Raw genomic sequence first — 115,343 nt, 5'->3', positions numbered from 1 at the left:
ACATCTATTCTAAAAAATTTTATAATGTTCAGGACTATTTGACAATAAGCAGCCATGGTTACCTCGGCTACGCTGTCATGACTGATGAGCATTTCTGGAAGGCGCAAACCCCAGAAACAAGGCGCATTTTGACTGAAGCGATGAAGGAGACGACGGAGTGGAATGAAACGTATGCCGAACAAATGAACAAGGAGCAGCTGGAGGAAATCAAAAAGAATTCTGCTATACATATTTATGAGCTGTCAGATAAAGAGAAAAAAGAATGGATGAAGCGTCTTGATCCTGTTTACCGGCAGTACGAGCCAATCTTTGGCCGGAAGCTGATCAAGGAACTATTGGAGCTCCGAAAAGATTCATAGTTCCCATCTCGATACGCTGGTTTTCGTTTATCTTTCTATTGATCGGAAATATAAAAAGAGATAATCGAAAAAGGAGATGGGTACATGTTTAAGCATACAAAAATGCTGCAGCATCCTGCTAAACCAGATCGTCCAGATCCATTATTCGCTAAAAAAATGCAAGAAATTTTAGGCGGGCAATTCGGAGAAATTTCAGTTGCCATGCAGTACTTATTTCAAGGCTGGAACACAAGAGGAAATGAAAAATACAAGGACTTGCTGATGGATACGGCAACCGAGGAGCTCGGGCATGTTGAAATGATCGCAACGATGATCGCCAGACTTCTAGAGGACGCCCCTCTTGATCAGCAGGAAAAAGCCGCTGAAGATCCGGTCATCGGCTCCATCCTAGGCGGCATGAACCCTCACCATGCGATTGTATCAGGACTTGGCGCTATGCCGGAAAGCAGTACAGGCGTACCTTGGAGCGGCGGTTATATCGTAGCAAGCGGAAACCTGCTGGCAGACTTCCGCGCCAACCTGAATGCGGAATCACAGGGCCGTCTGCAGGTCGCGCGCCTGTTTGAAATGACGGATGACAAAGGCGTCAAAGATATGCTCAGCTTCCTGCTGGCGCGTGACACGATGCACCAAAATCAATGGCTCGCCGCCATTAAAGAATTAGAAGCACAAGAAGGTCCGGTTGTGCCGGGCACATTCCCGAAAGCGCTCGAAAAACAAGAGTTCTCACATCAGCTTATCAATTTCTCTGAAGGCGAAGAAAGCGCCAAGCAAAACTGGCTGAATGAAAAAGCGCCTGATGGAGAAGCCTTTGAATATGTGAAAGAAGCAAAAACGTTTGGAGAAAAACCGGAGTTAAAACCAGCACCGCCTTTTGTTCATAATACACTTCCGGGACGCGAGTAAAGACACAAGCCCAAAACATGATGTTTTGGGCTTTGATTATGCCTTCAGAACCGTCCAGTCTGGTTCATACCGGATATCAGGGTGATGTAACAGATCGTGAACGAACGATTTATCCTCTTCGTACAGCGTCACCTCTAGGGAAAGAATCACAGCCTTCTGTTCGTTATCATCGTAAATGCTGTCGTGTTCGTTCTCCATAAAATGATCATAGGCTTCTCTGTTTTCCCATACGCTGATGATTTCTGCGGTGAGCGGCCCGTCTATCATTTTTCGCCAGCCGCCGGCCTGTTTGATGAAGCCATTTACATGTGATAGTGCTTCCCACTCTGACTGCGCTTTTGAAAATGCTTCAGCATTTGCAGTGTCTACTTCACATACAATCCTTTTGATCAGCATGGCTACTCCTCTATGATGACGGTTTCGGCTTGTTTATGCTCGACACAGAGATTCACCGTTCTGACGTAAGAGCGTGTGCGGTGAACCGTGCCTTTCGGGATGAGCAGGCTGTCATTTGCTTTGAGCACCGCGGTTTCTTTGTCCTTAAAGTCGATCAGCAGCTCACCTTCAAGAACAATAAACAATTCGTCTGAGTCAGGGTGATGGTGCCAGTCATATTCTCCTGTAAACACCGCAAGGCGCACGCAGTGGTCGTTGACCTCTGAAATTGAAAAATTGGCGTGTTTTTCTTTGACTTCGTTTGCAATAGCGAGCAAGTTTTGCATTTCGGACATTAGCGAAAACCCCTTTTTCACTTATTGTATCGCATTGTCGCATAAATTGAGAAAATTCCCGAAATAAAAAGCGATCCAGCTGATGTGCCGGATCGCTTTTTATTTACAGGTTGTCTGCCTTTATGCTTTTGATTAGTCGTTGTTGCGGGCGTTTCCGCCTTTTGAGCCGATTTCTTGGTAGAATTCTTTATCATAATTTTTGCTTGTAGCCTCTCCGCCTTTACGGCCGATTTCTTGATAGAATTCTTTATCATGATTTTCGCTAGTGGCTTCTCCGCCTTTTTCACCGATTTCTTGATAGAACTCTTTGTCATGATTTTCGCTAGTGGCTTCTCCGCCTTTTTCACCGATTTCTTGATAGAATTCTTTGTCATGGTTATTGCTAGTGGCTTCTCCGCCTTTTTTCCCAATCTCTTGATAGAATTCTTTGTCATGGTTCTTGCTTGTTGTTTCTCCGCCTTTTCTACCTGCTTCTTCTCTGCTCATTTTGTTATTGTCTGCCATTTTGAATTCCTCCTTTAATTGGTGTTGGTTGTTGTATTCCCGCTATCAATTCTTTTAAACAAACAAAACACATTGGGTGTGTTTTCAATAAAAAAAGCAGGCGGATCGCGGTGTCCGTCTGCTTTCTGCTATTCCATCTCTCGTTCTGTTTCTTTCAGCCGTTCAAGAATGCGCCTCTTTTTGTACAGCATCATGCCTGTCTCGGTAATGTCGTTTAATGTTGAGCGATTGGCAGCGGCGCCAAAAACCATTCCGGCGACCGGCACCAGCTGGAATAGCTTTTTCCAGCCAAACGTGTCCCGATAGCCTAAAACGACTTCTCGCCAGCCTTGGATTTGAGATGCGACATTCTTATATGTACGGTCTTGATCGTAGTGTTTTAATTCTTGCAAAATCGATCTTTTGCCGACAACATCAGCCGACGTCAGCTGCAAACATTTCACAATGAAGACGCGTTCTTTTTTCTCCTTTGGGTCATAGCCGTATGCAACTGCGATATCCTGTAATGTTTTTAGTGATAAGCCAAGCACTGCCGGAATGTCTGCCGCCAGTGTAAACACGCCGCCCACACCGGTTGTCGCGCCTTGAACGGTTGCTGCGTTGATTCTGTTTTTGCCCATTCCTTCCGCAATTTCATCCATGACAGGAAGAGGCGCTTTCCGGACGTCCTCCAGCGATTCAAAGATCTCCTCCGGCAGTTTCTTTTGAAACATCCTGATAATCTGTTTTTCAGATGTCAGGTACTGTCCTCCTGTTTGAACAAAGCTGCCGATCTCATCCAAGAGCTTGCCGATCTTTTTCTGAATGAATTCAGGTGTCAGCTTGTCCAGCAGCTGAAACGGGAGACGGCCGAGCTTTTCCCAAAACCAGACTTTTTGCTGAGCTTTTTCCCATTTTTCTATCTCTTTTAATTGCTGGTGTAAGTCTTCTTTTCGTTCTGTTGTCACTCAACCCGCACTTCCCTTCCGTTTTTTCTACTATATAGTATACCTTCATTTGTTCAGATGCGTTTTTATTTTTCACCTGCGGGTACCATTTTTATAAAAGAAAAAGGAGTGATGGGACATGCCATGGTCAATGAAGGATTATCCCGCTTCATTAAAAAACCTTGAGAAGCCGGTCAAGAAAAAAGCAATTGATATTGCGAATGCGATGATTGATGAGGGCTATGAGGACGGACGTGCGATCCCGATCGCGACAAGCAAAGCGAAGGAATGGGCGGAAAACGCATCTACAGATGAAATTGATGATTTTCTTAAACATGATGACGAGACAGAACGCGATGATGGTTCCAACAGCGGCGGAGACCCTGAACTCATGCATAAAGCAGAGCATGTCATCAAGCATAAAAACGGCTGGGCAGTCAAAGCCGAGGGAGCCAAACGCGCGTCTGACATCAAGGATACAAAGAGAGAAGCGATTGAACGGGCAAAGGAAATCGCTGCGCATAAAGGCACTGAGGTCGTTGTCCATTTGGCTGACGGCAGTGTGCAGAGAACGATCAAAACGGGATCATAAAGCGATGTGCTTTTAGGTGTTTCGAAATAATCAGGAGCGGTTATTGATTGGTAAATCATTTATGAGAGGTGATCATGATGCTTAGCTTTTTGGTTTCATTAGTTGTTGCTATCGTTATCGGATTAATTGGAAGCGCCATTGTAGGAAACCGGCTGCCGGGAGGAATTTTCGGCTCTATGATTGCCGGGCTGATCGGCGCTTGGATCGGACACGGACTTCTTGGCACTTGGGGACCAAGCCTCGCCGGCTTTGCTATTTTCCCGGCCATCATCGGGGCAGCCATCTTCGTGTTCTTGCTGGGCCTGATATTCCGCGGGCTGCGGAAGGAAGCCTAAACTCATTAGATACAGGAGGCATCGTTTCGAACTGAAACGATGTCTTTTTATATGGGACCTTATCCCGAATCCCTACATATCATGTTACATAACAGGGAAAAATTCAGGAATGTATTTTGAACATTTTCGGTTGACAAGAAACCAGGATGGTCATATGATGTAGATAAAATAATTTGCCTCAAGGAAACTCTTTGTTGTACGGCAAAAACAATCAGAATTCAGGTGAGACATGATGAACAAGGACATCACAGCACAATCTCCCCGTTCCAAAGCCGTCCAAGATGCGCTTGACGGGAAAATCAGAGGATTCAGAGGGCTGCTCCCTTTTCTGGGCCCTGCATTTATAGCAGCCATCGCCTATATTGATCCCGGCAACTTCGCAACGAATATCTCGGCGGGTTCTAAATACGGATATATGCTCTTATGGGTAATATTATTTTCCAATATCATGGCGCTTTTAATTCAATCCCTATCCGCCAAACTCGGTATTGCGACAGGCAAAAATCTGCCTGAGGTTGCCCGTGAAGAATTCCCGAAGCCTGTCTCGATTGGATTATGGATTCAGGGCGAGCTTGTCATTATCGCAACTGATTTGGCGGAATTTATCGGAGCGGCTCTGGGACTGTATTTGCTGTTCGGCATTCCGATGCTTGAAGCGTCTATTATAGCGGCGATCGGTTCTTTCGCGATCTTGGAGCTTCAGCGCCGCGGTTATCGCTCACTTGAAGCCGGCATCGCCGGTATGCTGTTTGTGGTCGTGATCGCCTTTGCACTGCAGACATTTTTCGCAAAGCCTGATGCCGCGTCAGTGATGAAGGGCCTCTTTGTCCCGGCGTTTCATGGCACTGACAGTGTGCTCCTTGCAGCGGGTATTCTCGGCGCAACTGTTATGCCGCACGCCATTTATTTGCACTCTGCCCTTACACAGCGGCGGGTGGTCGGCAAAACGGATGCAGAACGGAAAAAAATCTTCAGATTTGAATTTATTGATATTTTAATAGCGATGCTAATTGCAGGAGCTATTAATGCAAGTATGCTGATTGTGGCTGCCGCATTATTTTTCAAAAACGGCCTGTTTGTTGAGGACCTTGATGTCGCGTTTCAGCAATTCGGACATCTTGTCAGCCCTATGTCTGCGGCTTTATTCGGAATTGGGCTGCTCGTTGCCGGGCTATCCAGTTCGTCTGTCGGCACACTTTCAGGCGACGTGATTATGCAAGGATTTATCAACTATCGCATCCCGCTGTATGTACGGCGGTTTATCACGATCATTCCGCCGATCTTGATCATCGCGTCTGGCGTAAATCCGACGACCGCTCTCGTCTTGAGCCAGGTCGTGCTGTCTTTCGGGATCGCCTTTGCCCTCATTCCGCTGATTCTGTTTACAAGCAATAAACGGATCATGGGATCTCTGATCAACGCCAAATGGGTCACAGTGGTGTCTTGGCTGATTGCAGTATTGATCGTCGCTTTGAATGTGTTTTTAATTGTAGATACGTTTCGATAACAAAACCGGCTGCAAAAGCCGGTTTTTTATTTTTGGCAAAAGCTCATTGATACCCTTTTTGACAGAAATTTGTTATGATAGAAGAAAAATCGGAGTTTTGATGATGTCAGTATTTATTCTGTTTTATTTGTGGATTGTTCCTATTGTTATCGGCATTTTATGTTCTGTCGCTGCCTATAAATCCAAGGGAAAAATGAGAGTCGCGCCCGGCATTGCCATGATCGTGCTCAGTATCATTTCCTTAATCACGGCGTTTACAGCCGGACACACGAATTTTCACGTGTTTATCGGCGGCATGTTTTTATTCGGCACCTTCTTGGTCGGTTCTGCTTTTCCTTTCTTTTTCGGGCTGAAGAAAAAAGAGAAATAACCCTATACTGAGAAGAGCTCTGTAAGATTTGATAAGAATAAACAAATGAAACATACAAGGACAAATGCGCTGGTCTTTTTGCTTTGAAAGAAGGTGCATTTGTCCTTTTGCCCGTTCTGAGCATGGCGAAAATCGTGATATGACGCATAGATCATTCCTGCAGATCCTAATGCATACAACAATAATTTTATGAACTCAAACATGTAATCCTCCTCATACCAATATAATACAAGGATAACCTGAAATACATTTGTTTCCAACACAAAAAAAGAGGCCTCTAAAAGGGCCTCTTTTTTAGAATAACCGTTTCAAACTTTTCTTCAGTGACGGCATTTCGATTTTTTGGTTTTCGAAGAAGTTTTTCAGCATGTACTTGCTGAAGCCTTTTGCCTGCCCGTAGGTGATTTTGCCAGGCAGCGGCGGTTCGTTCCCAATCATGACATCCACAACGACCGGTTGGTCAGAGTGCAGCGCCTCATGGAAAGCCGGCGCAAGCTCTTCCGCTTTGGTCACTTTGATGCCTTTTGCTCCGCAGCTTTCTGCAAATGCGGCATAGTCGACATTTTGAAGCTGTGTGACATAATCGATATTGCCTTTAACCTGCTGCTCATACTCGATCATGCCGAGATTTTCGTTGTTTAAAATGACGACAGTGATCGGGAGCTTATATTTGACGGCTGTCGGAAGATCCTGCATGACCATGGAAAATCCTCCGTCACCGCAAACAGCGATCGCCTGGCGTTCCGGTTCTGACAAGCTTGCTGCGATCGCTCCCGGCAGGCCGCATCCCATTGTCGCAAGCCAGCTTGAAACGATGAAATCCTGGTTCGCGTTCATTTTGAAATGACGCGCCATCCAAACTGTCACAGTGCCGACATCTACAGAGAGCACCGCTTCCTCAGCAGCCGCTTCCTGGAGACGTGCCACGACCTGCTGGGGTTTAAGCGGTGTTGTTGCCTCTGTCTCATCTTTTTCAATTTCGTTCCACCAATGCTGCATATGTTCTGTGCAGGCATTCAGGAATCTTCTGTCTTCCTTGCGTTCAATATACTCTGTCAATTCGCGCAGGCCGAGAGCCGAATCGCAGACAAGGCCCGCTGTCACCGGATAGCGTTTTCCGATTTTTGCCGGGTCTGAATCGAGCTGGATGGCCGGTGTATCATCTGGCAAATAATCGCGGTACGGGAATGACGTTCCGAGCATGATTAATAAATCACATTCCTCCATTGCCTCGTAAGCCGGCTTTGTGCCAATTTGCCCGAGGTTGCCGAGAAAATGCGGGTGCTTATCGGGAACGACGCCTTTTGCCGGTAGTGTGACTACGATCGGAGCCGCGGCTTTGTCCGCAAATTCTAAGAGCTCCCGTTTCGCCTTTTTCATTCCCTGCCCCGCCAAGATAATCGGCTTCTTAGCATTATTAATATATTGCGCGCAGGTGACGAGCTGTTCTTTTTTCGGTTCAAGGTTCCCTTCAATATACACTGGTGAAGTATACACGGGCTCGCGTTTGATTTTCTCCGCAAACAGATCATCTGACACACTCAATACCGCAACGCCTTTTTTGCTGTAGGCGGTGCGGATCGCCTGATTCAAGAGATCCGGCAGTGTTTCCGCGCTATGTACCTCTCTGTTGAACACAGCCACGTCCTCAAACATTTGCTCCAGCTTGATCTCCTGGAAATAATCCCGTCCGACTTCACCTGATGAAACCTGTCCTGCAATGGCCAGCACAGGGGCGCCGTCCGCTTTTGCATCATATAAACCATTTAATAAGTGCACCGCTCCCGGCCCTGCGATCGACAGACAGACTCCGATCTTGCCGGTGAGTTTTGCTTCAGCCGCGGCTGCCAGTGCCGCCACCTCTTCATGGCGGGTTTGAACGAACTTCAGTTGATTTCTTTCGTGTCTTAATTCCTCAATAAACTCATTTATACTATCCCCGGGGATGCCGTAAACATGATCAACTCCCCATTGTTCAAGCAGCTCTGTCATTGCTTGTCCTGCAGTTTTGTGTGCCATAACGTATCCTCCTTTTTCCTTTTTTCAATACCACAGGAGAAAGGCTTTAAAACCCGGAGACCTGAATCACTTGCCAAGTCTTCTTTTCAACAGATCGATCGCCGCAAGCATGCCGACGTCCTTGAGGGTGATGGTTGCATCTAAGGCGCCATTCACGTAATCTTTGATTTGCCGTTTTCGGTTCGGCACCATAAAAAGCGGCAAACGCCGCGGAGAAAACCACTTTAATCGTGCTGTCTCTGTGCCGTCCGCTATTGCTTGTCCGCCTGTTATGCTTCCGAAAAACACATGCTGTTCATCTAGAAACTTTGGCCTTTGATAGACACCTATTTTCGCGGAAAGCGCTGTATTGTATCCCGTCTCTTCCAATACCTCACGTACCGCCGCTGCCTCAGCCGATTCCCCGGAATCAATCCTGCCGCCCGGCAGATCCCATAAAGGAACATCTTTTCGTTTGACCAATAGAATCTGCTGATTTTCGTTCAGTACGATTACAAAAGCACCTTGTGTATACACCGCCATTCCTCTCTTTCCCGCAAAAAAGACCAAGGTGATTCCCTTGGTCCTAGACTTTACTTTTTAAAATGATACGGCAGTGTGGCAACCATTATGTCCTTTTTCCAAAACAGCCGAACTCTGAGGAGGAAGGCCGATTGATTGTGAAGGATGGTGTGCCAGCGTTTTTTCGTTATAAATTGCGGAAATAGCACCATGACAGAAAACTGCTCCTTCTTCGCTTTTGCCTCAACTGTTTCTAAAAATTTATCAAACGGATGAACAAGGCTTCTGTACGAGGAGTGAAGGGTAACGAGACGCACTCCATTATTGAGCTCTTCCCAGCGTTTTTCGACTTTCTTTTCCTGTTCTCTGTCAAATGACACGTGAACGGCGATCACCTGATCGGACAGTGATTTCGCATAGTGAATCGATTTTTGCACGACGGTGGTAACACCTGCTACAGGCACAATCACAACGGTGCCTTTGATTTCTTCCGGCTCTTTGTCTACGATGCGAAGCTGTTCACCAACCGCTGTGTAGTGATTTTTAATCGCAAAAAACAGCAAAACGACGATAGGCATAAAGATTAACACAGGCCATACGACATTAAACTTTGTCACAAAAAGGATAGATAGAACCATAAACGAAATCAGAGCGCCGCAGGAGTTGATCAGCATTTTTCCGATCCAGCCTTTTGGTTTTTGCTTGATCCATTTTATGCACATGCCGGTTTGTGAAAGCGTAAATGGAATAAATACGCCCACAGCATATAACGGGATTAAGTGCTCCGTCTGTCCTCCGAATAAGATAATGAGAATAATGGAGGCAAAGCCTAAAAAGATAATCCCATTTGAGAAGCCTAAGCGGTCACCCCGAACTGTAAACATTCGCGGCATATACTGGTCTCTCGCCAGGTTGAAGGCAAGCTGCGGGAAGGCTGAAAATCCCGTATTTGCCGCAAGGACCAAAATAAGCGATGTGACACCTTGGATGACATAGTAGAACACATTCCGCCCGAAGGTTTCGGACGCAATTTGTGAAACCACTGTTTCATCGGGCTTCGGCGCCGTTCCATATCCGTATGCGAGCACCGTGATGCCGGAAAACAGAATCGCCAGCAAAATCCCCATCATCGCAAGCGTTCTTGCCGCGTTTCGTGCAGGCGGGTTTTTGAAAGCGGGAATGGCGTTAGAAATGGCCTCAACTCCGGTCAACGCTGAGCATCCGGAGGAAAAAGCCTTAAGCAGCAAAAACAGCGTAATGCCGGCTACAGGTGTGCCAAGCGGTGTATGATGAACCGGCTGGTCTATTTGTCCTGTCATGAGCTTGAACAACCCGACGGCAATGAGAACCAATAGCGCCACCACAAACAGATAAACCGGGTAGGCAAGAATGGATGCCGATTCCGAAAGCCCGCGCAGGTTCAAAATCATAATCACTAACACGAGAAAAATAGCGATCGGCACATGATAATCATGCAATGCAGGAAAGGCCGACGTGATGGCGTCCGTTCCTGCGGAAATACTTACCGCTACCGTTAAAATATAATCGACAAGCAATGAACCGCCCGCGATCAATCCCGGCTTTTCGCCGAGGTTTTCTTTCGAAACAACATAGGCCCCGCCGCCCTGCGGATAAGCGTAAATAATTTGCCTGTATGAAAGAATCAGTGCGAGCAGTAATATGAGAACGCCGACCGCAATCGGAATGGAGTACCAAAATGCGGCAGCACTGATTGTTGCTAAAATGATTAGAATTTGCTCTGTCCCATAAGCGACAGATGACAGCGCATCTGAGGAAAGCATTGCCAAGGCTTTTAATTTCGTCAGTTTTTGCTCTCCCGCTGCTTGAGATTTTAGTGGTTTCCCAATCAAAAAACGTTTGATTGAATGATACATCGATGTCTTCCCCTTTTAATTTCTCATTTTTCAATTAAAACAATAAAACATCAGTGTCTTGCTCTCACATTTTGCAATAGTCCTTTCTGCTATGATGTCTCTGTATGCGATTTACATTCCTAAAAATGAACGGCAAAAAACACAGAGGCAAACGGATGCCCCTGTGCCATAACATCGAACACAGGTTTCATTCATCTCCTCTCACGAACGCTTACGAGGTTAGCTGACGGATTCGGGCATATGAGAGTTAGCCCTACCTAAAAAGGATTCACCCCAACGGCAAAAAGCCATTCTAATGGGTCCCCCGCTCTGATTTCAGATTAAGCGATTTGTTTTCTAAAAGAGATCATACTCCCGTTCCCACACGTTGTAAAGAGGCTTATTGGCCGGGCGGAAAAAATAAAATGATAGGTTCCACAAATGGAATTTACATACCAAAAATAAAAAAAAACAGAGGCTAGATTGCCTCTGTTTTTATTCTGTATCTGTCTTTCTTTTTCTTCGTCTTACGGCAACCCAAATGAACACTGCCGCAATCACCATAATAAGTGCTAGCACACCAATATACATCCATTTCTGGCTATGATCCTGTGTTGGTTGTTCTGCGTCTGAGCTGATTGTCTCCGATTTGAGCTGCTGGTGGTTTGTAAACACCTGCTGGCTATTTGTTTCATTAAGGACGGTTGCCGAATCATCGTTGCTGTTCAGATAATTGATGATCTCTTTCGTGACAGCCGTGCCTTCTCCTTTTGCCGGTGCAAATACAGCCATTGTATAGTGTGAATCCCAAGGCGATGCTTGGGTAAATACCACTTGTTTTGTCGTCTCATTCAGCATCTCGAAACCAGATACATCAAACGAGCCGTTTTTTGCCTGCGGCACAAGCAGGTCTGATGATTTCTCCTTCAGAAGAGAAAATTGATTGATCCCCCCTATAAAAATGAGGTTTCGACCTTTCGCATCGTTTGCTGTAACGTCAGATGATTTCTTTACCGTGTATGAATGCTGTGCTTCGCTGCCAAAGGATTCTGTTACGAGAGAAAGCTCCTCAAGCTTCGATTGGCTTACGGTGTCAGGAAGCACGATTACCGTTGTTTGATCCTGATTTCCGGCGTAAGGAAGCGGCCACTCCTGAAAATCCGCTGACGGGGACATCCCTTTGATGGCGTATGATAATGTACTGCTTTTATCAATAAAGACCCACTTTTCTTCATCAGTCGTGTTGCAAGGGTTGTTTTCCTTTAACCCGGTTGTGACGAACTGAATATCAATGTAGCGGTTTTTTTGCAGCAGCTTAGGGTCCACTTTTACCGTAACATGATAGAATCCGTTTTTATCTTCTTTTCCTAAGTCATCAAGCCGGACCGAGTGCGGCTGGCCGTTGATCATCACTTTCAGCTCTGAAGCCTGAGAAGCCGATTCACTTTCGTCCGTTGAAGCTTGAATCGTTTCAGACTTTTTCAGTTTAAGCGACAGCTTCGCTGATTGGTTTTCATCTAAAACCGCCGAAGCCGGATAAAAATAATGTGCTGAAGATGTTTTATCGGCTCCAATTGTGATATCGCCCGCTCCAAAATTCTCGAGGGTCAGCTTATCGCTTTCTTTTTTTTCTGTCTGCTTAAGCTCGCTGATTGAAAGTGTATCGCCGCTGAGCTGGCCTGTGTATGTCTGATCTGTCATCACGCTGATTTTTTTAGCGAGTACGTCCTCGGATGCAGCTTGCGCAAACAGAACCGGCTGCTGATTGCCCTCTGCTTTCAGCACCCGCTCAGCAAGCAGAAGTTCTTCTCCTTTTGCCTGCAAGCCGGCTTGTTTCATCAGTTTTTTCACTTTGCCGTTCCAATGCTTGTCCACTCCGATAACAATCGTCGGCTTATCGATTTTTTTCAGCTCAGATTCTGTGACATACGCAATCCTGACACTGCTGTCCACCGTTTTCAGATAGCCTTCTGTTTTAACCGCAGCTTCAATTTCCGCCGAACTTGGGTCATCCGGAATGACGAGGGCGGTTTCTTCGGTTGTGTTTCCAGATTGGGCGAATGGGTACGGATAATGGTCCAGCGACGTTCCTTTCGCTTTACCGCTGTCAGCAAGTGTCAGCCGGCTGTCCGGATAAATTTTGATCCAGTTGCCAGACGTATCCTGTCTGACACACACGCCCTCTTTCATTACGCCGTAAAATTTCAGCGATACGTTGTGATAGCCTTGCGCTGACTGGCTTTTATTCAGATTCAGCTTCACTGTTTTCCGTTTGGAATCACCATTAAGCTTTAACGTTTTGACTGGTTCATCATCAATGACAGCCGTTAACGATGAAGGAGAGATTAAAAGATTTGATGCTTCGTATTCAATGACCAATTGCTGATTGCCTGAAGAGGCGCCTGCCGGGATCTGATACGTCAGCTCCGCGCTGTCTTTTGATCCATACAGTGTAATCAGCTCGCTTGTCAGCACCTGCTGTTTGGCTTGTTCTTGGCTGCTTTTCCCAAGAAGCGAACCGCTGACCTGTACATCCTTGGCAAGAGCCGGTTGTCCAGCCATCGCCAGCAGCATGAAGCTTGTGAGAAAAATCATTATTTGTTTCAAAAAGGTCACCCGCTTTTATGTTGGTTGTATCGTTCTGTCTTGTACCATTTGACCTCCTGCTTGAATAAACGGTGCTTGATTTCTACGAATAAAGAGTAGATAACAAGCACAATCCATGCCTGCGAGTATGTGAAGTACATGAGAAACACGATAAAAAAGTTTTGCCTGTTCATTTCTGTTTTTTCAATGCTCAACGTAATCATGACCTCTGTCATAAATAAGAAAAATGCCAAAATCCAGAGAATCATTGCCAAAAATCCAACCGATAAATGCAAATCATAAAACAAATTCACTACAAAAATCGTATTCGACATGATCACGCCAAAGAAAAACAAGAAGTACGTAAAGAAAAAATAAAACAAATCAAAGATAATCCGTTTTCGTTTCAGCTTAAAAAACTGCGCCAAAAATTTGAGCACGACATATTGATTACCGCGCGCCCATCGGGTGCGCTGGCGCCACCATACCTTCCAGGTTTCCGGCTCCTGCTCCCACGTGATGGCCGCAGGGAAAAAGCGAATGTGATAGCCGAGATTGTACACCCGAATGGTCAGCTCAGTATCCTCAGCGAGCGCTTTGTCATCCCAGCCTCCGAGCTTTTCGATAATGCTTCTGCGAATCGCGAAGTTGGTTCCTGGGATCGTGGCGATTTTAAACCACTTCCATCTGCCTCCCTGAGCCATCCACTGAAAACAGATCGTTTCAATATTGATAAACCTCGTCAGCAGCGTCTTTGCCGCATTGATGACGCGGAATTTCCCTACCACGGCGCCTGCCTTTTCGTCATTCATCAGGCCGAGCACGAGATAATACACGGCCATTTTCTCAGGCGTATTGTCGGCGTCATATACACAGATCACATCGCCATTCGATTCGGCAAAACCCGAGTTAAGTGCAGAGGATTTTCCTTTACCTGCGTTCGGCGGCTTCGTAATCACCATTTTGATGAAATCGTATTTCTCGGAAAATTCATTGACGATATCACCCGTCCGGTCTGATGAATTGTCATTCACGACGATAATCTCCAGCCGGTCCTTCGGATAATAAAGGTTGACCATCGCCTTCAGCGTCTGCCGAATCACAACCTCTTCGTTATGCGCCGGGATGAGGACGCTGACCTTTGGCAGCTCCTTCATGTTTTCTCTCCACTTCGGGATATTCCGTTCGAAGGTCATATAGTGGCGGAATCCGCCCTGCATGAGGAACATGTGGTAGAGAAGCATCACCCATATTAAACTTAGCGAGATAAAGAACAGCGTATTACCCAAGGCTTCTTCTCTCCTTAAAAATTCGTTTTTTCAATGTGGCTCTCAAGTAAAACGTATAACTGACAAACATGATGACAAATAAGAGCACGACAGCGGAGAGAATCCATAATGCCTTTTCCAGAGGGGTTTGCCGATGATGATCGAAAAACTCGTCTATGGCGCTTACGCCGTTTTTCACCTGAATCGTTCCATCACCGCTTGTATGAATTTCCACTTTGTCTGTTTTGACGGTTTGTTGCGTTTTCTTTAAATCAAGCCATTCACTGTCTGGAATGCGTTCCATCTGATCAACCAGCTCCGGCAGATATTTCATCCCAAGGTACGGGTGATAAAATCCACCGGCTACTCCGCCTTCAAAATCAATCATCTGGGAGATGTGCTCCTCCATATCGCCGAGCGGGTTTTGCTTTGATGTATCAACAAAACCGATCGTCTCCGGATAAAGCGTCATTCCATGCAGCATCGAGGGAGCGGTCACGAACGGAGGTGCACCGGAGGTTTTCCACGTTGTGTCGCTGAGCTGAATCTGGCCAAAAATGCTTGAAAAATACTGTGAAGCGATTTGATAGCCGTATTCGGACATCGTGTAATGCGGCGCTTCAAACGCCAGCGGGTAAAGACCCGATGATGTCAAATCCTCAATGGCCCGCGTCAGTTTTTGCTTTGTATACGTTTCTTCCTTTTCCCGAAATGGTTCGAGATAGCTGCGGTAGGCTTGTTCGTTCGGGAAGTCCTGTGCCTTCTCCAAAATGGACGGGGGGTCTTCGGCATTTCCGGATGTAATCGGCTGATCCGCCTTTGCATCCCAAAATTCAAAGCCCTCTCCTGTTTCACTGTAGCGATAAGCGTGAGTATAGCCGTGAACAATGATACTGCCACCCATGCTTTGCAGCTTTTTCAGCACCTTGACCATCTTCGGTTGATCAGACAAATACACTTTGTCGCCTGTTTCCGGATTCAAGTAAACCGGAATGACCGCCAGGATAAAAGGAATATGCCGCTTATGCAGATATGTACCGGCTTGTAGCAGCAATTTTTCATCAGACATCGGGCTGATATCCTCGAGCCGCAAATACAATAACGTCGTCCCCGCCTTCTCTCCGAAGGCTTCTCTGAGCTGTTTCGCCACGATCAAATTATTGTCATTTAACAAATTCGTTAATCCAATGTACACATTCCCTTTTTTTGTTTTCCATATAAAAGAATGTGTTTTGCCGTCATCGGCTTTGAAGGTGTAAAGCGCCGTTCCTTTCAGGCCTGATACGCTCAGCACATTAAGCCCACTTTCCAGAGACACATCGGCCTTTTCCGGCCTGCTGTGAACTTGAAACACATTTTCTTTGCGGGCTAATGAAAGCCCGGAAAATTGGCTGATTTGTCCTGCGTTATAGCCAATGGCGACAACCGGTTTTTTTACGCCGCTGATAAGAGACAGCAATTTTTTGCTGAGCTTTCTTTTCGTTTGGCCGTAATACATCACATGATCTTTTCCTTTGAAATCCGACGCTTCAACATCTGAATCTCTTTTGACTGTTACATGGGATGTAAAGTGTCCCGCAAGCAAATCGAGCATTTTGACTTGAGACGACTCTTTGCCGTCCAAGGTTGAATAGATGATGAGAATGCCGGCATCCCGCTCCTTCGCTTGCGCTGAAGCGGGAAAAGAAGCAATCGCTGAAAACAGAAGCAGCATGATGCAGAGCAGTGTGATTCCTTTATAGTTCATTCATCATCATCTCATTTTCCAGTTCTTCTAAAAATTGATCAGCTGTTTTGATATCTTTCCGGTAGGGCAAATAGCAAACGTGGAACGTAAGCGAGACATACTTTCCATTTTCCAGCTGATATGTATCCAATTGTTTCTTCAGCTTGGTCAGAACGGCTGGCATATGTTCAGCAGGCGTGTGCGTCAGCACGATCCCGATACGCTCGTCAGAGGGGCGGAATTTCTTATCCGTTTCCCGAACACTCGTCCTGATTTGCTGACCAACATATTGGAAAAGGCGATCCGTTTCTTTTTCACCGTACAAGGATTTAAACTCTTTGAAATAATGCATATGGAGCAGCAAAAACACAAAAGAATTGCCGTAGCGCTCAGCCCGCTTCATTTCTTCTGAAAGTTCCAGCTGCATCCTTTGCTTGTTATCAAACCCGGTCACTCTGTCAACAGCAACAAAACTTTTGATTTCGGATTGAAGCCGTGTGATTGAGCGCCGAAGCTCTGCTGTGATATCGTGGATTCTTCCGGAAATAAAAGAAAACAGCAAAAGCGCGATTCCCCACACGACAAGCATTCGCAGCCCTTCCTCAGCTGGAAAGAGCGATGCCTGTCCAGTCTGGAAAAACATCATTAAGGTGCCGAGAACAAAAAGTACGATTAAGGTCACCGCCAGCGCGTAAATCGGGCCGAACCAGATGCCTGCGGCGATGACGACAAACGTGATGCAAAGGATCAGGGCGCCTTCCGATTGCTGGGCTGACACATAATAAATAAACAGAGACAGGGCCGCGATGAGCCCTGAAAAATAAGCAAATAATTTTTGTGATTCATTGAATGATATTTTCATTAAAAAGCTTCCTTTCGGCTAACAGCGGCAGCAGATTGTCAAATGAATGCGTCTGAGTGCCGCTCATATAGCCTCCATAATACGATTTCACCGGATCATGAATTTCAAAGTCATTCATTCTGTCATATATGGCTTTGATGACAGAGCTGTTTTCATGCTGTTTTGTCAAAAACAATACGGCTAATGCATATACGGATGGCGATTCATATTGCACGGCAGGCTCCTTCGTATCTGCCGAATATCGCCCGTACAGTTTTCCGTTTGTCTGAAATTCCTGCTTGATCCAGTCCGCTAAAACAGATGCTTTTTCATCCCCTTCCGGCAAATGCCAAGCAGTGTAAAGCTGATCAATCAGGTTGATTTCACTGTCATATGTGTATTCCTTCGTCTCCGAGCTGTATGTCTTCGGCAAAAAGCCATTTTTTAAAGGAGCTGAATAGAGAACATTGGCATTCCGCTGTTCTGTTTCTTCGTCTATGATTCCATTCTTCTTTAAAATTGCTAAGGCATCAGGCATGACGTATGAAAGCGTCACATCCTTTGAAGCGGCCTGTGAGTCGTAAAAGTCTGTGAATAAACCGTTGTTCATATTGTATGTCTTCAAAGCCGTGCCGATATCCTTAGCCGTTTGCGCGTAGTCGCTGCGGCCCCATTTTGCGGCGGCTTGGTCAAGAGACAGCATAATTCTCATATCATCTATCAGCGCATTCGTCCCGCTCGCTTGGCCATTTTGAATCTTCCACGTCACCAAGTGATTGCTCATCAGAAATGAATCAGCCAGATGCTGATATTGGTCTTGGAAATGCGGTGCGTCATTTTTGCTGAGCAGAAACTCCATCCACAGGCCGAGAGATTCCGATAAATACGAAGGCTGGTCTGAAAAATCGGTTTTGATCAGCCCTTGATCATTCATTAGATTATGATAGATGAAATATTCCGCTGGCTGCAGCGGGCTGGTGTTCACTTCTGCCGCCGACTGATTTTGGGCCTTATTTCCAGCTTCAGCACACCCTGCGGAAAGTCCGATAGATAAGAAGAATAAGATGACAGCAATTAGTGCATGCCTCACAGGCAAATCCCCCTTTGTCGCCTGAAGCGAATCAGACGCTCACAAATAGTTATAGAAGAAAATATGACTGCCATGTTACAAAGTACATTTACTATAAAAGAAAAAAATGCAGATTGCTAGCTTTTTTTTCCCTTTTTGAACATTAAAAAAACGGGACCTAAGTCCAATAGAAAAACCTGTGCGATAGGCACAGGTTTTTTATTATTTATCCAAACCGAGTTTTTTCAGCTGTTCTGCCAGCGCATTGTTAATCGGCTCATCTTTATTTTGTTTTTTCAAATAAGAGGACACGTCCCGTTTGGAAGCACGTGCTTTGTCTTTGTTTTTTCGTTTTTCAAATACAGAGAGCTTCTCGCGGTGGCCGCACACACACGCAAAGGTCTGGCCCTCACCTTGGCCGCGAAGCTCCATTCTTTTATGGCAGTTCGGGCAGCGCGCGTTTGTTTTTCGGGCAATCGTTTTTCTGCTTCCGCATTCACGGTCTTGGCACACGAGCATCGTCCCGCGTTTGCCGTTTACTTTCAGCATCATTTTGCCGCATTCCGGACATGCCGTTCCCGTGATGTTGTCGTGTCGGAAGGTTTGGCTGCTGTTTTTGATGTCTTTTACCGTTTGGTGAGCGTAAGCCTTCATGTCTTTAATAAAGACAGCCGATTTCAATTTGCCGGCCGCGATCGCAGACAGCTTTTGCTCCCATTCTGCCGTTAAGGCCGGTGATTTCAGATCCTCCGGAACAAGCTGCAGGAGTTGTTTCCCTTTAGAAGTGATAAAGATATCCTGGCCTTTTTTCTCAATTAAAAAGCTGTTGAACAGTTTTTCAATGATGTCGGCACGCGTTGCCACCGTGCCGAGGCCGCCTGTTTCTCCAAGCGTTTTGACGAGGCCTTTTTCTTCTCCCTGCATAAACGCGCTTGGGTTTTCCATCGCTGACAACAGGGTCCCTTCGTTAAAGCGGGCGGGCGGCTTCGTTTGGCCGCTTGTTTCCGTTAACGTGCGGACGGCAAGTGTGTCGCCTTTTTGAAGCGCAGGAAGTGTCTGATCTCTGTCATCGTCCTGCTCATCATCCTCATCCGCCATATCATAAACAGCTTTCCATCCTTGCGACTGTACGGTTTTGCCTTTTGCCGTAAAGGTTTCTCCGCCGATTTCTGCGATGACCTTTGTTTCCTCATATTCGAATGCAGGCATTAATACTGCAAGGAAACGTTTCGCAATCAGGTCATACAGCTTTCGTTCCTTATCACTCAGACTGCTGAGAATGAGCGGCTCTTCGGTCGGGATAATCGCGTGGTGGTCTGACACCTTCGCGTCATTGACGTAGCCCTTATGGGATTTGATGCCGCGTTTTTTAATTTGGCTGACATATTGGGCGTACGGTTTTACTTCCATGCCTTCCAGACGGTCTTTTAACGTCGGGACGATGTCACTGGATAAAAATCTAGAGTCCGTCCGCGGATATGTGACGAGCTTATGCTGCTCATACAGCTTCTGCAGCACGGAAAGCGTTTCTTTAGCAGAAAAACCGAAGCGCTTGTGGGCGTCACGCTGCAGCTCCGTTAAATCATAAAGCGCAGGCGCAAAGCTTTTTTTCGCTGTTTTTTTCAGCTCAGCTATGACCGCTTGCTTTCCTTCGAGGTCTTTTAGCAAACGGCTTGTTACGTCTTGATTGAACGTTCTCGTCTGCTTTGATTTCTTATCCTGCCACGTCAGCGTCATGCCGTCGACTGCTGCACGTATGCCGTAATACGGGACTGGCGTAAACGCTTGAATGTCTGCCTCGCGCTTTGCAATCATGGCAAGCGTCGGGGTCTGCACACGCCCGCATGAGAGCTGGGCATTGAATTTGGTTGTCAGCGCACGGGTCGCATTAATCCCTACAATCCAATCCGCTTCCGCTCTGGCGACAGCAGAATGGTACAGGTTTTCGTATTCTTTGCCGCTGCGAAGCTTTTGAAATCCTTCCTTGATCGCTTTATCCGTTACAGAAGAAATCCACAGCCGCTTGATTGGCTTGCGGACATTCGCTTTCTCAATGATCCAGCGCGCAACAAGCTCTCCTTCCCGGCCTGCGTCAGTCGCGATGACAATCTGATTGACGTCTTTACGGGTAAGCTGCGATTTGACCGCATTGAACTGCTTTCCTGTTTTTTTAATCACCACAAGCTTTAATGGTTCTGGGATAATTGGCAGATCCTCCAGACGCCATGATTGAAATTCTTTTCCGTAGCCTTCCGGATCAGCAAGTGTCACCAAATGGCCTAAAGCCCAGGTCACAATATATTGATCACCTTCGAGATAACCGTTTCCTTTTTTATGGCACTTCAGCACCCGGGCTAAATCCCGGCCGACTGAAGGTTTTTCAGCTAATACAACTGTTTTTGACATGCTTGATCACTTCTCTTTCTTTCACGCTCATCCTGTTATTATAACAGACTTCGCGCGGCACTCTCTAACCGCACCCGTTTTTCGTGTCAATTTCTGAGAAAATGACGTGAGTGACGGTTTGCGCGTAGGGCGATGTTTTGTTAATGAAATCTTCTACCGCTTCGAGGCTTTCGGCATTGATTTTCAGCATATAGCAGGCTGCACCCGCAATCCGGTAGCAAAATTCAATATTCGGCAATGTTTGAATATAGCTTTTGAACCGCTCGTAATCCGCATTTTTGACGGTTGCTTCCACAATGCAGGAAACGGGAAGGCCCAGTTTTTTCTGGTCGACCTCCAGCGTGTATTGCTTGATGATGCCAAACGATTCAAGCTGCCTTACCCGTTCTGTCACAGATGGAGGTGACAGCTTAATTTTTCTGCCTAATTCCCTCATTGACAAACGGCTGTCCTTCTTCAGCTCCTCAATGATATTCAGATCAATCTGGTCAAGTTTCATTTCAACATCCTTCTTTTATGATTTTGTACACATTATCTCGGGTATTTTTGTAAATGACAAGTACAGTTCCCTGAAAAAGGCATGTAAAAATGAATGTTTTCCGAACATTTTTCGAAAGCTGTCATATGCCCCTCTGGATTGTTTATAGTATAAAATGAAAACGTGTCCACAAGGAGGGCGATTTATGCTGCACACGCCGATCGGAAGACTTCGCACGATGGGTTTTATTGAAGGAATGTCACTCTTAATCCTGCTGTTCATCGCTATGCCGCTTAAATATTGGGCAGGCCTTCCGCTTGCAGTGACAATTGTCGGTTCGGTTCACGGAGGGTTGTTCATTTTGTATTTGCTTGTCTTGGCTTATGCAACCTTCTCTGTCAAATGGCCGTTGAAATGGTCAGCCGCCGGCTTCATCGTCGCTTTCGTCCCATTCGGAAACTTTTTGTACGATCGCGGATTGAGGAATTTTAAATAAGGAAACGCAAAAAAGGCTGGATCTTTTTGATCCAGCCTTTCTTATTAAAACCACTTTGTGAGCCAGGCGATATAGTAGGCCCCCGGAATAAACATGAGCTGGGCGAGGAGTGTGCCCGCCACCCTTGATGTGACCATTGTGACAGATGTCCATTTTAAATAGATATAGCTTCGTTTTCCTTTTGCCACGTCATCAGCAAGAACGGATACCTTAGGATCAACAAAAATGGCCAGCAGCATCGTCGCAATTCCATTGATCAAACCCGATGCCATGACGGCTGTCGTGCTGCGCTCCGGCGCCAGCAGGCCTGCGTACAAAGCCGAAAGCACGCCAATCGTATAAATGGATGTAATCAGCATGTTGATGACAAACAAACGCTTCGGAATCAAGCGCATATGAAATCCTTTTACATATGAAATAGACGGCAGACGCAAATAGGAAAGGGCATTTTTAAATCCTTGTTTCGAGCATCCCTTTCGGAATACTTGAAAAACGGAGCCGCCGCCGCCCGCCAAGTGAATAATCGCCCGTGAAAAAAGAGCGACAAAAGATGGGAGCAGGATGATGCCCAGGATGGTGCCGACTGTCGATCCCAAAATCAAGAAGCGGAACTGCTCGCCTACAATCGCCAGTGCGTTTTTTCCCGCATCATCAATTAAATGCCCGGTAAAGGGCTGCTGCACCATGTTCGACATTCTGGACACAATGACCATGACATTAAACAGGGAAAGCGCGGACGCAATAAATCCAACGCGGGCCCCGGAAAGCCTTGTGGCATAGGCTAAGGTTTCTATCGAATGAATCAGTAATAAAAAACAAAATATAAAAAGTACCTGTGTTGTAATGACATGCACGTTATTCTTCCTCCAATTTCATCCTAGAGATAAGACTGGAAAGAAGGCAATTAGGTTTCAGTACGATGTGTTTTTTGCAATAAAAAAACCGCCGGCGGCGCCGGGCGGTTTGTCTTATTCTTTTCTATACGCAAATAAAGATTATATCATCCGCCAGCTCGGGCGGGTTAGATTCATAAAGCATTGTTCCGAAGAATCTTTCTGGAAAGTAAACACCATGGAAATTTCTTGAACACAAGACAACGAAAGCCCTACCTCTCAATCGTCACTGCGGCTCCGAAGCCGCGCCGGTGTGAATTGTAAAACAAAAAAGTCTTTTTTCCATCTCATCGTTAGGGGCGATTTGTTATGAAGGAAAAGAATAAGGGCAGCTGATTATGCTGCTTGGGAAGCGGTAAGCTTCTCTCTCAAAACAGAAAAAAGAAGTTTACTTTCTTTTTTATTTGCTTATTTTTCTTACTAGCTATTCATAATAACATATCGCCCCTGAAAACACAAATTTTTTATAGTTCGAGTGAGACCGGTGTTTTCTCCCCGGCATTCATTAATCTGATATCCTCCGGTTCAATTTCAAGAATCACCAGATTCGGATCATCCTTGCCGTCAAACCAGCGCTCTAATTTGGAACTCCATATTTTGTCCTTCAGTTCTGCCGAATTGTTGATTTTAGCTTTTCCGGCAACTTCGACATAGGCGTCGCCAAAGCCTTCACAATCATAGCCTAATAAAATGTGGACATTGGGGTTGTTCTCAATTTCTTCCGCTTTATGAGTTTCCTTGCTTGTCGGTGTGTAAATCGTCAGCCCGTCATGGAAAAAAGTCATGTAGCGGGAATGCGGTTTGCCCTTTTGAACCGTTGCGAGCGAACCTACTTTATGGTGATCTAGAACATCAAGCACTTTTTGTTTTATGTCTTTCTGATTCATCTCGAATCACTCCTTTTTAACGTCTCCGCTGTTACTTTTCCACATCCGGGGAAGATTTAAACAAGAAAGTGTGCTCTTTATTTTCATCCTTTCCATTCATGCTTTAGCAAGCTGTAATAGATAAGATCATGGTGCCTGCCGTTTATGAATAAGCCGTCCCGTGCCCTTCCCTCCTCTATAAAGCCAAGCCGCTCCGGAACCGCTCTGCTTTTTTCGTTTCCGACAGCCGCACAGATCGCCACACGATTCAGCTCAAGCTCTTCAAAAGCATACGTAATGAGTTTTCGGCAGGCAGCGGTAATAATGCCTTTCCCTTCAAATTCTTTGGCAATCCAGTATCCGATTTCCGCTTTCCGATTCACTTGATCAAGGTTATGCAGTCCGATCATGCCGCATAGGCTGCCGTCATAAAGGAGCCCCGCCTCAATGCTGGTCAGATCAGCATATTCCCACCGCCAATTTGGAATGATCGTTTCTCTGTACGTTTCAGCGCTGCTTGGATTTTCCGCCCAAAACAGCCACTTGCCAAGCCGCTGCTGATTTTCGATAATGAGTTCGGCCAGCCGCTCCGCATCCTTCGGCTCCAATAATCGGATGGTGATGTGCTCATTTACCTTGCAAGTGAACATTGCCTCTCCCTCTTTCCTTTTTTACCCATTATAGCGATGATTCCGTTTTTTTCAATACAAAAAAGGATGGGCTGCTAAGCCTCATCCTTATATCCTTGGATCGGTAAAGATATCATGCTTATCTGTGCTCGTCGAAGACATTTCCGTCACGACGGCTCCCTCTTCACCGGCTTGAAACCAATGCTTTGTATTCGGGGGAATCGTATATTGCCCGCCCGGTTCTAGCTCAATTTCGTGCCAGACCGTATAGTGTTCTCTATCTTCCTGAGGAGGGAGAACCTTTGGCAGCTGCGTTTTTTCTCCTTCTACGTAAAGATACACTTTTCCGTAGCGGCAGCGGAAGGTCTCCTGCTTGCCTTCCTGGCCGTCGACCGGCGGATGGCGGTGTTCCGGGCAAGTCTGTCCCGGAAACAGCACCAGTTCCTTTGAACAATAACGGTCTGTATTGACGTAGACAAAGAGCTGGAGCCCGACTGTTTTTTCTTTTCCTAAGCCGTAGTCCATCAGCTGGATTTGGTCTACTTCCTCGTCCGTTAATACAATGCCTGCCTTTTGATAGTAGCTGTTCACTTCTTCTTTCGTGATGCCCATATGTCACACTCCCTCTTATGTCGTCACAAAATTACCGCCGTTGACATGTAGTGTCTGGCCTGTCATGTAAGATGATTCATCTGATGCCAGCAGCACATAACAGCCGACGTGCTCAACAGGCTGTCCAGGACGTCCCATCGGCGTATCTTGCCCAAATTGGGCGACTGTTTCTTCAGAGAACGTAGCTGGGATTAATGGCGTCCAGATTGGTCCCGGCGCAACTGCATTCACACGGATGCCGTCTTTGACAAGCGCCTGCGCCATTGTTCTTGTAAAGGCATTGATCGCACCTTTTGTCGCTGTATAATCAATGAGTGTCGGGTTTCCTACGTACGGGTTAATGGATGTCGTATTGATGATGGCGCTGCCCGGTTTCAGGTAATCAATTGCTTTTTTAGTCAAATAAAATTGAGAATAAAAGTTTGTTTTGAATGTGCGGTGAAGCTGTTCACTTGTAATGTCTTTGATGGTTTCCTTCGGATGCTGTTCACCGGCATTGTTGACAAGGATGTCAAGGCCGCCTAGTTCTTTGACCGTTTTTTCAACCGCGTCATTGCAGAATTCCTCTTCACCGACGTCACCGGCAATCAGCAGGCATTTTACACCTTCTTGTTCAACGCGTTTCTTCGTCTCTTCGGCGTCTCCATGCTCATCCTTATATACAATAGCGATATCAGCGCCTTCCTTTGCGTAAGCGACCGAAACCGCGCGTCCGATCCCGCTGTCGCCGCCTGTAATGAGCGCAACTTTTCCTTTTAATTTGTCCGCTCCTTTGTAATTCTCGTACTCATACACCGGACTTGGATTCATTTCGCTTTCAATTCCCGGCTGGCGATTTTGGGTTTGTGCCGGCAGTTCTTTTGGATAATGTGCCATGATGATTCTCCTCCTTTGGTTTCTTGTCTATTTGTTGTGTACCTCACACGCTCTTTGGATAAACATGGATTGGCACCTTCGTATTGCTTTATCAGAAAAATGTTTCACATGGAACGCTGGGAGGAAATAACTCAAAAAGGGGGTTGGTTGCTGAATGATTAACATGCTTTCTAGAAGATTCAGCAGGCCAAAGGGCGTCATCGGCATGATTGCCGGGTACATCATGGCTGCTGAAAATCAGACACTGAATCAGTGGACAATCAATCAGCTTGAGATCATGCGCGGGGACAGCATTTTAGAAGTCGGGTTTGGCCCTGGATACTGCATGCAGCAGATATTGAAACGCGAAAAGGATGTTCATCTTCATGGGATTGATGCGTCAGAAGCCATGCTGAAGCTGGCCGCCCGCAGAGTGAAATCAGAGGGGGTACGCCTGATACAAGGAAGCGTCGAGACATTTCCTCTTTCCGCCTCGTTTTATGATAAAGTGATTTCCGTTAACAACTACACCATTTGGAATGACCAAACAAAAGGCATGAAACAGATTTATCGGGCATTAAAGCCCGGCGGCAAAGCAGCCATTACGATGCAGCCGCGGGAAGCGGATGCCAGCCCTGAGAAAACCAAATCATTTGGAAAACAGATGATTGCCGACTTCAAAGCAGCCGGCTTCGAGGACATTGATATACAATTTAAGAACATTAGGCCTGAGCTTGCCGTTTGTGCAACTGCAAAGAAGCCCGCCACATAAAGTGGCGGGCTTCTTCTTTTATGAATGTACAGCCTGGTTGCGCAGGACGTCTTTTTTCACCTTGCCGAGGTTGTTTTTCGGCAGTTCGTTAACGAATTCAACTTCAGGTATTTTGTAAGCGGACAGGCGCTCTTTACAAAATGCGATGACATCCTCTTCCGTTATGCGCTGGCCGCCATTTTTCACGATAAAAGCTTTCGGTTTTTCACCGTAAAGCGGGTCTGGTATTCCGACCACCGCCGTTTCAAGGATTCCCGGGATCTGCTGGATAACTTCTTCAACCTGATCAGGATAGACGTTATCGCCTCCGTAAATAATGACATCTTTGTAGCGTCCAGTGATGAAAATAAAGCCATCTTCATCCACATAGCCAGAATCTCCGGTTCTGAACCATCCGTTTTGCAGCACTTTCGCTGTTGCTTCAGGGTTGTCTTCATAGCCTTTAAATAAGAATGGAGTATGAACAACGATTTCGCCGATTTCTCCTTGGGGGAGTTCTTCTCCCGTCACAGGATCTTCGACTTTGACTTTAACGCCTTCCACAGGTTTCCCCGCAGATGCCGCTTTATCCATTCCCATATCAGGCATCCATGTACTGATTCCCCAAGCCTCAGTACTTCCATAGCCATGCGCGAGCGGAATGCCGATATCAAGATAGCGGCGGATTAGGCTGCTCGGCACTTTTGTTCCGCCTGTCATTAAAATAACAAGCGACGATAAGTCAGTTTGGTGCGTTTCCCACGCTTCAAGCAAATACGTGTAAAACACAGGAAGAGCCATCACGGTCTGAATTTTCTCTTCTTCAATGACCTTCAGCATGTGAACAGGATCTTGATCCTTTGTGAACACAAAGGTTGTTCCTGCAAACGTTCCAAGCATGATGCAAATGAGCGCACTCGTATGATAAATCGGATGGCACGCGAGAAAACGAAGGCCCTTCATCCGTGTTACTGAGCTGTTGGATTTTTTGACGTATCTGTATATGCCGCCATGTGTGATCATGCATCTTTTCGGGTTTCCCGTTGTGCCAGACGTGAACATGAGAAGTGCTGTATCATCTGGGGAAACCATTTCCGTTTCCGGCAATTGATCAGGACCGGCAAACAGCGCTTCAAATTCAGCAGATGTTTCGTAAGCTGTTCCTGTCTCCATTGTTAAACACAGTGAGGACAATTCAGGAAGAATTTCATCCAGCGTCTCTTTAAACTCCGCTCCGTAAAACATCGCTTTCGGTTCACTTGCTTTTAAAATGCCTGTCATTTCATATGGTTTCAGCTGCCAGCTGACAGGTACAACAACAGCACCTATTTCAAGCGCGGCGAACATAACAGTTGATGCGGGATGGCCGTTTTTGCAAAGCAATGCAACACGGTCGCCCTTTTGAATTCCTTTTTGCAGCATGGCATTCGCCAGCTGATTAATCCGTTTACGGTAACCTTTATATGTCAGTGTATGGTCTCCGCTTTTTACAGCCTCTATTTCTTCGCTATCCGGCATGTCATGCAGAATCAGATGCTGTAATGTTTCCATATCGTCATCTCCTATATTCTCTTGAATCTTCAATAATTTGTTAGATTTTCTTCCTTACCTCACCCATTTTAACCCAAAAAAGATAACTTGTAAAACTATTTCATTTTGGAATTATTCCAATACTGAATGATAAAATAGTCCCACATTTTCTTATTTTGTTCCCCGTCCACAGAAAAACACACGCCAATTTTTTGACGTGTGCCATGAAGGATTACAGTATGTTTTTTTCTTTCATCCAAGTGAAAAATATGCGGTTTAACCGCTGATACAATTCTTGTTCTCCTTCTTCCTGAAACCCCGCCATGCTTTCTCCGCTCTCGATAATTGCCGAGCTGATCGCGCTTAAAATTTCCGAGCCTTCAGCAGATAATGAACCAGGCGCCATCATGACGAGGATGCGTGTCATGCTGAGGGTATTTCCGTCCATGCCATCCACTTCATAGGAGGTGCTGAGATCAAACATTTTGAAAAAAGGCAGGACGATTTCATCATTTTTGAGATGATAAAGCGCCATGTTTGTTCCCGGGATGCCCAATCCCCCTTGTTTCTCCCGCTCAGCCAGGCAAACCGCGGCTTTTTCCGGATCACGGATCAAGCCATCCTTCTTCAGCTGCTGAAAAAGTTCTAACAGCAGCATGCTATGATCCGGGTTTGTTTTGAGTTGAGTTAGTGAAAAATGGCGTAAAACATCTTGAATAACCTCCATATACCGACCTATGCTTTCCGCCGCTTCCAGCATATCAGGTGCATCAGCTTGCTGCGTTTCTTCCTTGGGGCTTCTTTTTTTGTTAAGAATAAGGGGAATTTTCCGCTTGATATACTGCTTGACCTGGTTTGCGTCTTCCTCATTTAATAGCGGGCTGACCATGATGTAATCAATGTTTTCATAAGGAATCGGAACAGTGGATACAATCATATCATACGCTTGAACATCCTTCCCCTTTAGCTCGATCAGGGATGACATATCAAACGATTCAATTTCCGGCAGCTCTTTCTTCAGCCTTGAGGCAAGCATTTTCGAAGAGCCGATCCCGCTTGAGCAGACGACAAGCGCTTTCACTTTTGCTTCTTCTTTTTTGATTTCAAGAGCCGAGCCAAAGTGAAGAACGATAAAAGCGATTTCATCATCAGAAAAGGACATGCCCGGAAAATATTTTTCGACGCCTTCTTCAATTGCCATGTAAAGCAGAAAATAATCGTGCTTAATCTGTTCCTTCATCGGATTGTATATCTCAATATTTTCTTTTATGCGACTGACGGCCGGCTCCAAATGGGCGATCAAGCCTTCATATAAAGAGTAGTTTTTCGTGAGATCCATTCGGATTTTATCTGATATAAAGGCAATGAGCCGCTTTGTTTGCAGGGCTGTTTCCAGCTCAATTTCCTGCGCTTTGTATTCTGTTTTGTATTTTCGATTGGCGCTTCGAAGGTGGATTGTAATATAGCCGACCTCCGCCTCCGGTATCGTCACGCCGAAGGCACGTTCAAGCTCGCCCGCGATTTCAAGAGCCGAGCTGTATTCTCTCACATTCTTCAGCTCCTCAAGCTCATTTTGCTCCATGGTGATGGTTTCCCCAAGCTTAATCCGTTCGATCGCATACGTCAGATGGACGACGAGCGCTATATAGGAGCTGTCGGACAATGAAAAAGCGATTTTTTCCTTCAGCTGAAATAAGATGCGCTCCATTTTTAGCAGCTCACCTTTGCTGACGACACCGAACATTTTCTCTGAAGAATCAGGTTTTCCTTTGATGTTTAATTCAACCGCTTCCAAAAACATTTGGATGTCGAGGCGGTTCACAATCAAGTTGCCGACAATTTTCCGTTTCGCATTCTCCGGCCCTATGAGCTGGATGCCAAAACCTCTTTTGCGGATCAGAGTCAATCCGAAGGGAGAAATCCATTTCTCCAGCTCGTCTAAGTCATAGCTGACCGTGGCATTTGTCACCTGAAGATCATGAGCAAGCGTGTACAGTTTGACGGGCTCCTGAGACTCTAATAGCGAACAGAGAATGAGCAGTTTCCTTTCGTCCGCGCTGTATTCATGCTGTTCATATGATAAATCGGTGAGCAGCTTTTGTTTATCCTCGGGACTTCCCACTGCTTTCAACCCTTTGCCGGGCTGTTTATCAAGCGTAAGCCCGACGGTTTCCATCAGCGGCTTAATTGATTTGAGCTCCCTGTGAATGGTTCTCGTGCTGACCTCCATCAGCTCAGCAAGCTCAGTTACGGTTATATATCTATTTTGTAATAACAAGTGCTTTAACAGCTTTTGTTCTCTGGCAGTCATATACATAAAAAAAGACCTCCTAGACAATCTTGATGTGCGGATGAAGTCGCAAGGAGATGCAGTAGAGGATATAGAGAGGTTTCCTTTTAATATAAAACGCTTTCACAAAAGAATCAATCAGTTATAAATGGTAATTTGGCACTAAGCGGTGTGACAACATTGAAAAAGCATCAGCTGGTAAGCTGATGCTTTTTATGGAATATCGTAACCCTGTACGGCTGTAAAAATACGAAACCATTGATCTTGGTCAAGCTTGTATGACATCGCGTTTATCGCGGCGGTAATCCGCTCGCGCTTTCCGCTTCCGACAATCGGCATGATGTTTGCCGGATGCGTATACAGCCATGCGTACATGACCTCGTCCAAAGAAGCGGCGCCGATCTCTGCTTGAACGGATTCAAGCGCCGTGCGGACACGCCGGTCTTTTTCCGTGTCACCAGTGAAAACTTTGCCGCCTGCCAGAGGCGACCAAGCCATCGGCGGTATCCGTTTTTCCTGACAGAGGTTCAAAGTGCCGTCGCGCACATTTTCTAATTCATATGCGGAAAGCTCAATCTGGTTGGTCACGAGCTTCTCAGGCAAATACGATTCCAGCATCCGATACTGGTGATCTTTAAAATTTGAAACACCAAAGTACCTGACCTTGCCAGAGCATTTCAGCGCTTGAAACGCCTCTGCTACCCCCTCCGGATCCATGAGCGGGTCCGGTCTGTGAATCAACAGCACATCGATATAATCCGTCCTAAGGTTCATAAGTGATTGCTCAACGGATGCCAAAATATGCGATTTGCTTGTGTTATAATGATGCGATCTGTGAGCTGGCCGTTCAGGCGATTCAAGAACAATGCCGCATTTTGTGACCAGCTCTATGTTTTCTCTTAATCCGGGCGAAAGGGCAAGGGCGTTTCCAAACAGCTTTTCGCACGTATAGCCCCCATAAATATCCGCATGATCAAAGGTCGTGATGCCGTGATCGATACACCATTCAATGAGACTCAGCAGTTCAGCATCTGAATAGTTCCATTCATTCAGCCGCCAAAGGCCGTGTATGACTCTTGAAAATTGAAGATCCTCCGCCAATTGAATACGTTGCATGCAAAATCCCTCTTTTCCTTGTATAAACCGGGTTTTGCCCCTTACTAGTTCATTCGGCCTCAGATCCCCTTTTTCCTTTCGCCCCTTTTAAAAAGACATTTTAATTCGATTGAAATTGCTTTTTCGCTTTCTCAACGACGTAGTGGCTGCCGCCGCGGTCCTGCACATTTTGGATCATCATGGCGACAAGCAGGTCTTTGTTTTTGTAATCGTAGCCGACAAACCAGCCATTTTCCGCGCCATCCTTATCATCTTTGGATGTTTTCAGCTCGGCTGTTCCTGTTTTTCCGGCCACTGTGATTCCTTTCACGACAGGCTGATAGGCTGATCCGCGCTCATCCTCGACAACGCCCTTCAGACCTTTTGTAATGTCTGCCGCTCCTTCCTTGGTGACCACTTGCTTGTGCCAAACATCAGCTGTTTGTGAGTCTTTTTTGATCAGCGTCGGTTTGACAAGGTCTCCATTGTCAACAAATGGCGTGTAAGCAGCTGCCAAGTGAAGCGGAGACATTTGCATTTGCCCTTGTCCGTAGCCTGTATCCGCAAGCAAAATGTCTGAATCAAGCTTGTCATTTGCAATAGACGATTTCTGGATCGGGAATTCATACGGAATGTCCTCTGAAAAACCGAATGTCTTCAAGCCTTTTGTGAAGGTGTCCGCTCCCATATCAAGCGCATTCTGGGCAAAATAAATATTGTCTGACGTAATAAGGGCATTTTCCAAATCGACTTGCTGAAGTCTCTCAGACACACGTGTCACTGAATAGCCGCCCCAGCTCGAATCTTTTTGCCACTCCTTACCTTTGATTGTTTTCTTTTCATCGGCTTTAAGGGTGCCGTTTTTGATTCCAATAGCAGCCGCAATCGGTTTAATCGTGGAACCCGGTGCGTACGTCTTATTGAATTTCGCTGAAAACGGATTGTTTTTATCTTTGTTTAGCTTTTTCCATTCCTTATCGCTCCAGCCGAAAATAAACCCGTTCGGATCGTAGGAAGGCGCGCTGACAAGTGCAAGTGTTTCGCCTGTCTTCGGCTGCAGCGCGACTGCCGTCCCGCTGTCATCCTTGAGTTCATCGTACAGCTTCGTTTGCGTTTTAATATCAATTGTAAGATGAAGATCCTCGCCGTCCTTTGCTTTCTTTTCAGCGATGACTTCCCCGGTTTGCGGCACGTAAATTTTCCAGCCAGTTGTGCCTCTTAGCTTATCTTCATACACATTTTCAAGTCCGGCGATGCCGATGTTAGACGTATCGCTGTACGTTCCTTCTTTCTTTTTCTTTAGTTCTTCCGCTGTAATGGCGCGGACATACCCTGTCAAATGGGCTGTCTTTTCGCCATACGGATAGTAGCGGGAGCTGACATTCGTTCTTGTTACGCCTTGTAATGACGTCGCTTCAGAAACTAACTTCTCCTGGTCAGGCTTGACCTTTTTGAGCGGCACAAACGAATCGTCTTTTACCCAGCCTTGATCCAGCTTTTTCTTGATGTCGTCTTCAGTCAAATCAAGTTTTTTGGCGAGCTCTTTTATGACTTTCTCTTTTTTATCGCCAAGCTCTCCGGGAACAATCCCGATTTCCGGAACATCTGTATTGACGGCTAACCCTTTTCCATTTTTATCGTAAATTTGGCCTCGTTTCGGTTCAATGCTCATAATTTGCACGGTTTTGTCGTCAGCCAGCTGTTTGAAAATAAACGATGGGTCCCAATCTATATTCCATGACTCCTCGTCATCTGTTTTTTCTAATTTCAGCACAGCAGTATTCTTGAAGCTGACTTTGCCGGCATTTGTGTTCATGCTGACTTTATACGGGATATGTTTCATCGTCTTGTTGTCTTGATCGTCCTTATCTACTTCTCCCGCAGTGACTTTCAAATTTTTTACGCCGGCCTGCTCATAGATGGCTTTATACCTGTTGACGAAATCTTTTTTGGAGATTTCTTTTTTGACATCTTTAGTCAGGCTTTGATACATGTCATCGAATTGCTGATCGTTCCACTGTTTCACGAATGCTTCCATGCGATCCTCTGGTGAATCTGTTTTGGAGCATCCGATCAATCCAATCAACCCGACGCATAGAAATACTAGTAGAATACACTTTTTTAACATGACTTTCCCCTGCCTTCCACTTGTTATTTTCTCTTAATTGAATTGGTGCGTGCAAGATTTTTTTGAAAATGAAGGAAAAGTTCACCGATTTTGCAGAAATCTCCTATCGTTTGCTGTAGACTATTTGAAAAGACAGAAAGAAGGGATAGCATGGTCAGAGAGGCAGCAATGCTTCACATTAAAGAAGGGCTTGAACAAGAGTTTGAGGCGGCGTTCCGGCAAGCGGCGCCGATCATTTCCGGCATGAAGGGCTATATCACTCACTCGTTATCAAAATGCATGGAGGAAACGCATAAATATCTGCTTCTTGTGGAGTGGGAAACACTTGAGGACCATACGGAAGGCTTTCGCGGTTCTTCAGAGTATCAAGAGTGGAAAGCCTTGCTTCATCGGTTCTATACCCCGTTCCCGACGGTCGAGCATTTTCAGGATGTGTAATAGATTTATATAATATGAAGTGTAAAACCGATAAGGGAGACAGACCATACAAAAACGGCGGTATAAATATTAAAAGCGCCTGAGCCGTCATTTTCTTTTTTGCGTTCTTCAAGCCCCTGCATAAACATGACTGCACCAAGGAAAACAAGCATAACCGATTGGATAACAGAGGTGTGTTCCGTATATTTAAAAGCAATAAGCGCCAATAAAATAATGATAACCGCAAAGGACATTTTAACAATGCGAAACAAAAGGACCATCCTTCCTTATATACGAAATATTGAACGTTATGGCTATATTTGCCTACGCCCTCCATTATTCTAGCGCACTTTTTGGGGATGTAGAACAGAAGAAAGGGAATTTTAAGTTTCTTTTAATATTTCGATCACACATAAAAAACGCGCCTGTCATGAGGCGCGTTTTCTATGAAACTGACAATTCTTTATAGCCTAACTTGTGAACGGCTTCAGCCATCGCTTGATAGCCTTTGCTGTTCGGATGGACACCGTCAAAGGACAGGTATTCCTGCTCCTTGCCTTTGAAGATGCTGTAGGCATCCGCGATTTTGACATGGGGTGCTGATGCAAGTGTTGCTAAATGTGAATTGAAGGATGTGATCCATTTGCCGGCGATTTCAATGCCGGGAAACGGGTTGTATAAGTTGAACACACGGATGGCGTACGGGGAAGGGTTTTCTCCTTTGATCTCGGCGATCTTGGCAATCATCTTTTCAAAATTCTCATGGCAATGGGCGGATACACGGCTGAAAATTGTTTCATCCTTAGAGGTTTGGTAGGCTAAGACCGAATCGATAAGATCGTTTCCGCAGCCTGTGATCGTTATCATATCAGCATCTCGAATGCATTTTTGCACATAGGAATATGACAGGAGTCCCAAAATCTCCTCTGTATTCAGGCCTGATCTGGCAAATAGGGCTATTGCCGTTTTTGTTTTCAAGTCAGCTGACATCATGTCTCCAAAACGATGGACGAAGCCGGGTGAAAACAGCCCGGAGCCTCTCCCTGTCGTCAAGGAATCGCCCAGAGCTGTATATCGAAGCACCATGTTCTTTCCTCCACTCCTGAACGTCGATACGTTAATGTACGCAGCAGAGTAAAGATTGGCTACTTATGTATATCCTATTTTTCTTGAAATCTGTAAAGCGGCGTCCTTCACCTTTTCTGTTAAATAGGGCAGCCTGTCTTCTGTAAATCTCGCTTCAAAGCCTGCGATGCTAATGCCGGCTGTCACCTGGCGCTTATGGTTAAAAATCGGGGCGCCGATCGCCGCCGTATAGTTTTCGAGCTCTGAATAGCTGACAGTAAAGCCATTTTGAACAGAGGCATCAATTTCCTGAAGCAGTTTTTCGGGATCGGTAATCGTTCCGGAGCCAATTGAAATGAGTTCGGTTTGTTTGATGTATGCTTCGATTTCTTCACGGGGAAGAAAGGACAGAATGCTTCTGGCGCACGCTCCCGCATACAGTGGGGAACGCCTGCCGATTGCCGTATACAGCCGTACAGTCTGTGTTCCTTCTATTTTCTCAACGTATATCGCTTCATTGCCGTCCCTCATGATCAACTGCACGGCCTCGTCCACTTCCCGGCACAGCTCTTCCATCACGGGTTTCGCTATTTTTCTGATATCCAGCCTGTCAGCGACAAGCTGTCCGAATTCCAAAAACACCAACCCCAGCGAATAAGCGCCGGACGCATCCCGACTGAGGAACCCCATTTCCTCCAAGGAGCTGACCATCCGGTGAACAGAGGTCTTCGGCATTCCTGACAGCGCCACCAGTTCACTTAAGGTTAGGCTTGGTTTATGCAAAAACAAATTAAGCAGCGCCATAGATTTCACTACGGTTTTATTTTTATTCTGCATCCTTCATCCCCTTTGCTATGTCAGCCATTCCATCTTCATTCTCGTTTTCAGTTCTTTTATATGCTGTTCCCGTTCTACCGCAAGTACTTCTGCCTCCTGAAGGGACACAGGCTCAAACTGGACGTGCTCGCCCGGCATGATTTGAGAAACAATCGGAAGATCAGCGGATATGATGTGCGCGATCCTCGGATAGCCGCCAGTCGTCTGCCGGTCTGCAAGCAGGATAATCGGGTTGCCGTCAGGCGGCACCTGAACTGTTCCAAACGAAACCGCTTCTGACACCATCTCAAGCGGGGCTTTCAGTTCGAGCGGCTCTCCTTTGAGCCTGTAGCCCATACGGTCGGATTGCGGCGTGACACGAAATGTTTCTTGATAAAAACGCGTTTTTGATTCTTCTGTGAAAAAGGCGAATTGCTTTCCTTCCAGCACCCGAATGATGGGATTCTTCTTCAGCGGCAGAAATCTGCTGCGGCTGACCGACCACTTCGGTGCTGCAAATCCCTGTTTTTCAAGCTGCAGACTTAAACGGGAAAGGATGGTTTGCGAAAGAGCTGACATCTCTCCAATAGACAGTTCATCTTCTTTTTGAAGCGCTCTGCCATGAAGTCCGCCGATGCCTGCTCTGACGTATGTGCTTTTACTTTCCATAACGGCAGGCACATTGATGCCGCCGGCTGCGGCTACATAAGCACGGCTGCCGAGCTTGCAGGGGCCAAAGCTGACCGTGCTGTTTTCCTTGACGAGCACAGGCTTCCATAAAGGCGCTTCCTCGTCATTAATACGCAGCGTGAAGTCCGCCCCTGTCACCGCAATCAGCGTCGTTTTTGCAAAATGAAACGACGGACCCGGCCCCATCATCGTTATTTCGAGACCTGCTTCATTTTCGCCGTTTCCGATCAGCAAATTGGCAATGCGCAGCGAAACCGTGTCCATGGCGCCGCTGGCCAAAACGCCGTATTTTTGGTAACCCGTTCTGCCTATATCCTGAACCGTTGTGAGCAGTCCGGGCTTTAATACTTTCATGCTCAATTGGACTCCTCCTTATAGGCGTGATAGTCTTCTTCTGAGATGCGAACGAATTTCACAGTATCTCCCGCCCGCAGCAATGTCGGCGGATTTTCCTGCGGCCGGAAAAGCGCCAGCGGCGTTTTGCCGATCAGCTGCCAGCCGCCCGGCGTTGAAATCGGATAAACACCTGTCTGCAATCCCGCAATACCGACCGAACCTGCGGGAATCGACGGTCTTGGCGATGATTTTCGCGGAGCTGCAATGCGTTTTGACATCCCGCCTAGAAAAGGAAAACCAGGCGCGAATCCGAGCATATACACCACATATTCACCGCTTGTATGAATGTCGATCACTTCCTCCGGTGACAGCTGATTGATCTTCGCCACCTCTTCTAAATCAGGCCCGAATTCACCGCCATAGCAGACGGGAATTTCCACAATACGGCGGTTGACCTCATAGTCTTCAGCTATTTCTACCAGCCGCTCTTCGACATCGCGCTTGACCTTCTCAAAAGGTGAGCTTATACCCCGAGGCAAATGCTTGTACACTTCATACATATCATAAAATACGGTTAGACTTGTAAAAGCCGGGATACATTCAATGAATCCCGGAAATGGCTGTTCTTCTATATAAGCGGCCGCGGCATGGACAATGCCGTTGACCTGTTCGTTGATTTCTTCTCCGAATCGGATCATCATTGCAGAATCACCGAGCTGTTCGATTTGATATCGTACAGTCATCTTTCTCACCTCTTTTAATTCTCGTTCATCAGGATGACGAGAGGTTACAGCACCGCAAGCGACTCGTCTCGAATATCTGTGATGAGCATATGCCCCGGCGCATGTGTGATGACCATTTCAGGTTTTACATTCATAGCCACGGCTTGCGGTGTCACTCCGCATGCCCAAAAAACAGGAACCTCGCCTTCACGAATGGAAACGGCATCTCCGAAATCCGGTTTGTCCAGATTGCGAATGCCGATTGCTCCCGGATTGCCGATATGGATCGGCCCTCCGTGCACAGCCGGAAAACGCGAGGTCACTTGCGCGGCACGTACAGCCAGCCGTTCAGGAACCGGTCTCATGCTGACAACCATCCGTCCGTGAAACGCCCCCGCCGGAACACAATCGATATTCGTTTGATACATCGGGACATTTGTCCCCTCATCAATATGCCGGACCGCTATCCCATTGTTGATCAGTGCCTGTTCAAAGGAGAAGCTGCATCCGATCAGAAAGCCGACAAAATCGTCCTCCCAGTATGGCGTAATATCAGATACTTCTTCCGTTAAGATACCGTGCCTGTAAATACGGTATTTCGGAAAGTCCGTTCTGATATCAGCATCCGGCGCAGCCAGAGACGGCACAGGCGAACCCGTTTCAGTCACATCGAGCACAGGGCAGGGCTTTTGATTTCGCTGGCAAAACAGCAGGAAATCAAAAGCAAGATCTTTCTTCAAAACCACAAGATTCGCTTGGGCATAGCCGCCGGACATGCCTGCGGTCGGCCCGTTTATTTTTCCCTCTCGTATCAGGGCGCGTACATCTTTTGGCGCCATTTTGTTTAATTGCTCCACTTATATCAGCTCCACAATTGAGGAAGTTGTGTACATAACGTGTAAATTCCCATAACTGCCATTACAATCACTACAAGCGCGCCTGTGCTTGTCAGCCATAGCGGATGCTTATAATCACCAACAATGTTTTTCTTGTAGGCGGCAACAAGCAGTGTTCCGAGTGCAATCGGCAAAATCAAGCCGTTCAGCGATCCGACAAGGACGAGGATCTTCGCAGGCTGTCCGATTGTGACAAAAGCTAACGTAGAAATCACAATAAATCCGATAATAATGCCGCGTGAATTCTTTTCAATTTTTGGAGAAAAGGTTTTGAAAAACGAAACAGATGTATAGGCTGCTCCAATCACAGATGTAATGGCCGCAGACCACATGATCAATCCGAAAATTTTATAACCGACATTTCCAGCAGCAAGCTTGAAGACTGAAGCCGCAGGGTTGCTTTCATCGATATGCAGGCCTTTTGAAACAACGCCAAGCACCGCAAGGAAAAGAGCGATCCGCATGACAGAGGTAATTAAAATGCCGACAACCGAGCTTTTTGTTACTTGGGGAATGGATTCCTTCCCTTTAATGCCTGCATCCAGCAAACGGTGTCCCCCGGCAAATGTGATATATCCGCCGACAGTTCCGCCCACCAGTGTAACAATAGCAAAAATACTGATGTGTTCAGGGACAAACGTGTTCGCCACAGCATGTCCGACTGGCGGTGCAGACGTGATTGCGACATACAGCGTTAGGATGATCATGGCAAAGCCCGCGATTTGCGTAAAACGGTCCATCGCTTTTCCCGCTTCTTTAATGACAAAAATCAAAATGGCGATAACAGCGCTGATCAATGCGCCTGTTTCCGGTTTAATGCCGAACAGCACCTGAAGCCCCAGCCCGGCACCTCCGATATTCCCAATATTAAAGGCAAGCCCGCCAAGCACGACGAGAATGGCGATGAAATACCCCAGTCCCGGAAGCACCATATTCGCAATTTCCTGACCGCGTTTTCCAGAAACTGCGATGATGCGCCACACATTGGTTTGGGCAAAAATATCTAAAATAATAGAGATTAAGATGACAAAACCGAAGCTTGCCGCGAGTGTGTTTGTGAAAGTTGCAGTTTGGGTGAGGAAACCCGGTCCGATTGCTGAGGTTGCCATTAAAAAGGCAGCGCCCATCAGCAATGACCAGCTGCCCGCTTTTTTTCCTGCTGTTTTTTTCTCCTGCTCCATCTATTGTTCCTCCTTTATGTCGACTTCTGTTCTGAAATAGCTGTCACTTCAATTCCTGCCGCCTTAAGCTCTTTTCTGATTTTTCGGGCAAATGTCAGCGCATGGGCTCCATCTCCATGAATACAGACTGTATCTGCTTTTAATGACACATCATGTCCTTGCTGAGATTTGACCGCCCCTTCTTTCACCATTTTGATGACCTGGGTGACGGCGGCATCATCACTTTCAATGAGTGCGTCCGGCTGGGAGCGCGGTGTCAGCGTGCCGTCCGATTGGTATGTTCTGTCGGCGAACACTTCATTTGCGGTCTGAAGTCCGATCCGTTCTCCCGCTTTTACAAGCTCGCTCTCAGCAAGACCGAAAAGAATCAGGCCGGGATCAACCTTATAGACAGCTTTCGCGATCGCATCCGACAGTTTTTGATCGACTGCCGCCATATTGTATAAAGCACCATGCGGCTTGACGTGCTGCATGTGAAGTCCCTCTGCTTTTAGAAAGCCAGAGAGCGCGCCAATTTGATAAATGACAAGATCATACGCTTCCTCAGGTGAAATCGCCATATTGCGGCGCCCAAAACCGAGTAAATCCGGCAAGCCCGGATGCGCGCCGATTTTCACGCCTCTTTCTGCTGCAAGCGTGACGGTTTTTCGCATCACACTAGGATCTCCAGCATGAAATCCGCATGCGATATTCGCTGATGTCACATACTCTAAAATATCTTGGTCAAGGCCTATCTTGTAGGCTCCGAAGCTTTCTCCTAAATCACAGTTTAAATCAATTTGAAACACAGAATCCCTCCTGCCAAAGCAAACGATATGCTTTATGTATTTATTGTCCCGAAATCCGGAACGACTATTCCGAATTTTTGAACTTTATTTCATTATAAGTCAAGCATATTAGTTTGTGAAATACTTTTGTCAGAAAACCTACCATGGTCCCAGAAGAAAACCTGCCAAACCAAAAAAGAGAGTCCGTCTTAGGACTCTCTTTTTTTTATAGTACCCAATGGCGAATCGCCTTAGCGACACCATCCTCAATATTTGTATCCGTGATCCAATCAGCCGTTTCTTTCACGATGTCTTGCGCATTGCCCATTGCGACGCCCAGACCCGCTTCTTTAATCATCGCGATGTCATTGAGGCTGTCGCCCATCGCCATCACATTCTCCATCGCAAAGCCGAGTTTTTCCGTAACCTTGGCAAGGGCTGCCGCTTTGTTGATGCCGAGCGCGTTGACTTCAATGTTTGTCGGACTTGAATTTGTGATTTCGAGCTCTTTGTTTTTTTTCAGCTCCTCCAGCACTTCGTTTCGGATGTCGTCATCCTCGATGTCAAAGCCGAATTTGAGCCATTCATGATCCGTAATGTTTTCCGGAAACTCGCCTCTCCATACTTTGTTCACGGTAGAAGCCCAGAAATTGGTGTTGTGTTTATTCCGCAAATCCCACATCATTTGAATATGGTCTGTATGGAGCAGCTTCCGTTCCACCAAATTAAAATCCGAGTCCCAGATTTCACTGCCGTTTGCCGTGATTAGAAAGGATGACAGATTCAGCGACTCGGCCAGCTCCCGGCACGTCATCAGCGTCCGGCCCGTGCTGATTACCACATACACACCTTTATCCTCCGCTTCACGAATGGCTTTGCGGTTTTCCTCCGAGATCAGCTGCTCGTCGTTCAGCAATGTTCCATCCATATCAATTGCGATCAGCTTGATATCTACATCTTCTCTTTGAACAGACATATATGTACCTCTCTTTATCTTTTTGTTGTGCTTCTCTCTATTCTAATACATTATACCCAGCGGGACAAAAAAGCGATTTCCCATGTTTGAGGTGAACTGATAAGAGGAAAACAAACGGTGAGGTGATCAAACATGAAAGAAAGAAAACAGCAAAACAAACCAAATGAAAATCCTGAGCACAACGACTTAACCGATCCAATTCCTAATGAAGAGCTGAAGGAAAATATGAATGATGAAAAACACAAACGCCAGCAAAGAGATGACTCTCAAAGCGAACGGGATTACGACACAAAATAGAACCCCTCACAAAATGTTGTGAAGGGTTTTTTTCATTTTTCAATATAGATGCCGATTTCAGCTTCAGCAACAGGCTGCTCTCCTACTGACGCCTTGGCATGTCCAAACACAAATCCGCGCCGATTGCGCGTGATTTCAAACGTAAGATCAAGCCGGTCACCAGGCACAGCCGCTCCCAGCTTTTCCGCTTTCTTCACCGAAGACAATAACCCCAAGCTGTTCTCATCTGTAATCCCTGTAAAAGCAGCAGTTTGCGCTAGCGCTTCAATCACAAGTGAAAACGGCATTTCTGTTTGGGCATCAGTGATAAACCAGTCATTCTCACTAATTCGTTTATAAGCTGCCGCGTGTTTGCCGGGCTCGCTATCCGTCACGCCATCAATAAATAAAAACGGGTAGCGGTGAGGCAAAGATAATGGGTTCATTGTATATCTCCTTTTTTTGACCATTATATATCAGCCTAAAGCGTAACGATAGGATATAATGGAAAAAACACAAAAGGAGGCCGTTATGTCCCCAAAACCGCTTGTCATTCTTGTCCACGAAATATACGGTGTAAACAGCCATATGAAAAAGATGGCCCGGCTGATCAACATGGCTGGATATGACGTGCTGACGCCCAACTTGCTCGAACCGGAAGAAGTCTACACACTGCTAGAGGAAAAAACGGCATACGAACAATTTACAAAACATGAACGGCTGAAAACGGGAGAAACCATCATCCAGAATGTGATCAGGCAAAATGCCGGACGGCACATCTTTGTGATTGGATTCAGCGTAGGGGCTACCATCGCATGGAAATGCAGCAGTATGCCCGAGGTAAGCGGAACTGTTTGTTATTACGGTTCCCGGATACGTGATTCTCTTCACCACGTGCCAGCCTGCCCGGTCCTATTGTTTTTCCCTTCTTATGAGCCATCGTTTGACGTGGCGCTTCTGATCAAAAAACTTCAGGAGAAACAGCATGCCCATCTGAAGATTTATCAATTTGATGCGCTTCACGGCTTCGCCAATCCTGATTCTGTTTATTTCGACAGGGCCCTTTTCTTCAAAACGCTTTCCATCATAAAAAACGGGGCGGAAAAACGTCTCCGCCCTGCTTCATCATCATTTTTTTAAACGTGCACGGCGCTTTTTTATCAGTGCCGTCATACGTTCCATGTACTTTTTGCATTGCGTTTTATTTTGCCTGTCTCATCTCACCGAATGGATAAAAGACGAGAGATTCAGTACCGATGATATCTTCCTCAGAAGGCATGCCCATTCCATTTCTGCTATCTAGTGAATTGAGACGGTTATCTCCCATTACAAAATATTTACCGGAAGGCACCTCAACTTCGAAGTCGCCTGTTAAGGTTCCACCCGACTTTTCGACCTCTTGTTTCTGTTCCTTTAAGTACGGTTCTTCCACCTTTTTATCATTTATGTATAGCTGATCATTCTTCATTTTGATGCTGTCACCAGGCAAACCGATTAAACGTTTGACAAAAGAGCGGCCGCTCATTTTGTCATGAATGACTATGATGTCGCCTCTATGAAACCCGCCAGTCCATTTGACTGCTTTGTCAACCAGAATTCTTTCTGAATCTTTAAGCGTTGGGGCCATCGATGAGCCTTCAACGAGAAAGGGCTTGTAAAACACCAATCTGATCGTAAAAATGAGAGCTGCAATCATAACGATACTGAGTACAACGATCCATTTGATTTTTATTTTTTTCTTTAACGTGATTGTTTTTGCATTCAACTTCCTTCACCCAGTGCTTTCCTAAGAATTCCAAATTATTATACAGCATTTGGATCAGCTTGGTTAGACTTTTGGGGAAATTTTCGTAAGGAAATGGACAGGCCGGGGCAGCCAACTTCCCCGGCCTGTTTCATCAGAGCTTTCTTAAACGCGCACAGATTTCATCAGTGACCTCAGCCATTGTGCTTTGCCCCCCAATGTCGCGTGTTTTGATGCCGTCGGCAGTTACTTGCTCCATTACATCCAGAATTTTCGCCCCCAGTTCTTCCTCCTCGAAGTGGTCCAGCATCAGCTTCGCTGTCCAAATCTGGCCGATTGGATTGGCAAGGCCCTGTCCGGCAATGTCAGGAGCTGAGCCGTGAACCGGTTCAAACATGGATGGATATTTGCCGGATGGATTGATGTTCGCAGAAGGCGCAATGCCGATGCTTCCCATCAGGCTCGAGCTGATGTCGGTTAAAATATCACCGAACAAGTTACTCGCCACAATAACATCAAACGTTTCCGGACGCGTCACAAAAAAAGCGGCCAGCGCATCAATATGCTGGGATGACGTTTCGATTCCGCTATACTCAGCGGCCGTCTGCTGAAAGACTTCATCCCAAAACGGCATCGCGTGATAAATGCCGTTAGACTTTGTCGCACTTGTCACATGGCCGCGCCGTTTTTTCGCCAATTCGAAGGCAAAGCGCATGACACGTTCTGTCGCTTTTCTTGTAAACACGGCATTCTGGATGGCGATTTCATCATCGCCTTTATGAATGCGCCCGCCGACTTCACTGTATTCACCCTCACTGTTCTCGCGAATCACCACGAGGTCAAAATCATTTGGATGCAAAAGCGGCGACGTAATGCCCGCCATTTGTTTGGCGGGTCTCATATTAATGGAAAGCTCAAGCTCCCTCCGTATTTTCAGCAGCAGCCCCCATAACGAAATATGATCGGGAACCAGCTTCGGATTTCCGACGGCTCCCAAGAAAACGGCTTCAAATTGAGTAAGCGTATGTATTCCATCTTCGGGCATCATTTTGCCGTGCTCCAAGTAATAATCACAGCTCCATGGAAAAGCCGTGAATGAGAATGACAAACCCCCGTGCACCTCAGCCGCTGTATGAAGCACTTTTTCAGCAGCCGCTACAACCTCTTTTCCTACTCCGTCTCCCGGTATTGCCGCAATCTCGAATTGTTTCATCGTCATTCTCCTCCCCCTGTTATTGTAAGCGTTTTCTATTATACTAGATGGCGAGATTGTAAAAAAAGCCCGTGACGTTGTGTCACGGGTGGTGGTTGGTTATTGATTGAGTTTCTTTAAAACAATGGCGTGCAGCGGTTCGTGGGACTGAATGCCGCACACCTCTTGCAGTACGCCGCTGTATCCTTTTTCTTCGATCAGCGCCTGCAGTTCAACCGCTTCAGGGTCACCGGTGAAATCGAAGCGCAGGGCTGCGGCAATTCCTTCCGCCAGTGCGTTCGGCTCTTTTATTTTCTTTGCCGGGCCTACGAGTCTATCATTCTCTCCCAATTTTCTGAGAGGCGATCTCGCTACGCGGGTCACATCGTCCGAAATGAAAGGATTTTCAAAGCGCCCGATGATTTTTTTGATATATTGTTCGTGTTCAGTTTGCTTAAAGCCATACGATTTAACGAGATAGTCACCAGTTTCAAGCAGCGCCGAATGAACGACACGGCGGATTTCCGGATGATCAATTGCTTCTTTGACTGTTTTCAATCCGCGCTGATAGCCGACATACGCTGTCACCGCGTGTCCGGTATTGACCGTAAACAGCTTCCGTTCGATGTACGGCGTTAAATCATCAACAAACAGCGCGCCGTTTATGACTGGTGTTTTCCCTTTAAAGCCTGATTCATCAATGACCCATTCGAAAAATGGTTCAACCGATACTTTCAGCGGGTCTTCATGATGCTGAATCGGCACGATCCGGTCAACGGCAGAATTCGGGAAACCTACCGTTTCACTGACGGATTCCTGCTCTGCTTCCGTTAAATGGCTGTATATCTCTTTCTTTAAGAAGCTGCTTCCGCCAATCATATTTTCGCACGCAATGATATTCAGTGTGTTGGCAGCGTTTCTCTGTCTTAAACCTTCTGCGATAGATGGAGCAATCAGCTTCAGCACATTCGGGCCGACAGCTGTTGTGATGAGCGAAGCCTCATTAATCAGCCGGTACAGCTCCTCCGGCTGGCTGCCGCTGTTAATCGCGCTGACCGGGCCAATGACCTCTGATGAACGTCCTTCTTCTGCCAGTTCGACTGTGTATTCTTTTTTTTCATTGAGGAGGCTGACCATCGTGTCGTTTACATCCGCAAACACCACATCATAGCCAGAGTGGTGAAGCAGCGCGCCGATAAACCCTCTCCCGATATTCCCCGCACCGAAATGTAAGGCGATCATGTCAGTTCACCTCGTTGAAAATGGCGATCAAATCTTCTTCACTTTTAGCGGAGATCAGGCGTTCAATGTTTTCTTCTTCTGAGCAGATAATGGCGATGTTAGACAAAATGTCTAAATGCTCATTATTTTTACCCGCAATGCCGAATACCACTTTTGCCGTGTTGCCTTCTCCGTACTCAACACCGTCTGGAATTTGTATGATTGAGATTCCAGAGTGAAGCACCTCGCTTTTCGCTTCTTCTGTGCCGTGTGGAATGGCAATGAAATTCCCCATAAACGTAGAAGACGTTTCTTCACGTTCAAACATTTTGTTAATGTAATCCTCTGTCACATAGCCGTTGTCAATCAGCGTCTGGCCTGCCAATTTGATGGCCTCTTCTTTTGATGATACCGTTTGATTGAGTTTAATATTTTCCTTTGCGAGTACTTGCATGAGTATCACTCTCTTTCTATAAGATTACTTTTTCAGCTTTTCAATCAGCTCATCGTATTTCGGGCTGTTTAAGAAGTTATCCACTGATATGTGTGTCGCGTTCGGCAGCTTTGCTTTCGCGCGGTCTGTTAAATCTTTGTGGGTGATGACAATATCCGCATCGCTTGGCAGATTGTTAATGGCCGTGTTGGTCACACTGATGTCAAGCTCTGCTTTTTTCACTTTGTTTCTTAAGATGGATGCCCCCATGGCACTTGATCCCATTCCCGCATCACACGCAAAGATTATTTTGTTTACGCTTTCAGGAGACAGCTCAGACGCTTCCTCCGCTTTGGTTTGTTCCGCCTCTAAAGCAGCGGCTGCTTGGCTTTTCTTCCCCTTCATGGACTGCATTTTTTCTGTTGCGGCAGCCAGGTCTTCTTCACTTGCTTTTGAGGATTTCAGGATCACTGCTGATACGATGAACGATACAGCTGCAGCGACCAATACACCCGCCAATACGCCGAAATAGCCTCCTCTTGGCGTCATCGCCATCAATGCGATAATGCTTCCCGGTGACGCCGCTGCGACAAGTCCGGCATTAAAGATCGTGAACGTTAAAAGTCCGCTTGCTCCGCCGGCAATGGCTGCGAGAATCAGGGCCGGTTTCATCAAAATGTACGGGAAATAAATCTCGTGAATCCCGCCGAAGAAATGGATGATCGCCGCACCGGGAGCCGTTGATTTTGAAGATCCCTTACCGAAGAACATGTACGCCAGCAAAATGCCGAGCCCCGGTCCAGGGTTTGCTTCCACTAAAAACAAAATTGATTTTCCTGTTTGAGATGCTTGCTCGATTCCGATCGGGCTTAAGATTCCATGGTTAATGGCGTTGTTGAGGAACAACACTTTCGCCGGTTCTACAAAAACACTGGCTACCGGCAGTAAATTCGCGTGTACAATGACTTCCACACCAGCCGCCAGCAATTTGTTTAGTGTCAGGACAACCGGGCCGATGGCGTAAAACGCGGAAATCGTTAAAGCCGCGCCGACAATCCCTGCTGTAAAGTTGTTGATCAGCATTTCAAAGCCTTGTCTGACTTTATCCTTGAACAATTTATCAGTTTGTTTAATGAGGTATCCGCCAAGCGGCCCCATAATCATTGCGCCTAGAAACATTGGAATATCTGACCCGACAATCACCCCGATTGCCGCTGTCGCCCCGACGACTCCGCCGCGGTGGTCGTAAATCATTTTTCCGCCTGTATACGCTATCAAAAGCGGCAGTAAATACGTGATCATCGGGCTGACAAGCGTATTCAGCTGTTCATTTGGAAACCATCCTGCCGGAATAAACAACGCGGTAATGATGCCCCACGCGATAAACGCGCCGATGTTCGGCATGATCATTCCGCTCAAATAACTCCCAAAGCGCTGCACTTTCACTTTCATGCCGCCTTGCTGCTGTTCTTGCTGCTGCATATATAAACCCTCCCTGTTTTGTTTGTCGCTATAAGATACAAAGATATGTTTAGAGAATGATGCCTTCCCTTTGACTCTATGTTAAAACGCTTACAGCCCCTATACAATTGAAAGTAAAGAGGACTTTGGCACATGACTGTGACAATTTTTTAAAAATAAAAAGGCTCCTGATATCAGGAGCCTTTTCTCTTTCCTCTATAAATAATGCTGCCGTTTTGAATCACGTACTTTGCAATCATCCGCTCACTCACAATAAAAACGGGATACGCGCATACAAGCGCAAATACAGCCATCGGCACGTGCTGTACAGCTGGCAGCACTGAGCCTGCCGCATTGCGGAGGAGCATCAAAAGATAAATGAGCAGCACGATAGCCGATAATGATACCAGCATAATCGGAGCTGAAACTTTATATTCATAAAGCCGTTCCCGGCAGTGGCCGCAGCGAAATTGACAAGGCACATTTGATGATCTGACCATGTCGCCTGTCAAAGGTTTGCCGCAGTTCGGGCATGGTGTTTCTTTCATAGGGTATTCCTCACTTTCTATTCCATCTGTCTATTATACCAGAGTCCCTTCTGTTACGTTTTGTTGCTGTTCAACACATTTTCACATTTTTTATCATCCACTTACTTGTCTCCGTCTCTAAAATCCTCTACGCTTAAATAGATCTTAATGAAGAGGGTGTATGAATGCTTCCGATTAATAGACAGCAACACATACTGAAGTGGCTGAAAGAAGAAGGCTCGCTTAGAATTTCTGACATCAGCGCAAGGTTCGGCGTTTCGGAAATGACGGTATATAGAGATGTCAATCAGCTGGTTCAGTCAAATCAAGTCATTAAAACAGCCGGCGGTATCACGCTTCCCGTCCGAACACCTCAAACAGATCATATGTGCAGCTATTGCTTGAAGCCCGTCAATCAAGCTCATTCGGTTCAGCTGATTACGGTAAACCAAGACATTGAACAGCTATGCTGCGCACATTGTGCATTTTTGCGTTACGCCGATAAAACGGAAGAGGTTTCACACTTGATTTGCAGAGATTTTCTGTTACACACAACCGTCAGTGCCGGTTCGGCTTATTTCGTCGTAAATGCTGAATTGAACCTGCACTGCTGCCAGCCGCAGGCCATTCCGTTTGCGACGATCGATCATGCCGAACGATTTCAAAAAGGATTCGGAGGCGCCGTCCGCACTTTCGACCAAGCGCTGGAAGACATGCTTAAAGACAGAAAGAAACGCTGCACCTGCACCAAGAAATAACACAACACATACAGCGGAAGGTGGTGTCTGAGTGATGAAGCGAAACAGATGGTGGATCATTCTGCTGCTTTTTCTTGTTTTCCTGCCGAAAACAAGCTTTGCTCACGCCTATATTGTCAAATCCTCACCTGGGGAAAACAGCGAATTAAAAACCGCGCCTGCACAGGTGGAGATTGAATTTAATGAACCAGTTGAAGAAGGGTTTCATTACATTAAAGTCTATAATTCAAACGGCGACCGGGTGGATATGGATAAGACGGAAATCAAAAAAGACAACAATCACATCATGACAGTGAAGCTAAAAAAGAATCTGCCTCATGATGTGTACAGAGCGGAATGGAATGCGGTATCCGCGGACGGGCATCCGGTTTCCGGCGTCATTCCGTTCAGTATCGGGAAAGCGGATGGCGGATTCAGCAGCCAAAAAGCATCCGTTTCAGCGCTGAATCCGGGAACAGCCGCAGATCGCGCGATTCTGTATACAGCCTTATCTCTGTTTATCGGAACGGTTTTCTTCCATCTTTTCTGGTATAAAGGGAAACCAGAAAAGCTCGTGAAACGGACGAGACGTATCCTGATCGTCTCGATCGCAGCACTGGGTCTGGCGCTTTTGCTTCAGCTTCCGATTCAAACAAAAGCGAACGCAGGCGGTGGCTGGGGCAGCGCATTCCAGCCGGGCTACCTCAGAGAAACACTGTTTGAGACAGCAGGCGGCTCTATTTGGATTATACAGGCCGCACTGTTCGTGCTGCTCGCACTGTCTGTAATCCCTGCAATACGGAAAAACCGCTTTTCATCTTTTGGCTATTGGACTGCGCCGCTCATTTTCTTTTTCGGTCTCCTGCTTGCCAAGGCGTTTACAGGACATGCGGCTGTCGTTGAAGAAAAAACAGTGGGCATTTTGATGGATTTCCTTCATTTATCTTCCGCTTCCATCTGGGTCGGCGGAATCGCGGCACTCGTTTTGCTGCTCTCAAAAGAATGGAGGCAGCCTGACAAAACGCTCGCATGGGAAACGGTAAGCCGGTTCTCCCCATGGGCACTCACTGCAGTCGGCGTCATTTTGTTTTCAGGCTTGCTCAATGGATTTTTCATCATTCGTTCAATGGATTCACTGTTCCATACAGCGTATGGCCAAGCACTTTTAGTGAAAAGCGGGTTGTTTGTTTTCATGCTGGTTTTAGGCGCGATTCATTTTCTTCTCACCAGAAAGCAGCGCCGCACAGGAATCAGCCGAACGTTGAAAGCGGAGTGGGCAATCGGCATTGCTGTATTGATCACGGCTGCCGTGTTTACAAGCCTGCCAAGCCCGCCTGAGCCGCAGCCGGAACCGTTCTACCAAACCAAAGCGATTGAGAACGGACAAAGCGTTTCACTCAGCATCAGCCCAAACCAGCCCGGGAAAAATGTTTTTGAGCTGCGAGTCACCGACCATAACGGAGATCCGGTGAAAAACATCCAGCAAATCACGTTAACCATTTATAAAACAGGGCTGTCAGGCAGCGAAAACAAAAGCACGTTTCAATTAAAAGAGAAAACAAAAGGCGTCTTCCAGGATGAAAACCTGTCCATTAATGAGAAGGGAAACTGGAAGATCAAAGTCCACGGACTGACCGGTGACTTTAACGAAATCAATATCATGTTTACAAAGACCAATTAAAGGAGTGTTTACGTTGTTGAAAAAAATCGCATTGACACTATGTCCGGCTATTGTCGGCTCTCTCTTATTCTTTACGGCTCCTGCCAGCGCGCATGTTTCTGTAAAACCGGCTGAATCTGCTGCAGGCTCTTGGGAAACGTATACAATGAAGGTTCCTTCCGAGAAAAATCAACCGACAACGAAGGTTGTCCTCAAAATGCCGAAGGATGTTGAATTCCAGCAGTACGAGCCAATTCCAGGCTGGAAGGTTTCCACCCAAAAACATGATGACAAATCAGTGTCCGTGACGTGGGAAGCGACTGGCGGCGGTATTCAGGAAGGACAGTTCCAGCAGTTTACCTTTGTTGCAAAAAACCCTGACAAAGCGGAGGAAGCCGCTTGGGACGCATATCAATATTATAAGGACGGCAGCATTGTTGAATGGACAGGTGACGAGAATGCCGATACACCTCACTCCATTACAAAGATCACTTCTGCAAAACAAGTGACAGATGAGCACGGCGCCACGAAAACAGAAGATGATTCTGAAAACGCAGGTTCTTCAGCTCTAGACATTACAGCGATTGTGCTGTCCGCGGCTGCCATTATTTTATCTGTAGCAGCGCTTGTTAAGAAAAAACGCGCCTAATAAAAAAAGCGATCCAGATGTCATGTCTGGGTCGCTTTTTATGTTTAACCGCGGCCTGCCTGGAAGGAAGGATATTTCGTCATTCCGCCGTCTGCAAACAGCGTAATACCTGTGACGTAGCTGGATTCCTTCGAAGCAAGCCACACCGCTACTGCTGCGATTTCCTCCGGTTCGCCGATATATCCCATCGGAATCATGCTTTCTACATCCGCTTTCTGTTTAGGGTCAGCGAATTTTTCAGCATTGATTGGCGTGTTGATCGCACCTGGCCCGATATTGTTGACGCGAATGCCCTTCGGCGCGTATTCCAAAGCCAACGTTTCAGACATCAGCTTAATTCCGCCTTTACTAGCTGCATAGTGGACAAATAACGGCCACGGAATCATCTCATGCACACTGGACATATTGATGACATTTCCCTTGATATCGTTTTCCACGAAGTACTTAATCGCTTCACGGCTTCCTAAAAAGGCACCCGTTAAGTTCGTGCCGATGACTTTTTCCCAATCCTTAAGCGGCATTTCGTGAGACGGCACAGGATTTTCAAGCCCGGCATTATTAATCATAATATCGAGTGTGCCGAACTCTTTAATTGCCGTTTGCACGATATTTTTTACATCTTCCTCTTTCGTGACATCTCCTTGGACGACAACAGCTTCACCGCCTGCCTTGATGACCTCTTCTTTTACCTCGTTTGGATCCTGTTTATCACTATAATAGTTGATAACCACTTTTGCCTGCTCCTTGCCGAAGCGGATGGCCATTGCCTTTCCAAGCCCTGATGCAGCTCCTGTAATGGCAACGACTTTTCCTTTTAAATCCGGATACATATACATCTTCCTCCATTTGTTATGAATTTGATTTCGCGATACCCAAGAAGACGGCGGCCGCAATAATCAGGATAATCCCGATTGCAATTGCTATTAGCTGACGTTTCGTTTTCTTTTCACGCAGGATGAAAATACCCCCGAGCGTAGAAATGACAATTCCCATTTGTGAAAGGGAGAAGCTCGTTGCAACGCCAACTCGCGGCTGAGAAATAAACAAAAACATATTTCCGCCTGCCCAGATTAAGCCTGGGAGAATATTTCTGATTGCATACTTGTTAAAGGGTTTGTGTCTATAGGTTAAAACTAACCCCCCGACCACCATGCCAATTGCCTGCGGCAGCAGCGCGGACCAGCCGGACACATTGAACAATCTAGCCACGACTACATAAACCAAATAACCAAGAGTCGAAACAAGGAGAATCAAAATGCCCTTTTTCAAATTGCTTGGCTCGCCTTCTTTTTTATCATTCTTATCTTCCAAGGACGTGAGAATGATTCCCACAATGATAAAGATCAAAGCGAGAACGCCGAGCGTAATCGCAATCGGTGTTGACCATTCGCGGAACACGATCACACCGAACAGCGAGGTGGAAACGAGCTGCATTCCTGTGGAAATCGGCATTGTTTTAGATACGCCCATCAATTGAATGCTTTTCAGCTGGTTGGCCTGTCCAAGTGACCAAAATAAGCCGGATACGATTCCAACAATAAAGATGCGAAGTGACAGAACGGGCTGAACAAAAAAGTAAATAACGATAGAAACTATGAGCGCCCCGATCGTCGTTCCCAGTGTCTGGCTGTACGGCCCGCCGCCTAATTTCACATTGAAGAGAACAATGCTCCCCCAAAACAAAGCTGGGAGAAGAGCCAATAATAAATCCATTGTTGGGGAACCTTCTTTCAAAATGTATTTGCTGTTATTTTGGCTGGAATTGTTGTGATTATTCGCCGGAACACAAAAAGAGCTGCCGGAAAATCCGGCAGCTCTCAGGAGCTTGCATTCTTTTACAAACCGATGGACAAATATTTTGTTTCAAGGTACGGCTCGATGCCTTCCGAACCGCCTTCACGGCCAATGCCGCTTTCTTTCATTCCGCCGAATGGCGCTTGAACCGCTGATGGTCCGCCGTCATTCCAGCCGATAATGCCATACTCTAGATTTTCGGAAATATAGATGCCGCGGCGGTAGTTTTCTGTGAAGAAGTAAGCAGCTAAGCCGTACGGTGTATCGTTGGCAAGCTGAATCGCTTCATCAATATCAGAAAACGTGACGATCGGGGCGACTGGGCCGAATGTTTCCTCATGCATGATATTCATGGACGTATCAACATCGGTAAGCACTGTCGGATTCACAAAGTAGCAACCTTTGTCATCGTTTCGGTCATATGTGCCCCCAGCAATCACTTTCGCGCCTTTTTCAACCGCATCATCAATTTGGCTGACGATTTTTTCAAAGCCTCTTTTGTTGATGATCGGGCCGACATTGACGCCTTCTTCAAGTCCATTTCCGACTTTCAGCTTAGACACTTGCTCGCTCAGTTTCGCAGCAAATTCATCTTTGATGGATTCATGAACGATCAGGCGGTTGGCACATACGCATGTTTGCCCGGCGTTCCGGTATTTGGACGCCATCGCCTGTTCAACGGCAAGGTCAATGTCCGCATCTTCATCTACGATCAGCGGGGCGTGTCCGCCGAGTTCCATTGAAACGTGTTTCACAGTGTCCGCGCTGTTTTTCATGAGGATTTTCCCTACTGGTGTTGATCCTGTGAACGTGATTTTGCGGATTTTCGGACTGCTTGTGAACACATTTCCGATTTCTTCTCCATCGCCGATCACAACCTGAAGAACATCCTTCGGAATGCCCGCTTCATATGCGAGGCGCGCCAGTTCATAAGCAGACAGCGGTGTGTCCGGCGCCGGCTTGATGATAAATGTACAGCCCGCAGCAAGAGCAGGCGCCGCTTTGCGTGTAATCATCGCATTCGGAAAATTCCAAGGCGTGATAGCGGCAACGGGACCGACGGGCTGGCGTGTGACCACAATTCGTTTACCCGTTGTCGGAGCGGGGACCGTTCTTCCGTACACACGCTTCGCTTCCTCTGCGAACCATTCAATATAGCCTGCGCCGTATAGTACCTCTCCGACTGCTTCCTTATAGGGTTTTCCGTTTTCCTTTGTAATTAAATCTGCAAGTTCTTCTTTATGTTCAACAATCAGCTCATACCATTTTTTCAAAAGAGACGCTCTTTCGTTCGCTGATGTTTTAGACCACGTTTTAAACGCTTGATGTGAACGTTCAATGGCTTCTTCTACTTCTTTGGCTGATTGCTGAGGGATCGTTTTGATCTCCTCGCCCGTAGCCGGGTTGTAGACCTTTAATTGATCTGGCATATTGAACATTCCTTTCTTTTCATGATTACTTAAAATGATAGCAGACCCGGCCGTTTTCTTTCCAATGATTAAGCTCGCAGGCCCGCCTCCAGGATGCTTAGCCCTTCATTTAAAAGGCTGTCTGAGATGACAAGCGGTGTCAAAAAGCGGATGATATTACCGTTAATTCCCGCTGTCAGCAAAAGTAATCCATTTTGATTCGCATAGGCAGCAATCGCTGCTGCTTTTGCTTTATCAGGCTCACGCGTGTCAGGATCCTTGACGATTTCGATTGCCGCCATCGCCCCGAGTCTGCGGATGTCACCGATGAACGGGAATTCTTGTTTCCACTCATACGCCTTGCCTTCAATGGTTTTTCCAATTTCTTCAGATCGCTCATTCAGCCCTTCTTCTTCAATAATATCCAAGACAGCCAAAGCCGCCGCGCAGCCGAGCGGGCTGCCGGCATACGTGCCCCCTAGCTCGCCTGGCGCTGCCGCATCTAGCATTTCCGCACGGCCGATCACACCGCTTAATGGCAGACCAGCCGCAAGCGATTTAGACACCGTGATCAGGTCAGGCACTACATCAAAGTGCTCAATCGCAAAATAAGTGCCAGTTCTGGCAAAGCCGGTTTGAATTTCATCAGCAACAAAAACAATGCCGTGTTCTTTACAGAATGAAGCAACATGCTGCACAAAGCGTTTCGAAGGAATAATAAATCCGCCTTCTCCCTGCACCGGCTCCATCACGACACACGCTACGTTTTCAGGCGCAACGGAAGCAACAAAGAAATCATTGAATGCTTGAATGACCATATCGTCATAGCTTTCATTATTCATGCCAGCCGGCTTCTGATAATAGTAAGGGAACGGCGCTTGATAAACCTCTGACGCAAAAGGCCCGAAACCGAATTTATAAGGTTTTACCTTGCTTGTCATGCTCATCGTCATATTCGTACGCCCGTGAAACCCGCGGGTAAACGAGACAACCCCTTGACGTTTTGTATACTTTCTGGCGATTTTCACAGCGTTTTCGACCGCTTCCGCTCCTGAGTTAAGAAAAATCGCTTTTTTCTCGTGATCGCCCGGTGCAATGCCGCACAGTTTTTCGGCTAATTCGATATAAGACGGATACATCATGACATTGAAGCCTGGATGAATCAGCTCCTCCGCCTGCCGCTTCACAGCCTCAACCACCTTCGGATGAGAGTGACCGACGTTTAACGTTCCGATGGCGCCTGCAAAATCAATAAATCTCCGGCCGTCCAGATCGTACAGCTCAGCCCCTTCTCCTTTGACCGCCAGACTGCGGTTGCCGTTGCTCACACCTTTTGACACAAATTGATCCCGTTTTTGCTGCCATTGTGCAGTTGTGATGCTTGCTGTTGTTTGACTCATGTGAATATCCCCCTGTCGGTATTTTCTTATCATTCTGACTTCTCTTTGGTATGATGAAAAGTACCAATTATAACTTTTGGATGGTATCAGAAGGAGAATCTGCAAATGGATATCACGATTACACTCGATCGTTCAGAACAAGCTGATTATATCTATCAGCAAATTTATCAAAAGCTGAAAAAAGAAATCCTCAGCCACAATTTGCTGCCACACTCGAAGGTTCCCTCCAAGCGGGAGCTGGCTGTAAATCTGAAGGTCAGCGTAAATTCAGTGAATTCAGCCTATCAGCAGCTGCTGGCTGAGGGATATTTGTACGCCATTGAGCGAAAGGGTTTCTTTGTGGAGGAGCTAGACATGTTTTCCGCCGAGGAGCATACTCCATATGCACTGCCCGATGACCTGAAAGAGATTCACATTGATCAGAGCGATTGGATTTCGTTTTCACACATGAGCTCCGATACAGACCATTTCCCGATCAAAAGCTGGTTTCGCTGCGAGCAAAAAGCGGCCTCCCGCTCATACCGCACGCTCGGCGAGATGTCGCATCCGCAGGGGATATATGAAGTGAGAGCGGCCATTACCAGGCTCATTTCTCTGACGCGGGGTGTAAAATGCAGGCCGGAACAAATAATCATAGGGGCAGGCACACAGGTGCTCATGCAGCTGTTGACTGAGCTTTTGCCCAAGGAAGCCGTGTATGCGATGGAGGAACCTGGCTACAGGCGCATGTACCAGCTTTTGAGGAATGCCGGAAAACAAGTAAAAACGATCATGCTGGATGAAAAAGGCATGTCAATTGCTGAAATCACCAGACAGCAGCCTGATGTGCTGGTGACGACCCCGTCGCATCAGTTTCCGTCCGGAACGATTATGCCTGTATCCAGAAGAATTCAGCTGCTGAACTGGGCAGCCGGGAAGCCGCGCCGATACATCATTGAGGACGATTATGATAGTGAATTCACATATGATGTAGACAGTATACCGGCACTGCAAAGCTTAGATCGTTTTCAAAATGTCATCTATATGGGAACCTTTTCGAAGTCCCTTCTCCCCGGCTTGAGGATCAGCTATATGGTGTTGCCGCCTGAGCTGTTGAGGACATACAAACAGCGGGGCTATGATCTGCAGACTTGCTCATCACTGACGCAGCTCACCCTGCAGGAATTTATCGAGTCTGGTGAATACCAGAAGCATATAAAAAAAATGAAGCAGCATTATAAAGAAAAGAGAGAACGCCTGATCACCGCTTTAGAAGCAGGGTTCAGCGGAGCAGTTACCGTTAAAGGAGCAAATGCGGGGCTGCACTTTGTTACCGAATTTGATACCAGCCGCACCGAACAAGACATCCTCTCACATGCCGCCGGCCTGCAGCTTGAAATATTCGGAATGAGCCGGTTTAACTTGAAGAAAAACCAGCGGCAAACAGGCAGGACAGCACTCATTATCGGCTTTGCCCGGCTGAAGGAAGAGGATATTCAGGAGGGTGTGCAGCGGCTTTTCAAAGCTGTTTACGGACATAAAAAAATCCCCGTTACAGGGGATTGATTCACCAGCGGTCCTGGTCTACATTCAGCACGGCTTCAAGCAGGCCCGGAAATGCCTTTTCAAGGTCTTCAGCGCGAAGCGAGTAATACCGGCGCTTTCCTTCTATCCGAACTTGCGCGATGCCTGATTCTCTCAAAACTTTAAAGTGATGCGACAAAGTCGATTTAGCAACCTGCACATCCGCACAGGTGCTGCACGTTTTTTCTTTCGCTACAGCTAATTGCTTGACCAGCTCTAAACGAAGCGGATCGCTAAGTGCATGAAGAACCTTTGTCAGCTGCAATGTTTCTGTTTCTGGATGGTTTGGAATGTTCATGACACAAATGTATCACACAACAATTAGAATGACAATTTTACTAATTAAGGGTTTTTCCTTTACCTCATGTAGAATACATGGTACAGTTAGTTCGATGAAATTCGAACAATAAATTCAGCATAACGATGGAGGAGATTAGAATGATCGTATTACAAGCTTACATGAAAGTAAAACCAGAAAAACGCGAGGAATTTTTGAGCGAGGCGCAATCGCTTGTTCAGCATTCAAGAGCTGAGGAAGGCAACGCGCAGTACGACCTATTTGAAAAAGTAGGCGAAGAAAATACATTTGTCATGCTTGAACAATGGAAAGGTGAAGCAGCGATGAAATCCCACAATGAAACTGCACACTTCCAAGGGTTTGTCGCAAAAGCAAAAGAACTGCTGAGCGCTCCTCTTGATGTTGTCCGCACAGAGCTTAGCGAGTAAAGAAAGGGTGTCTCATATGAATGAAGTGATTAAATCATTAACAGACCACCGCTCAATTCGCAGCTACACAGATGAACCTGTAGCTCAAGAGCAATTGGACCAAATCATTGAAGCGGTGCAAGCAGCCCCTTCTTCTATCAACGGGCAGCAAGTGACTGTGATCACAGTGCAGGATAAAGAGCGCAAAAAGAAAATCTCTGAGCTGGCAGGCGGCCAGCCATGGATCGATCAAGCTCCTGTTTTCCTGCTGTTCTGCGCAGATTTCAACCGGGCCAAAATCGCGCTTGAAGATCTGCATGATTTCAAAATGGAAATCACAAATGGACTGGAATCTGTTCTTGTCGGCGCAGTAGACGCTGGTATTGCCCTCGGCACAGCGACAGCAGCCGCTGAGTCACTCGGACTTGGCACAGTTCCGATCGGCGCGGTTCGCGGAAACCCTCAAGAGCTGATCGAACTGCTTGAGCTTCCGAAATACGTGTTCCCTTTATCAGGACTTGTCATTGGGCATCCTGCTGACCGTTCCGCGAAAAAACCGCGCCTTCCGCAGGCAGCAGTCAATCATCAGGAAACTTATTTGAACCAGGATGAGCTGACGTCTCACATTCAGGCATACGACGAACAGATGTCTGAATACATGAATAAACGGACAAACGGAAAAGAAACAAGAAACTGGTCACAGAGCATCGCTTCATACTATGAGCGCCTGTACTATCCGCATATCCGTGAAATGCTTGAAAAACAAGGATTTAAGGTTGAAAAATAAGCCTTCACCCGGCCTGTCGGATTTTCCGGCAGGCCTTTCATTTACCCGGTTAAAATCCATTGACTTCTAATTTGTTTATTTGGTAAAATTTTTTCATTGTTACTCATTGGTTTTCTGTGAACCAATGGGTTTTCTAATGCTCAAGAAAGAAGGAAGCCATGAGATGCTTGATAAAAAAACAGATATCTTGTTAGCCGCGCGAAAGCTTTTTTCGGAAAAGGATTTTACGTCGGTTTCCATGCAGGCGATCGCAGAAGAATGTAAGATGTCAAAAGCTTCGATATATAAGCTGTTTCAATCTAAAGAAGACCTGCTTTTGGAGCTGCTGTCATTTAACCAGAAGCAAATGGTGGCCGCGGCCTCAAGACTTCAGGAAAATACCGCACTTACACCGGAGGAGCGTTTGACGCAAAAGGTCAAAATGGAACTGGAGGGCTTCAGGCGGAATCAGCAGTTTTTCAATATGCTGACCTACGGAAATCCCAAGCTGCATAATGACCGGGTCAAACAGCATATCCATCAGACCAGATCGACGATTATCTGCTGGCACCGTGATTCGCTGATCCAGGCGTATGGAGAAACCATTCTCCCGTTTGTGTGGGATTTGGTCATCATTCTTCACGGCATGATGCGTGAGTTTTTAATGCTGATCAAAATTGAGGAAAAACCGCTTGAGCTTGACCCGATCGCAGCGTTTATCATCAGCACCCTCAATCAGATTGTCAAAAACAGGGAAACCCATCAGTCTCTTCTTCCGCCCGAAGCCATCGAGCTTTATATTCATTCGGCATCCTCCTACAAACCAAAGGATAAGTCAGTCCTATTATCGGAAAGCCTGAAGGAATTACATAAAGGCATCTCTTCCCTGCCTGCCGCGGACTATGACGTAGATGAACTGACATCCGCAGCCGCCATGCTGGAGGAAGAAGCGAAGAAGGAAGAACCCCGCGCTTTTTTACTCAAATCACTGATTGGCTATCTGGAACAAACCGGTGTTTTAACACAGCCCGTTTCCATGTTAAAAACACTGTTAATCACTTAGAGAAAAGAAGGGATATGTATTGGACACAAGTATTGAACCGAAACCTTTTAACCGTTCTGTCATTGTCGGCATTTTGTTAGCCGGAGCGTTTGTGGCGATTTTAAATCAAACATTGTTGATTACCGCCCTCCCCCATATCATGAGGGATTTCAATGTCGATGCCAACCAAGCACAGTGGCTGACCACGTCATTTATGTTAACCAACGGGATCTTAATTCCGATCACTGCGTTTTTAATTGAGAAATTCACAAGCCGGGCGCTGCTCATCACAGCAATGAGCATTTTCACTGCCGGAACGATTGTCGGAGCATTCGCACCGAACTTCCCGGTTCTGCTGACGGCTCGTATCATTCAAGCGGCCGGAGCCGGCATTATGATGCCGCTCATGCAGACTGTATTCCTGACAATCTTTCCGATTGAAAAGCGCGGCCAGGCTATGGGTATGGTTGGATTGGTCATCTCATTCGCGCCAGCGATCGGACCGACTCTTTCGGGATGGGCTGTCGAAGCTTTCTCTTGGAGATCATTGTTTTATATTATTCTTCCGTTTGCTGTGATTGATTTGATTCTAGCCAGCATCCTGATGAAAAACGTGACCACTTTAAGAAAAACACAGATTGATATTTTATCAGTCATCCTTTCAACATTTGGGTTCGGCGGCCTTCTATACGGCTTCTCAAGCGTCGGCTCTTACGGCTGGTCCAGTTCAACCGTCTTAATTTCCCTGCTGGTGGGTGTCATCGCGCTGCTCTTGTTTATCACAAGACAAATGAAGCTTGAAAAACCGATGCTGGAATTCCGCGTCTTCACGTTTGGCGTTTTCAGCTTAACAACACTGCTGGGAACCCTTGTCTTTGCATTATTGATCGGTACGGAAACCATCCTGCCGCTTTATACACAAAACGTCAGAAACGTCACAGCTTTTGATACAGGGCTTATGCTTCTGCCGGGAGCCGTTGTGATGGGCTTCATGTCGCCGATTATCGGCAGAGTTTTTGACCGTGTCGGCGGAAGAGGGCTGGCGATTGCCGGTTTCTGCATCATCTTCCTGACATCACTGCCGTTTATGCAGCTGACTGATCATACGTCACTCGCTTGGATTGTCGTTTTATACACCGTTCGTCTCTTAGGCACCGCCATGATCATGATGCCGGTGACAACAGCCGGCATCAATGCGCTGCCGCGCCACCTGATTCCGCACGGAACGGCGATGAACAACACGATTCGCCAAGTCGGCGGCTCGATCGGAACCGCGCTATTGGTTTCCGTGATGAGCAACCAGGCGGCACATGCAGGCACGACAAATGTAAAGCACGCCGCCCTGCACGGCATGAACGCCGCTTTTATTGTGGCTGCCGTCATAGCACTTGTCGGCTTCCTTCTCTCATTCACACTAAAGAAACCTCAGCGCCCTGCCGAACAGCAGCCGGCACGCTGATCAACATAAAAAGAGCCCCGCTGATTTAGCGGAGGCTCTTTTTGGTTTTACTTTTCTAAACCGTCTTTCACTTCTTTAATCATTTGCGCCATAGACTCAAGACCGCCTCCTGATAAGTACCAAGTAGCAGAATCAAGGTAGACGACATGATCATTTTTCACTGCGTTTACATTTTTCACATAATCGTTTTCAACGACTTGTTTTGTAGATGATGTTTCACCGATCGCTGTACCGCGGTCAATGACAAACAGGTAATCAGGGTTTGTTTTTGAAATGTACTCGTATGAAACGCTTTGTCCGTGAGTAGACGCTTTGATGTTTTTATCAGCCGGTGTCACGCCGAACACGTCATGGATCAGGCCGTATCTTGATTTAGGGCCGAATGCGCTGATCTTCCCGTCGTTCGCCATAATCACTAGACCGTTTTTGTTAAGCTTTTCAGCCGTTTTCTTTACATCTGCGATTGAATCATCGATTTTTGCGAGTTCATCTTTCACTTCGTCTTCTTTATCGAAAATCTTACCGATTGTTTCCGCGTCTGATTTAAATGATTCCATATACTTCGCTGTGTCTACGCCAAGGTAAATCGTCGGCGCGATTTCAGAGAATTCTTTGTAAGACTCAGATTGTCTTCCTGAAATAATGATCAGGTCAGGGTCTAAATCTGCCACTTTCTCGAAGTCTGGCTCTTTTAGGCTTCCGACATCAGCATATTTGTCATCTTTGAACTTGGACAGATATTTAGGAAGGGCTTGTTTCGGCAGGCCCGCTACTTTATCATCAAGTCCTAGTTTATCTAATGTATCTAAGCTTCCAAAGTCAAATACGACAACTTTTTTAGGGTTCTTCGGTACTTTTGTGCCGTTTTTGTCCAGCTGGTGTTTCACCGTGATTTGTTCTTTCTTTGAATCAGAACCTTTGCTGCTTGTGCTTTGGTTTCCGCATGCAGAAATGACAACTGCCGTCACCAAAGCGATGAATAGTAATGCGAACTTTTTCATGCTCTTCACCTCTTCTATATATTAAGAAAAATAGACACCTATTCTTTGATGATCAATCGTCTGAATCGGGATGGTCATATCGTAGATTTCCTCAAGCACAGAGGTTTCTATTATTTCTTCAGGCGGCCCCTCTTTTACGATGCGGCCGTTTTTCAAAGCTACGATATAGTCCGAATAGACAGAAGCAAAATTGATATCGTGAATGACGATGACGATCGTTTTTCCAAGCTCCTTTACCAGCCGTTTCAGCAGTTTCATAATTTCAACTGAATGTTTCATATCCAGATTGTTCAGCGGCTCATCCAGAAAGATATAATCGGTGTCCTGGGCAATGACCATGGCGATAAATGCCCTTTGGCATTGTCCGCCGCTTAGCTGGTCGAGGTATTTGTCCTGAATGTCTTCCAGCTTCATATAGCTGAGCGCCTGGTTGATATGAACCCAGTCTTCCTCAGTCAGCCGGCCCTGTGAGTACGGAAACCTGCCAAAACTGACGAGGTCTTTGATCGTGAGCCTGATATTGATTTGGTTCGCCTGCTTCAAAATGCTCATTTTCTTTGCAAGCTCTTTGCTGTCGCATGATCCAATCTCTTGTCCGTCTATGTAAATCTCGCCGGAATCTTTTTTGATCAGGCGGCTCATGATAGACAGCAGCGTACTTTTGCCGGCGCCGTTAGGACCGATAAACGAGGTGATTTTGCCCTTTTGAATCGTGACTGACGTCTCTTCAAGGACAACTTTCCCGCCATATTGTTTGCTTACATTTTTGACCTCTACCATGATTTATTCTCCTTTAACAGCAAGTAGATAAAATAAATCCCGCCGGCAAAATTAATAATGACGCTCAGCGTCGTTGAGAAGGTAAACACTTTCTCAACCACAAACTGCCCTCCGACCAGCGCAATGATGCTGATGAAAACGGAGCCTGCGATTAAGTATGAATGCTTATAGGTTTTCAGGAATTCTCTCGCCAGGTTGACGACAAGAAGGCCTAAAAACATAATCGGCCCGACTAGCGCTGTTGACACAGAAACCAAAATCGCAACCACGATCAGCATCTGCTTCACCACTTTGTCGTAGTCAATGCCCAAATTCACGGCGTGCTCGCGTCCAAGCGACAGCACATCGAAAAACTTTGTAAAACGCCAGACATAAGCGCCTGTCAGCAGGAAGATGATGAACGCGAGCCATAACAAATCTGTATTGATGTTGTTAAAGCTGGCAAACATCTTGTCCTGCACCACTTGGAACTCATTCGGATCAATCAGCATCTGCATAAAGGAAGACAGGCTGCTGAACAGCGTGCCAAACACGATACCGATAAGCAGAAGGAAAAAGATATTTCTCCCCTCACCCTTGAACATGATCTGATATAAAACAAGAGAAAACAGTATCATCAGAAGAACAGAGATGATAAAGTTGATGTTTTTATTCATAATGACCATATTCGCAGAACCGAACAGAAAGATAATGCCGGTCTGAATCAGCATGTAGAGAGAATCGAGGCCCAAGATGCCCGGCGTCAGGATGCGGTTGTTCGTAATCGTTTGAAAGATCATGGTCGAAAACGCAATCGCTCCCCCCGTCAGCACAATGGCGGCGACCTTTTTGATTCGTCTCGGCAGGGTGTAATCCCAATTGCCTAAGTCATAAAACAGAAACAAGCCAATACATACAATGGCTAAACCAACGAGCAACGCCATTTTCATCTGGTTACGCATACGCTTTTCTCCTTAACAGCATAAACAGGAAAATGCCGCTGCCGATGATTCCGACCATCAGGCCAATCGAGATTTCATAAGGGAAGATAATAACTCTGCCCAATATATCGCAAAACAGCACAAAAACCGCTCCCAATAGCGCAGTATGCGGCAGGCTGCTCTTCAGATTGTCTCCTCTGTAAATCGATACAATATTCGGGATGATTAAACCGAGAAACGGCAGCATACCGACAGTCAAAATGACAAGAGACGTGATCAGGGACACGATAATGAGCCCGATGTTCACTACCCGCTTGTATTTTAGGCCGAGATTGACAGAAAAGCTTTCTCCCATACCGGCCAATGTGAATTTATCCGCATACACATAGGCAATGATGACGAGCGGAATACTCAGATAAAGAAGCTCGTATCTCCCTTTCACGACTAAGGAGAAGTCTCCCTGAAGCCATGATGACACGTTCTGGATCAAGTCATATTTATACGCGATAAAAGTCGCGATTGAACTGACGATATTCCCGAGCATTAAACCGACAAGCGGAATAAAGATGGTGTCGTTAAACTTGATTCTTTCAAGGATTTTCATAAACAGGAAGTTGCCTGCTAGGGAAAAGACAAACGCGACCAGCATTTTGATTAAAGGACTGGCGGATGTAAACAGCAGCAAGGAAATTAAAATGCCGAGCCGAGCCCAATCCATCGTGCCCGCCGTCGTCGGTGACACGAATTTGTTTCTGCTGATCTGCTGCATAATCAAGCCGCAGATGCTCATGCTTAAGCCCGCGATGACAATGCTGATTAATCGCGGCAAACGGCTTGCAAACAGCGTTGACGCCTCTTGTTTGCTTAAATCGAAGAGATCAAGCGGCGACAGATCTTCTACGCCGATAAATACAGATGTGACGGCTAATATGATAAGTAGAATAAATAAATAACGTAGCTTCATGCTGCCTCCTTACATCCTTACAGCAAAAAGAACGTATCTCCTACTCCGCAAGGACTCAAAACAATATGGCCATATAGTAATTGATTATCATTATCATTTACATATTACCATTTTTCTAGTGTTAGTCAATATTCTTTAAAAATATTAACCTGGTCATTTATCAATTTTACTAATCATTCTAACCATTTTCCATCCCAAAACGTTAGGCTGTTTACCATATTTATCTTTTGAACGCCTGTTTACGGTCAGCAAACCTGACATCATTCCTTGTGGAAAATACAAATGTTCATTCTGGAGAGAAATTATCCCTTGATTTACAGGACTGAAAGAGAGATAATAAATACTAAATTTGTGTGAAAATTTTAAACATTAGGAGATGTAAACATGAAGGTCGTTAAATTCGGAGGCAGCTCACTTGCTTCAGGCGCCCAGCTTGACAAGGTGTTTCACATCGTTACCTCAGACCCGGCACGGAAAGCTGTAGTCGTTTCAGCTCCGGGAAAACGCTATGCCGAGGATACGAAAGTGACTGATCTCTTAATCGCATGTGCGGAACAATATTTGGCATCAGGCAGCGCACCTGAACTGGCGGAATCGGTTGTGGAACGGTACGCTCTCATCGCCAATGAGCTTCAGCTGGGGCAAAGTATTATCGATAAAATCAGAGATGATTTGTTTACGCTTTTAGAAGGAGACAAAAGCAATCCCGAGCAATATCTTGACGCAGTTAAGGCCAGCGGGGAGGATAACAACGCCAAGCTGATCGCCGCTTATTTCCGCTATAAAGGCGTCAAAGCGGAATATGTCAACCCGAAGGATGCCGGCCTTTTTGTGACAAATGAACCCGGCAACGCGCAAGTTCTTCCTGAATCCTATCAAAACCTCTATCGTCTTCGGGAACGTGACGGACTCATTATTTTTCCCGGTTTTTTCGGATTCAGCAAGGATGGCGATGTGATCACATTCTCACGGAGCGGTTCTGATATTACCGGCTCGATTCTTGCCAACGGACTTCAAGCTGATTTGTACGAAAACTTTACAGACGTGGACGCTGTGTATTCTGTCAATCCGTCCTTCGTTGAAAATCCAAAGGAAATCAGTGAGCTGACATACAGAGAGATGCGGGAGCTGTCTTACGCCGGTTTTTCAGTGTTTCATGATGAAGCGCTCATTCCGGCATTTAGAGCGGGGATTCCTGTTCAGATCAAAAATACGAACAACCCCTCAGCCGGAGGCACCCGCGTCGTAAGCAAGCGGGATAACAGAAACGGGCCTGTCGTCGGCATTGCCAGCGACACCGGTTTTTGCAGCATTTATATCAGCAAGTATTTAATGAACAGAGAAATCGGATTTGGCCGCAAAGCCCTTCAAATCCTGGAGGAGCACGGATTGACGTATGAGCATGTTCCATCGGGAATTGATGACATGACCATCATTTTGCGGGAGGGTCAAATGGATGCCGCCACTGAACGCAGCGTGATCAAACGGATCGAAGAGGATTTGCATGCCGACGAAGTCATTGTCGAGCATCATCTCGCACTGATTATGGTTGTAGGAGAAGCGATGCGCCACAATGTCGGTACAACAGCAAGAGCCGCCAAAGCTTTATCAGAGGCAAAGGTGAATATCGAAATGATCAATCAGGGATCATCTGAAGTGAGCATGATGTTTGGCGTAAAAGAAGCAGAAGAAAGAAAAGCCGTTCAAGCTTTATACCAGGAATTTTTCGCGGGCGTGCTGATCTCTTAATCGTACATAAATAGCGGGCCGCAGCGCCCGCTATTTTTCATATAGCCGAATTGTTCATTTTTTTCTCTTGTCCACTATTATCCCTGCCAAACAGATCGGCTCAGCATATCTTATAGTATCCTTCATAGGGAGGTGAAACCTTATGTCAGGATACTCTACTGGCGGCGGTTACGGCATCAGTTCTTTCGCTTTAATCGTTGTATTGTTCATTCTTTTAATTATCGTAGGGACTGCGTTTGTTGGCGGCTACTAATCTGCTGACCGTCTCTGCGGGGGCGCCGCAAGACTATGTCTTGCGGTGTTTTTTTGAAAAGAAAAACCCCTTCTCACCAAAGAGAAGGGGCTGGTTCTTACGTCATTCCTCTTTCCGTCACATGAAAGTCGAGTGCTTCCGCATGAGCAGAAACGCCAGCCGCTGTAAAAATCGCGGCTGCGGCTAAACAAATAACAAACAACTTAGATTTCAATTTCATACAAACCTTCACTCCTTTGTATTTGTTTTCTTGCCTCTTCAACTTGTAGAAAGTAGGAAGCAGACAGTTTAAACCACTTCTGTTCATAGTAATATTTTGCTACTTCTAGGGCTAAATCCTCTATATCAGCGTACATATTTTTATTTTTTAGGTATTGAAAACATCGTTCGATTCCTTCTTCACTGGGCTGATCCTGATATAGGGATTGCAAAAACTCGAATTTTACGGCATAGTCTGCATCGTCTGTTTCTTTAGCATATTCATAGCCCCGCTTGTGATATTCCGAAGCTTTATCATGTTTTCCCTGTTTATAATAAATCAGGGTGATTAAAAAATAGGCTTGCGGCAGAGAATTGATGATCCTGCTGCTTTCAAACGTGGAGACCGCTTTTTCAAAGTACTCAATGGCAGGGTCAAGAATATCTTGATTGTAATAGCATAATCCGAGATTGTAGTATGCTCTTCCGACCAGCTGGGCTTTTTGTTCCGCTTGGGCCATATTGAGCGCCAATTTGAAATGGCGTGCGGCTTGTTCGAAATTTCTTTCATCCATCAGGTTAACCCCGAACACGAAATGGCATTGAATGATTCTCACATTATAGGTTTCCTGCTCCACGTAAATTTCATAGGCGTTTTTGATATTAATCAATGAAAAATACGTTTGCTTCATATAATAATAAGCTTCCGCGATTTTAAAGTAGAATTCAGCCCGTTCAATATGGTCTGCGACAAAGGAAAGTTTTTTCTCCGCCTGTTTATAGTATGTAATGGCAGAAATAAATTCCCGCTTATCAAACTCATACATCCCGCGGAAAAAATTCACGTAATAGTCGAGCAGCCCTTTAAGATCTGCCTGATTGCTGTCAATGTTTCGTGATAATTCAGACAGGCTTGGCTGGTCTTCGATATTTAATTTTTCTAACGGCTCAAGATAATCCAGCATAAGCTGGTGCCGGAATTCCATTAGTGAATAATAAAGCAGCAAGTTGGAATCATGCTGCATGTGTTTCAGTTCCTGCTGGATTTCAGCTTTTAACACTTCGGCATCCGGCACGCTGAATGTCCGGATATATTTGTACCACTCGTTAATTTTTTGACCGACCGCTGAAGAAGGAATTACCCCGCTCTTCATTCCTTCACCCTCTCCCATCAAAAACTGTTTATGTCATATTTTATCATGTTTATAGACTGTCCTAACCCGAAAAACACGCAATCTTTGTTTTCGGGAGCACGCAATAAACCGAAGCGGTGTGCAAAAAAGGCGGCTCATCTGATGATGCTGCCGCCCTGTATGCTATTGCTGCTTTGCCGTTAAGGGAAGGCGGGTGATAAATTTTGTGCCTTTCCCTTCTTCACTCTTGATCTCTACTGTGCCCCGATGCATTTCAACGAGCTGCTTGACGATCGAGAGACCGAGTCCATATTCACCGTATGCCGTGTTCGTTCTTGAAATATCTGCTTTATAGAACCGCTCCCAAATATGCTCAATATCCTCTTTTGAAATGCCGATCCCCGTATCTTCAATTTCAATAATCGTCTCTTTATAACCTTCTATTCCGCGCAGCCAAATGTCACCGTTTTGCGTAAATTGGATGCTGTTTTTCGTAATGTTGACGAGTATTTGAATGAGCCTGTCGTAATCGGCATGAACGATCACGTGATCCTCTACCTGAATCATCAGCCTATTTTGTTTTTCTTCCGCCTGCTGCTCTAAGTGCTCTTTCACGATTTCAAACACCTCGATCAGCGGAACATCCAGCTTGTTCAAGGTAATTTGCTGAGACCTGATTTTTTCATAATCCAGATTTTCTTTTACGAGCCGCAGCATGCGCTTCGTTTCCTCACTGATCAGCGAGAAGCACTTATCCTTCTTATCCTCAGGAATCGTATGGCTATTCAGCCCTTCAACCAAACCGTTGATCGTCGTCAGCGGAGTTTTTAATTCATGTGACACATCAGCGATAAACTGCCTTCTCCGCTTCTCAAGGCGATCGATTTCATCCCTCGATTGCTTTAATTTTTTCGCCATAATATTAAAGTCGGACGCCAGTACGCCGATTTCATCCCTGTAGCTGTTTTCCAAGTGGATGTCATAATCGCCGGAAGCCACTTTATCTGTCGCTTCTCTCAGCTTTTGAATCCGTTTGACATGGAATTTGGATAGGAGCCAGCTCACAAGAATCGTAATGACGAGCGTGCTGATTACAGCGTAAAACATATAGAGGTTGACCTGATTGACCATCTGTTCAACGCCGCTGATTGGAGAAATCAGCAGAACGGCGCCTTTAAACTCGTTCTGAACAAATATAGGCTGCGCCACAAGAGACACTTCATCATCAAAACGGCCATCTGCCCTGATCATGACAGTCTGCCCTTTTTTCAGCTTATTCCATTCTGATTTCTTCAGCTGTTCCCTTGGCTGATGATGAAAGCCTTCAGGAAGAAAATAAGGCTGCTGCTTTTCATTGAAGATGATAAACTGAGTCTTTCTTGTGCTTAAAATGTCCTGATAAGGATAGAGCCTGCGCATATCAACCTGGCCTGCTTGGAATTCATTCGCGATCTGCACCGCATATGACGTCAGTTCCTCTACTTTATTTTGATAGGCAAAATCTTTCACAAAGTGAGAAAATAGCGAAATGATAATGACAAACGCTAAAATCAAAATGCTGATATGGCTCAGAAGCAGCTGGTATAAATATTTAATCTTCATCAAATTTATACCCTACTCCCCACACGGTATATAGGAAAGGCTTGTCCTCGCTGGCAAGCTTTTTCCGCAGCCGTTTGATATGAACGTCAACCGTCCGCTCATCTCCATAAAATTGATAGCCCCATACCTGCTCAAGCAGCTGTTCTCTGGAGAACACCTGACGCGGATTTTGGACAAGGTAGTAAAGCAGATCGAATTCCTTCGGCGTGAGATTTTCTACAGGCTCTCCGTTCAAAAAGACTTCTCTCGTCTTCTTATTAATTGTAAAGCATTCCGATTCGATCATATCTTCATCAACAACCGCTTTGCCTGTCGCCTTGTATCTTCTGATGACGGCTTTGATGCGGGCAACCAATGTCAGCGGGCTGAACGGCTTCGTGACATAATCATCCGCCCCCATCTCAAAACCGATGACCTGATCTGATTCAGTGTCTTTGGCAGTCAGCATGATAATCGGCACCGTGCTTGTCTCTCTTATTTTTCTGCAAATGGTTACGCCGTCCATAGATGGAAGCATGATATCCAAAATGATCAGATCCCAATTTTCTTCCGTAAAACGCTGGTATCCCTCTAATCCGTCATGAACGAATTCCGCTTCAAAACCTTCCTTAAAAAAGAACATCTCCGTCATCGTACAGACACTAACATTATCTTCTATCATTAATATTTTCATTATATCCTCCGGTTGTTTTGATGCTTTTTTATATAATAGCACCATTTTAAACAGAAGGTTTTGCGTTTCGCAATTGTTAGTTTTTATTTCATCAACTAGAAATAGATTGTTCATATTTTTTTCATACCTTTGGACTACTATTAATTTATCAACAAGCAAGCCCGCCCCAGAGGCGGCCTTATCAATAACAATACCTATACGGAGGAACATAAATGAACTTTATCAAACGGGCCTTTTGGAATATGAAGGCTAAAAAGGGAAAAACATTATTGCAATTATTTGTGTTTACAGTCATATGTGTCTTTGTTCTATCAGGCCTCACCATCCAGTCGGCAGCACAAAAATCAAGCGAACTGGCCAGACAAGAGCTCGGCGGGAGCGTGACACTACAGGTTGACCGCCAAAAGCAAATGGAAAAACAGCAGGACAGCGGTGAAAAACGCAGCTTCGAATCAACACCGATCAAAGTGTCTGATGCAAATAAGCTTGCAGCACTCGATCATGTGAAGAGCTACAATTACATCACATCAGCTTCAGCCAACGCGGGGAACTTTGATGCGATTGAGAGCTCAAGCTCCAGTTCAAGCGATTCCAGCTCAAGCAGTTCAAACTCAAATGCTAAAAACAGCCAAGGCGGCGGACAAGGCGGACCGCAAATGGTGCAAGCCGATCTTTCGATTGAAGGTGTCATCAGCACAGCATTAGTTGATGATTTCTCTGACGGGGATTCAAAAATCACTGACGGACGCGCGATTACAAAATCAGATGTCGGCAAAAAAGTAACAGTGATCAACGAAACATTAGCGGAAGAAAATGATTTAAGCGTTGGCGATTCGATCACAATTGAATCAGCAACAGATGAGGATACAACAGTAAAGCTGAAGATCGTCGGTATTTATAAAACAACATCTTCAGGCGATGACCAAGCCCAAAATTTCTCTTTCTTAAATCCTTATAACAAGCTTTATACACCTTACACAGCAACAGCGGCGCTGAAAGGCGACGACTATCAAAATACGATTGACTCAGCCGTTTACTATATGGACGATGCGAAAAATATGGATGCTTTCGTAAAAGCAGCGAAGAAAACATCCATTGACTTCGATACGTACACACTGAATACAAACGATCAGTTGTACCAGCAAATGGTCGGCCCGATTGAAAATGTAGCTTCTTTCTCTAAAAACGTGGTGTATCTTGTATCAGTGGCAGGGGCTGTCATTCTTGGCCTGATTGTCATGATGTCGATCAGGGAGCGCAAATACGAAATGGGCGTGTTAATGGCCATCGGCGAAAAACGGTGGAAATTGATTGGACAGTTCTTGACTGAGATTCTGATCGTGGCCGTTATCGCGATCGGCCTTGCATCGGTGACTGGAAATCTCGTCGCGAATCAGCTTGGAAATCAGCTTTTATCCCAGCAGATCAGTTCATCAACCGATTCAACGCAAACTGCAAGCGGGCAAAACGGACAAATGCCTGGCGGCGGTGGCGGCATGGGCGGCGGAATGTTCGGCCACAGTTCATCAAACGCGGACGTTATCGATTCACTGAACGTCGCGGTTTCTATGAACGACATGCTTGTTCTTGGCGGGATCGGCATCCTTATCGCAATCATTGCAACATTGCTGCCGTCCATTTCAGTACTGCGGCTTCATCCGAAAACGATACTGACAAAACAGGAATAGAAAGAGGCGGAACCTATGAGCTTATTAGAATTTCAACAAGTCGGCTACTGGTATAAAGACAAAAGCCAGCCGTTGTTTCAGGATATTAACATCAGCTTTCAAAAAGGAAAATTCTACACGATCGTCGGCACATCAGGGACAGGGAAAACCACTTTCCTGTCTCTGGCAGGTGGACTTGACGCACCAAAAGAAGGAAACATCCTTTACGACGGAAAAGCGGTTTCTAAAATCGGCTTAACCAATTTCAGAAACCAATATGTATCAATCGTGTTTCAGGCGTACAACCTGCTTCCGTATATGACGGCTTTGCAGAACGTCACAACCGCTATGGAAATCACAGGATCTAAAGAAAAGAACAAAGAATCATATGCGCTTGACATGCTGCAGAAGGTCGGCATCAACGAAAAACAAGCCCGGCAAAAAGTGCTCACACTGAGCGGCGGACAGCAGCAGCGGGTATCAATTACAAGAGCTTTCTGCTGTGACACGGATCTTATCGTAGCCGATGAACCGACCGGAAACCTTGATGAGGATACATCAAAAGAAATTGTACGGCTCTTTCAAGATCTGGCGCACAAGGAAGATAAATGCGTCATCATGGTGACGCACGATGAGCAAATTGCAAAAGTATCCGACATTAATATCAGACTTTCAAGAGGAAGCTTTACTGTGAAGGAAAACGTCGCAGTGGTATAACAAAACGCGCCTCTGCCAGTGCAGACAGGGGCGCAACCTATATCCCCCTTTTATATAGAAGTGAACATAAAAAGAGCGGCGGCTGCATCCCCCCGCTCTTTTTATCATTTTTTCGTTCCTGCCTCTTTTGACTTCTCTCTTCGCTTCTTTTTCCAAACAGCCAGAATAAACAGAAAGAGCGGAAACAATAATTGAAAAGGCAAATGAATATACAGCGGCACCACTTTCAGGCCTTCGTTCAAGTGCTCCGAAAAGTTAGTCGCAATCGTAATAGAGAGGATTAAAATGCCCAATCCCATCGGATAAGCCAATTGGGAGGGATTCTTTTCCTTAAAGAGCGTAGATGTCCCCACCACAGTGGCATATAAGTAGAGACTGACCTTAAAGAAGCCGCCAATGATCAGCGCCAGCATAAAAAAGACATCAAGCCGATCTAAAAATTCTTCGACTTTGATTGTCTGGATCGTGCTTAAAAGCGGAAACTGGGATCTGAGTGTAAGATCAACATCAAGCACGCTGATATTAATCGCCACGGTGAGCGCCACAACCAATCCGCTAATAGCCATGGCGATCATCCCCATTTTTTTCACATTTTTTCTGTCATTCAGGTTAGGGAAAATCATCACAAATAAAACAACTTCACCAAATGGAACGTACATGGTCTGTGTGAAAACAGAGTGAAGGACAGGAGAAATGCCGTTTGCCAAAACCGGCTTTAAATTGTGCGGGTCTATAGTGCCTGAGACAATAATCAGCACGAGGCCGAGCGCGCCCAGTAAATACATGGCCCCGAAAAGCAGTTCGGCCGCGCGTGCGAGCACTTCAATTCCTTTTCTTACGGCATATATGCTTACTACCATTAATAAAGCATTTACAATAATGATAGGTGTATCATGATAAGCAAACGTCAGCAGCATTTCTCCAAAGTCACGCAGCACCCTTGCGGCAATATAGGCAAAGTACAAGATATAGAGAAATGAAAACAGCCAGCTCAGCTTGGTTCCGAGCATATCATCCATATATTCTTTCGGCGAAGATTCCGGATAGCATTGATAAATGCCCTGATACAAATAGAAAAGAAACAGCCCGGCCGCACAGCCTAATAGAACTGCTATCCAAGCATCCCTACCCGCCATCGATCCGGGGGTAATCAATAAGGAGCTGCCCAGTTCAAAAATGATAATCATGACAAACAGCTGCCTTATGCTTATTCTGGCTTTTTCCATCTGTCACTTCCCCTTTCTTCAGACCTAATCATCTTTAAACTGGTGTTTGATCGGATTGTTTCGCAATCCCGTTCTTCTGATATACGTCTCGGCCTTTACGTCGATGGGCAGGTCCGGCAAATACTCTTTGTCCCATGTATCCTTCATTTTCTCCCACTGCTCCGGATGCTTTCTATATATCGTGTCACCAAAACCGATAAAATCTATTTTATTCTTCTTGATCTTTTTCACAGTATGGCTGATTTCCTTTTCCAGCTCTTTGTTGAGCGCTTTTTCAATAGCGGGCAGCACCTTGGGGTCAGACAATTGGAAAGGGTATTTGACAGCATCTATAATTCCTTCAACCGACACTTTCACATGGATGTATGGACGTCCGTTCCGCATCTCCGGTACCAGCTTTGTATCTTGATGGGTAACCTGCAAGCTGACCGCATCCTTCGTCTTGTCCCAGTCAGCATTAATAAACGTATGCTGGATCTTATTCATCAGCCAGACTGCCCCCACGCTTTCATCATCTTCAAGCCAATACTTTAAATACCCAGCCTTATCAAAAATCGCTAAACCATCTGCCTGGAGAATGGCTTTCGGGTCAGTCGCCTGCGTGTTTTCCATGCTGACTCCTTTTTTATCGTCACCAATCATCATATATCCCGGAATAACCGGCGCCCTGGTATTGGCGGCAAGTGTTTTTAAAACGTCCTGAATATTGGTTTTAACCACCCGTCCGTATTCCGCCTCCGTGAAATCCAGGGTTTTATTGACTTTATTTGATGGAATTTTATCAATTGGCGTCAAGATTTTCACAATATTTTCCGCTTTTGTTTTATGAGCAACGACGAATGTTGCCGTTGTCCTGAATTCTGTGTCCCGGTCAAGATTATCTAAAACAAAATCCAATCCTTCTTCTTTTGCCAGCTTTTCACTGATCACGACCAGATTGGTATGGGCAAAATAAAGCCGGCGTGACACCTTTATGGAGGCTTTTCTGAGTGCTTCCGTTATATTGTTACCTTCAATCGAATAGACAGATACAGGCGGCCTGTCTCCGGCACCGCCTCCTTGAAGGCCGCCGGCAACATTTCCTGGATTGATAATTTGAAGATGCAGCACGTAGTTGCCGTCGTTTGTCCGATCGATGCCAATCGCCGAGATAATCGCAAGATCCGTCAGCTCCCGCTTATCCCAGCAGCCGGGCAGCACAATGACGCTCAAAAGCATGAGAACGGCTAACAGACATTTACGTACCATTCTGATCCCCTTCTTCCAAATCTTTGTTCACCATTCCTCGTGAAGCGGCCGGCTCTGGGCGCTGACCCTCTCCCTGCCGCACCTTATCTTCCTTACTGACCGATTCCGGCCTCTTTTCATCGGCCCACCACGGAACCCGGAACAGCGCGTCCTTTACGCCTTGTGAAGAAAAGGGTGCAAGCGGCGACATATATGGAACGCCAAATGAACGAAGACTGCATAAGTGCACAAACATCATAATGATCCCTAAAATCAGCCCGTAAAAACCCATAACAGCTGAGGCAATAATAAAAATAAACCGGATGAGCCGGGCTGAAATCGCCATTGCAAATGCCGGCGTTGCGAAGCTCGCAATCGCGGTGAGTGCCACGATAATCACCATTGCCGGAGAGACAATACCAGCTTGTACGGCAGCCTGGCCGATTACGAGCGCGCCTACGATTGATACTGCCGAGCCGACAACCCGGGGCAGCCTGACCCCCGCTTCCCTCAGAATCTCAAAAGCAACCTCCATCGTTAGCGCCTCCACAACAGCCGGAAACGGGACAATTTCCCGCTGGGCCGCAATGACCACTAACAGCTGAGTCGGTATCATTTCTTGGTGAAACGTCGTGGCTGCCACATAGACAGCCGGAGCCACTAGCGAAATGAAAAAGACTAAAACCCGCAGGATCCGTATGCTTGTCGCAATGTCAAAACGGGAATAATAATCTTCAACAGACTGAAAAAATTGGACAAATAATGCCGGAGCAATAAGCACAAACGGTGTTCCGTCCACAATAATCGCGAATCTTCCTTCTAACAGATTTCCCGCTACAACATCAGGGCGTTCTGTATGATACATAGTCGGAAACGTCGTAAAGGTTTCATCTTCAATCAGCTGCTCAATATATCCAGATTCCAAAATACTGTCAATATCTATTTTTTCCAGGCGCTGCTTCACTTCCTTCAGCACCTTTTCATCACATATTCCTTCAATGTATATGAGGGCGATATCCGTATTTGTGACAGAACCTTTTTTCATTTTTTCAACCCATAAATTCGGGTTTTTAATGTATCGCCGGATCATGGAAATATTGGTTTGCAGAGATTCTGTAAACCCTTGGCGCGGGCCGCGGAATGACACCTGGGTGCTCGGCTCTTGGATGGAGCGCTGCTCTCCCCCTTGAGTGCTGCAAATCAGCGCTTCGGCATAGCCATCGGCAAAAACGAGCGCATTGCCGAGCATTAACTCGGAAAAAAGCTTATCCCAGCTCTTTTCCGCTTTCACCCCGCCCAGTGGGAGCGTTTTTTCAAGAATTTGCTGGATCGCATGAGTATTCTGGATAGACTCATCCTGTACCAATGGATCGATTAACGACTCATGGATCGTGTTATTATCGACCAGCCCAGCAATATAAATAACAGCTAGATGGACACGATCCTGCTCCCCGATTTTAATCTCGCGAATGATAACGTCAGAGCTGCTTCCGACTTCCTTTTTCGTTTCCGCTATGTTCTTTGCCAAACTAGGAGAAATGAGAGCCGGCCTTTCTTTTTCTTGCTGCCGTTCCTGGTTCTTTTCTTCTGTATTCTGCTTGTCTTTTGAACCGGTATTGTTCTTTCGCTTAGAAAATAAAGGCATACACAAATACCTTTCCTTGTCGTTTTCTCATATTCTTCCTATTAGAATTAAGATTATGCATAGGTTTAGATGCCGTATAACTTCTCCGCCAACGATAGACACTAAAAGCGGAGGATGATGAAGCATGAAGATATTGGGCGTGACAGGAGTCATATTAATTTGTTTATTAACTATTTCTGTATTGATGGACATGCTTCAAGGGTTCAGTTTAACAAAAGCGATTTATAACAATATGTCCAGCTTTAAGATGACAACGTTTGCGGAATGGGTTGTGCTTATATTTTTTGTGTTAGTCCTTGTGAGGGAAATGTACGTGATCTATAAATCGAAAAAAAAGAACCCCTAGAGGGGGCGCTTTTTTCAGGCGATAATATTGCCGTCTAGTGTATCACTGCTGTGTTTGTTGATGGTCCCTTTAAAAATGCGGTTGCCAATGATTTTGGAATTGGTTGAGGTGTTTGTTTGAATAGCTGTCGCAGTGCCTGCGGAGAGGTTATTGATGGTGTTTCCAGAAATGATAGAGCCTGCTGATCCATTGATATAAATCACAATCGGATTCCCGGCTGTTCTGTTGACTGAAATGGTATTATCAAAAATCTCATGCACACCGGTGCTGATATAGATGGTGACCAAAAGCGGAGATCTCTCGAGGTGGTTGCCGATAATTGAGGTTTTTGCACTTGTGGAGCAGTAAATCGGGTAATTTTTAAACTCTTTAAATGTATTGTTTTTGATGATAGCGCCAGCATTATTTGTGACGGAAACAGCATATGATTCCGGGACCGCTTCAAACGTGTCAGGATGCAGTGTATTTCCTTCAATCACCGCATTCCCTTGAGCGATCCAAATGCCCCGGCTGAATTTTCTCAGGAGATTATCTTTAATGATCACGTCGCCTCCGGAGATGTTCACACCGTCAATGACTTGAATGAGACAGTTATTCAGAAACGCGATGTCATCTGACAGCACTGCGCGAAGACCGATGCTACGCCTTGTTTCAGACAGTCCGTTTTGAATGTGGTTTCCGTCTACCTTTACGTCAGAAGACTGATAAACCAATATCCCTGTGTTTTCAAAGTTGCTGATTTTGTTGTTCGTCACAAGAACGCTCTTTCCCCTGACATCAATTCCAGTTGAAAATCCGGTAATCAGATTGCCAGAGATCACCGCATCACTGGTCTCTTTTCCTTGTGACACACCGAGTCCGGTTATCCCGACTCTTGTCGCAGCCGCCGCGTCTTCAGGGCCTCTCAGAATATTTCCCTTGATCACTGTTTGCGTCCCATATCCGTAGCTGATTGTATTATCTGAGAGATTTCCTTCTATTAAAACGCCATACCCGTTAAAATTGGTCACAGAACTTGAAACGTTTCCAATAAAGTAGTTATTGCGAATTGATACATTAATCGGTTCCTCATAATCAACATCACCTTCGCCATATCCTTCAATGTCGATTCCGTATTTCGGCGCTGTCCCATTCCCCGTTCCGGCATCTTCAATCACGCATTCCTCCACTGTGACCATGTCACATCCGGTAATGGAAATGTTATTTCTCCTCGACCGCCGAACCTCACAGCGGCGGATGATAATTTGCTTTGACGTTCGATAATCTTGATTGGTCTTTAATCCCCTCGGACTGACAATGATCCCATCACCGGTAAAATCAGAGACTTTCACATGATCAATGACAACATTCGAGCATCCTTCAATACATATGCCAAAGCCCCATTCATGGGTTGACCTGATCCCCGCTGAGGCGTAGATATGCTCATCGCGTTCGCCGATAATTTGTCCTCCGGAAATGGTTATATTCTCTTGCTTGCCTACATAAAATGCGGAATAACCCCACGAGCTATTCGGGATTACTTTCATGATACACTCCGGGTCCATCATAATCTCAAGGTTGCCGGGAACAATGATTCCCGCGTTTCGAAACTTCTGATTAAAATCTCCGCCAAGCGTTCCATCTATTAAATATGTTCCCTTTGGAAACCAGACAGTATGATAGCCTTGAGAAACAGCTGTACTAAGGCACTGATTAATCAGTTCTGTCGAATCCGTTTGACCATCTCCAGGAACACCGAAATCTGCTGCATTTAATATGAATTCAGCCAATTGCGAGCCTCCTTCTCCATGATTACTATCATGTTACTCACAAAGGCCCGGTCTGCTTGTACATTTCTCTAAAATTTTATTAAAAAAATATAAAGGAATAGTTGTGTAAGAAAATCTCACGATAAAGAGTATAAAAATTAGGAGAAAATCAATATTTTTAGGCATTTATAATTTTTCCATTATGGAACTATTTGAAATGAGTATAAATTATATTGACACAAGTATTATATAAGAATATGATTTTTATAATACACTTTTTTTAGAAAGGGTTTGGCTGACATGGCTTCGATTGATAACGAAAGTATCATCAAAAGCGTCCCGCAAAAAGGGTTCTTTGGTCACCCGCGAGGACTATTTACACTATTTTTCACCGAATTTTGGGAGCGTTTCTCTTACTATGGAATGAGAGCAATCTTACTTTACTATTTGTATACAGAGACGGTAAACGGCGGGCTTGGTTTTGACAAAGGCACTGCGGTTGCTATTATGTCGATTTACGGCTCACTCGTATACATGTCCACTATTATTGGCGGATGGCTTGCTGATCGGGTATTCGGTACCGCAAACACCGTGTTTTACGGCGGCATATTCATTATGTTCGGCCACATTGCACTCGCCTATCCAGGCAGTTCGGTAGCATTCTATATCAGCATGGTGCTTATCATTGTCGGAACAGGCTTATTAAAGCCAAACGTTTCAAGCGTGGTTGGGGATCTTTACACGAAAGAAGACCCGCGCCGCGACTCAGGTTTCAGTATTTTCTACATGGGGATTAACCTCGGTGGTTTACTTGCGCCGTTAATTGTCGGAACACTCGGACAGAAGTACAACTATCATCTCGGCTTTGGAGCTGCCGCGGTCGGAATGCTTCTCGGACTTATCGTATTTGCTTTGACAAGAAAGAAAAACCTCGGTCTTGCAGGTTCCAATGTGCCGAATCCGCTGTCTAAAAAATCTGCGATTGGCACCGGAATCGGTGTGATCATTGTGGCGATCGCAGTGATTATCTCCGTACAAACAGGCGTGCTGACGATCAAGCGTTTCATCGACCTAGTAAGTATTCTCGGTATTTTGATTCCTGTTATTTATTTCATCATCATGTTTACTAGCAAAAAAGCGGACAAAACAGAAAAATCCCGTCTTGCCGCTTACGTTCCTTTGTTTATCGGTGCTGTCATGTTCTGGGCCATTCAGGAACAGGGAGCGACCATTCTTGCGGTATATGCTGATGAGCGTATAAGACTTTCATTGGGCGGATTCGAACTTCAGTCATCTTGGTTCCAATCATTAAATCCATTGTTTGTCGTCATATTTGCGCCAATATTCGCATGGCTCTGGATGAAGCTCGGCAAACGCCAGCCGTCTACGCCAGTTAAATTCTCAATCGGAATTATTCTTGCCGGATTGTCATTTATCATTATGGTATTCCCGGCTATGCAAGGAAAAGAAGCACTCGTAAGCCCGCTTTGGCTCGTTCTCAGCTTCCTGCTTGTTGTGCTTGGAGAGCTGTGCCTGTCTCCAGTCGGTTTATCCGTGACAACGAAACTGGCGCCAGCTGCCTTCTCTGCACAGACAATGAGTATGTGGTTTCTGACGAACGCAGCAGCCCAAGCGATCAATGCCCAAGTAGCCGGATTGTTTGATAAAATTCCTGAAACAACATACTTCGGCACCATCGGTTTGATTTCTATCGTTCTTGGCGGCATTCTCCTGCTGCTCTCGCCGGTGATCAAACGCGCGATGAAAGGGGTCTTATAATCAGAAACAGCCCGCGGATGTTGATCCGCGGGCTGTTTTTTATTGATCAAGCCATTTCCTGAAGCTTTGTTCGAAGGCTTGCGGTTCTTCCAGCATCGGCTGATGGCCGCTCTTTTCAAAAATAACCTTCTCCACATGTGGATATAAATCGTCAACAGTATCCCATAGCGTAACAGGCGCAACCAAATAATCATATCTTCCTAAGCCGATGTACACCGGCACTTGTACATCAGCTAACCGCTGAATGAGATTCAGCCGGGCAAATGTATTCCCCCATAATTCATCCATGATCGGCATATTCGTAAATACGCCATCCCATAAAGCAGCTGCATGCGGCCGCTCTTGATAAAAGCTTTTCGCTTCAGCGCGAATACACATGTGTACGAAGCGTCTTTCAGGATCGTTTTCAATGTCCTGCGGCAAATTCGCGATATCTTTTTCAAAGCGTTTCTTTCTCTCAAGACTGGCTGTTTCCATAAAAAATGATTCACTTTTTCGTTGTCTTTCTTCACTGTTATCAGGCGCAGTATTGAAGAGCGCCACCTTCCGGACATGTTCAGGATATGTCCTGGCATACTCTAAAGCCATAAAAGCATGCCCGGAATGTCCCAGGATGATAACATCCTCAAGCTGAAGAAATGTTCTCATCCTTTCAATATCAGCCAAAACGGCATCAAGCCTCGAATCCTCCTCACGAAGCTCCCGCTTAGGCTTAGCAAATCCCCTATGGTCGACAAAGATCCATTGATATTTCTGTTTGATGTCTGAGGAAAAAAGGCGCGGGTAGTAAACCGCACTCCCGATCACAAGGATGGGTGCGCCCTCGCCCTCAATTCGATAAGCTAAATCAAAGCCGTCCGAGTGACAGATTCCCGCACGTTCCATTTCTCACGCCCCCTTTGTTTTCATTATATAAAAAAAGCCTGACGCATGGCGTCAGGCTATCGATATTACCGTTTTAAATCTTCCAGGGTCTTTTCCCATCTGCCCAGCACCTCTTCAGCGCTGTGAAGCTGTATACGGACACCTGAAGTCAAATCAGCGTATTTCGCAACGTCCTCCTTCACTGAAACGATGCGGCAGGAAAAACGGTCTCTATCATATTCAGCATCTTTCAAAGGCGGTAAAGGCGCGCATTCAAGCTTTACATAATAGGCCGCTCCCTTCCACCACGCCGTGAACTGTGCTTTTCCTGTGCGAAGGATGTTGGCCGAAGTCATTGTGTTTTTCCACAAAGCGATTCGGATATCAGTTCGGTTCAGCGCGATCATTTCCCCCGCACTGATCATAGCGGCATGCGGCCAGCCATCCTCTGACACTGTTTGCAGAACGAAGGCCTCATGCTGCTTCTCATTTAGGCGGTCCCCGTCAAGCAGTTCAAAAAGACGGTCTGATAGACAGTTCACGCTGATCAAGCCTTTCGTTCCGGCACCGCCGGAACTTCAATGGCTGTTTCTGTTTCCTTCGGATCAATTTTAAACGCCGGATTGTATTTCGCGGGATTTGTAATGCTTTCCGGTTCACAGGATCTCCATGTAAAAAAGCATGTTTGGCACTGATAAACTTCCCATGCGCCTTCTACAGGCGATTTGCTCATGACTTCTCCCTTTTTTGAGTCGCATCGAGGACATGTATGCATTTCGAACATCCTTTCCTTATTTATTCATTAAATCCATTAGTTTTTGTTCCCATTCTTTCGTTGTAAGCGGAGAATCAAGCGGCTGTGAATAGTGGCCTCTTGTTTCCGGCGCAACTGGTGTAGTCGCGTCAAGAATCATTTTGTGCGTGATTCCTGACGGATTAGATCCCGGATCAAGCGGCAGAACAGATAAGTCCGGAATGATGACCGCATCGTGTTTCGGATGCATTTTCGTCGAAAGCGCCCACATGACCTGCGGCAGGTTGAATGGATCGACATCCTCATCAACGACAATGACCATTTTGCAGTAGCCAAGTCCGTGCGGTGTGGTCAATGCGCGCATGCCGACCGCTTTCGCAAATCCGCCATAACGGGTTTTTGTGGATACAATCGCGATTAAACCGTGTGTGTACATGGCGTTTACTGCCACAATTTCGTTCGGATACGCTTCTTTTAACTGCTGATAAAGCGGCACGCATGTGTTAATGCCGATCATGTAATCGCATTCTGTCCAAGGCATGCCTAAGTATAAATGCTCAAAAATTGGATTGTTTCTGTGATAGACGCGTTTAATTTTAATGATCGGCATGCTGCGTCCGCCGGAATAATGGCCTGTGAATTCACCGAACGGCCCTTCATATTCGCGCTCTCCGGCAATAATCTCACCTTCAAGCACCACTTCAGCGCCCCACGGAACATCAAGATCAGACAGCTTTGATTTGACGATGCGATATGGTTCGCCTTGAATCGCGCCTGCCATTTCGTATTCTGATTGATCATAAAGAAGAGGAGTCGATGCCGCTGTTGTAATAACCGGCTCACAGCCAAGCGCAATCGTGACTGGAAGATTGATGCCGCGTTCTTCAGCTTGGCGCAAATGGATGGCAATATCGTGCTGCGGCACAGGCTGAATGCCGAGGCGGTCTTTTCCTTTGACCTGCATTCTGTAAATGCCGACATTTTGTTTGCCAAAGTTGTCAGGGTCTTCAAGATCACGGGAAATGACACATGCTTTGTCTAAATAGTAGCCTCCATCACCTTGGTTAATTCTGAAAAGAGGCAGTATATCGAACAAATTGATATCTTCTGTGATTTCATTTTCATGAAATGGCGCTGTTTCCTCACGTTTGACCGGCATCGGAAACTGGTCATAACGCTTTGCGAATTCAAAAAACTGTTCTTTTACCGGTGTGTCTTTCGGCATGCCCAGCATCATTGCATGGTTCGGCCAAGAGCCGATGACATTCATCGCAATTCGCGCGTTATGATAGCCATAAATGTTGTCAAATAAGAGCGCGGGGCTTTTATCGCCAAGGTTGCTGGCTGCGCGTGCGGCGGCCCCTAAATCAGGCTCCGGCTTTACCTCTTCATTCACTGTAAGCAGCTGTCCTTCTTTTTCGAGGGCTGCGAGAAATTCTCTGAAATCTTGATAAGCCATGATCAAGCTCCTCCTTTATGTTTTTCAATCCCATTCCAGCGCTTCGCTTCAGGAAGGCGAATGCCGAATTGGTCCAACGTTCTAAATACAATATGGTCAACCATTTCCTCTAAGCTGGTCGGCTGATTATAAAATGCCGGCATCGGAGGAAGAATGATTGTACCCATTTTCGTAAGCGCTAGCATATTTTCGAGATGTATTTGGTTTAAAGGCGTCTCTCTCGTTAAGAGGACGAGTTTTTTTCTCTCCTTGAGCATGACATCCGCCGCACGTGTCAGCAGATTATCCGCCATTCCGGTGCGAATGCTTGCGAGAGATTTCATGCTGCACGGCGCAACGATCATTCCATCGGTATCAAACGATCCGCTTGAAATGGCTGCCGCCTGGTCCTTATGTGAGTAAGTGTATGTGGCCAGCTGTTCTACCTCCTGTAAGGTATAGCCTGTTTCGTGTTTGATCGTGACGTTCGCCCAAGGAGACACAACGAGATGGGTTTCCACTTCGGCGGCCTTCAGCCACTGCAGCAGCCTGACCCCGAAAATCGCCCCTGTTGCCCCTGTCATTCCGACAACGAGTTTCACTTTGCCCCCTCCTTTACGCTTGAATTCTGCTTTCATTTCAATCATACTCCTGATATATCCATATGAAAAATATCTATAAAATCTATATTTAATACTTAAAAAGTATATTAAGGAGGCGCTTTCTTTTGGACATTCGCCAGCTTCGATACTTCATTACCATTGCCCAAGAACAGAAAATCACGTCCGCAGCCAAAAAGCTTCACATGGCGCAGCCGCCTTTAAGCAGGCAGCTCAAACAGCTGGAGGACGAGCTTGGTGTTGTTCTGTTTGATCGGAACAAGAAAAAACAAATGACGCTTACATATGAAGGAACTGTTTTTCTGAAAAGAGCAAAGGAGATTTTGCATAGGTTTGAGGATGCCGTCATCGAGGTACAGGAGCTGAAGGAGGAGGTAGCCGGCACGCTAGCCGTGGGTTCAACAATTTATTGCGCGGCTCTGATGCTTGAAAAAGTCACACAGATCAAAGAGAGATACCCCCATCTCACCTTTAATATTTGGGAAAATGAGCCTGCGACACTGTTGGAACTGCTGGAAAGCCGGCAAATCGATGCGGCGGTCACGACAACACTGATCAAAAGTGACAGAGTACAATTCAAGCAGCTTGATGACATTCCATGTGTGCTCGTGCTTTCAGATGACGCCGGATATCCGTGCGGAGACACGATTAAGATGGAGGACATTCCTTCGTTTCCGCTGATACTGCTCCGGCCTGTTAACGGAAAAGGCGTTTATAATCAGGTCATGAATGAATTTCATCGTTTGAACCTGAAGCCGAGCATTGTTTGTGAATGCCATGACTCTGCAACTTTGCTCAGCCTCGTGTCATCCGGATTTGGCGCGTCTATTCTGCCTGTCACAATGATTCCCGTTCATATGCGAAATCACGTTCACACCGTTCATATCGAAAATAATCCCTTCATTATGACGCCCGCTGTCATGTGGAGAACGGACAGTTATTTGCCTAAACCGGCACAGCAATTTTTGGATTTATTTTAAAAGATTTTGTCTTATGAAAACCAAATACTTGACTCATACTAAAAAAAAGTTATCCTTTAGATTTGTAAGCTAATTTTTTATTTCAATAAAATCAACCAGAAAAGTGGGGAATAAGATGAAAAAAGCATTATTGGCTTTATTCATGGTCGTAAGTATTGCAGCTCTTGCAGCTTGCGGAGCAGGAAATGACAATCAGTCAAAAGATAATGCCAAAGATGGCGATCTTTGGGCTTCAATCAAGAAAAAAGGTGTGCTCACAGTCGGAACGGAAGGAACATATGAGCCGTTCACTTACCACGACAAAGACACTGACAAGCTGACTGGCTATGATGTCGAAGTCATCACAGAAGTCGCAAAACGCCTCGGGCTGAAAGTCGATTTTAAAGAAACACAATGGGACAGCATGTTTGCCGGCCTGAATTCCAAACGGTTTGACGTTGTTGCCAACCAAGTCGGAAAAACAGATCGTGAAGACAAATATGATTTCTCAGATAAATACACAACATCAAGAGCCGTTGTTGTAACGAAAAAAGACAACAACGATATTAAGTCTGAAGCAGATGTAAAAGGAAAAACGTCAGCTCAATCACTGACAAGCAACTATAACAAACTAGCTACAAATGCTGGCGCTAAAGTAGAAGGCGTTGAGGGCATGGCACAAGCTCTTCAAATGATCCAGCAAGGCCGCGTTGATATGACTTACAACGATAAGCTTGCCGTATTGAACTACTTAAAAACATCCGGCAACAAAAACGTAAAAATCGCGTTTGAAACAGGCGACCCGCAGGAAACGTATTTCACGTTCCGTAAAGGAAGCGGCGAGGTTGTTGATCAAGTCAACAAAGCATTAAAAGAAATGAAAGAGGACGGGACTCTTTCTAAAATTTCTAAAAAATGGTTTGGCGAAGATGTTTCTAAATAATCTGCCGGCATTGACGCTTGGCACGGCGATCCCGTGGGATCTGGTGCAGCAGTCATTCTGGCCGATACTTTCAGGGGGAATCTACTATACGATTCCCCTTACGATTCTTTCCTTTATATTTGGAATGATCCTGGCGCTGATTACGGCGCTTGCCAGAATGTCGAAAGTGAGACCTTTGAGATGGGTGTTCAGCGTATACGTATCCGCAATACGCGGCACTCCTCTTCTCGTTCAATTGTTCATCATTTTCTATCTGTTCCCGGCCTTTAACATCACATTAGATCCATTTCCAAGCGCAGTCATCGCCTTTTCATTAAACGTCGGCGCCTATGCATCTGAAATCATCCGGGCATCTATTTTATCCGTGCCGAAAGGGCAATGGGAGGCCGGCTACACAATCGGCATGACACATCAGAAAACGCTGTTCCGCGTCATACTGCCGCAGGCGTTTCGTGTGTCGATCCCGCCATTATCCAATACTTTTATCAGCCTGATTAAAGATACATCCCTCGCCTCCCAAATTCTGGTTGCTGAGCTGTTCAGAAAAGCCCAGGAAATCGGCGCGCGGAATCTTGATCAAATTTTAGTGATTTATATTGAAGCAGCCTTTATTTATTGGATTATCTGCTTCCTGCTTTCACTCGTCCAGCATGTCATCGAACGGCGTCTTGACCGCTACGTGGCCAAATAAGGAGGTTCCGAGTATGCTTACCGTTAAGGGATTAAACAAATCATTCGGTGAAAATGAAATTTTAAAAAAGATAGATATGAAGATTGAAAAAGGAAAAGTCATCGCCATACTTGGCCCTTCAGGTTCAGGGAAAACGACGCTGCTCCGCTGCCTGAACGCGCTGGAGATTCCGAATCGCGGAGAGCTTGCATTTGATGATTTCTCCATCAATTTCTCCAAAAAGGTGAAACAGGCGGATATCCTAAAGCTTCGCCGAAAATCCGGAATGGTATTTCAGGCGTATCACTTGTTCCCGCACCGCACAGCTCTCGAAAACGTGATGGAGGGCCCTGTTCAGGTGCAAAAACGGAACAAAGAGGAAGTCAGAAAAGAAGCGATCCAGCTTCTTGATAAAGTCGGATTGAAGGACAAAATGGATTTATATCCGTTCCAGCTTTCCGGCGGACAGCAGCAGCGCGTGGGCATCGCCCGCGCACTGGCGATTCAGCCTGAGCTCATGCTGTTTGACGAACCGACCTCAGCGCTTGATCCGGAGCTCGTCGGAGAGGTGCTGAAGGTTATCAAGGACTTAGCCAATGAAGGCTGGACCATGGTCGTGGTGACCCACGAAATCAAGTTCGCGCAGGAGGTTGCTGATGAAGTCATCTTCATCGACGGCGGTGTAATCGTGGAGCAAGGACCGCCGGAGCAAATTTTCTCCGCCCCAAAAGAAGAACGGACACAGCGGTTCTTGAACCGGATTTTGAATCCGCTGTAATAAGAAAAACAGGGCGCCTGCGGCGGCCCTGTTTTTTTGTTGAGCTCCTTTCGCCTATTCCGCCCTTCTGTCAGATGTGCTACAATGACAATCGACTGATTTTTACGAAAGAAGGGACCTCACGTGAAGCAAGAACTTGTTCTGCGCTGGACATTTTATTTTGCCGGTTTGATCATTTTGGCTTTTGGTGTATCCCTGACGATAGAAGGAAAAGCACTCGGCATTAGTCCGTGGGATGCATTTCATTACAGCCTGTTTCAGCACTACGGGCTTACCGTCGGCCAGTGGTCCATCATTATTGGAGCGCTCATCGTCGGATTAACGTCATTGTTCACGAGGGCTTGGCCAAAAATTGGAGCGATCCTGAATATGGTGCTCATCGGTGTATTTATAGACTTTTTCAATTTTCTTCTGCCTGCTCCCTCGACCTACACGGGCTCCGTCATCGTCTTCTCTCTCGGCGTGGTGCTGATCGGTTACGGCGTCGGTGTTTATGTATCAGCAGGCCTTGGCGCGGGGCCGCGTGATTCACTGATGATGCTGATTACAGAAAAAACCGGCTGGAATGTGCAATGGGTGCGGAACGGCATGGAATTAACTATTTTGTTTGCGGCATGGGGCATGGGCGGCCCGATCGGTTTTGGCACCATTTTGACCGCCATCCTCACCGGACTCATTTTGCGCTTTTCACTACCCCAGTCAATCCAGCTGCTGAATTATGCCGTGGCAAGGCGGACAGCCGCTGTGAAAGCATCTCCGCCTATACACTAAAACAAAGCCGTCTTGGCTTTGTTTTTTATTTTCTCCTCTATATGAGTCTTGTTGATGTATGATAGGATGGTTTTGACAATCTTTTGCAGACGGAGGACCTAGAATGAAGATTTACGGAATTTATATGGACCGCCCGCTTTCACAGGAAGAGACTGAACGGTTCATGTCTTTCATATCGCCTGAAAAACGGGAGAAATGCCGGAGATTTTATCATAAAGAAGATGCACACCGCACCCTGCTGGGAGATGTGCTTGTTCGTTCAGTCATAAGCGGGCAGTATCAGTTGGACAAATCTGATATCCGCTTTAGCACGCAGGAATACGGGAAGCCCTGCATCCCTGATCTTCCTGACGCCCATTTCAACATTTCTCATTCCGGCCGCTGGGTCATTGGTGCGTTTGATTCACAGCCCATCGGCATCGATATTGAAAAAATGAAACCGATCAGCCTTGAGATCGCCAAGCGCTTCTTTTCAAAAACAGAGTACAGCGACCTTTTAGCCAAAAACAAAGACGAGCAAACAGACTATTTTTATCATCTATGGTCAATGAAAGAAAGCTTTATCAAACAGGAGGGCAAGGGGTTATCACTACCGCTTGATTCCTTTTCAGTGCGCCTGCATCAGGACGGAGAAGTATCCATTGAGCTTCCAGACAGCCATTCCCCCTGCTATATCAAAACGTATGATGTCGATCCCGGCTACAAAATGGCTGTATGCGCCGCGCACCCTGATTTCCCTGAGGATATCACAATGGTCTCGTACGAAGCGCTTTTATAAATGGCTCATCAACAGCTTGACACCGCGATCAATATCTTCCGTTTTCACATTGGATATATTGATTTTTAATAGATTTTCTTTTGGATAACCTGATAAATAATGACGGTCTATCGCCTCAAGGTGAACCCCTTGTTTTTTCAGTCTATGAATCACTCTTGAGGCCGGTAGATCCTCAGGAAGCACCAGATGGGTGTGCATACAGGGTGCCTGGCCGCCTGAAAACGTAAAGCGTCCGCTTCCCAGCTGCCTGTGGGTTTGAATGGCTTGATGAAGCCTCAGTGGTCGCTCCTTATAGGAATCTCTGATTTTCTCCTTGTGCCTGCCATACATACCGCTTTTCAGATAAATCTCCAATGCCGCTTGAGAAATCATCGAACAGTCGATGTCGTTCAGCTTTTTGTACGCATGAAACATGTCAGTCAGTGCTTCGGGCAAAACAGCCGCCCCCACGCGAAGGCCGGGAAACATCATTTTCGAGAAACTTTTCAAATAAATGACATGTGAGGACAGGTCATATGCGTGCAGCGGATCTGCCTTTTTATTTTCTTCCAAATCACCGAGATAATCATCCTCAACGAGATAGACATCATACGCTTCTGCCAGTCTTACAAGCTCTTGTTTCTCTTGCTCTGACAAAGAGCAGCCAAGCGGGTTATGGAAGCGCGGCATCGTGTAAAAAAATTTGATCGATTCTGTTTGAAACAGCCGCTCAACCTCGGTTAAATTGAGCCCCTCTTCCGTTCGTTTCACTCCGATGGCGGGAATTCCAAGCGTCTCAAGCTGTTCGACCATCAAATGGTAGCCCGGCTGTTCAATGGCGATCTTCTCTTTCCCATTTGGAAACGGCATGGCACAAAGCAAGGATAACGCCTGCTGGACACCTGAAGTAATGAAAATGTGCCGTTCATCCGCAAATACCTGCTGATTGGCCAAGAGCTTTCGGAGTACACGGATGAGTGATGGAAGCCCCTTTGGCGTCCCATAAATAAACAAATCGTTTTTATATGTATCAATCGCTTTGTTGATGCAGTGCTGAAAAGCAAGATACGGAAACACATCTGGATCTGGCGCAGATGTGGCAAAGTCGATGGGGCCAGGCTGCCCGCTTTTTGATTTCCCCGTCTTTTTCACAATATAATAGCCGCTTTTCGGAACGGAATAGATAAGGTGGCGCTTTTCCAGCTCCTGCAGCGCGCGGATCACTGTGCTTTTGCTGACTTGGTGGCGGGCGGACAGCTGACGGATAGATGGAAGCCTGTCTCCTTCTTGATAGGCGGTGCTTTGCATCATCTCCTCTATCCTCGTTAATAGACACATATATTTCTCCATGTCTTCTCCTCCTGTTTTGTACCGGTACAGTTCATTGTTTTTCTCATTGTACCGTGCTGACCGCGGCCATACAATAAAGGGAGCGACCGGCGCTGCAATTCAGGTAAAGGAGCACCTCCCATTATGGTTAAACATCAGCAAGCCTCCGCTTATATAGCGGCTGTTTTATATTCGGTTATTATCGGTTTATCCTTTCTATTCGTAAAAATCGCACTGGAAACAGCAGAGCCGTTTGATATTCTGGCGCACCGGTTCACCATTGCGTTTGCTGCGGCCACTGTACCTGTCTTATTCGGCTGGGTAAAGCTTTCAATCCGCATAAAGGACGTCATTGCCATTTTGCCGCTCGCCCTGCTGTATCCCGCGCTATTTTTCAGCTTTCAGGCATTCGGCCTTGTGTACTCGTCCTCATCTGAAGCGGGGGTTATTCAGGCAGCCATTCCGATTTTCACGATGGTGTTTGCCGCTTATGTTTTAAAGGAACGCCCGACGTGGATACAAAAGGGGTTCACGGTTTTATCCGTTGCCGGTGTCATGTTTATTTTTGTGATGAAAGGCGTTGACGTGGAATCAGCCAGCTTAAAAGGGTCTTTGCTGATACTGTTGTCCGCCTTGTCTTCAGCGATGTACAATACCGCTGCCAGAAAAATGACGCAGCGGTTCAAGCTGACCGAGCTTACCTACATCATGTCTGCCATCGGCTTTGTCGTCTTCAACGCCATTGCCCTTGTGCGCCACGGAGCGGCGGGAACTGTCGGCACTTATTTTCTGCCATTCCGGGAGCCCGGCTTCGTTCTCTCTATTTTGTATTTGGGCGTGCTGTCTTCACTCGTCACTTCATTCTTGTCTAACTATACGCTGTCACGGATTGAGGCGTTTAAAATGAGTGCTTTTAATCATGTATCTACTATCGTAACGATGATTGCAGGAGTGGTGATTCTAAACGAAAGCCTTGCCTGGTATCACTTTGCCGGAGCGGTTTGTATTATGATTGGCGTGCTGGGGAGCAATACCAATCTGCAGAAAAAAACAAAGCGCTCTGGTATGCCTGCAAAAAAATGAGAAATTATGCTAGACTGAAAGGAAAAACATGGTTAGAGGTGTAGGTTTACCGTATGATTCAATATGCTAGTGAAAGTATCATTCTTCCAGGAGAAATCACTTTTAAGGATGTAAGAGAAATCTTTTTTTATCAAATCGCAAAAATGTCATGCTTTTACTTTCTGTTGTGTTGCGCCATATTTGCTGCAGTTAACTTCATTAACGGATGGCCCCGTATCGTTTATGGCAGTGACGCGCTTAACTTGTTTATGAACAGTATGTTGATTATCGTGATGTCCGTTCTGTTTACACTGCTGCTTCTCCTTCTTCTATATGTGAAGTTTTCCAGAGCATACAAGAAGAACGAACGGATGAAATCCAAAAGAACATATACTGTGAATCAAGAAGGAATCCGTATAAGTTCTAAAAAATATGACCTCATTTTCAATTGGAATGAAATCACAGCTGTTTTCGAATATAAGAATATCTTCCGCATCAATACATCCAGCAGCCAATATATTGCGATACCAAAACATTTTTTTCACTCCGAAGAGGAGATGAACAGATTCAAAGAGATTATCCTTAAAAATACCGAAACAAAAAAACTCAAATTTAAAAAGGATCGGCATTGATAGTGCCGGTCCTTTTATATTGATTGATGGGTTTCTTTTGCCTTTTGTTTATCGAAAAACGGCACAAGCTCTATTACAGCCGATACACCTACAAACACGATACACACAGCAACAATCAGCAGATAATCATGAGTCATGTCAAAAAACAAACCCCCCGCATACACACTGAGAGCCCCGGCAACCTGATGGATAAAGAAATTGATGCCTAACAGCGAACCTATCAATCCTGTTTGATAGCTTTCTGAAATTGACGCCGCGGTCAGCGGGATCACGCCGGTGTAACTGAGTCCAAATAACAGGATAAAGCCAAAATACCAAAGTTCGCTGTGATGAATTCCGAGAATGGGGATGAGCAGGCAAATCAGGCTGAGCAGCCGGATGAAAAATAAGATGGATAGCATGATGCTTCTGCTGCCGAGGAGATCTGACAGCCAGCCCGCCAATAATCCGCCAATGATAATAAACGCCCCGAACGCGGCCATCATTCCGTTAACATGAGAGACATGCGCATCCTTCAGTATCGGGACGAGGTGAGCATCAATGATTCCCATCGTAAATCCGCAAGTAAACACCCCGAAGTACAGGATATGAATGAGGCGAGATTGCTTCATCACGTTCCAAAATCCCCGCCAGTCATAAGATTTTTTCACTGACTGCACTTGTGCATGTGGCGGATGCTTCATCCCGAAGGCGAGGAGCGGCAGCAGAACAGCCGCCATGACGATTCCCAAAATGGTATAGGTGTTCTGCCAGCCGGCATGGTACGGAGCCGCTGCCCAAATGGGCGAGAGAAGGAGCAAGCCCGCAGAGTTGGCATTGGTCAAAATAGCAAGTGCCAGACCTTTGTGTGTGTCAAACCAGCGGCTGATGAAATACTGGGTCGTCACGCCGACCGCACAGGAATAGCCGATCCCGCCAAGCACACCGTAAATAGCGGAAAACACATGAACATTTGGTGAATACGGAAGCACCAAAAAGCTAGCGCTGATGCAAACAGCCCCCAGCGCCATAATTTTTCTGACACTGAACCGGTCGATAAAAAAACCGACAAAAAACTGGACGATGCCGGTTGTGATCATAAAAATGCTGACAGAAACCGAGATCAGCGACCTGTCGGCATGGAAGGCATCCGCCATTGGAAGCATAAAAAATTGAAAGGAGTTTCTGAATGAGTTCATTCCGATGGCGAAAACAAACGTAAACAGCAATACAAACCATTTCATCCTGGGAGACGTGCGCATGTTTTGACCTGCCTTTATTTGAGTATTTCGACTATTATACCATGCAAAAATTGACATTCCACACTAAAAAAGCGGAACAGCCTGAGCCGTCCGCTTTTGATCACGATTGAATGATCGGATGCTGATTCAAGATCGCAAAAATCCGTTCTGCGACTTCTTCCGTTTGTGACAGCAGGAACATGTGGCCGCCATCAAATTGATGGAATGTGATGTCTTTTGCCCACTTCTTCCAGCCTTCCGCATCTCGAATGCATTTTTTATCATCAAGCCCGTTAAAGACATGAACAGGCGATTGGATCGGGGCCAGATCGTGAAGCACAAATTGTTCAAGAGCCCTGTAGTCCGATCGGAAGGAAGGCAGGAAAAAGGACATGACCTCCTTATTTTCAACAAGCTCTGCGGGCATTCCGCCTAATTTGATAATATGATCAAGGAATTGATCATCAGGCAGATGGGACACTTTCTTCCGCTGAATATGAGGCGGCTGTATCGCAGAAATGATAACGGCCTGTGGAAAGATGCCTTCCCGCTCAAGCTTTTGCGCCAGCCTGAAGGTGATCATGCCGCCCATACTGTGTCCGAACAGCACAAACGGCCGATCAGGGCCCAGGTTCAGTTCTTGCTTGTACAAATCCGTCAGCTCTTCGAGATCCTCAATTGCTGTCGTTTGATTCGTGCCGTGTCCCGGCGGCTCAGCAGCAAGCATCTCACACTCCCCCTGCAAAAAAGCATGGAGAGGGCGAAACGACGCTGAGTAGCCGCCGGCAAACGGAAAACAGATGAGCTGCGTTTTTTCCGACGCATCAAATGATTTGAAGAGTTGGCTCATTGGCTGTCTCCTCCTTTCATCACTTCATTTAAGAAACCGTTACGGTTTGTGTATTAAGGAATTCGAGCAAAATTACGGCATTCCTATCTAGCGTTTCGCCCTGCAGCATTTCTGCGTGTGTTCCGAAGCCTCTTTTCACACGATAAGCACCTGTTGTTGCCTCTTCCCATGATGCAAGCCATTCCGGCATGTCAAAATCAGCGCCAGATGTCAACAGATCAATATCAGCTTTCACCTGGCCTGTGCTGATCAGGCTGACGTAGTATGAGTAAAAGGCATGTGTTTTTTGCTTAAGTCCTTGTTTGACGGCTTCGCTGTTGAGCGCTTCATTGTCCCGGTTGACATTCATCAACGCTTCGACATCACTTTCAACCGTGCGTCCGTCCAGATCACTGACACCTTGTTTTTTATAGGAATCCACCATGATGATCCGCTGAACAATACGGCCTTGTTCCTCAAGCTTTTTGGCAGCTTCAAACGCCAGGCTGCATCCTGCTGAATATCCAAACAAAGTCAAAGGCCCTTCCGGCTGAAGCTTCTGGATCAAATCCGCATAGCGGTCAAGGCGATTTTCTTCTTCAATGAAGTCAAAGGCGCACAGCTTGTATGACGGCAAGCGGGCGGCCAGATTTTGGTACATGAGGCCATAGCCCAAGACTGGAGGAAATGCGAAAATGATCTGCTCCCGATCGGGATTCATTATCGTTACATCCTGCAATCCATCTGAGCCCCCGTTTTTCAAAAACGCTGAAATACCGGCGATTGTCGGCGCTTCAAACAAAACCTTTACCGGAAGATCAATCCCGAGCTCCTTCTTGATGCGGGAGGCGGCGGTCATTGCCTTCAAGGAATGTCCTCCGAGCACAAAGAAATCGTCATGAATGCCGACTTGTTTTCTGCCGAGAACCTCAGACCAGATTTGCGCGATTGTTTCTTCCATCTCGTTTCGCGGTCCGATCCATTCTTCCGCCAGCTGATCCTGATCAGGTTTTGGCAGCAGCCGTTTATTGACTTTCCCGTTTGTCGTTAAAGGAAGCTCATCCAAGAAAGTAAAGGTTTGCGGCACCATGTAAGCAGGAAGCTGTTTTTTCAGGTGCGCCTTTACGCCTTCAGCTGAAAGCTGCGTCCGGGTCACCAGGTAGGCGTTGATTGATGCATCGCCAGACTCAGGGCAGTCCGCAACAACGACCGCATCTTTCACTCCCGGGTATTCCTGCAGCTGCTTTTCAATTTCTTCAAGCTCAATCCGGTGTCCCCGTATTTTGACCTGATCGTCAATACGGCCGGCGTATTCAATCGTTCCATCCGGCAGCCAGCGTGCTAAATCCCCTGTGCGGTAAAGCGTTTCTTCCGGCTTAAACGGGTTCTTGATAAACTTTTCCTTCGTGAGGTCAGCACGATTTACATATCCTTTTGACACGCCCATTCCGCTGATGCACAGTTCACCGACCGCTCCGAATGGCTGGAGCTGGCTTTGCTCATTCAGAATATAAACACTGGCATTGCTGATCGGCTTTCCGATCGGCAATGAGGAGATGGAATCCGGTATATCATGCACGACGTGAGCAGTCGCAAACACTGTTCCCTCAGTCGGCCCGTAGCAGTTAATCAGCTTGCCCGGCCCCATGACCCGCAGCGCTTTCCTGACGTGCGGCACAGACGCGCGCTCCCCGCCGAATAATACACAGCGAAGCCCCTTCATCCAATCCTCTCCCGCATCTGTGAGAAGATTAAACAGCGCAGTTGTGGCAAACATGACATTGACATTCTCCTGCTTGATCAGATCAGTGAGCCGTTCTGTATCAAGCAGCGTATGTTCATCTGCGATAATGAGCCGTGCCGCATTCAGTATGGAAGCGTAGAAATCAAAGGTAAATGCGTCGAAGGCGTAATTCGAAACAGATAAGAACGTATCTTTTTCAGAAAATGCCATGTAGTCTACATGCTTGACCAACCCTTGAATATTGGCATGAGTGGTCATATTGCCCTTCGGCTTTCCGGTTGTGCCCGACGTGTACATGATATATGCCGGATCATCGGGATCAATCGCGGTGGCAGGATCGCTTTCCTTTTCCTCAAACCGTGTTTGATCATCGATGACGAGCGTTGTGCCTGTATACGGCAGCTGAGCCGCTTGTTCTTTCATCTCCTGATGTGTCAGCAGACAGGCTGCCGCACTGTCAGCCAGCATATACGAGATTCGGTCCTCTGGCAGCTTCGGGTCAACCGGCAGATAAGCCGCTCCCGCCTTTAATACACCGAGAATGCCGATCACCAGTTCAAGTGAGCGCTTCGTGTACAGCGCTACAACGGAGCCTTTGCCCGCACCGTGTTTTTGCAAACGGTGCGCAAGGCGGTTCGCTTCCTGATCTAATTCGCGATAAGACAGGGTCTGGCCGGAATACTTAAGCGCCGGTGCATTCGGATTGACATTCACCGCTTCCTTAAACCAATCGGTCAGAGGCTTTGTCTCATGAGTTTGAGCCGGCGGGTTTAAGCCGGTAAGCAAAAATTCTCTCTCCCTGTCGTCAACGAGGTTGATCGTGCTGACAGGCTGTTCGGGATTCTGGATGAGCTGCTGAATTGCTGTGAGAAGTTGGGATTTCAAGCGCAGGATAAACGCCTCATCAAACACATTCTCATTATAAGCAAGCTTAATCAGCATCTCTTCACCTGGAGAAGCCATTAGGTTGAGATCATAATTCGACTTCTCAAAAACATGAACATCCACCATATCAAAGCCGTTTTCACTGCTTTCTTCATTTTTCGCATCCTGAAGCGGATAGTTCTCAAAAACAATGATGTGGTCAATCAGTTTCGGCTGATCGGCCTGGCTTTGGATGTCATAAAGCGGCACATATTGATGCGGCTCGGACTGCAGCGATTGCTCCTGCAGCTGCTTGAGCAAGCCGGTAAATGTGATATCCTTAGACAGCTTCACACGTCTCGGGACAACGTTGATAAACAGTCCAACCATATGTTCAACGCCTTTAATTTCCGCGGGACGCCCGGAAACGACTGTACCAAACGTTAAATCGCCAGACTGCTGATAGCGGCTGATCAATACGCTCCAGACTGCCTGCAGCGCCGTGCTTAAAGTGGTATGCTGCGATTTTGCAAGCTCGGTAAAGGCCTTTGTTTCCGCCTTCGGCAATGAAAAGAGCAGCTCTTTCGGCTCATAGCCGTCCTTTTGTTTCTTTCTTTGCTCCGCAAACGTCGTTTGTCCTTCAACATCCTTTAAGTACTCGCGCCAGTAATGCAGTGATGCGTGTTTATCCTGCTTTTCAAGCCACTTGATATAGTCTTTATACGGTTTGACTGGCGGCAGGCTGTACGGCTTTTGTTCGCGCAGAGCATTGTATACTTTAAATAGATCCTGTACGACGATGCCGAAGCACCATCCGTCCAAAATAATGTGGTGGTAGCTCCACACCCATTCAAAGCTTTCTTCAGCTTTTTTGAAAACAGCTGCCCGCATCGGAATATCCCGCGTCAAATCAAAGCCTCTGATCTTATCCTGTTCCTTGTATTCATTGATTTTGGCTGCTTGCTCGCTGTCTGTTGCATGTGTCAAATCGATTTCTTCTATATGAAACTGCCGTTTTTTCAATACGACTTGGACAGGCCTTTTTACTTTTTCGTGAATGAACACGGTACGAAATACATCGTACCGGTCCATGATCACATTCATGCTTTCTTCTAGGCATTTGATATTCAAGCTGCCTTTTACTTTCATCGTGATCTGTTCAAGGTAAAAGCTTTGGCCGGGATTCAGGATGGTATGAAACAGCATCCCTTCCTGCATCGGCGATAGGTAATACATATCTTGAACCTGATCCTTGCTAAATTGACTCATATGTTTCGCTCCCGCCTTCTGTAATTCCCTTGCGTTTTATTTTAAATTCTCCTCAAGCATGTCAAAGATATCTCCCATCTCATCCATCTCAAGGTTTTCGGCGCTGAAGTCGCTTGGCGTGAATTCCTTCTCTTCTTTTTCCGTGCAATGGCGGATCAGCATCAGAAGATTTTCTTTAAACCGTTCCATTCGCTCTTGAATCGTGGCTCTCTCAAACTCCTTCTCATTGTAGGAGCAGGAAAGCACAAACCGGCCGTTTCTGATCATGCCGCTGAAGCTTAAAGCGTACAGCGCCTCTGATTCTCCGCTTACTTGGCGCCCCATATCGAAATCGGACGGTTCAAAGAAATCGGTTTTGACTTCACTGTCGAATTGGCCCAAATAGTTGAAGCTGATCTCCGGTGTGAAGCCCTTTGTTTCCGATGTTTCTGTGAAATAACGAAGAATGCCGTAGCCAACACCTTTATCCGGAATGCGGCGCAGGTTTTCTTTGACTGTTTTGATCACAGCTGAGGCATCTGCTTCAGACATGTCGAGCACAACTGGGTATTGTGCCGTAAACCAGCCGACCGTTCTGGAGATATTCACATTCGGGATGATGTCCTCCCGGCCGTGTCCCTCAAGGTTAATGCAGATTTTGGCACCGTCTGTCCATTCTTTCATTGTCAAACCAAGCGCGCTGAGAAGTATATCGTTGATTTCAGTTCCATATGGCTGATGAACATCTGTTAAAAGATGCTTCGTGTCTTCTTCCGTTAATTCACATAGGACGGATGATGTATCCTTGACGATCCGCTGCTCTGTTTCACAATCTTTCGGTAAAGGAGAAACCTGTTCAGCGGCAATATGCGACCAGTATTCAGCCTGCTGTAAAAGATGCGCTGATTGGCTGAATGCCGCCAGTTCTTCCGCCCAGTCCTTGAAGGAGTTTGTTTTTTGCGGGAAGACAAGGCTCTCTTCTTTCTCAGCCTGCATGTAGCCTGAAGCAAAATCTTCAAGCAAAATCCGCCATGACACACCGTCGACCACGAGATGGTGTACAGCGATGAGCAGGTGATCCCCAGCTTCCGTGCGGTATTGCTCCGCCTTTAGAAGGGGCCCGTTTTGCAGATCGATACTGCTTTGCAGCCTGTTCGCCAGAATCTTAATCTGGTTTTTCAGCATCTCTTCATCAGAGCCGTACAGATCCACGATTTCGAAACTTACCTTGCTCTCACCGATCGGTTGATACGCCTGAATGATGTCCCCGTTTTCCTCACGGTAAACCATACGGAGCGCGTCATGATGTTCGATCAGCGCCTGCAATGTTTTCTCCACCCGTTCAGGATCAAAGCCCTTCTTGGCGTAAAGCATCACCGATTGGTTCCAGTGGTGCTTGTTCGTGAAGTTCTTTTCAAAGAACCAGCGCTGGATCGGCGTCAGGATGACTTCGCCCTCCACTGGGCCTTGGTCTGCCTGTTTGCCTTCGGCACGCTCTACGTATTGGGTCAGCTCCTCGATCGTCGGATGCTGGAAGAGATCTTTCATTTCCAGCTTCCAGCCGTGCTGGTTCAAGCGGCTCGCCATCTGAATTCCTTTGATGGAATCTCCGCCCAGCGAGAAGAAATTATCGGTGATACCGACTTCAGCCATTCCAAGCACGTCCTGCCAGATGCCGGCAAGCAGCTCTTCCATGTCGGTCGTCGGCGCTTTGTATTCTCCGCTTCCCGCTTCGATGTCCGGCTCAGGCAAGGCTTTGCGGTCCACTTTGCCGTTTGCCGTAACCGGAAGCTCGCTCAGCGTCACCCAGAACGCCGGGATCATGTAATCCGGCAGGGTTTCCTTCAGTGCTGATTTCAGTGCTTCTATGTCAGCTGATTCAGGTGTGACATACGCCGTGATCGCTGTATTGCCGCCTTTATCCTTCACGGCTGTTACCGCCGCATCCTGCACCTCAGAAAGCTGCGCGAGCTGGACTTCGATTTCTGAAAGCTCGATTCGGTAGCCGCGGACCTTGACCTGCTGGTCGATCCGGCCGATGTATTCGATGCCGCCGTTCACCCACTTCACCAAATCACCAGTGCGGTACATGCGTTCACCCGCCACAAACGGATCAGCGACAAACCGCTTCGCGGTTTCGTCTTCTCGATTCAGATAGCCTCGCGCCAGTCCGCGTCCCGCCACGCAAAGCTCTCCGGCTACGCCTTCCGGCTGCACCTGATTGCTCTCGCCGAGAATGTACACCCTCGTATTGGCGATCGCCCGTCCGATGGAAAGTGAGCCTTCCTCCGGATGGATTTCCGTGCTTGTGGCAACGACCGTATTTTCTGTCGGCCCGTAGTTGTTGACGAGCTTGTACGGCTTTTTCACGGCACGCTTCAGCTTGTCTCCGCCTGTGAGCAATACGCGCAGTGATGTGTTCTCAAGCTCCATGAACTGTTCCGCCAGCTGTGTCGGCAGGAACGTGATCGTCACGCCGTTCGTTTCGAAATAATCGTTTAGGCGGACAATATCGAGGCGGATCGCTTCATCAATAACGTGAAGCTCGGCGCCGATCGTCCAGGTCGGGAACATCTCCCAAATGGAGGCGTCAAACCCAAAGCCCGCGTACTTCGCACTGCGGTCCTCCGCTGTCATACTGAACGCGTCGTGGTGCCAGAAGCACAGGTTCACAAGCGCATGGTGCTCGACCATGACACCCTTCGGCTGTCCGGTCGTTCCAGACGTGTAAATCATGTACGCCAAGTTCTCCGCGGTTACAGCGGTTTCTGGATTTTCCTCGTCGTTTTCATCAAGCGGCAGGCTTAGAATCGTGCGGCTTCCGTCGAGAAGAATGACATCTCCCGTATAGCTGTCCGGCACTGAAATGCCCTCTTGCTTCAAGAGAAGCTTCGCGCCACTGTCCTGTAAAATATACTCAATCCGCTGATCCGGGTAGTCAGGATCAATCGGCACAAATGCCGCTCCCGCCTTTAACACGCCGAGCACAGCAGCCGACATTTCAAGCGACGGCTTCGTAAGAACGCCGACGCGGTCATCCGGGCTGATGCCGCAGTCGATCAGAATCCGCGCGAGACGGTTTGCCTTCGCATTCAGTTCGCCGTACGTCCAAGACTGGTCGTTGTATGTGACAGCCGGACAGTCTTTGTGGCGCAGAGCCGTTTCTTCAAATAGCTGATGAACCGTTTTGTCTGTCGGCACAGGCAGTGTCTTGCCCTTCCACACCTCGAGAAGCGCTTGTTTTTCTGTTTCAGTGACGAGTGACAGGCTGGAAAGCGGCTGGTTCGGGTTTTCCGCAACAGTCTTTAGTAGCCGCAGAACGTATTCGCTCCATTTTTCAGCCGTTTCTTTTGTGAACAGATCTGTCGCATATTCGAGCTGCAAGCCAATGCCGTTTTCATCAGTAAACCCGCCCAATGTCAGATCAAACTTAGAGGTTCCCTGATGAGCCTCATAAGGTGAAATGCTCAGATTTGGCAATGTAAGCTGTTCTTTATCGGGGTTTTCTGTCGTCACCATCACATTAAATACTGGATTTCGGCTCATATCCCGAGGGAGATCAAGCTGATTAACCAGATCTTCAAATGGATACTCCTGATGCTCCAGCGCTGACAGGTTCGTCTGCTTCGCTTGCTCCAGAAGCTCCGCAAATGTCTGCTGTTCTTTCGCTTCCATTCTTAAAGCAAGGGTATTGACGAACATTCCCGGCATGTCTTGGACATCGGCATTCGTCCGGCCCGCAGTAACAGAGCCGATGACGATATCCCGCTGTCCGGAAATTTTGCTTAAAAAGACGTGGAAAACCGCGTGAAGCACCATGTGCAAGGTCGTTCCGGTTTCCGCGAGCAGCTTTTCGACCGCCTTTGCCGTCTCACTTCCCGTACGGAAACGAATCGTATCTCCTTTAAAGCTTTGCACCGGCGGACGGGCGTAATCGAGCGGGAGATCAAGCTCTGGCAACTCGCCTGAAAGAACCGACAGCCAGTACGCCTCGTGTTCCTTCATCCGTTCTTTTTGCTCAGCTTCATGTTGCCAAACGGCGAAATCTTTATAATGAAGCGACGGCTCCGGAAGCTGCTCTCCTTTGTAAAGCAGCGCCAATTCTTTTACAAAGATGCCTCTTGAGACGCCGTCTGCGATGATGTGATGCATATCTAAAAGCAGCAAATGTTTCTTCGCTTCTATTCGAAGCAAAGCGGCGCGAATGAGCGGTGCGTCGGTTAAATCGAATGGCTGGATAAATTCCTTAATCTTTTGGTCCGCTTCGTCTTCTTCCGCTTCAAACAGATGAAGATCAACTTCCGCCTCCTCAATAATGCGCTGAACAGGCTCACCATTAGCTTCCATAAATGACGTCCGCAATGATTCATGACGGTTCACAAGCTGATTGAGCGAGTCGCGCAGGCGTGAAACATCAAGCTCACCTTCCATTAAAAGAACAGATGGCATGTTGTAGCTTATCGTCTGGCGGTCAAGCTGATTGAGCACATACATCCGTTTCTGCGCGGATGACAATGGATACATAGCCTGCTTGTCAGCCGGCTTGAGGACTTGATGGCCGCCTGAAACAGCAGACGCCTCCATATAAGCCGCCAGCTGGCGAATAGTTGGCTGCTCGAACAGTGCTTTAAGCGGTATGCTTTTCTCCAATTCTGCCTGAATGTTGGCAATCAGCATCATTCCTTTTAATGAATGGCCGCCTAAATCGAAAAAATTGTCGTCAATGCCGATGGCTTCTATGCCAAGCGTTTTCCGCCATATGCGGCATAAGCTTTCTTCAAGCGCTGTTTCCGGTGCCGCCAAGGTCTTGCCAGAAGATTGTGCCGCATTCGGCTTCGGCAAAGCGTTTCTGTCGGTTTTCCCGTTTGCCGTCAGCGGAATTGCGTCAACCTGCACAAAGAAAGCAGGAATCATATGAGACGGCAGTGTTTGTGAAAGCTGGTTCCGGAGCTCTGCTTTTTCGATGGCCTGATCCGACGTATAATACGCGCAAAGCTCTTGAAGGCCGCCCTCGGAAACCGCTAGCACAACCGCTTCTTGAATTTCACTGAGGCTGAGCATGACCGTTTCAATTTCTTTCGGCTCAATGCGGTAGCCGCGGATTTTCACCTGATCATCAGCCCGGCCGATAAATTCAAACGTACCGTCAGAAAGTCTCCGTACGACATCTCCGGTTTTGTACATGAGGCTGCCCGGTGAATATGGATTCTCCACAAATCTCTCGGCTGTCAGCTGAGGCCTGTTGAGATATCCTCTCGCAAGCCCCTGTCCCGTAATATAGAGCTGTCCGCTCGCTCCCGGCGGCACAAGCTTCAATGCTTCATTTAAGACAAGCGCGCCGGCATTCGCAATCGGTTTTCCGATTGTCGGGCGTTTCGCAAATGCATCCGGCTCAGACAGACCAATCCGTCCGGCGATGGCGCCGATCGTTGCTTCTGTCGGGCCGTAGTGATTGATAAATTCGGTATGTCCATACATCCTGCGAAAGGCAAGAACATCAGCCGGGATGATTTTTTCTCCTCCCAACACAATTAAGCGCAGGGATTTAAAGTTCGACTCTTTTGCAAAACTGGATGTGTTCACCATTGTATGGAAGAGAGACGGTGTCAGTTTGATATATGTGATCCCATGCTCCTTGATATAGTGCGCTATTTCATCCGGCGCCGTATAGGTTTCCTTCTGTACGATATGGAGCTCGCCCCCGCCCAGAAGCACGGGGAACACGCTCGTATAGCCTAGGTCAAATGCGTAAGAGGATAGCAATACAGTCTTATCCTTTTCCGTCAGGCTCGCCTCTTCACTAAACCAAGAGACATAGTTTGTCAGATTGCGATGCTCGATCTGCACACCCTTAGGCTTTCCGGTCGTACCGGACGTATAAATGACATATGCAAGATTGCGCGACCCTGAAATGGATGCTGGGCGCTCCTTGCTTTCATTTCTCCATTTACCTTCATCAAGGTTGACGATTGCCCCTTCATATTGCCCAATAGCCGTCATGTTTCTTTCATTGACGATCGCAATTTTTGCTCCGCTGTCCTCTAATGAATAACGGATTCGTTCTTCGGGTGTATCAGGATCAATGGGAAGGAAAGCTGCCCCCGCCTTCATGACACCGAGAATGGATACCATCACCTCAGCTGACCGGTCCATAACAATCGCAACGATATCTTCACTTCCTGCCCCTTGGGCACGAAGATGGTGCGCCAGCTGGTTCGCCTGTTCATCAAGCTCGCGATAGGTCAGCAGATTTCCGCCAGCCTTCACGGCAGGATGGTCAGGTGTTTGCTGGGCCTGATTTTCAAAAAGAGCTGCAAAGGTGGCTTCCGTTATTTGAGTCATATGTCTTTCTTCCAGCAAAGCAGCCGTTTCTGCAGATGAAAGCATATCTACTTCAGACAGCCGAACGTTCGGATTAGCCGCGGCCGCTTTGATGATATTGACAAAGTGGCTGCTCCAGCGGCGGATCGTCTCGTCCTTAAACAGAGCAGTCGCATAGTCAAAGCTTAGGCCGATATCGTCTTCACGCTCGACCGCTTCCAAGGAGAGGTCAAATTTCGCCACATGATGATGCATGGAATACGAGGAAATCTTCAAATCTCCTAATCTTAAAGAAGGAATCTCCATATTCTGCATATTGAACATCACGCTGAACAGCGGACTTCTGCTTGTATCCCTTGTAAGAGGAAGCTTTTCAATCAGCTCCTCAAGCGGATAGCTCTGGTGCTCGAAGGCTTGAAGGCTGGCTGTTTTGACCTCCTCAAGGAATTGCGCGAAGGTTTTATCCCCCGCTGGTGCCGTTCTGAGTGCTACCGTGTTGACAAACATCCCCGGCACACCTTGCAGATCAGGATGTGTTCTGCCAGCTGTCGGCGAGCCGACAATGATATCATCCTGCGACGCGTACTTAGAAAGGAGTACATTGAATGCCGCCAGCAAAAACATGTACATTGTCGTATCCGTTTCTGCTAAGAATGACTTGATTTGAGCAGTCATCTGTTGATCAAGCCCGAACATCACGCGCTCTCCCGCAAAGCTCCGCTCAGCAGGCCGCTCGAAATCCGCGGGAAGATCCAGTATTGGCAGCTCGCCTTTAAAGACATCGAGCCAGTATGCCTCATCTTTTTGATAATCAGCGTGTTCTTTGTGCCAAACTGCGTAATCTTTATAGTGAATTTGCGGCAGCTCCAGATCCGCGCCTTGATACATTTTGGCAAGATCACCGATCAGTATGCCTGTTGAACTGCCGTCAGTGATAATATGATGCATATCAATGAGCAGCAGGTGGCGATTTTCTTCCAGCTGGACAAGCTTCGAACGGACGAGCGGCGCACGATGTAATTCAAACGGCTGAACGAACGCTCTGATCATTTCCTCCGCGTCTTCTTCCCGTCCCTTGGCAGCCTCCAGCTGGAACGATATGTTTTTATGAACGGTTTGTACAACCTCTCCGTCGATCATGTCAAACGATGTACGAAGGATTTCGTGCCGGTTGATTAATTGCTGCATCGCGTTTTCAAGCCGGTCTTTATCTACTTCTCCCTCCAGCAAAAGTACAGCGGGGACGTTGTAGCTTGTGTTTGCTTGTCCAAGCTGATTGAGGATATACATTCTCCGCTGGGCCGGGGATACAGGATAATGCTGCTGATAAGGTGCTTGCCTGATCGGTTCAAACGTCTGCTCCTCCTTGCTTTCGTTCTCGTCCAAATACAACGCCAATTCTTGAATGGTCGGCTTTTCAAAAAGCACTTTAATCGATACTTCCTTATGGAAATGCTCTTGGATTTTTGCCGTCATCATCATCGCTTTCAAAGAATGGCCGCCGATCATAAAGAAGTTATCGGTAACGCCTGCTTTGACACCGAGTATTCCTTCCCAGATCTCCGCTAATTTCTTTTCACTCTCTGTTTCTGGTGCTGCGTATTCCGGCTGCACGGCTTCTGATTGCGGCGCGGGCAGTTCTTTTTTGTTGATTTTCCCGTTCGGCGTGAGCGGCAGACTGTCCATTTGAATCAGGTGGGCAGGGACCATATAGTCAGGCAAAGACTGAGATAGCGTTTTTCTCAGCTCGCTCACAGCAACTTCACGGTCTGCCGTAAAGTACGCGCAAATTTCATTTTCATCCGCTTTGTTTTTGCGGATGATCACCGCAGCCTCTGTCACATGCTCAGCCATGTTCAGTTTTGTTTCAATTTCGCCAAGCTCAATTCGGAAGCCGCGCACCTTCACTTGGTTGTCGATTCTGCCTAAAAATTCGATATTGCCGTCCGGCAGCCATCTTGCCAAGTCGCCAGTGCGATAAATCCTTTCACCCGGTCTGAACGGATCTTCGAGAAATTGCTTGTCCGTCAGCTCAGGGAGATTGACATAGCCTCGCGCCACACCAATTCCGCCGACGCAAAGCTCGCCGGGTGCGCCGATCGGCTGCAGGCGTGCCTGCTCATCCATGATGTAGGCAGTGGAATTTCCGATCGGCTTCCCGATTGGGATAGAGCCGCCATACTCGCGGTCGATCAGAAAACTTGTTGAAAACGTCGTGTTTTCTGTCGGGCCGTATCCGTTCCACAATGAAAGCGACGGCGATGCCTGTTTGACTTTGCTGACAATATGCGGAACGAGTGCGTCTCCCCCAATGATTAAATGTCGCAGTGTGCCGAACATACCCGCATCCTTTGCGGCAAGCTGGTTGAATAAAGGTGATGTCAGCCACATCGTCGAGATTCTTTGCTCGCGCAGGAATGCAGCAAATTGTTTCGCATCAAGCAGCGTCTCTTTTTTGACCGGATAAAGCGCTGCGCCATTTAGCAGTGCGCCGAATACCTCAAACGTTCCGGCATCAAAGCTGACCGCTCCTGTTTGCGCCATACGGTCCTCTTCAGTAACAGGAACGTACCCGGCATTTTTGACGAGGCGCAGAATGTTTTTATGTTCGATCATGACGCCTTTTGGTTTGCCCGTTGAACCGGATGTGTACATGATGTATGCCAAGTCGGACGGGGCGGATGGCAGGTTGAGATTGTCAGCCGCTTCGCTCTCATCCAAGCCTATGTCCAGTGTAAGGACCGGCACCTGCAGCTGATGCGCCTGCTCTGTATAAGAAATTCCGGTCAAGACCATTCGAACGGAGCTGTCCTCTGCCATGAACCGAAGACGGTCCCCAGGAAGCGCTGGATCAAGCGGAACATATGCGGCGCCTGCTTTTAACACAGCCAGCATGCCGACAACGGTTTCTATTGAGCGGTCGTTCATAATCGCGACTGTTTCCCCTTTTTGAAGGCCTTGCTCAATCAGCTTTCTCGCCAGACGATTGGCCGCGGCATTCAGCTCGCGATATGTCAGCTCGGTTCCTTCATATACAACGGCAGTGCTCGCCGGTGTCCGTTTCGCTTGTTCTTCAAACACTTGATGAACAGCCATTCCTTCAGGGAGTTCGGCTTTCGTGCTGTTAAACACCTCGACAATTTGCCGCTGCTCTTCGGCTCCCACAAGCCCGCACTCACGCACAAACGCGGCCGGCTGATCGACAGCTGCTTCCATCATGCGGGTAAGGTGCTCCGCTGTCCGTTCGATAAAAGCGGAATCAAAGGCGGCGCCGTTATATTTGATTTTGACGGTCCACGTTTTGCCCGGATACACAATCAGGTTGAAATCGAAGCTCGTTTGTTCAAATGCGCTTTCTACCTTGATCGAGAACCCGAGGCGGTCTTCCATGCTGCCATTTTCAAGCTCCTGATCAAGCGGATAATTTTCAAAAGCGACCAGATGGTTTAAGAGATTGCCATCAAGGGCTGAGCGTTTTTGAATCTCATAGAGCGGCACGTAATCGTAACGCTCCGCCTCTACTGCATGCCGCTGAACAGCTGTGAAAATATCAGCGAAAGCAGCATCTCGTTCAACTTTCACCCGCACCGGAATGGTGTTGATAAACAGCCCCGCCATCGTTTCAATCCCGCTGATTTCAGACGGCCTTCCCGAGACGACCGTTCCGAAGACCACATCATCCGTAAAGTTGTATTTGCTGAGAACAATGCCCCAAACGGCCTGAAATAGGTTAGGCCCTGTCACTTGATGGCGGTTTGCGGCTTGCTGAATACGGGCAACCAGTGTTTCGTCCCATGTAAATGAATATTCTTTATTGACGTATTCGTCTTTTTTCACAGGCAGGCGGCCCGGAAGCACGCTTGGCTGTTCAAAACCCGCCAAGCGCTCGCTCCAGTAGCTCTCCGCTTCTTCATTGTCCTGTTTTCCAAGCCACTTGATGTAGTCGGAATAAGGCTTGCCCTGACCGTTTGCCGGTGTCCTCCCTGCTCTGAGCGCTTCATAGTTTTGGAACAGGCTTTTCATGAGGACGCCCATGCTCCAGCCGTCCATCATAATATGATGATTGCTCCAAACGAGGTACAGCTCATCTTCATCAAGGCGGAAAACCGCCACCTTGAACAAAATGTCTTTTGCCAGGTTAAAGCCTTGTCGCTGAACGTCTTGTTTGTAACGCTCAATGTGCTCTTTCTGGCGGTTCGCATCTGCATGACTGATATCCTCATAATGCACCTTTGTTTTGCGTTCCGCTAATACGACCTGACGCGGTTTTTGCAGTTGCTGATGCACAAATACCGTACGGAGAATATCGTATGACCGAATCAGTTCATTGACGCTTTTCTCAAAGATTTCAAGATCAAAAGCGCCGTGAATCCCAAGCTCTAATTGTGTGAAGTACGAGGAAGAATGCGGATCAAGCATCGCATGATACAGCATTCCCTCCTGCATTGGTGTCAGTGCGTACACCTTTTGAATCGATTTTTTGCTCATATGCCACCTCTATTAGAAAATTTCCATTAATTTATCAAGCTCATCCAGCGTCAAATCGTCGTCACCAAGGTCACTCGGGGTCAGTTCCGTACCATCTTGAGATAGGCAATGTTCAATGATTCTGAGTAGATGCGCTTTAAAGCTGTCGCTGAATGACTTTATCGTTTTTTCATGAAATTCAAGAGAATGATAGGCCAGTGACATCGTCAGTTTTCCGTTTTCGATATATCCGACAACATCCAGCGCGTTCGGTTTTTCTGTTTCAGGGCTTAATGACTGTCCTGATGGCAGCTCTGATCTCGTGAACAAGCCTGCATCCGACATGTCATCGAACTGTCCTAAATAGTTAAAGCTGACATCCGGCTGAATCGAGAACGCCACATCTTCTTTATGTTCCGGTGCCGTCAGATAGCGCAGAATGCCGTATCCGACTCCCTTATTCGGCACATGTCTGATATCTTCTTTCATTTGCTTCAGCTGGTAGCCCAGGTCATCCGCATGCTTCATATCAAGCACCATCGGGTACATACTTGTAAACCAGCCGACTGTGCGGGAAATGGTCAGGTCTTCTATGATTTCTTCACGTCCATGCCCCTCTAAATGAACACTTACTTGATCTTGGCCTGTCCACTCCCTCATCGCCAATCCGAATGCCGTCAGCAAAATATCATTCATTTCTGTGTGATATGCCTCATGCACCTTTGTGGTGAGCTGTTCTGTCTCTTCAGCAGTCAGCGAGAATTCAATTGTCTTTGTATGTTTCATTCGCTGATCACCAGATTCGCGGTCTTTCGGAAGCTTTACAGCGACAGTTTGTTCTTCAAGCTGTCTCCAATACTCTTTTTCTTTCAAAAAGGCTTTGGAGTTCGCGAAGTCTTGCAATCTCTCTGCATACTCTGCAAATGAATGTGTTTTCTGCGGGAGAACCGGTTCATTGCCTTGCTCAAGCTGTGTATATACCGCGGCGAAATCCTCCAGTAAAATCCGCCACGACACGCCGTCAACCACTAAGTGGTGAATGGCAAGAAGCAAGTGATCTCCGTCTTCCGCTTGGAACAATCCCGCTTTTAACAATCCGCCTTCCTGCAAGTCGATGCTGCTTTGAAAACGCTCCGCTCCTCTCTCTATACGGTCTTCGTGATCTTTCGCTTGGCCCTCAATCTGGATGACCTCCAATTGAGCGGAAGAGGCTTCAAGTCCTCTGTTGTATTGAACGACATCTTCCTGTCCCTCACGGTAAACCATGCGGAGCGCGTCATGATGCTCGATCAGCGCCTGCAATGTTTTCTCCACCCGTTCAGGATCAAAGCCCTTCTTGGCGTGAAGCATCACCGATTGGTTCCAGTGGTGTTGGTTCGTGAAGTTCTTTTCAAAGAACCAGCGCTGGATCGGCGTCAGGATGACCTCGCCCTCCACCGCGCCTTGGTCTGCCTGTTTGCCTTCGGCACGCTCTACGTATTGGGTCAGCTCCTCGATCGTCGGGTGCTGGAAGAGATCTTTCATTTCCAGCTTCCAGCCGTGCTGGTTCAAGCGGCTCGCCATCTGAATTCCTTTGATAGAATCTCCGCCAAGCGAGAAGAAATTGTCGGTGACACCGACTTCAGCCATTCCAAGCACGTCCTGCCAGATGCCGGCAAGCAGCTCTTCCATGTCGGTCGTCGGCGCTTTGTATTCTCCGCTTCCCGCTTCGATGTCCGGCTCAGGCAAGGCTTTGCGGTCGACTTTGCCGTTTGCCGTAACCGGAAGCTCGCTCAGCGTCACCCAGAACGCCGGGATCATGTAATCCGGCAGGGTTTCTTTAAGCGAAGACTTTAGTGCTTCTATATCAGCTGATTCCGGTGTGACATACGCCGCGATCGCTGTATTGCCGCCTTTATCCTTCACGGCTGTCACTGCCGCATCCTGTACGTCAGAAAGCTGCGCGAGCTGGACTTCAATTTCTGAAAGCTCGATCCGGTAGCCGCGGACCTTGACCTGCTGGTCGATCCGGCCGATGTATTCGATGCCGCCGTTCACCCACTTCACCAAATCACCAGTGCGGTACATGCGTTCACCCGGCACAAAAGGATCAGCGACAAACCGCTTCGCGGTTTCGTCTTCTCGATTCAGATAGCCTCGCGCCAATCCGCGTCCCGCCACACAAAGCTCTCCGGCTACGCCTTCCGGCTGCACCTGATTGCCCTCGCCAAGAATGTACACTCTCGTATTGGCGATCGCCTGTCCGATGGAAAGCGAGCCTTCCTCCGGATGGATTTCCGTGCTTGTGGCAACGACCGTGTTTTCTGTAGGCCCGTAGTTGTTGACGAGTTTATACGGCTGTTTCACAGCACGCTTCAGCTTGTCTCCGCCTGTGAGCAATACGCGCAGTGATGTGTTCTCAAGCTCCATGAACTGTTCCGCCAGCTGCGTCGGCAGGAACGTAATCGTCACGCCGTTCGTATCGAAATAGTCATTCAGGCGGACGATATCGAGGCGGATCGCTTCATCAATGACGTGAAGCTCAGCGCCAATCGTCCAGGTCGGGAACATCTCCCAAATGGAGGCGTCGAATCCGAAGCCCGCGTACTTCGCACTGCGGTCCTCCGATGTCATGCCAAACGCGTCGTGGTGCCAGAAGCACAGGTTCACAAGCGCATGGTGCTCGACCATGACACCCTTCGGCTGTCCGGTCGTTCCAGACGTGTAAATCATGTACGCCAAGTTCTCAGCTGTTACAGCGGTTTCTGGATTTTCCTCGTCGTTTTCATCAAGCGGCAGGCTTAGAATCGTGCGGCTTCCGTCGAGAAGAATGACATCTCCCGTATAGCTGTCCGGCACTGAAATGCCCTCTTGCTTTAAGAGAAGCTTCGCGCCGCTGTCCTGCAAAATATACTCAATCCGCTGATCCGGGTAGTCAGGATCAATCGGCACAAATGCCGCTCCCGCCTTTAAGACGCCAAGCACCGCGGCGGACATTTCAAGCGACGGCTTCGTGAGGACGCCGACGCGGTCATCCGGGCTGATGCCGCAGTCGATCAGAATCCGCGCGAGACGGTTTGCCTTCGCATTCAGCTCGCCGTACGTCCAAGATCGGCCGTTGTATGTGACAGCCGGGCGGTCTTTGTGGCGCTGGACAGTCTCTTCGAATAGCTGATGAACCGTTTTGTCTGTCGGCACAGGCAGCCCTATGCCTTTCCACGCCTCGAGAAGCGCTTGTTTTTCTGTTTCAGTGACGAGTGACAGGCTGGAAAGCGGCTGGTTCGGGTTCCCAGTAACAGCATCTAAAAGCTGCATCCAGTATTGCTTCCATCGTTCAATCGTTTCCTGCTTAAACAGAGCTGTATTGTATTCGAGTACGAATGTAAGCCCTCCGTCGGTTTCGTCAGCTGTCAGTGTGAGATCAAACTTGGCTGTTTTCCGTTCAAACGGATGCGGCTCAAGCTGAATCCCTTTCATTGTTAAATCCTTTATATTCGCATTTTGCATTGAAAAAACTGCATCGAATAACGGATTTCTGCTTGTGTCACGCTGAACCTGAACATTTCCGATCAAGTCCTCAAGCGGGTAATCCTGCGCATCAAAAGCGCTGAGTGCCGTTTCTTTCACTTCATTAAGATAGTCAGCAAAGGTCTTTTCACCCTTCGGATACGTGCGCAGCGCCAATGTATTGACGAACATTCCGATGACACGGCTGACGTCCGCTTGAGATCGTCCGGCCACAGGTGAACCGACGATGATATCGTCTTGTCCGCTCAATTTTGATAAAAACGCACTGTATGAAGCCAGAAGCACCATGTAAAGCGTGGAATCCGTTTCTTTCGCAAGCCTGCGCAGAGCATCGGCTTTGCCTGCTTCTAATGAAAATGCAATGCGGTCTCCCTCAAATGTTTGAACGGCAGGCCGGCTGTAATCAGTCGGAAGCGTCAATACCGGCAGCTCTCCATCCAGCTCCTTCAGCCAATGTTCCTCTTGCTTCTTGTAAAGCTCAGACTGAATGAACTGCTGCTGCCACACGGCATAATCCTTATATTGAATACGGAGCGGCTCAAGGTCTTCTCCGTCATACAGCTTTGAAAGCTCCTCAATCAGCACACCGACAGACGCACCGTCAGAAATAATGTGATGCATATCGAACAGCAGCACATGCTCAGTATCTGAATGCTTGATCAGCCCTATTCTGAACAGTGGAAGTTGGTCGATTTTGAAAGGCTTAATAAACTCAGAAACGATCCGCTCTGTCTCTTCTTCCGGGGCTTCGAAATAGGCCATCTCACACTCAGCCTCTTCCCAGATCCGCTGCACCGTTTCTCCATCTTTTATTTCAAACGTGGTTCTCAAGGCTTCATGACGCTGCATTAACTGCTGCATGACGCTGTTAAGCCTTTCAACATCAAGCTCACCTGTCAGGCGCAGAACCGCCGGCATGTTATAGCTCGTTTGCGCTCCTTCAAGCTGCTGGAGCACGTACATCCGTTTTTGCGGTGAAGAAACAGGATACGTATCTTGTTTCTCTGCCGGGCTGATGCTTGCGGCTGTCCCTTTTTCAGCAGAAGCAATCACTTGTGCCAAGCCCTCAACCGTCGGTGACTGGAAGAGATTTTTGAGTGACAGCTCAACGCCCAGTTCCTGATGAACCAAGGCAAGCATCTTCATGCCTGCTAATGAGTGTCCGCCAATGTCAAAGAAGTGGTCATAGACGCCGATTCGTTCAGCCTGAAGCACCTGCGCCCAAATGTCTGCGACTTTTTGTTCCGTTTCATTGCGTGGCGCAACATATGAAACACCTCTTGAAACGTTGGCATCAGGAATCGGCAGCGCTCTCCGATCAATTTTTCCGTTCCCAGTCAGCGGCAGCTCGTCCATTTGGATAAACACCGCAGGAACCATATATGCCGGCAAGTCCTTCGCAGCATGCTCTCTCAGCTCCTGTGATGAGATGTCTCCCTCTCCGACATAGTAAGCGCAAAGCAGCTGATCTCCCGCTCCTTGTTCAACAGCAAGCACAACACTCTCCTGAACACGATCATGGGTTTGCAGCTGATGTTCGATTTCTCCAAGCTCGATGCGCTGTCCGCGAATCTTCACCTGATGGTCGATTCGCCCGATAAATTCGATGTTGCCATTCGGCAGCCATCTCGCAAGGTCTCCCGTTTTATACATGCGTTCACCGGATGCAAACGGATGGGGAACAAATTTTTCCTCAGTCAGCTCTAGACGGTTGTAATAGCCTTTCACGAGTCCTTCGCCGCTGACGCAAAGCTCTCCGGCAATCCCAACCGGCTGCACGTGTCCCGTACGGTCAAGAATATATACTTCCGTATTGCTGACCGGTTTTCCAATCGGAACAGACAGCGTGTGCTCCTCTAACTCATCAACCGGATGATACGTCGCGAAAACCGTGCTTTCAGACGGCCCATACATGTGAAGGAGCTTGCCCTTTCCAACCGTTTGCAAAGCTTTTCTGACATGTTCAACCGAAGCCCGTTCCCCGCCAAACATAATCTTGCGCAACGTTGACAAGCACGCCGGATTCAAGTCCACAAGCAAGTGGAACAAAGCGGTTGTAATCATGAGAATGCTGATGTTCTCCCGTTCAATGACGCGAGACAGGCGAGCCATATCCAAGACGGTTTCCTTCGGTATCAGCACCAGCTTGGCTCCGTTTAACAAAGAGCCGAACATATCGAACATAAACGCGTCAAACACGTAATTGGAAAGTCCGAGAATCGTATCCTGTTCTGTAATGCTGAGATAATTCGTTTCCTTCACCGTACGGAGAATATTGGCATGTGTCACGATATTCCCCTTAGGGGTTCCAGTCGTTCCGGAAGTATACGTCAGGTTGGCCATTGCCGCAGAATCAAGAGGCAGTGCGAGATTTCGCGCTTCGTCATGATAGCTTTCTTCCTCATCTGCGAGCACGATAACGCCGCCAAATTCCACTTCTTCCGCTAAAGCCTTTAATTTCCTCTGTGTGAGAAGCACCTTTGCGCCGCTGTCACGGAAGAAATGCTGGATTCGCTGAATCGGGTGTTCCGGATCAATCGGAACATAAGCCGAACCTGATTTTAATACTGCCAAGATCGACACAATCATCTCCATGGACCGCTCACATAAGACAGCCGCAGTTCTGCCTTCGCCAGCTCCAACAGAAAGAATGCCGCGGGCTAAACGATTGGCCCGTTCATTCAGTTCACGATAAGTGAGTGATTCGCCTTCATATTGAAGCGCAGTGTGGTCTGGCGTATTTGCCGCTTGCTCTTCAAACAGCTGAACAATTGTTTTGTCTTTCGGATAAGGTGTTCTGCCCGGGTTAAACTGCTGAATTTGCGAAGCAGCCTCCTCTTCAGAAAGAAGCTTAAACTCGGAAATCCGCTGTTCCGGCTCAGCCGCAGCAT

100 protein-coding genes and 1 riboswitch (2 of these 101 cut by a window edge) are annotated in these 115,343 nt (G+C 46.9%); of the genes, 33 read left to right on the top strand and 67 right to left on the bottom strand.

Features of this window, described 5'->3' with window-relative positions:
* Positions 1-359, top strand: partial view of a C4-dicarboxylate TRAP transporter substrate-binding protein DctB gene (gene dctB / locus JQX68_RS02490; protein WP_148343887.1) — the 3' portion only. Its footprint begins 694 nt before the window's first position; the window shows 359 of its 1,053 coding nt (coding positions 695-1,053); its start codon lies off the left edge, out of view; it ends in the stop codon at positions 357-359.
* A gap of 84 nt (positions 360-443) precedes the next feature.
* The gene (locus JQX68_RS02485; RefSeq protein WP_015382816.1) at positions 444-1,265 is read left to right on the top strand and encodes a manganese catalase; all 822 of its coding nucleotides are present in this window, start codon (positions 444-446) and stop codon (positions 1,263-1,265) included.
* 36 nt (positions 1,266-1,301) lie between these two features.
* Here the strand turns inward: JQX68_RS02485 and JQX68_RS02480 are convergent, their stop codons facing one another.
* The 4 genes from JQX68_RS02480 to JQX68_RS02465 all read right to left on the bottom strand — a co-directional run bounded on the left by JQX68_RS02480 (position 1,302) and on the right by JQX68_RS02465 (position 3,447).
* Positions 1,302-1,661: a YdbC family protein gene (locus JQX68_RS02480; protein WP_147772922.1), complete on the bottom strand. Its 360-nt coding sequence runs from the start codon at positions 1,659-1,661 to the stop codon at positions 1,302-1,304.
* Between the two features lie 2 nt (positions 1,662-1,663).
* Positions 1,664-1,996 (bottom strand): cupin domain-containing protein, encoded by a 333-nt coding sequence (locus JQX68_RS02475; RefSeq protein ID WP_014662833.1) that lies wholly within the window; start codon positions 1,994-1,996, stop codon positions 1,664-1,666.
* Positions 1,997-2,128: 132 nt separating this feature from the next.
* Positions 2,129-2,500, bottom strand: a complete 372-nt coding sequence (gene gsiB / locus JQX68_RS02470) for a glucose starvation-inducible protein GsiB (protein ID WP_147772921.1) — start codon at positions 2,498-2,500, stop codon at positions 2,129-2,131.
* Positions 2,501-2,628: 128 nt separating this feature from the next.
* Complete coding sequence (locus JQX68_RS02465) at positions 2,629-3,447, bottom strand: EcsC family protein (RefSeq protein ID WP_014662831.1); 819 nt, start codon at positions 3,445-3,447, stop codon at positions 2,629-2,631.
* A gap of 118 nt (positions 3,448-3,565) precedes the next feature.
* Here JQX68_RS02465 and JQX68_RS02460 point away from each other — a divergent pair, with 118 nt between their 5' ends.
* From JQX68_RS02460 to JQX68_RS02445, 4 genes are all read left to right on the top strand, one after another.
* Entirely contained in the window at positions 3,566-4,018 is a 453-nt protein-coding gene (locus JQX68_RS02460; protein ID WP_014662830.1) for a DUF2188 domain-containing protein, read from the top strand.
* Positions 4,019-4,095: 77 nt separating this feature from the next.
* Positions 4,096-4,353: a GlsB/YeaQ/YmgE family stress response membrane protein gene (locus tag JQX68_RS02455; RefSeq protein WP_003246519.1), complete on the top strand. Its 258-nt coding sequence runs from the start codon at positions 4,096-4,098 to the stop codon at positions 4,351-4,353.
* Between the two features lie 229 nt (positions 4,354-4,582).
* Positions 4,583-5,860, top strand: coding sequence for an Nramp family divalent metal transporter (locus JQX68_RS02450; protein WP_147772920.1), 1,278 nt, complete (start codon positions 4,583-4,585; stop codon positions 5,858-5,860).
* Between the two features lie 103 nt (positions 5,861-5,963).
* Entirely contained in the window at positions 5,964-6,230 is a 267-nt protein-coding gene (locus JQX68_RS02445; RefSeq protein WP_060397954.1) for a hypothetical protein, read from the top strand.
* Positions 6,231-6,524: 294 nt separating this feature from the next.
* Here JQX68_RS02445 and JQX68_RS02440 read toward each other — a convergent pair whose 3' ends face one another.
* From JQX68_RS02440 to lrpC, 10 genes are all read right to left on the bottom strand, one after another.
* Complete coding sequence (locus JQX68_RS02440) at positions 6,525-8,249, bottom strand: pyruvate oxidase (RefSeq protein ID WP_147772918.1); 1,725 nt, start codon at positions 8,247-8,249, stop codon at positions 6,525-6,527.
* Between the two features lie 66 nt (positions 8,250-8,315).
* A complete protein-coding gene (locus JQX68_RS02435) occupies positions 8,316-8,765 on the bottom strand; it encodes an NUDIX hydrolase (RefSeq protein ID WP_040084387.1) in 450 nt (149 codons plus the stop codon).
* A 56-nt stretch (positions 8,766-8,821) separates the two neighbouring features.
* Positions 8,822-10,645 (bottom strand): potassium transporter KimA, encoded by a 1,824-nt coding sequence (gene kimA / locus JQX68_RS02430; protein WP_014662824.1) that lies wholly within the window; start codon positions 10,643-10,645, stop codon positions 8,822-8,824.
* Between the two features lie 193 nt (positions 10,646-10,838).
* A riboswitch (cyclic di-AMP (ydaO/yuaA leader) is annotated at positions 10,839-10,982 on the bottom strand.
* A 137-nt stretch (positions 10,983-11,119) separates the two neighbouring features.
* Positions 11,120-13,231 carry a cellulose biosynthesis cyclic di-GMP-binding regulatory protein BcsB gene (locus JQX68_RS02425; RefSeq protein ID WP_147772917.1) on the bottom strand — a complete coding sequence of 704 codons (2,112 nt, stop codon included), beginning with the start codon at positions 13,229-13,231 and terminating at the stop codon, positions 11,120-11,122.
* Positions 13,232-13,236: 5 nt separating this feature from the next.
* Positions 13,237-14,499: a glycosyltransferase family 2 protein gene (locus JQX68_RS02420; protein ID WP_069839898.1), complete on the bottom strand. Its 1,263-nt coding sequence runs from the start codon at positions 14,497-14,499 to the stop codon at positions 13,237-13,239.
* Entirely contained in the window at positions 14,492-16,204 is a 1,713-nt protein-coding gene (locus tag JQX68_RS02415) for a DUF2334 domain-containing protein (protein ID WP_147772976.1), read from the bottom strand. The genes JQX68_RS02420 and JQX68_RS02415 overlap by 8 nt, the downstream gene beginning before the upstream one ends.
* Before the next feature lie 10 nt (positions 16,205-16,214).
* Positions 16,215-17,066: a cyclic-di-GMP receptor EpsK gene (epsK, locus tag JQX68_RS02410; protein WP_014662819.1), complete on the bottom strand. Its 852-nt coding sequence runs from the start codon at positions 17,064-17,066 to the stop codon at positions 16,215-16,217.
* Positions 17,047-18,135 (bottom strand): glycosyl hydrolase family 8, encoded by a 1,089-nt coding sequence (locus JQX68_RS02405; protein ID WP_147772916.1) that lies wholly within the window; start codon positions 18,133-18,135, stop codon positions 17,047-17,049. Before JQX68_RS02405 ends, epsK begins: the two co-directional genes overlap by 20 nt.
* Before the next feature lie 201 nt (positions 18,136-18,336).
* On the bottom strand, positions 18,337-20,520 hold the full coding sequence (locus tag JQX68_RS02400) for a DNA topoisomerase III (protein ID WP_205440512.1): 2,184 nt from the start codon (positions 20,518-20,520) through the stop codon (positions 18,337-18,339).
* Positions 20,521-20,584: 64 nt separating this feature from the next.
* A complete protein-coding gene (gene lrpC / locus JQX68_RS02395; RefSeq protein WP_136654844.1) occupies positions 20,585-21,019 on the bottom strand; it encodes a transcriptional regulator LrpC in 435 nt (144 codons plus the stop codon).
* 184 nt (positions 21,020-21,203) lie between these two features.
* Here lrpC and JQX68_RS02390 point away from each other — a divergent pair, with 184 nt between their 5' ends.
* Positions 21,204-21,494 carry a DUF3817 domain-containing protein gene (locus tag JQX68_RS02390; RefSeq protein ID WP_014662816.1) on the top strand — a complete coding sequence of 97 codons (291 nt, stop codon included), beginning with the start codon at positions 21,204-21,206 and terminating at the stop codon, positions 21,492-21,494.
* A 44-nt stretch (positions 21,495-21,538) separates the two neighbouring features.
* Here JQX68_RS02390 and amj read toward each other — a convergent pair whose 3' ends face one another.
* The 5 genes from amj to JQX68_RS02365 form a co-directional block, all read right to left on the bottom strand.
* The gene (amj, locus tag JQX68_RS02385; protein WP_205440511.1) at positions 21,539-22,348 is read right to left on the bottom strand and encodes a lipid II flippase Amj; all 810 of its coding nucleotides are present in this window, start codon (positions 22,346-22,348) and stop codon (positions 21,539-21,541) included.
* A gap of 503 nt (positions 22,349-22,851) precedes the next feature.
* Positions 22,852-23,274, bottom strand: coding sequence for a pyridoxamine 5'-phosphate oxidase family protein (locus tag JQX68_RS02380; protein ID WP_069839891.1), 423 nt, complete (start codon positions 23,272-23,274; stop codon positions 22,852-22,854).
* A gap of 83 nt (positions 23,275-23,357) precedes the next feature.
* A complete protein-coding gene (locus JQX68_RS02375) occupies positions 23,358-23,903 on the bottom strand; it encodes a GNAT family N-acetyltransferase (protein WP_205440510.1) in 546 nt (181 codons plus the stop codon).
* 87 nt (positions 23,904-23,990) lie between these two features.
* A complete protein-coding gene (gene lyxE / locus JQX68_RS02370; RefSeq protein WP_069839889.1) occupies positions 23,991-24,494 on the bottom strand; it encodes a D-lyxose ketol-isomerase in 504 nt (167 codons plus the stop codon).
* A 15-nt stretch (positions 24,495-24,509) separates the two neighbouring features.
* The gene (locus JQX68_RS02365; protein ID WP_205440509.1) at positions 24,510-25,370 is read right to left on the bottom strand and encodes an SDR family oxidoreductase; all 861 of its coding nucleotides are present in this window, start codon (positions 25,368-25,370) and stop codon (positions 24,510-24,512) included.
* A gap of 154 nt (positions 25,371-25,524) precedes the next feature.
* Between JQX68_RS02365 and JQX68_RS02360 the strand changes: the two genes are divergently transcribed.
* Positions 25,525-26,121 carry a class I SAM-dependent methyltransferase gene (locus JQX68_RS02360; RefSeq protein WP_172640209.1) on the top strand — a complete coding sequence of 199 codons (597 nt, stop codon included), beginning with the start codon at positions 25,525-25,527 and terminating at the stop codon, positions 26,119-26,121.
* Positions 26,122-26,139: 18 nt separating this feature from the next.
* Here JQX68_RS02360 and JQX68_RS02355 read toward each other — a convergent pair whose 3' ends face one another.
* The 4 genes from JQX68_RS02355 to pbpC all read right to left on the bottom strand — a co-directional run bounded on the left by JQX68_RS02355 (position 26,140) and on the right by pbpC (position 33,143).
* On the bottom strand, positions 26,140-27,651 hold the full coding sequence (locus JQX68_RS02355) for a class I adenylate-forming enzyme family protein (protein ID WP_040084147.1): 1,512 nt from the start codon (positions 27,649-27,651) through the stop codon (positions 26,140-26,142).
* Positions 27,652-27,862: 211 nt separating this feature from the next.
* Positions 27,863-29,947, bottom strand: a complete 2,085-nt coding sequence (mtlR, locus tag JQX68_RS02350) for a mannitol operon transcriptional activator MtlR (protein WP_172640208.1) — start codon at positions 29,945-29,947, stop codon at positions 27,863-27,865.
* A gap of 186 nt (positions 29,948-30,133) precedes the next feature.
* Positions 30,134-31,036 (bottom strand): aldo/keto reductase, encoded by a 903-nt coding sequence (locus tag JQX68_RS02345; RefSeq protein ID WP_069148970.1) that lies wholly within the window; start codon positions 31,034-31,036, stop codon positions 30,134-30,136.
* Between the two features lie 100 nt (positions 31,037-31,136).
* A complete protein-coding gene (pbpC, locus tag JQX68_RS02340; RefSeq protein WP_014662807.1) occupies positions 31,137-33,143 on the bottom strand; it encodes a penicillin-binding protein 3 in 2,007 nt (668 codons plus the stop codon).
* Between the two features lie 150 nt (positions 33,144-33,293).
* Here pbpC and JQX68_RS02335 point away from each other — a divergent pair, with 150 nt between their 5' ends.
* The gene (locus JQX68_RS02335; RefSeq protein WP_014662806.1) at positions 33,294-33,581 is read left to right on the top strand and encodes an antibiotic biosynthesis monooxygenase family protein; all 288 of its coding nucleotides are present in this window, start codon (positions 33,294-33,296) and stop codon (positions 33,579-33,581) included.
* A gap of 5 nt (positions 33,582-33,586) precedes the next feature.
* Here the strand turns inward: JQX68_RS02335 and JQX68_RS02330 are convergent, their stop codons facing one another.
* From JQX68_RS02330 to JQX68_RS02290, 9 genes are all read right to left on the bottom strand, one after another.
* Positions 33,587-33,832, bottom strand: a complete 246-nt coding sequence (locus JQX68_RS02330; RefSeq protein WP_014662805.1) for a YczI family protein — start codon at positions 33,830-33,832, stop codon at positions 33,587-33,589.
* A gap of 172 nt (positions 33,833-34,004) precedes the next feature.
* A complete protein-coding gene (lipC, locus tag JQX68_RS02325; protein ID WP_136654850.1) occupies positions 34,005-34,646 on the bottom strand; it encodes a spore germination lipase LipC in 642 nt (213 codons plus the stop codon).
* A 63-nt stretch (positions 34,647-34,709) separates the two neighbouring features.
* Positions 34,710-35,462, bottom strand: coding sequence for an IclR family transcriptional regulator (locus JQX68_RS02320; protein ID WP_205440508.1), 753 nt, complete (start codon positions 35,460-35,462; stop codon positions 34,710-34,712).
* A gap of 15 nt (positions 35,463-35,477) precedes the next feature.
* On the bottom strand, positions 35,478-36,485 hold the full coding sequence (gene pxpC, locus JQX68_RS02315) for a 5-oxoprolinase subunit PxpC (RefSeq protein WP_205440641.1): 1,008 nt from the start codon (positions 36,483-36,485) through the stop codon (positions 35,478-35,480).
* A gap of 2 nt (positions 36,486-36,487) precedes the next feature.
* Positions 36,488-37,210 (bottom strand): 5-oxoprolinase subunit PxpB, encoded by a 723-nt coding sequence (pxpB, locus tag JQX68_RS02310; RefSeq protein WP_014662801.1) that lies wholly within the window; start codon positions 37,208-37,210, stop codon positions 36,488-36,490.
* Positions 37,211-37,254: 44 nt separating this feature from the next.
* Positions 37,255-38,028 carry a putative hydro-lyase gene (locus tag JQX68_RS02305; RefSeq protein WP_080478305.1) on the bottom strand — a complete coding sequence of 258 codons (774 nt, stop codon included), beginning with the start codon at positions 38,026-38,028 and terminating at the stop codon, positions 37,255-37,257.
* A 23-nt stretch (positions 38,029-38,051) separates the two neighbouring features.
* Complete coding sequence (locus tag JQX68_RS02300; protein ID WP_205440507.1) at positions 38,052-39,266, bottom strand: NRAMP family divalent metal transporter; 1,215 nt, start codon at positions 39,264-39,266, stop codon at positions 38,052-38,054.
* Between the two features lie 14 nt (positions 39,267-39,280).
* Positions 39,281-40,054, bottom strand: coding sequence for a 5-oxoprolinase subunit PpxA (pxpA, locus tag JQX68_RS02295; protein ID WP_014662798.1), 774 nt, complete (start codon positions 40,052-40,054; stop codon positions 39,281-39,283).
* 205 nt (positions 40,055-40,259) lie between these two features.
* Positions 40,260-41,009 carry a Cof-type HAD-IIB family hydrolase gene (locus JQX68_RS02290; protein ID WP_040084155.1) on the bottom strand — a complete coding sequence of 250 codons (750 nt, stop codon included), beginning with the start codon at positions 41,007-41,009 and terminating at the stop codon, positions 40,260-40,262.
* 132 nt (positions 41,010-41,141) lie between these two features.
* Here JQX68_RS02290 and JQX68_RS02285 point away from each other — a divergent pair, with 132 nt between their 5' ends.
* Positions 41,142-41,306 (top strand): hypothetical protein, encoded by a 165-nt coding sequence (locus JQX68_RS02285; RefSeq protein WP_014662796.1) that lies wholly within the window; start codon positions 41,142-41,144, stop codon positions 41,304-41,306.
* A gap of 32 nt (positions 41,307-41,338) precedes the next feature.
* Here JQX68_RS02285 and JQX68_RS02280 read toward each other — a convergent pair whose 3' ends face one another.
* Positions 41,339-41,731, bottom strand: coding sequence for a 3-hydroxyacyl-ACP dehydratase FabZ family protein (locus JQX68_RS02280; RefSeq protein ID WP_205440506.1), 393 nt, complete (start codon positions 41,729-41,731; stop codon positions 41,339-41,341).
* Between the two features lie 85 nt (positions 41,732-41,816).
* Here JQX68_RS02280 and JQX68_RS02275 point away from each other — a divergent pair, with 85 nt between their 5' ends.
* A complete protein-coding gene (locus JQX68_RS02275; protein WP_040084156.1) occupies positions 41,817-42,425 on the top strand; it encodes a dienelactone hydrolase family protein in 609 nt (202 codons plus the stop codon).
* 61 nt (positions 42,426-42,486) lie between these two features.
* Here the strand turns inward: JQX68_RS02275 and sipU are convergent, their stop codons facing one another.
* From sipU to JQX68_RS02245, 6 genes are all read right to left on the bottom strand, one after another.
* The gene (gene sipU, locus JQX68_RS02270; protein WP_069148962.1) at positions 42,487-43,050 is read right to left on the bottom strand and encodes a signal peptidase I sipU; all 564 of its coding nucleotides are present in this window, start codon (positions 43,048-43,050) and stop codon (positions 42,487-42,489) included.
* 133 nt (positions 43,051-43,183) lie between these two features.
* Positions 43,184-44,248 carry a tartrate dehydrogenase gene (locus JQX68_RS02265; RefSeq protein ID WP_205440505.1) on the bottom strand — a complete coding sequence of 355 codons (1,065 nt, stop codon included), beginning with the start codon at positions 44,246-44,248 and terminating at the stop codon, positions 43,184-43,186.
* 93 nt (positions 44,249-44,341) lie between these two features.
* Positions 44,342-45,463 (bottom strand): mannitol-1-phosphate 5-dehydrogenase, encoded by a 1,122-nt coding sequence (locus JQX68_RS02260; protein ID WP_040084158.1) that lies wholly within the window; start codon positions 45,461-45,463, stop codon positions 44,342-44,344.
* Between the two features lies 1 nt (position 45,464).
* Entirely contained in the window at positions 45,465-45,896 is a 432-nt protein-coding gene (locus JQX68_RS02255) for a PTS mannitol transporter subunit IIA (RefSeq protein WP_069839870.1), read from the bottom strand.
* Between the two features lie 24 nt (positions 45,897-45,920).
* Positions 45,921-47,357 (bottom strand): PTS mannitol transporter subunit IIBC, encoded by a 1,437-nt coding sequence (locus JQX68_RS02250; protein WP_205440504.1) that lies wholly within the window; start codon positions 47,355-47,357, stop codon positions 45,921-45,923.
* Positions 47,358-47,530: 173 nt separating this feature from the next.
* A complete protein-coding gene (locus JQX68_RS02245) occupies positions 47,531-47,884 on the bottom strand; it encodes a hypothetical protein (RefSeq protein WP_205440503.1) in 354 nt (117 codons plus the stop codon).
* 164 nt (positions 47,885-48,048) lie between these two features.
* On the opposite strand from JQX68_RS02245, the gene cutR reads away from it, so the two are divergent.
* Genes cutR through JQX68_RS02230 form a run of 3 tightly spaced genes read left to right on the top strand, consistent with a single transcriptional unit; the run spans position 48,049 to position 50,909 of the window.
* Positions 48,049-48,621: a copper uptake transcriptional regulator CutR gene (cutR, locus tag JQX68_RS02240; RefSeq protein WP_205440502.1), complete on the top strand. Its 573-nt coding sequence runs from the start codon at positions 48,049-48,051 to the stop codon at positions 48,619-48,621.
* A 34-nt stretch (positions 48,622-48,655) separates the two neighbouring features.
* Complete coding sequence (ycnJ, locus tag JQX68_RS02235; protein WP_205440640.1) at positions 48,656-50,281, top strand: copper transporter YcnJ; 1,626 nt, start codon at positions 48,656-48,658, stop codon at positions 50,279-50,281.
* A 13-nt stretch (positions 50,282-50,294) separates the two neighbouring features.
* Complete coding sequence (locus JQX68_RS02230; protein WP_095431765.1) at positions 50,295-50,909, top strand: YcnI family copper-binding membrane protein; 615 nt, start codon at positions 50,295-50,297, stop codon at positions 50,907-50,909.
* Between the two features lie 44 nt (positions 50,910-50,953).
* On the opposite strand, the gene gdh is transcribed toward JQX68_RS02230, so the two are convergent.
* The 4 genes from gdh to gabT form a co-directional block, all read right to left on the bottom strand.
* Entirely contained in the window at positions 50,954-51,739 is a 786-nt protein-coding gene (gene gdh / locus JQX68_RS02225; RefSeq protein ID WP_014662785.1) for a glucose 1-dehydrogenase, read from the bottom strand.
* A 19-nt stretch (positions 51,740-51,758) separates the two neighbouring features.
* Positions 51,759-52,622, bottom strand: a complete 864-nt coding sequence (glcU, locus tag JQX68_RS02220) for a glucose uptake protein GlcU (protein ID WP_014662784.1) — start codon at positions 52,620-52,622, stop codon at positions 51,759-51,761.
* 122 nt (positions 52,623-52,744) lie between these two features.
* The gene (gene gabD / locus JQX68_RS02215; protein ID WP_172640202.1) at positions 52,745-54,133 is read right to left on the bottom strand and encodes a succinate-semialdehyde dehydrogenase; all 1,389 of its coding nucleotides are present in this window, start codon (positions 54,131-54,133) and stop codon (positions 52,745-52,747) included.
* 68 nt (positions 54,134-54,201) lie between these two features.
* Positions 54,202-55,512, bottom strand: a complete 1,311-nt coding sequence (gabT, locus tag JQX68_RS02210; RefSeq protein ID WP_069148956.1) for a 4-aminobutyrate--2-oxoglutarate transaminase — start codon at positions 55,510-55,512, stop codon at positions 54,202-54,204.
* Between the two features lie 105 nt (positions 55,513-55,617).
* Here gabT and gabR point away from each other — a divergent pair, with 105 nt between their 5' ends.
* Positions 55,618-57,057, top strand: a complete 1,440-nt coding sequence (gabR, locus tag JQX68_RS02205; RefSeq protein ID WP_147772907.1) for a MocR-like transcriptional regulator GabR — start codon at positions 55,618-55,620, stop codon at positions 57,055-57,057.
* A 1-nt stretch (position 57,058) separates the two neighbouring features.
* Here the strand turns inward: gabR and JQX68_RS02200 are convergent, their stop codons facing one another.
* Entirely contained in the window at positions 57,059-57,373 is a 315-nt protein-coding gene (locus JQX68_RS02200; RefSeq protein WP_040084165.1) for an ArsR/SmtB family transcription factor, read from the bottom strand.
* A 140-nt stretch (positions 57,374-57,513) separates the two neighbouring features.
* Here JQX68_RS02200 and JQX68_RS02195 point away from each other — a divergent pair, with 140 nt between their 5' ends.
* The 4 genes from JQX68_RS02195 (at position 57,514) to JQX68_RS02180 (ending at position 61,047) form a co-directional block, all read left to right on the top strand.
* Positions 57,514-57,801 carry a putative quinol monooxygenase gene (locus JQX68_RS02195; protein WP_014662780.1) on the top strand — a complete coding sequence of 96 codons (288 nt, stop codon included), beginning with the start codon at positions 57,514-57,516 and terminating at the stop codon, positions 57,799-57,801.
* A gap of 16 nt (positions 57,802-57,817) precedes the next feature.
* Complete coding sequence (nfsA, locus tag JQX68_RS02190) at positions 57,818-58,567, top strand: oxygen-insensitive NADPH nitroreductase (protein WP_014662779.1); 750 nt, start codon at positions 57,818-57,820, stop codon at positions 58,565-58,567.
* Between the two features lie 163 nt (positions 58,568-58,730).
* On the top strand, positions 58,731-59,609 hold the full coding sequence (locus JQX68_RS02185; protein WP_040084166.1) for a TetR/AcrR family transcriptional regulator: 879 nt from the start codon (positions 58,731-58,733) through the stop codon (positions 59,607-59,609).
* Positions 59,610-59,628: 19 nt separating this feature from the next.
* On the top strand, positions 59,629-61,047 hold the full coding sequence (locus tag JQX68_RS02180) for an MDR family MFS transporter (protein ID WP_069839858.1): 1,419 nt from the start codon (positions 59,629-59,631) through the stop codon (positions 61,045-61,047).
* A 47-nt stretch (positions 61,048-61,094) separates the two neighbouring features.
* On the opposite strand, the gene yclQ is transcribed toward JQX68_RS02180, so the two are convergent.
* Genes yclQ through yclN form a run of 4 tightly spaced genes read right to left on the bottom strand, consistent with a single transcriptional unit; the run spans position 61,095 to position 64,712 of the window.
* On the bottom strand, positions 61,095-62,048 hold the full coding sequence (yclQ, locus tag JQX68_RS02175; RefSeq protein WP_014662776.1) for a petrobactin ABC transporter substrate-binding protein YclQ: 954 nt from the start codon (positions 62,046-62,048) through the stop codon (positions 61,095-61,097).
* 21 nt (positions 62,049-62,069) lie between these two features.
* The gene (gene yclP / locus JQX68_RS02170) at positions 62,070-62,828 is read right to left on the bottom strand and encodes a petrobactin ABC transporter ATP-binding protein YclP (protein WP_014662775.1); all 759 of its coding nucleotides are present in this window, start codon (positions 62,826-62,828) and stop codon (positions 62,070-62,072) included.
* Positions 62,822-63,769, bottom strand: a complete 948-nt coding sequence (gene yclO, locus JQX68_RS02165) for a petrobactin ABC transporter permease YclO (RefSeq protein WP_040084169.1) — start codon at positions 63,767-63,769, stop codon at positions 62,822-62,824. Before yclO ends, yclP begins: the two co-directional genes overlap by 7 nt.
* Positions 63,762-64,712, bottom strand: a complete 951-nt coding sequence (gene yclN / locus JQX68_RS02160) for a petrobactin ABC transporter permease YclN (RefSeq protein WP_069148952.1) — start codon at positions 64,710-64,712, stop codon at positions 63,762-63,764. Before yclN ends, yclO begins: the two co-directional genes overlap by 8 nt.
* A gap of 384 nt (positions 64,713-65,096) precedes the next feature.
* On the opposite strand from yclN, the gene JQX68_RS02155 reads away from it, so the two are divergent.
* Together JQX68_RS02155 and JQX68_RS02150 are read left to right on the top strand one after the other, a co-directional pair.
* A complete protein-coding gene (locus JQX68_RS02155; RefSeq protein ID WP_136654856.1) occupies positions 65,097-66,461 on the top strand; it encodes an aspartate kinase in 1,365 nt (454 codons plus the stop codon).
* Positions 66,462-66,603: 142 nt separating this feature from the next.
* Positions 66,604-66,714 (top strand): YjcZ family sporulation protein, encoded by a 111-nt coding sequence (locus tag JQX68_RS02150; RefSeq protein ID WP_040084173.1) that lies wholly within the window; start codon positions 66,604-66,606, stop codon positions 66,712-66,714.
* A 97-nt stretch (positions 66,715-66,811) separates the two neighbouring features.
* On the opposite strand, the gene phrC is transcribed toward JQX68_RS02150, so the two are convergent.
* From phrC to yclJ, 4 genes are all read right to left on the bottom strand, one after another.
* Positions 66,812-66,934: a phosphatase RapC inhibitor PhrC gene (gene phrC / locus JQX68_RS02145; RefSeq protein WP_014662771.1), complete on the bottom strand. Its 123-nt coding sequence runs from the start codon at positions 66,932-66,934 to the stop codon at positions 66,812-66,814.
* The gene (gene rapC / locus JQX68_RS02140; protein WP_014662770.1) at positions 66,918-68,066 is read right to left on the bottom strand and encodes a response regulator aspartate phosphatase RapC; all 1,149 of its coding nucleotides are present in this window, start codon (positions 68,064-68,066) and stop codon (positions 66,918-66,920) included. Before rapC ends, phrC begins: the two co-directional genes overlap by 17 nt.
* Before the next feature lie 162 nt (positions 68,067-68,228).
* The gene (gene yclK, locus JQX68_RS02135; RefSeq protein WP_205440501.1) at positions 68,229-69,650 is read right to left on the bottom strand and encodes a two-component system sensor histidine kinase YclK; all 1,422 of its coding nucleotides are present in this window, start codon (positions 69,648-69,650) and stop codon (positions 68,229-68,231) included.
* Positions 69,637-70,320, bottom strand: coding sequence for a two-component system response regulator YclJ (yclJ, locus tag JQX68_RS02130; protein ID WP_041521471.1), 684 nt, complete (start codon positions 70,318-70,320; stop codon positions 69,637-69,639). Before yclJ ends, yclK begins: the two co-directional genes overlap by 14 nt.
* A 212-nt stretch (positions 70,321-70,532) precedes the next feature.
* Between yclJ and JQX68_RS02125 the strand changes: the two genes are divergently transcribed.
* Positions 70,533-72,008, top strand: a complete 1,476-nt coding sequence (locus JQX68_RS02125) for an ABC transporter permease (protein ID WP_014662767.1) — start codon at positions 70,533-70,535, stop codon at positions 72,006-72,008.
* 15 nt (positions 72,009-72,023) lie between these two features.
* Positions 72,024-72,704 carry an ABC transporter ATP-binding protein gene (locus tag JQX68_RS02120; protein WP_014662766.1) on the top strand — a complete coding sequence of 227 codons (681 nt, stop codon included), beginning with the start codon at positions 72,024-72,026 and terminating at the stop codon, positions 72,702-72,704.
* A 104-nt stretch (positions 72,705-72,808) separates the two neighbouring features.
* Here JQX68_RS02120 and gerKB read toward each other — a convergent pair whose 3' ends face one another.
* The 3 genes from gerKB to gerKA are packed head-to-tail and all read right to left on the bottom strand — an operon-like array spanning position 72,809 to position 76,802.
* Entirely contained in the window at positions 72,809-73,930 is a 1,122-nt protein-coding gene (gene gerKB / locus JQX68_RS02115) for an endospore germination permease GerKB (protein WP_014662765.1), read from the bottom strand.
* 24 nt (positions 73,931-73,954) lie between these two features.
* The gene (gene gerKC, locus JQX68_RS02110) at positions 73,955-75,178 is read right to left on the bottom strand and encodes a spore germination protein GerKC (RefSeq protein WP_205440500.1); all 1,224 of its coding nucleotides are present in this window, start codon (positions 75,176-75,178) and stop codon (positions 73,955-73,957) included.
* Positions 75,168-76,802, bottom strand: coding sequence for a spore germination protein GerKA (gene gerKA, locus JQX68_RS02105; RefSeq protein WP_205440499.1), 1,635 nt, complete (start codon positions 76,800-76,802; stop codon positions 75,168-75,170). The genes gerKC and gerKA overlap by 11 nt, the downstream gene beginning before the upstream one ends.
* A 124-nt stretch (positions 76,803-76,926) precedes the next feature.
* On the opposite strand from gerKA, the gene JQX68_RS02100 reads away from it, so the two are divergent.
* Complete coding sequence (locus JQX68_RS02100; protein WP_014662762.1) at positions 76,927-77,148, top strand: YczF family membrane protein; 222 nt, start codon at positions 76,927-76,929, stop codon at positions 77,146-77,148.
* A gap of 14 nt (positions 77,149-77,162) precedes the next feature.
* Here the strand turns inward: JQX68_RS02100 and JQX68_RS02095 are convergent, their stop codons facing one another.
* Complete coding sequence (locus JQX68_RS02095; protein ID WP_205440498.1) at positions 77,163-78,917, bottom strand: right-handed parallel beta-helix repeat-containing protein; 1,755 nt, start codon at positions 78,915-78,917, stop codon at positions 77,163-77,165.
* A gap of 279 nt (positions 78,918-79,196) precedes the next feature.
* On the opposite strand from JQX68_RS02095, the gene JQX68_RS02090 reads away from it, so the two are divergent.
* Positions 79,197-80,675, top strand: coding sequence for a peptide MFS transporter (locus JQX68_RS02090; protein WP_071581058.1), 1,479 nt, complete (start codon positions 79,197-79,199; stop codon positions 80,673-80,675).
* Positions 80,676-80,714: 39 nt separating this feature from the next.
* Here JQX68_RS02090 and JQX68_RS02085 read toward each other — a convergent pair whose 3' ends face one another.
* The 5 genes from JQX68_RS02085 to JQX68_RS02065 form a co-directional block, all read right to left on the bottom strand.
* Positions 80,715-81,560: an alpha/beta fold hydrolase gene (locus JQX68_RS02085; RefSeq protein WP_172640196.1), complete on the bottom strand. Its 846-nt coding sequence runs from the start codon at positions 81,558-81,560 to the stop codon at positions 80,715-80,717.
* 65 nt (positions 81,561-81,625) lie between these two features.
* The gene (locus tag JQX68_RS02080) at positions 81,626-82,090 is read right to left on the bottom strand and encodes a pyridoxamine 5'-phosphate oxidase family protein (protein ID WP_205440497.1); all 465 of its coding nucleotides are present in this window, start codon (positions 82,088-82,090) and stop codon (positions 81,626-81,628) included.
* Positions 82,087-82,314, bottom strand: coding sequence for a phenolic acid decarboxylase subunit BsdD (bsdD, locus tag JQX68_RS02075; RefSeq protein WP_019257455.1), 228 nt, complete (start codon positions 82,312-82,314; stop codon positions 82,087-82,089). The genes JQX68_RS02080 and bsdD overlap by 4 nt, the downstream gene beginning before the upstream one ends.
* Positions 82,315-82,330: 16 nt before the next feature.
* Positions 82,331-83,752: a phenolic acid decarboxylase BsdC gene (gene bsdC, locus JQX68_RS02070; protein WP_040084185.1), complete on the bottom strand. Its 1,422-nt coding sequence runs from the start codon at positions 83,750-83,752 to the stop codon at positions 82,331-82,333.
* A gap of 2 nt (positions 83,753-83,754) precedes the next feature.
* Positions 83,755-84,369, bottom strand: a complete 615-nt coding sequence (locus JQX68_RS02065) for a non-oxidative hydroxyarylic acid decarboxylases subunit B (RefSeq protein ID WP_050982287.1) — start codon at positions 84,367-84,369, stop codon at positions 83,755-83,757.
* Between the two features lie 89 nt (positions 84,370-84,458).
* Between JQX68_RS02065 and bsdA the strand changes: the two genes are divergently transcribed.
* From bsdA to JQX68_RS02035, 6 genes are all read left to right on the top strand, one after another.
* Positions 84,459-85,331, top strand: a complete 873-nt coding sequence (gene bsdA, locus JQX68_RS02060; protein WP_040084186.1) for a transcriptional regulator BsdA — start codon at positions 84,459-84,461, stop codon at positions 85,329-85,331.
* A 115-nt stretch (positions 85,332-85,446) separates the two neighbouring features.
* Positions 85,447-86,253, top strand: a complete 807-nt coding sequence (gene tcyA / locus JQX68_RS02055; protein ID WP_014662755.1) for a cystine ABC transporter substrate-binding lipoprotein TcyA — start codon at positions 85,447-85,449, stop codon at positions 86,251-86,253.
* On the top strand, positions 86,240-86,944 hold the full coding sequence (gene tcyB / locus JQX68_RS02050) for a cystine ABC transporter permease TcyB (RefSeq protein ID WP_014662754.1): 705 nt from the start codon (positions 86,240-86,242) through the stop codon (positions 86,942-86,944). Before tcyA ends, tcyB begins: the two co-directional genes overlap by 14 nt.
* Positions 86,945-86,957: 13 nt before the next feature.
* Complete coding sequence (gene tcyC, locus JQX68_RS02045) at positions 86,958-87,701, top strand: cystine ABC transporter ATP-binding protein TcyC (RefSeq protein ID WP_014662753.1); 744 nt, start codon at positions 86,958-86,960, stop codon at positions 87,699-87,701.
* A 123-nt stretch (positions 87,702-87,824) separates the two neighbouring features.
* Entirely contained in the window at positions 87,825-88,472 is a 648-nt protein-coding gene (locus JQX68_RS02040) for a YczE/YyaS/YitT family protein (RefSeq protein WP_014662752.1), read from the top strand.
* 103 nt (positions 88,473-88,575) lie between these two features.
* Positions 88,576-89,250, top strand: a complete 675-nt coding sequence (locus tag JQX68_RS02035) for a 4'-phosphopantetheinyl transferase (protein ID WP_040084190.1) — start codon at positions 88,576-88,578, stop codon at positions 89,248-89,250.
* Here JQX68_RS02035 and JQX68_RS02030 read toward each other — a convergent pair.
* Complete coding sequence (locus JQX68_RS02030; RefSeq protein ID WP_205440496.1) at positions 89,245-90,579, bottom strand: aminotransferase-like domain-containing protein; 1,335 nt, start codon at positions 90,577-90,579, stop codon at positions 89,245-89,247. The genes JQX68_RS02035 and JQX68_RS02030 overlap by 6 nt on opposite strands.
* A gap of 123 nt (positions 90,580-90,702) precedes the next feature.
* On the opposite strand from JQX68_RS02030, the gene JQX68_RS02025 reads away from it, so the two are divergent.
* Entirely contained in the window at positions 90,703-91,641 is a 939-nt protein-coding gene (locus JQX68_RS02025; protein WP_040084192.1) for a DMT family transporter, read from the top strand.
* Between the two features lie 53 nt (positions 91,642-91,694).
* A complete protein-coding gene (locus tag JQX68_RS02020; protein ID WP_205440495.1) occupies positions 91,695-92,252 on the top strand; it encodes a YcxB family protein in 558 nt (185 codons plus the stop codon).
* 14 nt (positions 92,253-92,266) lie between these two features.
* Here JQX68_RS02020 and JQX68_RS02015 read toward each other — a convergent pair whose 3' ends face one another.
* From JQX68_RS02015 to srfAA, 5 genes are all read right to left on the bottom strand, one after another.
* Positions 92,267-93,493, bottom strand: coding sequence for an MFS transporter (locus JQX68_RS02015; RefSeq protein ID WP_205440494.1), 1,227 nt, complete (start codon positions 93,491-93,493; stop codon positions 92,267-92,269).
* A 100-nt stretch (positions 93,494-93,593) separates the two neighbouring features.
* Positions 93,594-94,322 (bottom strand): surfactin biosynthesis thioesterase SrfAD, encoded by a 729-nt coding sequence (srfAD, locus tag JQX68_RS02010; RefSeq protein ID WP_103031546.1) that lies wholly within the window; start codon positions 94,320-94,322, stop codon positions 93,594-93,596.
* Between the two features lie 28 nt (positions 94,323-94,350).
* Positions 94,351-98,178 carry a surfactin non-ribosomal peptide synthetase SrfAC gene (gene srfAC, locus JQX68_RS02005; protein WP_205440493.1) on the bottom strand — a complete coding sequence of 1,276 codons (3,828 nt, stop codon included), beginning with the start codon at positions 98,176-98,178 and terminating at the stop codon, positions 94,351-94,353.
* A 36-nt stretch (positions 98,179-98,214) separates the two neighbouring features.
* Positions 98,215-108,966: a surfactin non-ribosomal peptide synthetase SrfAB gene (gene srfAB / locus JQX68_RS21650; RefSeq protein WP_205440492.1), complete on the bottom strand. Its 10,752-nt coding sequence runs from the start codon at positions 108,964-108,966 to the stop codon at positions 98,215-98,217.
* A 12-nt stretch (positions 108,967-108,978) separates the two neighbouring features.
* Positions 108,979-115,343, bottom strand: partial view of a surfactin non-ribosomal peptide synthetase SrfAA gene (gene srfAA / locus JQX68_RS01995; RefSeq protein WP_147772892.1) — the 3' portion only. The gene runs 4,399 nt beyond the window's last position; only the last 6,365 of its 10,764 coding nucleotides appear in the window; the start codon falls outside the window, past its right edge; the stop codon is at positions 108,979-108,981.

The sequence above is a fragment of the Bacillus sp. LJBS06 genome, from assembly GCF_016924995.1.
In the GTDB taxonomy this organism is placed as follows: Bacteria; Bacillota; Bacilli; order Bacillales; family Bacillaceae; genus Bacillus; species Bacillus stercoris.
This window is presented reverse-complemented; position numbering and strand designations above follow the sequence as displayed.

Excerpts from the sequence above, each read along its gene's own strand:
- srfAD (WP_103031546.1), bottom strand. The coding sequence starts at position 94,322 with ATGAGCCAACTCTTCAAATCATTTGATGCGTCGGAAAAAACGCAGCTC.
- cutR (WP_205440502.1), top strand. The coding sequence starts at position 48,049 with ATGCTTCCGATTAATAGACAGCAACACATACTGAAGTGGCTGAAAGAA.
- JQX68_RS02460 (WP_014662830.1), top strand. The coding sequence starts at position 3,566 with ATGCCATGGTCAATGAAGGATTATCCCGCTTCATTAAAAAACCTTGAG.
- lyxE (WP_069839889.1), bottom strand. The coding sequence starts at position 24,494 with ATGGGCATCACGAAAGAAGAAGTGAACAGCTACTATCAAAAGGCAGGC.
- bsdD (WP_019257455.1), bottom strand. The coding sequence starts at position 82,314 with ATGCATACATGTCCTCGATGCGACTCAAAAAAGGGAGAAGTCATGAGC.
- JQX68_RS02245 (WP_205440503.1), bottom strand. The coding sequence starts at position 47,884 with ATGAAAGAAACACCATGCCCGAACTGCGGCAAACCTTTGACAGGCGAC.
- epsK (WP_014662819.1), bottom strand. The coding sequence starts at position 17,066 with ATGAAAATATCATTCAATGAATCACAAAAATTATTTGCTTATTTTTCA.
- JQX68_RS02035 (WP_040084190.1), top strand. The coding sequence starts at position 88,576 with ATGAAGATTTACGGAATTTATATGGACCGCCCGCTTTCACAGGAAGAG.
- yclO (WP_040084169.1), bottom strand. The coding sequence starts at position 63,769 with ATGCGTAACCAGATGAAAATGGCGTTGCTCGTTGGTTTAGCCATTGTA.
- JQX68_RS02090 (WP_071581058.1), top strand. The coding sequence starts at position 79,197 with ATGGCTTCGATTGATAACGAAAGTATCATCAAAAGCGTCCCGCAAAAA.
- JQX68_RS02150 (WP_040084173.1), top strand. The coding sequence starts at position 66,604 with ATGTCAGGATACTCTACTGGCGGCGGTTACGGCATCAGTTCTTTCGCT.
- rapC (WP_014662770.1), bottom strand. The coding sequence starts at position 68,066 with ATGAAGAGCGGGGTAATTCCTTCTTCAGCGGTCGGTCAAAAAATTAAC.
- JQX68_RS02260 (WP_040084158.1), bottom strand. The coding sequence starts at position 45,463 with ATGATCGCCTTACATTTCGGTGCGGGGAATATCGGGAGAGGGTTTATC.
- JQX68_RS02355 (WP_040084147.1), bottom strand. The coding sequence starts at position 27,651 with ATGGAAACATTACAGCATCTGATTCTGCATGACATGCCGGATAGCGAA.
- JQX68_RS02440 (WP_147772918.1), bottom strand. The coding sequence starts at position 8,249 with ATGGCACACAAAACTGCAGGACAAGCAATGACAGAGCTGCTTGAACAA.
- JQX68_RS02185 (WP_040084166.1), top strand. The coding sequence starts at position 58,731 with ATGCTTGATAAAAAAACAGATATCTTGTTAGCCGCGCGAAAGCTTTTT.
- JQX68_RS02485 (WP_015382816.1), top strand. The coding sequence starts at position 444 with ATGTTTAAGCATACAAAAATGCTGCAGCATCCTGCTAAACCAGATCGT.
- JQX68_RS02255 (WP_069839870.1), bottom strand. The coding sequence starts at position 45,896 with ATGCAAGTACTCGCAAAGGAAAATATTAAACTCAATCAAACGGTATCA.
- JQX68_RS02030 (WP_205440496.1), bottom strand. The coding sequence starts at position 90,579 with ATGGAGAAATATATGTGTCTATTAACGAGGATAGAGGAGATGATGCAA.
- gerKC (WP_205440500.1), bottom strand. The coding sequence starts at position 75,178 with ATGGTACGTAAATGTCTGTTAGCCGTTCTCATGCTTTTGAGCGTCATT.
- phrC (WP_014662771.1), bottom strand. The coding sequence starts at position 66,934 with ATGAAATTGAAATCTAAGTTGTTTGTTATTTGTTTAGCCGCAGCCGCG.
- JQX68_RS02125 (WP_014662767.1), top strand. The coding sequence starts at position 70,533 with ATGAACTTTATCAAACGGGCCTTTTGGAATATGAAGGCTAAAAAGGGA.
- JQX68_RS02100 (WP_014662762.1), top strand. The coding sequence starts at position 76,927 with ATGAAGATATTGGGCGTGACAGGAGTCATATTAATTTGTTTATTAACT.
- srfAC (WP_205440493.1), bottom strand. The coding sequence starts at position 98,178 with ATGAGTCAATTTAGCAAGGATCAGGTTCAAGATATGTATTACCTATCG.
- lrpC (WP_136654844.1), bottom strand. The coding sequence starts at position 21,019 with ATGAAACTTGACCAGATTGATCTGAATATCATTGAGGAGCTGAAGAAG.
- yclP (WP_014662775.1), bottom strand. The coding sequence starts at position 62,828 with ATGGTAGAGGTCAAAAATGTAAGCAAACAATATGGCGGGAAAGTTGTC.
- kimA (WP_014662824.1), bottom strand. The coding sequence starts at position 10,645 with ATGTATCATTCAATCAAACGTTTTTTGATTGGGAAACCACTAAAATCT.
- yclN (WP_069148952.1), bottom strand. The coding sequence starts at position 64,712 with ATGAAGCTACGTTATTTATTTATTCTACTTATCATATTAGCCGTCACA.
- yclJ (WP_041521471.1), bottom strand. The coding sequence starts at position 70,320 with ATGAAAATATTAATGATAGAAGATAATGTTAGTGTCTGTACGATGACG.
- nfsA (WP_014662779.1), top strand. The coding sequence starts at position 57,818 with ATGAATGAAGTGATTAAATCATTAACAGACCACCGCTCAATTCGCAGC.
- pbpC (WP_014662807.1), bottom strand. The coding sequence starts at position 33,143 with ATGTTAAAAAAGTGTATTCTACTAGTATTTCTATGCGTCGGGTTGATT.
- JQX68_RS02450 (WP_147772920.1), top strand. The coding sequence starts at position 4,583 with ATGATGAACAAGGACATCACAGCACAATCTCCCCGTTCCAAAGCCGTC.
- tcyB (WP_014662754.1), top strand. The coding sequence starts at position 86,240 with ATGTTTCTAAATAATCTGCCGGCATTGACGCTTGGCACGGCGATCCCG.
- tcyC (WP_014662753.1), top strand. The coding sequence starts at position 86,958 with ATGCTTACCGTTAAGGGATTAAACAAATCATTCGGTGAAAATGAAATT.
- JQX68_RS02265 (WP_205440505.1), bottom strand. The coding sequence starts at position 44,248 with ATGACGATGAAACAATTCGAGATTGCGGCAATACCGGGAGACGGAGTA.
- gabT (WP_069148956.1), bottom strand. The coding sequence starts at position 55,512 with ATGAGTCAAACAACAGCAAGCATCACAACTGCACAATGGCAGCAAAAA.
- JQX68_RS02320 (WP_205440508.1), bottom strand. The coding sequence starts at position 35,462 with ATGCAGAATAAAAATAAAACCGTAGTGAAATCTATGGCGCTGCTTAAT.
- JQX68_RS02020 (WP_205440495.1), top strand. The coding sequence starts at position 91,695 with ATGATTCAATATGCTAGTGAAAGTATCATTCTTCCAGGAGAAATCACT.
- JQX68_RS02375 (WP_205440510.1), bottom strand. The coding sequence starts at position 23,903 with ATGTTCACTTGCAAGGTAAATGAGCACATCACCATCCGATTATTGGAG.
- gabD (WP_172640202.1), bottom strand. The coding sequence starts at position 54,133 with ATGCCAGATCAATTAAAGGTCTACAACCCGGCTACGGGCGAGGAGATC.
- JQX68_RS02285 (WP_014662796.1), top strand. The coding sequence starts at position 41,142 with ATGAAAGAAAGAAAACAGCAAAACAAACCAAATGAAAATCCTGAGCAC.
- JQX68_RS02155 (WP_136654856.1), top strand. The coding sequence starts at position 65,097 with ATGAAGGTCGTTAAATTCGGAGGCAGCTCACTTGCTTCAGGCGCCCAG.
- JQX68_RS02305 (WP_080478305.1), bottom strand. The coding sequence starts at position 38,028 with ATGGCGCCAAAAGATGTACGCGCCCTGATACGAGAGGGAAAAATAAAC.
- JQX68_RS02335 (WP_014662806.1), top strand. The coding sequence starts at position 33,294 with ATGGTCAGAGAGGCAGCAATGCTTCACATTAAAGAAGGGCTTGAACAA.
- JQX68_RS02400 (WP_205440512.1), bottom strand. The coding sequence starts at position 20,520 with ATGTCAAAAACAGTTGTATTAGCTGAAAAACCTTCAGTCGGCCGGGAT.
- gabR (WP_147772907.1), top strand. The coding sequence starts at position 55,618 with ATGGATATCACGATTACACTCGATCGTTCAGAACAAGCTGATTATATC.
- yclQ (WP_014662776.1), bottom strand. The coding sequence starts at position 62,048 with ATGAAAAAGTTCGCATTACTATTCATCGCTTTGGTGACGGCAGTTGTC.
- JQX68_RS02480 (WP_147772922.1), bottom strand. The coding sequence starts at position 1,661 with ATGCTGATCAAAAGGATTGTATGTGAAGTAGACACTGCAAATGCTGAA.
- JQX68_RS02275 (WP_040084156.1), top strand. The coding sequence starts at position 41,817 with ATGTCCCCAAAACCGCTTGTCATTCTTGTCCACGAAATATACGGTGTA.
- JQX68_RS02445 (WP_060397954.1), top strand. The coding sequence starts at position 5,964 with ATGTCAGTATTTATTCTGTTTTATTTGTGGATTGTTCCTATTGTTATC.
- JQX68_RS02120 (WP_014662766.1), top strand. The coding sequence starts at position 72,024 with ATGAGCTTATTAGAATTTCAACAAGTCGGCTACTGGTATAAAGACAAA.
- pxpB (WP_014662801.1), bottom strand. The coding sequence starts at position 37,210 with ATGACTGTACGATATCAAATCGAACAGCTCGGTGATTCTGCAATGATG.
- ycnJ (WP_205440640.1), top strand. The coding sequence starts at position 48,656 with ATGAAGCGAAACAGATGGTGGATCATTCTGCTGCTTTTTCTTGTTTTC.
- gerKB (WP_014662765.1), bottom strand. The coding sequence starts at position 73,930 with ATGGAAAAAGCCAGAATAAGCATAAGGCAGCTGTTTGTCATGATTATC.
- tcyA (WP_014662755.1), top strand. The coding sequence starts at position 85,447 with ATGAAAAAAGCATTATTGGCTTTATTCATGGTCGTAAGTATTGCAGCT.
- JQX68_RS02475 (WP_014662833.1), bottom strand. The coding sequence starts at position 1,996 with ATGTCCGAAATGCAAAACTTGCTCGCTATTGCAAACGAAGTCAAAGAA.
- JQX68_RS02250 (WP_205440504.1), bottom strand. The coding sequence starts at position 47,357 with ATGCAGCAGCAAGAACAGCAGCAAGGCGGCATGAAAGTGAAAGTGCAG.
- gdh (WP_014662785.1), bottom strand. The coding sequence starts at position 51,739 with ATGTATCCGGATTTAAAAGGAAAAGTCGTTGCCATTACAGGAGCTGCA.
- pxpC (WP_205440641.1), bottom strand. The coding sequence starts at position 36,485 with ATGAAAGTATTAAAGCCCGGACTGCTCACAACGGTTCAGGATATAGGC.
- JQX68_RS02200 (WP_040084165.1), bottom strand. The coding sequence starts at position 57,373 with ATGAACATTCCAAACCATCCAGAAACAGAAACATTGCAGCTGACAAAG.
- JQX68_RS02390 (WP_014662816.1), top strand. The coding sequence starts at position 21,204 with ATGCTGCACACGCCGATCGGAAGACTTCGCACGATGGGTTTTATTGAA.
- mtlR (WP_172640208.1), bottom strand. The coding sequence starts at position 29,947 with ATGTATATGACTGCCAGAGAACAAAAGCTGTTAAAGCACTTGTTATTA.
- lipC (WP_136654850.1), bottom strand. The coding sequence starts at position 34,646 with ATGGTGCTTCGATATACAGCTCTGGGCGATTCCTTGACGACAGGGAGA.
- JQX68_RS02365 (WP_205440509.1), bottom strand. The coding sequence starts at position 25,370 with ATGGCACATTATCCAAAAGAACTGCCGGCACAAACCCAAAATCGCCAG.
- srfAB (WP_205440492.1), bottom strand. The coding sequence starts at position 108,966 with ATGAGCAAAAAATCGATTCAAAAGGTGTACGCACTGACACCAATGCAG.
- JQX68_RS02290 (WP_040084155.1), bottom strand. The coding sequence starts at position 41,009 with ATGTCTGTTCAAAGAGAAGATGTAGATATCAAGCTGATCGCAATTGAT.
- JQX68_RS02345 (WP_069148970.1), bottom strand. The coding sequence starts at position 31,036 with ATGCAACGTATTCAATTGGCGGAGGATCTTCAATTTTCAAGAGTCATA.
- JQX68_RS02195 (WP_014662780.1), top strand. The coding sequence starts at position 57,514 with ATGATCGTATTACAAGCTTACATGAAAGTAAAACCAGAAAAACGCGAG.
- JQX68_RS02025 (WP_040084192.1), top strand. The coding sequence starts at position 90,703 with ATGGTTAAACATCAGCAAGCCTCCGCTTATATAGCGGCTGTTTTATAT.
- JQX68_RS02065 (WP_050982287.1), bottom strand. The coding sequence starts at position 84,369 with ATGAAAGCAGAATTCAAGCGTAAAGGAGGGGGCAAAGTGAAACTCGTT.
- JQX68_RS02280 (WP_205440506.1), bottom strand. The coding sequence starts at position 41,731 with ATGAACCCATTATCTTTGCCTCACCGCTACCCGTTTTTATTTATTGAT.
- gsiB (WP_147772921.1), bottom strand. The coding sequence starts at position 2,500 with ATGGCAGACAATAACAAAATGAGCAGAGAAGAAGCAGGTAGAAAAGGC.
- JQX68_RS02455 (WP_003246519.1), top strand. The coding sequence starts at position 4,096 with ATGCTTAGCTTTTTGGTTTCATTAGTTGTTGCTATCGTTATCGGATTA.
- glcU (WP_014662784.1), bottom strand. The coding sequence starts at position 52,622 with ATGGATTTATTATTGGCTCTTCTCCCAGCTTTGTTTTGGGGGAGCATT.
- JQX68_RS02300 (WP_205440507.1), bottom strand. The coding sequence starts at position 39,266 with ATGGAGCAGGAGAAAAAAACAGCAGGAAAAAAAGCGGGCAGCTGGTCA.
- bsdC (WP_040084185.1), bottom strand. The coding sequence starts at position 83,752 with ATGGCTTATCAAGATTTCAGAGAATTTCTCGCAGCCCTCGAAAAAGAA.
- JQX68_RS02360 (WP_172640209.1), top strand. The coding sequence starts at position 25,525 with ATGATTAACATGCTTTCTAGAAGATTCAGCAGGCCAAAGGGCGTCATC.
- JQX68_RS02380 (WP_069839891.1), bottom strand. The coding sequence starts at position 23,274 with ATGAATCAGAAAGACATAAAACAAAAAGTGCTTGATGTTCTAGATCAC.
- JQX68_RS02085 (WP_172640196.1), bottom strand. The coding sequence starts at position 81,560 with ATGGAACGTGCGGGAATCTGTCACTCGGACGGCTTTGATTTAGCTTAT.
- gerKA (WP_205440499.1), bottom strand. The coding sequence starts at position 76,802 with ATGCCTTTATTTTCTAAGCGAAAGAACAATACCGGTTCAAAAGACAAG.
- JQX68_RS02015 (WP_205440494.1), bottom strand. The coding sequence starts at position 93,493 with ATGCGCACGTCTCCCAGGATGAAATGGTTTGTATTGCTGTTTACGTTT.